The 115,343-nt window shown below is 46.0% G+C and carries 97 protein-coding genes (2 of these 97 cut by a window edge); 41 read left to right on the forward strand and 56 right to left on the reverse strand.

Translation table 11 applies throughout. The annotated features are described in order from the left end of the window. The 4 genes from IUA53_RS18690 to IUA53_RS18705 all read right to left on the reverse strand — a co-directional run. Positions 1-650, reverse strand: partial view of a TonB-dependent receptor plug domain-containing protein gene (locus tag IUA53_RS18690; protein WP_231401193.1) — the start only. Its footprint begins 1,336 nt before the window's first position; the window shows 650 of its 1,986 coding nt (coding positions 1-650); its start codon is at positions 648-650; its stop codon lies off the left edge, out of view. A gap of 272 nt (positions 651-922) precedes the next feature. Further along, positions 923-3,466, reverse strand: coding sequence for a glycoside hydrolase family 3 protein (locus tag IUA53_RS18695; protein WP_196899601.1), 2,544 nt, complete (start codon positions 3,464-3,466; stop codon positions 923-925). Next, a complete protein-coding gene (locus IUA53_RS18700; protein WP_231401194.1) occupies positions 3,466-4,731 on the reverse strand; it encodes a sugar MFS transporter in 1,266 nt (421 codons plus the stop codon). Before IUA53_RS18700 ends, IUA53_RS18695 begins: the two co-directional genes overlap by 1 nt. Positions 4,732-5,121: 390 nt before the next feature. Next, on the reverse strand, positions 5,122-6,060 hold the full coding sequence (locus IUA53_RS18705; RefSeq protein ID WP_196897562.1) for a cation diffusion facilitator family transporter: 939 nt from the start codon (positions 6,058-6,060) through the stop codon (positions 5,122-5,124). A gap of 195 nt (positions 6,061-6,255) precedes the next feature. On the opposite strand from IUA53_RS18705, the gene IUA53_RS18710 reads away from it, so the two are divergent. Beyond that, positions 6,256-7,167, forward strand: a complete 912-nt coding sequence (locus IUA53_RS18710; RefSeq protein ID WP_196897563.1) for a GGDEF domain-containing protein — start codon at positions 6,256-6,258, stop codon at positions 7,165-7,167. Here the strand turns inward: IUA53_RS18710 and IUA53_RS18715 are convergent. From IUA53_RS18715 to IUA53_RS18740, 6 genes are all read right to left on the reverse strand, one after another. Continuing rightward, a complete protein-coding gene (locus IUA53_RS18715) occupies positions 7,164-8,777 on the reverse strand; it encodes an ATP-binding cassette domain-containing protein (protein WP_196897564.1) in 1,614 nt (537 codons plus the stop codon). The two genes, IUA53_RS18710 and IUA53_RS18715, sit on opposite strands and share 4 nt — an antisense overlap. Beyond that, positions 8,774-10,396 (reverse strand): ATP-binding cassette domain-containing protein, encoded by a 1,623-nt coding sequence (locus IUA53_RS18720; protein ID WP_231401195.1) that lies wholly within the window; start codon positions 10,394-10,396, stop codon positions 8,774-8,776. The genes IUA53_RS18715 and IUA53_RS18720 overlap by 4 nt, the downstream gene beginning before the upstream one ends. Positions 10,397-10,478: 82 nt before the next feature. Next, a complete protein-coding gene (gene cydX / locus IUA53_RS18725; RefSeq protein WP_044058379.1) occupies positions 10,479-10,592 on the reverse strand; it encodes a cytochrome bd-I oxidase subunit CydX in 114 nt (37 codons plus the stop codon). Positions 10,593-10,602: 10 nt separating this feature from the next. After that, a complete protein-coding gene (gene cydB, locus IUA53_RS18730; RefSeq protein WP_044448948.1) occupies positions 10,603-11,739 on the reverse strand; it encodes a cytochrome d ubiquinol oxidase subunit II in 1,137 nt (378 codons plus the stop codon). Next, the gene (locus IUA53_RS18735; RefSeq protein ID WP_196897565.1) at positions 11,736-13,316 is read right to left on the reverse strand and encodes a cytochrome ubiquinol oxidase subunit I; all 1,581 of its coding nucleotides are present in this window, start codon (positions 13,314-13,316) and stop codon (positions 11,736-11,738) included. Before IUA53_RS18735 ends, cydB begins: the two co-directional genes overlap by 4 nt. A 290-nt stretch (positions 13,317-13,606) precedes the next feature. Further along, positions 13,607-14,191, reverse strand: coding sequence for a Tll0287-like domain-containing protein (locus IUA53_RS18740; RefSeq protein WP_044058382.1), 585 nt, complete (start codon positions 14,189-14,191; stop codon positions 13,607-13,609). Positions 14,192-14,351: 160 nt separating this feature from the next. On the opposite strand from IUA53_RS18740, the gene IUA53_RS18745 reads away from it, so the two are divergent. The 8 genes from IUA53_RS18745 to IUA53_RS18780 all read left to right on the forward strand — a co-directional run bounded on the left by IUA53_RS18745 (position 14,352) and on the right by IUA53_RS18780 (position 24,121). Beyond that, entirely contained in the window at positions 14,352-15,659 is a 1,308-nt protein-coding gene (locus IUA53_RS18745; protein ID WP_231401196.1) for a sigma-54 interaction domain-containing protein, read from the forward strand. A 123-nt stretch (positions 15,660-15,782) separates the two neighbouring features. Next, a complete protein-coding gene (locus tag IUA53_RS18750; protein ID WP_231401197.1) occupies positions 15,783-16,154 on the forward strand; it encodes a hypothetical protein in 372 nt (123 codons plus the stop codon). 62 nt (positions 16,155-16,216) lie between these two features. Continuing rightward, on the forward strand, positions 16,217-18,295 hold the full coding sequence (locus IUA53_RS18755; RefSeq protein WP_196897566.1) for a TonB-dependent receptor plug domain-containing protein: 2,079 nt from the start codon (positions 16,217-16,219) through the stop codon (positions 18,293-18,295). A gap of 170 nt (positions 18,296-18,465) precedes the next feature. Next, entirely contained in the window at positions 18,466-21,282 is a 2,817-nt protein-coding gene (locus tag IUA53_RS18760) for a glycine betaine ABC transporter substrate-binding protein (RefSeq protein ID WP_196897567.1), read from the forward strand. A 225-nt stretch (positions 21,283-21,507) separates the two neighbouring features. Beyond that, a complete protein-coding gene (locus IUA53_RS18765) occupies positions 21,508-21,900 on the forward strand; it encodes a YybH family protein (RefSeq protein ID WP_044058387.1) in 393 nt (130 codons plus the stop codon). Between the two features lie 209 nt (positions 21,901-22,109). Beyond that, a complete protein-coding gene (locus IUA53_RS18770; protein WP_196897568.1) occupies positions 22,110-22,700 on the forward strand; it encodes a ZrgA family zinc uptake protein in 591 nt (196 codons plus the stop codon). Between the two features lie 29 nt (positions 22,701-22,729). Beyond that, positions 22,730-23,167: a MerC domain-containing protein gene (locus IUA53_RS18775; protein ID WP_231401198.1), complete on the forward strand. Its 438-nt coding sequence runs from the start codon at positions 22,730-22,732 to the stop codon at positions 23,165-23,167. 138 nt (positions 23,168-23,305) lie between these two features. After that, complete coding sequence (locus tag IUA53_RS18780; RefSeq protein WP_231401199.1) at positions 23,306-24,121, forward strand: 5'-nucleotidase, lipoprotein e(P4) family; 816 nt, start codon at positions 23,306-23,308, stop codon at positions 24,119-24,121. Between the two features lie 71 nt (positions 24,122-24,192). Here the strand turns inward: IUA53_RS18780 and IUA53_RS18785 are convergent, their stop codons facing one another. Beyond that, positions 24,193-24,762, reverse strand: coding sequence for a DUF3299 domain-containing protein (locus IUA53_RS18785; protein WP_196897569.1), 570 nt, complete (start codon positions 24,760-24,762; stop codon positions 24,193-24,195). A 164-nt stretch (positions 24,763-24,926) separates the two neighbouring features. Here IUA53_RS18785 and IUA53_RS18790 point away from each other — a divergent pair, with 164 nt between their 5' ends. Continuing rightward, the gene (locus tag IUA53_RS18790) at positions 24,927-25,637 is read left to right on the forward strand and encodes an ABC transporter ATP-binding protein (RefSeq protein WP_231401200.1); all 711 of its coding nucleotides are present in this window, start codon (positions 24,927-24,929) and stop codon (positions 25,635-25,637) included. Beyond that, positions 25,627-26,859 carry an ABC transporter permease gene (locus IUA53_RS18795; protein ID WP_196897570.1) on the forward strand — a complete coding sequence of 411 codons (1,233 nt, stop codon included), beginning with the start codon at positions 25,627-25,629 and terminating at the stop codon, positions 26,857-26,859. Before IUA53_RS18790 ends, IUA53_RS18795 begins: the two co-directional genes overlap by 11 nt. Positions 26,860-26,873: 14 nt before the next feature. On the opposite strand, the gene IUA53_RS18800 is transcribed toward IUA53_RS18795, so the two are convergent. From IUA53_RS18800 to IUA53_RS18815, 4 genes are read right to left on the reverse strand one after another with little or no spacing between them, the layout of a single operon-like run. Continuing rightward, positions 26,874-27,080, reverse strand: coding sequence for a YgaP family membrane protein (locus tag IUA53_RS18800; RefSeq protein WP_044058391.1), 207 nt, complete (start codon positions 27,078-27,080; stop codon positions 26,874-26,876). Between the two features lie 25 nt (positions 27,081-27,105). Further along, entirely contained in the window at positions 27,106-28,503 is a 1,398-nt protein-coding gene (locus tag IUA53_RS18805; protein WP_196897571.1) for a hypothetical protein, read from the reverse strand. Between the two features lie 7 nt (positions 28,504-28,510). Beyond that, a complete protein-coding gene (locus IUA53_RS18810; RefSeq protein ID WP_196899616.1) occupies positions 28,511-29,320 on the reverse strand; it encodes an outer membrane lipoprotein-sorting protein in 810 nt (269 codons plus the stop codon). A 10-nt stretch (positions 29,321-29,330) separates the two neighbouring features. Next, positions 29,331-31,919 carry an efflux RND transporter permease subunit gene (locus IUA53_RS18815; protein ID WP_231401201.1) on the reverse strand — a complete coding sequence of 863 codons (2,589 nt, stop codon included), beginning with the start codon at positions 31,917-31,919 and terminating at the stop codon, positions 29,331-29,333. Between the two features lie 238 nt (positions 31,920-32,157). On the opposite strand from IUA53_RS18815, the gene IUA53_RS18820 reads away from it, so the two are divergent. From IUA53_RS18820 to IUA53_RS18840, 5 genes are all read left to right on the forward strand, one after another. Next, positions 32,158-32,616, forward strand: coding sequence for a hypothetical protein (locus IUA53_RS18820; protein ID WP_196897573.1), 459 nt, complete (start codon positions 32,158-32,160; stop codon positions 32,614-32,616). Positions 32,617-32,651: 35 nt separating this feature from the next. Continuing rightward, the gene (locus IUA53_RS18825; RefSeq protein ID WP_196897574.1) at positions 32,652-33,335 is read left to right on the forward strand and encodes a CPBP family intramembrane glutamic endopeptidase; all 684 of its coding nucleotides are present in this window, start codon (positions 32,652-32,654) and stop codon (positions 33,333-33,335) included. A 918-nt stretch (positions 33,336-34,253) separates the two neighbouring features. Then, entirely contained in the window at positions 34,254-35,462 is a 1,209-nt protein-coding gene (locus IUA53_RS18830; protein ID WP_196897575.1) for an MFS transporter, read from the forward strand. Positions 35,463-35,787: 325 nt separating this feature from the next. Continuing rightward, positions 35,788-36,564 carry a siderophore-interacting protein gene (locus tag IUA53_RS18835; protein ID WP_196897576.1) on the forward strand — a complete coding sequence of 259 codons (777 nt, stop codon included), beginning with the start codon at positions 35,788-35,790 and terminating at the stop codon, positions 36,562-36,564. A 197-nt stretch (positions 36,565-36,761) separates the two neighbouring features. After that, positions 36,762-36,953, forward strand: coding sequence for a CsbD family protein (locus IUA53_RS18840; RefSeq protein ID WP_044058395.1), 192 nt, complete (start codon positions 36,762-36,764; stop codon positions 36,951-36,953). 56 nt (positions 36,954-37,009) lie between these two features. On the opposite strand, the gene IUA53_RS18845 is transcribed toward IUA53_RS18840, so the two are convergent. After that, positions 37,010-37,840, reverse strand: coding sequence for a response regulator transcription factor (locus IUA53_RS18845; RefSeq protein WP_196897577.1), 831 nt, complete (start codon positions 37,838-37,840; stop codon positions 37,010-37,012). Further along, positions 37,830-38,735, reverse strand: coding sequence for a LysR substrate-binding domain-containing protein (locus IUA53_RS18850; RefSeq protein WP_052364469.1), 906 nt, complete (start codon positions 38,733-38,735; stop codon positions 37,830-37,832). Before IUA53_RS18850 ends, IUA53_RS18845 begins: the two co-directional genes overlap by 11 nt. Before the next feature lie 244 nt (positions 38,736-38,979). Between IUA53_RS18850 and IUA53_RS18855 the strand changes: the two genes are divergently transcribed. The 10 genes from IUA53_RS18855 (at position 38,980) to IUA53_RS18900 (ending at position 52,729) form a co-directional block, all read left to right on the forward strand. Further along, positions 38,980-41,418 carry a TonB-dependent receptor gene (locus IUA53_RS18855; protein WP_196897578.1) on the forward strand — a complete coding sequence of 813 codons (2,439 nt, stop codon included), beginning with the start codon at positions 38,980-38,982 and terminating at the stop codon, positions 41,416-41,418. 55 nt (positions 41,419-41,473) lie between these two features. Continuing rightward, complete coding sequence (locus tag IUA53_RS18860; protein WP_196897579.1) at positions 41,474-43,081, forward strand: tetratricopeptide repeat-containing sulfotransferase family protein; 1,608 nt, start codon at positions 41,474-41,476, stop codon at positions 43,079-43,081. Then, positions 43,074-43,934 (forward strand): hypothetical protein, encoded by an 861-nt coding sequence (locus IUA53_RS18865; protein ID WP_044448974.1) that lies wholly within the window; start codon positions 43,074-43,076, stop codon positions 43,932-43,934. Before IUA53_RS18860 ends, IUA53_RS18865 begins: the two co-directional genes overlap by 8 nt. A 97-nt stretch (positions 43,935-44,031) precedes the next feature. Then, on the forward strand, positions 44,032-45,651 hold the full coding sequence (locus tag IUA53_RS18870; RefSeq protein ID WP_196897580.1) for a 5-guanidino-2-oxopentanoate decarboxylase: 1,620 nt from the start codon (positions 44,032-44,034) through the stop codon (positions 45,649-45,651). A 122-nt stretch (positions 45,652-45,773) separates the two neighbouring features. Next, the gene (locus IUA53_RS18875) at positions 45,774-47,147 is read left to right on the forward strand and encodes a YjiH family protein (protein WP_196897581.1); all 1,374 of its coding nucleotides are present in this window, start codon (positions 45,774-45,776) and stop codon (positions 47,145-47,147) included. A 102-nt stretch (positions 47,148-47,249) separates the two neighbouring features. Continuing rightward, on the forward strand, positions 47,250-48,392 hold the full coding sequence (locus IUA53_RS18880) for an aromatic ring-hydroxylating oxygenase subunit alpha (protein WP_196897582.1): 1,143 nt from the start codon (positions 47,250-47,252) through the stop codon (positions 48,390-48,392). An 8-nt stretch (positions 48,393-48,400) separates the two neighbouring features. Next, entirely contained in the window at positions 48,401-49,855 is a 1,455-nt protein-coding gene (locus IUA53_RS18885) for an NAD-dependent succinate-semialdehyde dehydrogenase (RefSeq protein WP_196897583.1), read from the forward strand. Positions 49,856-49,869: 14 nt separating this feature from the next. Next, positions 49,870-51,192: a 4-aminobutyrate--2-oxoglutarate transaminase gene (gabT, locus tag IUA53_RS18890; protein ID WP_044059117.1), complete on the forward strand. Its 1,323-nt coding sequence runs from the start codon at positions 49,870-49,872 to the stop codon at positions 51,190-51,192. Then, complete coding sequence (locus tag IUA53_RS18895; protein ID WP_196897584.1) at positions 51,189-52,418, forward strand: NAD(P)/FAD-dependent oxidoreductase; 1,230 nt, start codon at positions 51,189-51,191, stop codon at positions 52,416-52,418. Before gabT ends, IUA53_RS18895 begins: the two co-directional genes overlap by 4 nt. Next, positions 52,406-52,729, forward strand: a complete 324-nt coding sequence (locus IUA53_RS18900) for a (2Fe-2S)-binding protein (RefSeq protein WP_044058403.1) — start codon at positions 52,406-52,408, stop codon at positions 52,727-52,729. The genes IUA53_RS18895 and IUA53_RS18900 overlap by 13 nt, the downstream gene beginning before the upstream one ends. Positions 52,730-52,803: 74 nt before the next feature. On the opposite strand, the gene IUA53_RS18905 is transcribed toward IUA53_RS18900, so the two are convergent. The 4 genes from IUA53_RS18905 to IUA53_RS18920 all read right to left on the reverse strand — a co-directional run bounded on the left by IUA53_RS18905 (position 52,804) and on the right by IUA53_RS18920 (position 57,638). Then, entirely contained in the window at positions 52,804-53,982 is a 1,179-nt protein-coding gene (locus tag IUA53_RS18905) for a pyridoxal phosphate-dependent aminotransferase (RefSeq protein ID WP_196897585.1), read from the reverse strand. A gap of 72 nt (positions 53,983-54,054) precedes the next feature. Next, complete coding sequence (locus IUA53_RS18910; protein ID WP_044058405.1) at positions 54,055-55,476, reverse strand: aldehyde dehydrogenase family protein; 1,422 nt, start codon at positions 55,474-55,476, stop codon at positions 54,055-54,057. A gap of 11 nt (positions 55,477-55,487) precedes the next feature. Further along, positions 55,488-56,720, reverse strand: coding sequence for a Zn-dependent hydrolase (locus IUA53_RS18915; RefSeq protein WP_196897586.1), 1,233 nt, complete (start codon positions 56,718-56,720; stop codon positions 55,488-55,490). Between the two features lie 9 nt (positions 56,721-56,729). Next, the gene (locus tag IUA53_RS18920; RefSeq protein ID WP_044058407.1) at positions 56,730-57,638 is read right to left on the reverse strand and encodes a dimethylarginine dimethylaminohydrolase family protein; all 909 of its coding nucleotides are present in this window, start codon (positions 57,636-57,638) and stop codon (positions 56,730-56,732) included. 104 nt (positions 57,639-57,742) lie between these two features. Here IUA53_RS18920 and IUA53_RS18925 point away from each other — a divergent pair, with 104 nt between their 5' ends. Further along, positions 57,743-58,666 (forward strand): LysR substrate-binding domain-containing protein, encoded by a 924-nt coding sequence (locus tag IUA53_RS18925; RefSeq protein WP_044058408.1) that lies wholly within the window; start codon positions 57,743-57,745, stop codon positions 58,664-58,666. Between the two features lie 22 nt (positions 58,667-58,688). Here the strand turns inward: IUA53_RS18925 and IUA53_RS18930 are convergent, their stop codons facing one another. The 3 genes from IUA53_RS18930 to IUA53_RS18940 are packed head-to-tail and all read right to left on the reverse strand — an operon-like array spanning position 58,689 to position 60,518. Beyond that, positions 58,689-59,207, reverse strand: a complete 519-nt coding sequence (locus IUA53_RS18930; RefSeq protein WP_196897587.1) for a CC0125/CC1285 family lipoprotein — start codon at positions 59,205-59,207, stop codon at positions 58,689-58,691. After that, positions 59,197-60,030 carry an anti-sigma factor family protein gene (locus IUA53_RS18935; protein ID WP_196897588.1) on the reverse strand — a complete coding sequence of 278 codons (834 nt, stop codon included), beginning with the start codon at positions 60,028-60,030 and terminating at the stop codon, positions 59,197-59,199. The genes IUA53_RS18930 and IUA53_RS18935 overlap by 11 nt, the downstream gene beginning before the upstream one ends. After that, positions 60,030-60,518 (reverse strand): RNA polymerase sigma factor, encoded by a 489-nt coding sequence (locus IUA53_RS18940; RefSeq protein WP_196897589.1) that lies wholly within the window; start codon positions 60,516-60,518, stop codon positions 60,030-60,032. Before IUA53_RS18940 ends, IUA53_RS18935 begins: the two co-directional genes overlap by 1 nt. 234 nt (positions 60,519-60,752) lie before the next feature. Between IUA53_RS18940 and IUA53_RS18945 the strand changes: the two genes are divergently transcribed. Beyond that, positions 60,753-62,108, forward strand: a complete 1,356-nt coding sequence (locus IUA53_RS18945; protein WP_196897590.1) for a S8 family serine peptidase — start codon at positions 60,753-60,755, stop codon at positions 62,106-62,108. Between the two features lie 43 nt (positions 62,109-62,151). Here IUA53_RS18945 and IUA53_RS18950 read toward each other — a convergent pair whose 3' ends face one another. The 4 genes from IUA53_RS18950 to arfB all read right to left on the reverse strand — a co-directional run bounded on the left by IUA53_RS18950 (position 62,152) and on the right by arfB (position 65,135). Beyond that, positions 62,152-63,072, reverse strand: coding sequence for a surface lipoprotein assembly modifier (locus tag IUA53_RS18950; RefSeq protein WP_196897591.1), 921 nt, complete (start codon positions 63,070-63,072; stop codon positions 62,152-62,154). A 99-nt stretch (positions 63,073-63,171) separates the two neighbouring features. Beyond that, positions 63,172-63,834, reverse strand: a complete 663-nt coding sequence (locus IUA53_RS18955) for a hypothetical protein (RefSeq protein ID WP_196897592.1) — start codon at positions 63,832-63,834, stop codon at positions 63,172-63,174. A gap of 85 nt (positions 63,835-63,919) precedes the next feature. Continuing rightward, positions 63,920-64,597, reverse strand: a complete 678-nt coding sequence (locus IUA53_RS18960; RefSeq protein WP_044058413.1) for a hypothetical protein — start codon at positions 64,595-64,597, stop codon at positions 63,920-63,922. A gap of 124 nt (positions 64,598-64,721) precedes the next feature. Next, entirely contained in the window at positions 64,722-65,135 is a 414-nt protein-coding gene (gene arfB / locus IUA53_RS18965; RefSeq protein WP_196897593.1) for an alternative ribosome rescue aminoacyl-tRNA hydrolase ArfB, read from the reverse strand. A gap of 120 nt (positions 65,136-65,255) precedes the next feature. On the opposite strand from arfB, the gene IUA53_RS18970 reads away from it, so the two are divergent. After that, a complete protein-coding gene (locus IUA53_RS18970; RefSeq protein WP_196897594.1) occupies positions 65,256-66,221 on the forward strand; it encodes an alpha/beta fold hydrolase in 966 nt (321 codons plus the stop codon). Between the two features lie 6 nt (positions 66,222-66,227). Here IUA53_RS18970 and IUA53_RS18975 read toward each other — a convergent pair whose 3' ends face one another. The 5 genes from IUA53_RS18975 to IUA53_RS18995 form a co-directional block, all read right to left on the reverse strand. Continuing rightward, entirely contained in the window at positions 66,228-66,653 is a 426-nt protein-coding gene (locus tag IUA53_RS18975; protein ID WP_052364474.1) for a transcriptional regulator, read from the reverse strand. Positions 66,654-66,896: 243 nt separating this feature from the next. Further along, positions 66,897-67,460 (reverse strand): CBS domain-containing protein, encoded by a 564-nt coding sequence (locus IUA53_RS18980; protein ID WP_044058415.1) that lies wholly within the window; start codon positions 67,458-67,460, stop codon positions 66,897-66,899. Positions 67,461-67,506: 46 nt separating this feature from the next. Next, the gene (locus IUA53_RS18985; protein WP_196897595.1) at positions 67,507-67,821 is read right to left on the reverse strand and encodes a hypothetical protein; all 315 of its coding nucleotides are present in this window, start codon (positions 67,819-67,821) and stop codon (positions 67,507-67,509) included. 166 nt (positions 67,822-67,987) lie between these two features. Then, positions 67,988-69,280 (reverse strand): NAD(P)/FAD-dependent oxidoreductase, encoded by a 1,293-nt coding sequence (locus IUA53_RS18990; RefSeq protein ID WP_044058417.1) that lies wholly within the window; start codon positions 69,278-69,280, stop codon positions 67,988-67,990. A 166-nt stretch (positions 69,281-69,446) separates the two neighbouring features. Then, the gene (locus IUA53_RS18995; RefSeq protein ID WP_196897596.1) at positions 69,447-71,537 is read right to left on the reverse strand and encodes a TonB-dependent receptor; all 2,091 of its coding nucleotides are present in this window, start codon (positions 71,535-71,537) and stop codon (positions 69,447-69,449) included. A gap of 147 nt (positions 71,538-71,684) precedes the next feature. Between IUA53_RS18995 and IUA53_RS19000 the strand changes: the two genes are divergently transcribed. Continuing rightward, complete coding sequence (locus IUA53_RS19000) at positions 71,685-72,128, forward strand: DUF2721 domain-containing protein (protein WP_044058419.1); 444 nt, start codon at positions 71,685-71,687, stop codon at positions 72,126-72,128. Between the two features lie 91 nt (positions 72,129-72,219). Here IUA53_RS19000 and IUA53_RS19005 read toward each other — a convergent pair whose 3' ends face one another. Continuing rightward, entirely contained in the window at positions 72,220-73,215 is a 996-nt protein-coding gene (locus IUA53_RS19005; protein ID WP_196897597.1) for a 5'-methylthioadenosine/S-adenosylhomocysteine nucleosidase family protein, read from the reverse strand. A 354-nt stretch (positions 73,216-73,569) separates the two neighbouring features. Here IUA53_RS19005 and IUA53_RS19010 point away from each other — a divergent pair, with 354 nt between their 5' ends. Then, positions 73,570-74,454 carry a LysR family transcriptional regulator gene (locus IUA53_RS19010; protein WP_044058421.1) on the forward strand — a complete coding sequence of 295 codons (885 nt, stop codon included), beginning with the start codon at positions 73,570-73,572 and terminating at the stop codon, positions 74,452-74,454. A 97-nt stretch (positions 74,455-74,551) separates the two neighbouring features. Here IUA53_RS19010 and IUA53_RS19015 read toward each other — a convergent pair whose 3' ends face one another. Next, positions 74,552-75,847, reverse strand: a complete 1,296-nt coding sequence (locus tag IUA53_RS19015; protein WP_196897598.1) for an OmpP1/FadL family transporter — start codon at positions 75,845-75,847, stop codon at positions 74,552-74,554. 333 nt (positions 75,848-76,180) lie between these two features. On the opposite strand from IUA53_RS19015, the gene IUA53_RS19020 reads away from it, so the two are divergent. Beyond that, positions 76,181-77,179: an NADP-dependent oxidoreductase gene (locus tag IUA53_RS19020; protein WP_196897599.1), complete on the forward strand. Its 999-nt coding sequence runs from the start codon at positions 76,181-76,183 to the stop codon at positions 77,177-77,179. A gap of 40 nt (positions 77,180-77,219) precedes the next feature. Here IUA53_RS19020 and IUA53_RS19025 read toward each other — a convergent pair whose 3' ends face one another. The 10 genes from IUA53_RS19025 to IUA53_RS19070 all read right to left on the reverse strand — a co-directional run bounded on the left by IUA53_RS19025 (position 77,220) and on the right by IUA53_RS19070 (position 93,408). After that, complete coding sequence (locus IUA53_RS19025) at positions 77,220-78,296, reverse strand: GGDEF domain-containing protein (protein ID WP_196897600.1); 1,077 nt, start codon at positions 78,294-78,296, stop codon at positions 77,220-77,222. Positions 78,297-78,368: 72 nt separating this feature from the next. Beyond that, entirely contained in the window at positions 78,369-80,294 is a 1,926-nt protein-coding gene (locus IUA53_RS19030; protein WP_196897601.1) for an ATP-binding protein, read from the reverse strand. Between the two features lie 19 nt (positions 80,295-80,313). Then, positions 80,314-81,336: an ABC transporter substrate-binding protein gene (locus IUA53_RS19035; RefSeq protein WP_196897602.1), complete on the reverse strand. Its 1,023-nt coding sequence runs from the start codon at positions 81,334-81,336 to the stop codon at positions 80,314-80,316. Between the two features lie 161 nt (positions 81,337-81,497). Beyond that, on the reverse strand, positions 81,498-82,496 hold the full coding sequence (locus IUA53_RS19040; protein ID WP_044058426.1) for an LLM class flavin-dependent oxidoreductase: 999 nt from the start codon (positions 82,494-82,496) through the stop codon (positions 81,498-81,500). A gap of 18 nt (positions 82,497-82,514) precedes the next feature. After that, the gene (locus tag IUA53_RS19045; protein ID WP_196897603.1) at positions 82,515-84,599 is read right to left on the reverse strand and encodes an ABC transporter substrate-binding protein; all 2,085 of its coding nucleotides are present in this window, start codon (positions 84,597-84,599) and stop codon (positions 82,515-82,517) included. Between the two features lie 192 nt (positions 84,600-84,791). After that, on the reverse strand, positions 84,792-85,823 hold the full coding sequence (locus IUA53_RS19050; protein ID WP_269746469.1) for a branched-chain amino acid aminotransferase: 1,032 nt from the start codon (positions 85,821-85,823) through the stop codon (positions 84,792-84,794). A 193-nt stretch (positions 85,824-86,016) separates the two neighbouring features. Next, the gene (locus IUA53_RS19055; protein ID WP_196897604.1) at positions 86,017-88,437 is read right to left on the reverse strand and encodes a TonB-dependent receptor; all 2,421 of its coding nucleotides are present in this window, start codon (positions 88,435-88,437) and stop codon (positions 86,017-86,019) included. A 296-nt stretch (positions 88,438-88,733) separates the two neighbouring features. Then, entirely contained in the window at positions 88,734-90,461 is a 1,728-nt protein-coding gene (locus tag IUA53_RS19060) for a solute:sodium symporter family transporter (RefSeq protein WP_196897605.1), read from the reverse strand. A gap of 16 nt (positions 90,462-90,477) precedes the next feature. Then, on the reverse strand, positions 90,478-92,544 hold the full coding sequence (locus tag IUA53_RS19065; RefSeq protein ID WP_196897606.1) for a glycoside hydrolase family 31 protein: 2,067 nt from the start codon (positions 92,542-92,544) through the stop codon (positions 90,478-90,480). Positions 92,545-92,655: 111 nt separating this feature from the next. Next, positions 92,656-93,408 carry a TSUP family transporter gene (locus IUA53_RS19070; protein ID WP_196897607.1) on the reverse strand — a complete coding sequence of 251 codons (753 nt, stop codon included), beginning with the start codon at positions 93,406-93,408 and terminating at the stop codon, positions 92,656-92,658. 99 nt (positions 93,409-93,507) lie between these two features. Here IUA53_RS19070 and IUA53_RS19075 point away from each other — a divergent pair, with 99 nt between their 5' ends. The 6 genes from IUA53_RS19075 (at position 93,508) to IUA53_RS19100 (ending at position 99,300) form a co-directional block, all read left to right on the forward strand. Continuing rightward, complete coding sequence (locus tag IUA53_RS19075; RefSeq protein WP_196897608.1) at positions 93,508-94,257, forward strand: GntR family transcriptional regulator; 750 nt, start codon at positions 93,508-93,510, stop codon at positions 94,255-94,257. 328 nt (positions 94,258-94,585) lie between these two features. Further along, positions 94,586-95,539 (forward strand): aldo/keto reductase, encoded by a 954-nt coding sequence (locus tag IUA53_RS19080; protein WP_044058433.1) that lies wholly within the window; start codon positions 94,586-94,588, stop codon positions 95,537-95,539. 9 nt (positions 95,540-95,548) lie between these two features. Then, complete coding sequence (locus tag IUA53_RS19085) at positions 95,549-96,556, forward strand: TauD/TfdA family dioxygenase (protein WP_196897609.1); 1,008 nt, start codon at positions 95,549-95,551, stop codon at positions 96,554-96,556. 5 nt (positions 96,557-96,561) lie between these two features. Continuing rightward, complete coding sequence (locus IUA53_RS19090) at positions 96,562-97,566, forward strand: YeiH family protein (RefSeq protein WP_196897610.1); 1,005 nt, start codon at positions 96,562-96,564, stop codon at positions 97,564-97,566. 57 nt (positions 97,567-97,623) lie between these two features. Further along, a complete protein-coding gene (locus tag IUA53_RS19095) occupies positions 97,624-98,901 on the forward strand; it encodes a sulfite oxidase (RefSeq protein WP_231401337.1) in 1,278 nt (425 codons plus the stop codon). 78 nt (positions 98,902-98,979) lie between these two features. Then, positions 98,980-99,300 (forward strand): hypothetical protein, encoded by a 321-nt coding sequence (locus tag IUA53_RS19100; RefSeq protein WP_442859016.1) that lies wholly within the window; start codon positions 98,980-98,982, stop codon positions 99,298-99,300. 74 nt (positions 99,301-99,374) lie between these two features. Here the strand turns inward: IUA53_RS19100 and IUA53_RS19105 are convergent, their stop codons facing one another. Beyond that, positions 99,375-99,836: a nuclear transport factor 2 family protein gene (locus IUA53_RS19105; protein ID WP_196897612.1), complete on the reverse strand. Its 462-nt coding sequence runs from the start codon at positions 99,834-99,836 to the stop codon at positions 99,375-99,377. A 138-nt stretch (positions 99,837-99,974) separates the two neighbouring features. Between IUA53_RS19105 and IUA53_RS19110 the strand changes: the two genes are divergently transcribed. Further along, positions 99,975-100,877 (forward strand): LysR family transcriptional regulator, encoded by a 903-nt coding sequence (locus IUA53_RS19110; protein WP_231401202.1) that lies wholly within the window; start codon positions 99,975-99,977, stop codon positions 100,875-100,877. A 130-nt stretch (positions 100,878-101,007) separates the two neighbouring features. Here the strand turns inward: IUA53_RS19110 and IUA53_RS19115 are convergent, their stop codons facing one another. The 5 genes from IUA53_RS19115 to glmU all read right to left on the reverse strand — a co-directional run bounded on the left by IUA53_RS19115 (position 101,008) and on the right by glmU (position 107,496). Continuing rightward, on the reverse strand, positions 101,008-101,823 hold the full coding sequence (locus IUA53_RS19115) for a hypothetical protein (RefSeq protein WP_196897613.1): 816 nt from the start codon (positions 101,821-101,823) through the stop codon (positions 101,008-101,010). Between the two features lie 341 nt (positions 101,824-102,164). Then, positions 102,165-103,997: a glutamine--fructose-6-phosphate transaminase (isomerizing) gene (gene glmS, locus IUA53_RS19120; RefSeq protein WP_196897614.1), complete on the reverse strand. Its 1,833-nt coding sequence runs from the start codon at positions 103,995-103,997 to the stop codon at positions 102,165-102,167. Between the two features lie 2 nt (positions 103,998-103,999). Next, complete coding sequence (locus IUA53_RS19125; RefSeq protein WP_196897615.1) at positions 104,000-104,809, reverse strand: DeoR/GlpR family DNA-binding transcription regulator; 810 nt, start codon at positions 104,807-104,809, stop codon at positions 104,000-104,002. Between the two features lie 98 nt (positions 104,810-104,907). Next, the gene (locus IUA53_RS19130; protein WP_044058449.1) at positions 104,908-105,948 is read right to left on the reverse strand and encodes a Gfo/Idh/MocA family oxidoreductase; all 1,041 of its coding nucleotides are present in this window, start codon (positions 105,946-105,948) and stop codon (positions 104,908-104,910) included. Positions 105,949-106,137: 189 nt separating this feature from the next. Beyond that, complete coding sequence (gene glmU, locus IUA53_RS19135; RefSeq protein WP_044058450.1) at positions 106,138-107,496, reverse strand: bifunctional UDP-N-acetylglucosamine diphosphorylase/glucosamine-1-phosphate N-acetyltransferase GlmU; 1,359 nt, start codon at positions 107,494-107,496, stop codon at positions 106,138-106,140. Positions 107,497-107,692: 196 nt separating this feature from the next. Between glmU and IUA53_RS19140 the strand changes: the two genes are divergently transcribed. Next, complete coding sequence (locus IUA53_RS19140) at positions 107,693-109,114, forward strand: sensor domain-containing diguanylate cyclase (RefSeq protein WP_196897616.1); 1,422 nt, start codon at positions 107,693-107,695, stop codon at positions 109,112-109,114. A 5-nt stretch (positions 109,115-109,119) separates the two neighbouring features. Here IUA53_RS19140 and IUA53_RS19145 read toward each other — a convergent pair whose 3' ends face one another. The 3 genes from IUA53_RS19145 to IUA53_RS19155 are packed head-to-tail and all read right to left on the reverse strand — an operon-like array spanning position 109,120 to position 111,913. Then, on the reverse strand, positions 109,120-110,019 hold the full coding sequence (locus IUA53_RS19145; RefSeq protein ID WP_196897617.1) for a DMT family transporter: 900 nt from the start codon (positions 110,017-110,019) through the stop codon (positions 109,120-109,122). Further along, positions 110,010-110,513, reverse strand: a complete 504-nt coding sequence (locus IUA53_RS19150; RefSeq protein WP_196897618.1) for a methylated-DNA--[protein]-cysteine S-methyltransferase — start codon at positions 110,511-110,513, stop codon at positions 110,010-110,012. The genes IUA53_RS19145 and IUA53_RS19150 overlap by 10 nt, the downstream gene beginning before the upstream one ends. Beyond that, positions 110,510-111,913, reverse strand: coding sequence for a DNA-3-methyladenine glycosylase 2 family protein (locus IUA53_RS19155; protein WP_196897619.1), 1,404 nt, complete (start codon positions 111,911-111,913; stop codon positions 110,510-110,512). Before IUA53_RS19155 ends, IUA53_RS19150 begins: the two co-directional genes overlap by 4 nt. Positions 111,914-112,147: 234 nt before the next feature. Between IUA53_RS19155 and IUA53_RS19160 the strand changes: the two genes are divergently transcribed. Further along, positions 112,148-113,257, forward strand: coding sequence for a serine hydrolase domain-containing protein (locus IUA53_RS19160; protein ID WP_156026859.1), 1,110 nt, complete (start codon positions 112,148-112,150; stop codon positions 113,255-113,257). Positions 113,258-113,280: 23 nt separating this feature from the next. Here the strand turns inward: IUA53_RS19160 and speA are convergent, their stop codons facing one another. Together speA and IUA53_RS19170 are read right to left on the reverse strand one after the other, a co-directional pair. Next, the gene (gene speA, locus IUA53_RS19165) at positions 113,281-115,191 is read right to left on the reverse strand and encodes a biosynthetic arginine decarboxylase (protein ID WP_044058455.1); all 1,911 of its coding nucleotides are present in this window, start codon (positions 115,189-115,191) and stop codon (positions 113,281-113,283) included. A gap of 111 nt (positions 115,192-115,302) precedes the next feature. After that, positions 115,303-115,343: the final stretch of an arginine decarboxylase gene (locus IUA53_RS19170; RefSeq protein WP_196897620.1), read on the reverse strand. The gene runs 322 nt beyond the window's last position; only the last 41 of its 363 coding nucleotides appear in the window; its start codon lies beyond the right edge, outside the window; its stop codon occupies positions 115,303-115,305.

The raw sequence follows: 115,343 nt of genomic DNA on the forward strand, positions 1-115,343 counted from the left end.
AACCCAGGATTAGCAATATGCTGCGCGCTTATTGACCCCTGCCAGCCCTTTAATTGCTTTGTGGCCGATAAACGAGCCGTATGCGTTAAGGTGTCTCCATCAATGGCATCATCGGTATAATGCCCAAGCTCATAATCTAGCGAAGCACGGTTTCCTCGTGGCTGCGCAGTGATAATATTGATTACGCCGCCCATGGCAGAGCTTCCATACAACACCGATGCAGCGCCGCGAACAATTTCTATTTGACGGATATTCGCTACGCTTATTTGGTCTAGGTCTACCGACGAGCCTGTGGGAGAGACAATTGGCTGGCCGTTAACTAACACTAAAACGTGGTCACCGTTAAAGCCATGCAGTTGTACATTGTAGCCATCTTTCTGGCTTCGCCTAACGACTACGCCAGGCATAACTTCCAATACTTGTCTTAACGTCCCCTTGCTTAGGCGTGTAATGGCCTCTTCGTCGATGACATCTACTTTAACCGGTGAATGAGACAACAGGGTAGGTAAACGGGTACCTGTGACGACCATGTGTTCAGTTTCGTCTATTGCCTCAACCACTTCCTCAGTAGGCACCCCTTCTACCACCGTTGAAACCATACCCATCATTAGCGTACAAGCAAAGGGAAAAGGAAAGGTAGAAGCGCGCATAATTAACTCTAATACAAATGATAATAATTTGCATTTGATCTTATTTATTTTCTGTTAAATTGCAAGGAGGAATTTCGAGATGGGAAAGATATAATTAATTTTATAATAAATACAAAGGGTTATATTAGTAGCTTTTTGCTTCCCCTCGCCTATGCCAGCGTTTGTATAGGTATGCCTGTGTATATGATCACGAGGGTTTAACAAAAAAGGCCGCTGAGCACGACAATGGTGCTTAGCGGCCTTTACACATTAATATGGATGATTTCTTTAGATTACTGACATGAAATCACAGCTTGTTCTGCGCTGTCCGGCGTAAACTGAATATCCGCAACACTCACGCTCGCTTTGCCTTTAGTCCCTATTTCAAAGGGTACGACTAAGCCCGTGAAGTCGATACCTTCTTTCACAAAACACTGTAGATCAATGCTCATCGACGACCAAGTGTCTTGCGGTAGCGCATTAAGTTGCTCACTAATATCAATTTGTGTAGAGCAACTACCAGGTGCGTCACCTTCGCCCTCACAATTCATGCCGATAGTGAGAGGTTCTGAAATATCAGTGTGGCGGCTAACATTTAAGGTTAATGCTGAGTTCATTACCAATTGCGCACTTAGGTCTTCTCTAAAAAAGCTTTTGCTTGCAAAACGCATCGCTGCATACTGACTGCCATCAAACGTGAGCTTACGGGCGTCTTCTTGAACCACTTTGTCGATGGTTCGGTAAGTGAGCGCGCCTACGTTATGGATGCTAGCATTTACCGACAAGGATTCCTCTCCAGAGTAAAGCCATAATACCCAGGGTGCTTGTACTGCGCCATTAAGAATTTCCATTGGCTGACTAGCACTTGCATCGATTATGACTTCAGTATTTAGGTTATTGTCTAATTCGCTTTCATCACTGAGCGTTAAGCCATAGCCATAAGGAAGTAGCGGCGCGTAATCCTCATCGCCTACATTGACAATTTGATCGGGAGTGGCCGGCCATGAGAAGGGCAACTTCCCTTTAAAGTCGTGCTCACCAAATAGTACATCGGCAACCGCTATACCTTCCGACCCAGGTAACCAGGCAGCAACAAACGCGTCAGAGGCATTTAATTCGGCATTCACCCACATTGGACGACCACTAATAAATACAGCGACAACCGGAATACCTTGCGCTTTCAGCTTGGTGAGTAAGGCCAAATCACGTTTATTCCCGTTTTGGTAAATTAACGTTTCTCTGTCGCCGTGCCCTTCTGCGTAAGGTTCTTCACCAAATACCACCACAGCAACGTCAGGTTTGGTGTCAAATGTACCGTCTACTGACAGCTGCACTTCGCCACCGGCTTTTTCTACTTGGGCTTGAATACCATCAAAAATAGAGGTGCCACCAGGAAAATCTTCATTGGTGTTGTTCGTTCCCTGCCAAGTGATACTCCAGCCACCAGATTGCTTGCCAATATTGTCGGCAGCGTCACCAGCAACTAAAATACGTTGTGTGCCTTTTAGAGGCAGAACCTGGTCATTGTTTTTAAGCAATACCAAAGACTCGCGTACGGCTTGGCGTGCCACTTCACGATGTGCTTCAGCACCAATGAGTGACTTGTCTCCCGACAATGGGCGGTTCGCTGGGCTTGGTTTTTCGAACAACCCTGCGCGAACTTTTACACGTAAAATACGACGTACAGCATCATCAATACGCGACATGGCAATGGTACCGTCTTTAACTTGCGCCAGCGTATTATCAAATAAGGCTTTCCAATCATTGGGCACCATGAAAATATCTAGGCCCGCATTAATCGCTTGTGCGCAGTCTTCGTTGTTACAGCCTTTCACTTGCCCGTGACCATTCCAGTCACCCACAATAAAGCCGTCAAACCCCATTTGCTTTTTCAACACATCTGTCAGTAGATATTTGTGCCCGTGCAACTTATCGCCGTTCCAACTATTAAACGACGCCATTACCGATTGCGCACCTGCGGTTAACCCACCCACATAACCTTGGGCATGGATGTCGAACAATTCCTGTTCACTTGCCACATTGTTACCTTGGTCATCGCCACCGACAGTACCGCCGTCGCCCACAAAGTGTTTCACAGTACTGATAACCCGCTGGTCACTTAAAAAGTCTTTATCTGCTGCGCCCTGTAAGCCTTTGACAATGGAGGCTGCATATTGACGAACTATCTCTGGATTTTCAGAGTAACTTTCGTAAGTACGCCCCCAACGATCATCTCTCACCACGGCGACAGTAGGTGCAAAGACCCAATCAATGCCAGTAGCCATCACTTCTTTCGCCGTAATGTGGGCTATTTTTTCCAGTAACTCAGGGTTGTTAGCCGCCCCTAAACCAATATTGTGAGGAAACAAAGTCGCACCAATGACATTGTTATGGCCATGTACCGCGTCTGTGCCCCACATGGTAGGAATAGTAGAACCGTCGAGGCTATCGTCAATAGACGCTTGATAGAGTTTTTCAGCCAGTGCTACCCAGTCATCTGGGGTAGCATGCTTGTCGTTATTTGGGAATGCGCCACCGCCATTGAGGTACGAGCCAAACCCATATTTGCGCATATCTTCTTCGGTGATATTCCTAATTTCAGGCTGAATCATCTGCGCAATTTTCTGTTCTAACGTCATGTCTGCCATGATGTCAGTCACTTTTTGCTCTACGGCTGGATCTGCTTTCACTTCTATATCAAGTTTAGGCCAAATATCCGCCGCCTTGCTTATTGGCATTTTTGCCTCTGAAGACGGCTCATTGATGTCTTGAGGTGCCTGAGTGCAAGCGCCTAAAAACGCCACTGATATGATTGAAGCAAGAATTTGTGTTCTCATCATACTTCCTTAGTTGTTTTTAATTCAGTAACGCGACAGCCAATTAGCCCATAATAGGCAATGTATACATAACATAAGGCTGGCAATATAAAGGATAAGGTTACGCCTACGCTGTCTGCTAATACACCTTGCAGCAGGGGCACAATGGCGCCCCCTACAATGGCCAAGCAAAGAATGCCTGAACCTTGAGGTGTATGCTTGCCTAGCTTTTGTAGTGCCAAACTAAAAATGGTGGGGAACATAATGGAATTAAATAGACCCACACCCAGCATGGCCCATAACGCCACACTGCCTGTGCTACTAATAGACACGAAAATTAAGGCAATCGCCATGGTTCCGTTAAATGCCAATACTTTTCCGCCAGATATTTTCTGCATAACCAAGGCACCAATGAACCGGCCCACCATAGCGCCCCCCCAAAAATAAGCCAGTAGCTTAGATGCCTTGCCCTCTGACAGGCCAGCCACATCTGGGTTGGCTAAATAGTTCACCAACATACTGCCTATGGATACCTCAGCGCCCACATACATAAAGATACCCAGAGCACCCAGAACCAGATGGCGATGTTGCCACGCTCCGCCAGAAAATACTTTGGTATTGGCATTGGTATGATTAAGCTTTGGAAGTTTTAAGTAGAGGAAAATAAGCGCTAACAATAACAAAGCGGTAGCGAGTATCAGGTAAGGAATTTGTACATCTGACGCCGACGCCGTGGCGCTATTGTGCTCTCCGCTGGCGCCAAAAATAAGGTAAGAACCAAAAAATGGCGCAACAGTGGTTCCCAACGAGTTGAATGCTTGGGTCATCGTGAGTCTTGAAGAGGCCGTTTTAGGATCGCCAAGCGCGGTAACATAAGGGTTTGCAGATACCTGTAATATGGTAATCCCTGCCGCCAATACAAATAAGGCGATGAGGAAAATGGCATACACCCCCATAGAGGCGGCAGGATAGAATAACAGGCACCCTGCGCAGGCAATGCCCAAACCAAGTACAATGCCCTTTTGATAACCTATACGCGACACCACCATTCCCGCCGGTAACGACACGATAAAATAAGCGCTAAAAAAGCAAAACTGAATAAGCATTGCCTGAGTATAATTTAGACTAAATGCCCCTTTTAAATAGGGTATAAGAATATCATTAAGGCATGTAATGAAGCCCCACATAAAAAATAATGTCGTTAACGATATCAGTGCGAAGCGATAACCACCTGTAGGTAAGGATGGGTGCTCGTCTATTTTGTGGGGTTGAATGCTTGTCTCCACTTTATCACCTCTAATGATAATTTCATGCTAAGGGTTTGTGATGTTAGCGCTTACATTCACAAATTTATCATTCTGTAAGCGCTTACATTGATTCATTAATAATTACACGAAGCATTAACAAATTCAATGTAAAAAACATGTTATTTGACGTAAGCAAGCATTTTTAAATGGAAGAAGATGCTGCTAAATACAAGAAAAGTACGTAAGTTCAAGTAGAAAACCAATACAACCTCCGCTAACACTCTCGCTAAGGTTGTGACTTTCTATTCACAATTTCGCCACCAAACATGTTAACAAATGTAAAAACACCTAAGGGAGAAGCCTCTCAGCTAACGCCCTTTTAACCCGGCGCATGTGCTGTACTTACCCACGGTTTTGGGTGTACGCCAATTACATATGAACATGAGGATGATGGTGAGGATGAAGGTGCAAGTTATCACTTTCGTCACGGCAGGGTTCGCCGGGCAATTCAAATTCAATGGTGGTATGCGCCAATGAATAAGGCGATAAGGCAGCGGCAACCTCGGATTTTAGGCCTCGTAATCTTTCATTATCAATGCTGCAGTTAATCACTAAATGGGCGGTAAGAACGTGTTGCTCACCGTCTAACGACCAAAAATGAAGATGGTGTAACTCCTCCACGTGAGGTAACGCCAATAGCGCCTGCGAAATAGCCTGTTTTTCCTCATCGTCAGGGACGCCCTGTAAAAATAGCGTCATTGTTTGGATCACATATCTCAGTACGTTAGATAAAATAAACAAGGTAAAAAGAATAGATAAAATAGGGTCAAGTATGGGCCAATGGACGAAATGGAGCACGATAGCCACAACAAGCACTGCTACCCACCCCAACGCATCTTCAAGCAAATGCCAATTAAGTACTTTTTCATTCATGGAGTGCCCCCCATGCAGCTTATAGGCGGCAAAGCCGTTAACAATAATACCTAACACCGCCATGCCCATCATACCTTCGGTGACTGGCATCTCAGGCTGCATCAACCGTGGAATCGCTTCTGAAAGTATCCAAACCGAGCCCACTACCAGAATGAGTCCGTTGATCATTGCTCCCAATAAGCTTAATCGCTTAAAACCATAAGAATACTTATCGGTCGCGGATTTATGCCCCAGTTTACTTAGGTACCACGCTAGGCCTATAGATAAAGAGTCGCCTAAATCGTGCACCGCATCCGCCATAATAGCTACGCTATTGGTCAGCCACCCACCAATAAACTCAATAATAGTAAACACAAAATTTAACCAGAACGCCCAAGCAATACGCTGACTGTCAGCCCCTGCCTGGGGGGGACTATGGGCATGGTGATGATGCATAAAACACCTCAGGATCTATACTAGATAAGTAGCATACCCTGTCAAAGCAGCTATTTCCTAGACTTAGTGACTCACGATAGGCGATTAAGAACAGATAATATTCGCTTTGCGCGTCTTATCACACTAAACGCTTTCTAATGAATATTAAAAACAGTAGATTAAAGACAGCGTTCATCTTTACAAAAGAAATAGCTTATGGATTTAAAAAATATGCAAGCTGTGCTGGATGCGTTACCTGATCCGGCATTTATACTTTCAAAAAGTGGCAAATATGTCGCCCTTTTTGGCGGTAAAGATAGTCGCTATTATCATGATGGCTCAGCCCTAGTCGGCCGGCTACTTTCAGAAGTGCTCAATGCATCGAAAACACAATATTTCATTAGTAAAATAGAAGAAGCCTTACATTCAAAAGATATGATCGTGGAAGAGTATGCGCTAAAGGATGAAGACTTTATTGCGCTGCCCTACGAAAATGAGCAAGAGACAATATGGTATGAAGGGCGTGTGAAGTCGTTAGATTTTCTCGTTGAAGGCGAACCCGTGGTACTTTGGGTAGCCACCAATATATCTAAGCGCTATCAATTAGAAACTCAGCTGCGCTTTTTAAGTACTACCGATGAACTCACTGGCTTGTATAATCGTCGGCGCTTAGAAAAAGACCTTGCCGTACATTTTGCGAATTTTAAACGCTATAAAAGCCCCACCTCGGTGCTAATGCTTGATCTTGATAATCTTAAAATGGTGAATGATTTGCACGGTCATCCACAAGGTGACGAGGTGATTAAGACGTTAAGCGCCGTCATGCATCACGAGCTTAGAGAAATGGACGCCGCGTATCGCTATGGCGGAGACGAGTTTGTTATTATCTTACCCAACACCAATGTGAAACAGGCGGAGATATTTGCCAACCGCCTCAAATCGTCTTTCATAGCACAAATGAAGCTATGCCAAGGGGCGGATAGCACGACGATACAATGCGTGAGTGCCAGCATAGGCGTGTCCGCTTTCGAGAAAAGCGACACGAATGAGGCAGACGCACTTGTGCGAGCCGACACCTTACTTTACCAAGCCAAAAATGCAGGCAAGGATGCGGTTCGCCTAGGTTAGCGCTTTTCGACCTGCCCTCTCGATAACGCTTGTACCTTCGTGCATTGTTGACGAACTGCCTGAGGAACAGGGTCAAGCGAGATACAATCGACACGACACAAAGCAGCGGGCACAACATGTGACGCAACCACTATTGGTGTGGTAGCAGACACCCGTTTAAGTAGCGTACACACCCGTTGTTGAGATTCAGCATCCAGTCCTTCGAATGGTTCATCTACACACAGTAGCGAGGGCGATGACAAGATAGCGCGAGCCAACACCAAGCGCTTACTTTCTCCACCTGATAAGTGCCGCCCTGCCTTGCCAACCCAGGTTTCCAGCGGTAACAGCGAGTCCAGTCCGAGTGCACGCAAGCATTCGTCCATTTTTTGCTCTGTAACACCCAAGCCCGCAGGGTCTAGATTTTGCTTAATCGTTGCCGACAAAACGGTAGGAGACTGCTCTACATACCGCCAGCCTTCTATTAACCCTTGAGGTAAGGGCACACCATCAACAATACGCCTTCCCGTACTTGGGATTAAACCTACTATGGCTTGTAACAAACTTGATTTACCGCTGCCAGACGCGCCCTGCAATAAGGTTATTCCTTGCCGTTGAACAACAGCAGAAACACTTGCACTGCGCCTCTCTAGGGGCTTTAAATGTTCACATTGCAGTTGCTGATTAAACCCGACGTTATTTAAATTATCATAAGGCACTGTAGAGAGGGCATTAAGGGCATTTCGACTGTGCTGCCATTGGGAAACCCGCGTGACAGCGTGAAAGGCGCTCGACGCCCAATCTGGTGATGCAAGCAACACCATGGGCACCACTATGGCCAGCGGCGTATAAAACACACTCGACGTTGCCAGTAGCCCCCCTATAAGTAAACAGTAGGCCACGCCTTGAAACACCCATGCCGCGCTATGGGCGCTTGCTTGCTGTGTTAAGTTATCTCGCCATACCTGCTTAGCACTAGGCACATTTTTTAACTGATATCGCGGTGACTGACCTGAGGTGATGCTATCGTTTTTTTTAAGATGCCAAATAGCACTGGTATCAAAAAACGCTGTGGTTTGCTCTCTAAAATGAGTCGTGGACGCAGCATAATGGCCCGCACCTTTCAAACTTCTCACCCCTTGCCAACTCATGATGAATAGCCAACCAACAAAACCAACCCATAATATGGGCGCGCCGGGTAAGCCGAACGTAGATGCCCCAACACACACACTAACAAACAGAATAAGCACACTTGAAAGTGGTGCAATCCACGCAATCCACATAGATGCGACCTCTTCAGTATGATGCGCTAGTGCTTCAGTAGAGTATGCATGGCTTCCACTATGCGCATTCGTTAACTGAGAAAACACCAATAAGCGCACACCACTTATCCGGTAAAGTAAGTCGTTGTGACCCACCCACATTGAGGCATAGCCTGATGCGATGCGAAGTAAGGCTAGCGCGCGAATAACCACGGCAGGAATAACATAGTTAAATCCTAAAGGTGCAATAGCGCTAATCGCAATAAACCACGAGGAAATAACCAAAATACTTAACCCCGCAGCTCCATGTAAAATAGCAAGAAGCAAGGTTAATATAGCTGGCTTTTCAGTACGATTACGGTGTGTCATTGCACATTCACTTGTTGATGTTTAACGTTCCAAAAATGCGTAAACCAATTTGCTGGTAATGCCTTGTGAGATGCCCACAGTACCGTTTTATCTTGCGTCACCGAATGGATAAGCCGCGACAGTCTGTGATGTTGGCTATCAGATAAATGCGCAGTGGGTTCATCTAGCAACCAGATGTCGGCTTCTCGCAACAGGGCTCGGGCTAATGAAAGACGTTGTGCCTCGCCACCCGACAGTTCTGGACAATAAGAAAGTTGCGTATCTAAGCCGTCAGGAAGTGCTTCAAACCAAGATGTAAGCTCAACTTGGAATAGCACCTGCAAAAGTTTTTCATCATCGTATACGTCATCTAAACACAGGTTTTGGCGCACACTTGAGGGTAAAACAACCGGTTGCTGTGTTAACCAAACCACCTTGCCTTTTAAACAATGGGAGCTTTCCCTTTTTGCTGAGAGCGCTTCAAGCAACAAGGTTTTACCGCTTCCAGAAGCCCCGCTGATAAGTATGTGATCGTGAGGAGAAATTACGAGTTTGTCGGCATGCAATACATCACCCGCACGAAAGGCACTTGCCTCAAAGCCTGAAAACGGTTGAGTGCTATCTGGGTTAAATGGCATGTCCGTTGATGAAAGCAGTGGCGCCAAATTATCCTGGGCTGCCTCAGCTTTTGCTTTTTGATGGTAGATGGCCCCTAGCTTTTTCATTTCGCTCAGCAGCAAAGGGACGGTTAACAATATCCAAAGGCCATCTTTCAATTCGATAGAAGGCCCAATATTAAGCTCCCCTAGAAGCGAAAAACCAATAAATACCGCCACCAAGGCCACGGATAAGGTCGCAAAGAAATCTAACACGCTGTTAGACAAAAACGCCACCCCCACCACATTCATGGTGCGCTTGTTAAGCTCGTCACTGGCTGCCACCAATAAATCAGTTTGCTTTTTATTCGCGTTGTAGTTCGCCAGCATAGGGAGCGCATTTAGCCGGTCGGTAAACATGCCACCTAATCGTGCTAATGCCAAAAAGTGTTTCCGATGCAGTGCACCGGCGCCCTTGCCTACAATCACCATAAACAAAGGCACAACAGGTAAGGTGATAAGTAACCCTGTGCCAATCACAGGGTTGATAGAAAATATCACTGCTAATGCTAAAAGCGGGGCGATAATCGCTACCGTTTGTACTGTTCGATATTCAAATGCCCAATTGACCAAATCGACCAATTGATTTTGCCAGACATCTTGCCAGTAAAAACTGGAATATTGGCGGGCCAACGCGTGTTGCTGCGTCGCAAACCTGTGATGAAGTAGACCTTCAAAGCGCTCAAGCGTGTTAATTTTACTGCGCATTAACTGTACGTTATAAACGCCATTTAATACCCAATTAATCAATAAACTCACCATAATGCCAATGATAAGTTCGTGGCTTGCTGGTTGCTTCAGCACAACCCATGACTGAGCAATGTGCGCGAAGAAGTAAAACGCGAACACCAGAGAAAAAAGTGACAGACACTTTATCACCACAAGTGTCATAAGCGACGAACCCATGCCAAGCCTATGAGCATCGTCTAACCTCTTACACCAAGATGACAATGTCTGTCTGTCAGAAACGGTTTCTTTTTTCACAGGTACTCTTACTTAGTTATCAAGTGCGCAGACAGTGATATCGTCCGCGCACGTTTTACCGAATATGATGCCGCATACTTTTTTATTCAGCGTCTTCGGGGCGATCTAGGTTTTCAGTCGATTCCAACCACATGGCGTTGATAATGCCAAAAGAACACGCGAGTAATACGCCTAAAATCCATGTGAAATACCACATTTTCGACTCCTTAATAGATGGTATGAGATTGGTCGAGATCAGCACTTTTAATGCGACCACGCATAACGTAAAAACTGTACGCTGTGTAACTAAGTACAATAGGAACAAAGAGACAGGCGACGAAAAACATGACATTCAATGTTAAATGGCTTGATGTGGCATCCCACACCGTTAAGCTTGCTTCTGGCATGGTGGCGCTAGGCATTAAAAATGGGAACATTGAAATCCCAGCGGTTAAAATGACACCTGCAATAAATAATGCACTGCTCACAAATGCCATACCGGCATTTCCCTTATTAGAGAAAAATGCACAGGCCAATCCAGCAACAATACCCAAGACTGGCGCTATCATGGTCAGAGGGTAGTCTCGGTAATTATTCATCCAGGCACCGCTTTGAATAGCCACCTCTTTTTTGAGGGGGTTAGACGTAGCCAGCGTATCAAGGGAAGACGTAATAACGAAACCATCGATACCAACGGCCACCCATACTCCGGCTAAGACAAAGCATGCCACACCCACTAAACTTAATACCTTAGATACATTTCTAGCCCGGGATTGAATAAACCCATCGGTTTTCATTTGCAACCAAGTAGCACCATGGTTTAGCAAAATGGCAACCGACAATACGCCAGATAAAAGCGCAAACGGCGTGAGTAGTCCGAAGAACGAACCGGTATAGGTAGACTTAAGGGTGTTATCCAATTCGAAGGGAACGCCGAGTAGCAAGTTTCCAAAAGCGACACCAAAAATCAACGAAGGGATAATACCGCCAGCAAATAGCGCCCAGTCCCAAGCATTACGCCATTGTGGGTTTGGCAACTTACTTCGATAATCAAACCCGATTGGGCGCATCCAAAGCGCAATTAAAGTGAGCGCAAGGGCAAGATAAAAGCCTGAAAAAGCCGTGGCATAAATCATTGGCCAAGCGGCGAATATAGCGCCCCCCGCCGTAATAAACCATACTTGGTTGCCATCCCAGTGGGGGCCAATAGTATTGATCATGACCCGGCGTTCTTTGTCGTTCCTGCCGATGAGTGTTAGCAATGCACCTACGCCAAGGTCAAAACCATCTGTCACCGCAAAGCCAATAAGTAGCACGCCAATTAGGCACCACCAAATAATGCGAAGAAGTTCATAATCAATCATGCTTTTGCTCCTTTGCTGTCTATATCGACAAAGTCTAAATCTGAGTCAGTTTGGCTGTTGCTAGGGGGTACTGGGCCTTTCTTGGCAAATTTTTTCATTAAATAGAAGCCAATAATGAACATCATTGTGTAGAAAAGGGTGTAAGCAATTATGGTGGTCACCACATCGCTTATGGCTAGGTTAGAAACAGAGGTATGAACAGGCAGTACTTCGGCAATCGACCAAGGCTGACGACCATATTCCGCCACAAACCACCCTGCTTCACAGGCTATCCAAGGTAGCGGCAAGCCATACAACGCCGACTTTAATAGCCAGCGTGGCTGAGTAATCTTATGTTTAGTGCTGAAATAGAAAGCGCAAACAAACAAAGCAAGCATGATAAAGCCAGCCGCAACCATGATACGAAAACTCCAAAAGAGGGGCGCTACAGGGGGAATGCTGTAGTCAACAGCTTGCTGAATTGCCGCTTCAGAAGGGGTAGCTACATTATCGGTAAAAGGCTCTAGCAGCATGGCATACCCTAAGCTGTCTTTATGCGCCTCGAAGGTGGCGACTTGTTGCTCAGATGCGGTTCCGCTGCGCACACTATCGAGCAATTCATAGGCTTTAATTCCCGCTAAAATTCGCGCTCTATTTTCTGCTTTTATTTCTTTTATTCCTTTCACTTCTTCGGTTAACGAGCGGGTGGCGATAATCCCCATCGCCCATGGAATTTGAACGGCATATTCCGTTTCCTGGGTTTCATCATTAGGCAAACCAAAGAGTGTAAAAGGCGCGGGCGCGGGATGTGTATCATATTCCGCTTCCACAGCAGCCAACTTCACTTGTTGGACATGGCCGAGTTCATATCCGCTTTCATCCCCTAACACAATGACGGAAAGCGTCGCGGCCAAGCCAAAACTTGCCGCAATGGCAAATGAGCGTCGTGCGAAGGCGATATGTTTATGATTGAGCAAGTAGTAACTGGAGATGGCGAGCACAAACATAGCACCGGTGACATAACCTGCTGATACCGTATGAACAAACTTAACTTGGGCTACTGGGTTAAATACCACTTCCGCAAAGCTTGTCATTTCCATTCGCATTGCTTCGAAGTTAAATTCCGCCCCAATGGGATACTGCATCCAGCCGTTAGCGATTAATATCCATAAGGCAGAGAAATTTGAACCAATGGCAACTAACCACGTTGCCATAAGGTGCTTTACCTTCGACATCTTGTCCCAGCCGAAGAAAAACAACCCCACAAAGGTAGACTCTAAGAAGAAGGCCATCAGCCCTTCAATGGCAAGCGGCGCACCAAAGATATCCCCCACATAGTGTGAGTAATACGACCAGTTCATACCGAACTGAAATTCCATGGTTAAGCCTGTTGCCACACCAATTGCGAAATTAATCCCAAACAACTTTCCCCAAAACTGCGTCATTTGTTTGTAAATCTCTTTGCCCGTCATCACATAGACAGACTCCATAATGGCAAGGAGAAAGCTTAGTCCTAGGGTTAGGGGTACGAATATAAAGTGGAACATTGCGGTTAACGCAAACTGCCACCGCGATAGTTCTACTAACGTATCGCTCATGGGTGATCTCCCTCATCTTTTAAGTGTGCTGGAAGCGCCCAATGTGGATGGGCGCAGTTTCTCTACAGAAGGGCGCAGAGCATTCTCTGTTCCAGTCTTGCAGTAAAAGTACATAAAATAGGTTTTTGCCCTAACTACAGGGATTTCCTACTGTGCGGGAGAATTATGGCATGCGCGGAAAAAGCGAATTTTGATCCAACGCAAGATAACCTTTACTAACTACGCCAAAATTGACAAACAAAGTGCCATATTTGACACAAGTCCCATTTTTATCCTTATACCCCTGTGTTCTAAGGCGTATATGTCAGGGTAAATGCTCCTCGTAACGTGCCAATATCGAACCCCATAGCTTCGTCCTCTGGATAGGCGTCATCAATTGCAGCCTGCACTCTTGGGGCTACAGACTGGCCATGGCATGCCGTGCATATTTCGTCAGTTTTTATGGCTTTCAAGTATCTAAATTCACCTGTCGCGCTATCATAATGGGAGGCTTCAAGTGGTCCATCAAATTGAGCCGATAATTGATTAGAAAACGCGATAAGTTGTTCTCGTTCCCAAGCATCAGGGGTATTGGCTGGGTTGCGTACCCGCAGGGCCGTGCGCCCAACAGTCCAACCATTACCACTAATGGCTTTAGCTATCGGCCCAGCCTCTAATTTACAAGCCTCAATCCCCTTGACCAAACCACCTTGACCAATAGCTTCTTGCAAACGCGCTTTTAATGCACCGCCTAAGGCTTTCGCATGCTGCCGCGCGACAAGGGTTCTCGCCTTTAAATCGCCCACGGATTCGCTTTCTATCGTTACATTGGACGCAAAAGCAAAAGTAGTACTTAGCGCAAATATACTTAAGGGTAAAATTAACGTTACTTTCATCACTTGATTTCCTCTCTTATTCACAGATATCGGCTATCGAGATTAGTTGCTAATGCAAGGCCCACTAAACCTCGCTATGGCAATCCACAACAATGTTTATGCCAATATGATAGTCTTTAATTAATAAAACGAGGCTAAACCAATGTAGGGCAGCAAAGGTATGAATATCTCCATCATTCAGGGAATGATCGATGCTATTGATAAACCCGCAATTTTCATCAACCAAGACTATGTAATAGAAGCCGTTAACAAGCCCTATAGAGATACCTATCCTGTTACCATTAAGCTGGGCTTCAGTACCTGCTACCAAGTCTCTCACCGCAATAGCAAACCATGCGATCTGTGTGGTGAAAACTGCCCAATGGAGCAAGCCAAAGAAACAGGGAAAACCGCCAGCGTGGTGCATGTTCACGCCACCAATGAAGGGCAAAATTACTGCGATATTCGTATGAAGCCTATCATTGATGGCGAAGGAGAACTCCTTGGTTACCTAGAGATACTCGACAAACTAGCTTACGCCTCAAACACCTCATCCGAAGGAAAGATGGTAGGCGAATCTGATGCGTTTAAGGCTATGTTGAGCAAAATCAACCGTGCTGCCAACTCAAATATTTCTGTGCTTTTACACGGCGAAACCGGTACGGGAAAGGAACTCGTCTCTCACGCACTTCATAGCAGTAGTCATCGCGCTGAAAAACCCTTTGTCGTCATTGAATGTACAGGCCTAACTGATGCGCTATTCGAATCTGAGTTATTCGGTCATGAAAAAGGCGCCTTTACCGGCGCAGTAAATAAAAAGAAAGGGTTGATAGAAACGGTTGAGGGCGGCACGCTATTTCTCGATGAGGTAGGTGATATCCCTCTTGCTATGCAAGTTAAACTCTTACGCTTACTAGAAACGCAAACATATCGGCCAGTAGGAAGTATAGCCATTAAAAAAGCAAATTTTCGCTTAATTTGCGCCAGCCACAAAGATTTATTGGAGCTTGTTAATGCTGGAAAATTTCGCCACGACCTATATTATCGAATAGCTGGGCTCTCGATTCATTTACCTCCATTACGTGAACGCAATAATGATATTGTTTTGCTAGCAAAACATATATTAAATACATTAGGCAGCGATAAAACCTTGTCCCAACCTACTTTAGCTGCACTTAAGAAGTATACATTCCCCGGCAACATAAGGGAGCTTAGAAACATAGTTGAGCAAGCAATTCTAATGGCTGATGATAGAATCATTGAGCCTAGCGATTTACCTGAATATGTCTGCGCATCGACACAGCAAACGGCTCACTTATCACCACAGGGAGAAAAAGACATAATGACGCTAGCGGAAGTCGAAGCACATTATTTGAAAGATAAAGTCGATGTCTACACCGGCAATACTGAAGACTTAGCCGATGCGTTAGGAATAAGTGTGCGAACGTTGTACAGAAAATTACAAGCATTAAAAATAAACGCTCCTTAGTGCAAAAAATTTACTAGCAAACACCTAATCTCTAACGCTATTATACGATGCTCATATTTTTGATAGTTTTAAAGGCTCGTTATTAAAACGCTTATCACCTTTTCTGTGTGTATGGTTCTACTAATGCAAAATGCATTGGCGATCGGGCTGTCTGCCTATTCGATGAACAAAGCACATGAACAAGTGGACGGTGGCCTGAGCGATATTGAGCTTATATGTACCGGCAAAACTATGCGTTATGTGTCCGTTAGCGCCTCTGAATTGGCCGGTGAATTCGTTTTTGTCAGCCCTGAATTAGTTAAAACGCCCCCTCAAAACATCGACTGTACCAATGGTACGCTAGCCGATTTACCCAGTTATACTTCCGTGAAATACGATTTACAGGTGAGTGTTCTCTTTCAGCGCTTCTATGCGCTTACTGAGTCACTCGTTCAGCGCCCCTATACTGCCTACCCTTACGCGGCTCCTATTGGCAGAGCACCGCCCCTTTCATAACTGCCACCTAGTATTTCGAGCAAGGCAACTTGCCACCTAATACCACTATAAATGGAAACGTTATGAAAAAAACACTGACAGCCTTGGCGGTTATCGCCCAAGGTGTTACCCAATGCGCCTTGGCACAAGAATCACAAGGCGAAATAATTACGGTTATCGGAAGCCCGCTTACCCAAGTAGACGCTGAGCGTATCAACACTTCATCAAATACCGATGCCGACTTTGGCGATCAACTTGAGAAGTTAACAGGGGTGAGCATTACCCGTAATGGCCCTGTTACTGGCCTTGTTCAATATCGCGGCTTGTACGGCGATCGAGTGGGCATAACCATAGACGGCGTAGATATCGCAGGGGCTGGGCCAAACGCGATGGATTCACCTCTCTCTCACGTCCTTCCTGAACCCGGCCTTCAGGCGGTACTCTATCGCGGTATTGTGCCGGTAAGCGCTGGTGTACAAACCCTTGGCGGTAAGCTCGATATACGCGCCGATGACAGTGCCCTGTTTAATTTGGCAGATGGTTTGAAGGCTAATTTTAATGGCGCACTTTTCTCTCCTGGCACAGGACAGCAATATCAAGCTAATGGCGTATACCGTTTCGAAAGTGGTTTTTTAACTGGCGCGTTCACCCATCAACAACGGGATGAGCGGGAGGCCGCTGACGATATCGCGATTCCTAATAGCGCGTATTTACGTAACGGCGCAAAATTACGGGCTGGCTATGAGCAGGGCAATCACCAATTTACCGCGTCGTATCAAGCGCTAAATACAAATCAAAGTGGCACTCCGGCTTTAGCCATGGACATCAACTTTATTGACGCAGCTTGGTATCGCTTAGGCTATCGATACCAAGCTTCTGATAACAGGTACTTTGTCTTAAATGCATTTGGAAATAGTAACCAGCACGCTATGGATAACTTCAGACAACGTCCCGTGATGATGGACAGTATGGCAAGGCAAAATGACGCGGACGCCATTGCTCAGGGATTCAACACGTCTTATGTCACCCCTCTCTATAACGGGACGATTACTCTAGGTGCCAATGTTGCTCACAAACGCAATAATTCCACCATCAGCAACCCAAATGACGCCAGCTTTTACATCAATAATTTTGCCTCCACCGAGCAAGATACTTACAGCCTATTCTCTGAATGGGAAGGTGTAAGAAACACGGTGCAGTATCAATTTGGCGCCCGTTTTACACAGGTGAATGCAGATGCAAACGATGTGGGCTCAAATATGGAGATGATGAACGATGCGGTTGCGAGCCTCGCCATAAGCTTTAATGGTGCCGACCGAGATAAGCGTTTTACTATGTTAGATTTAGCGGCAACCCTTGAAACAGCCATTGGCGACAATGCTATGTTCTTTGCGGGGGTATCTCAAAAGAACCGGGCGCCCAATTACTATGAGTTATACACCTGGCTACCATTGGCATTAACCGGCGGTATGGCAGATGGGTTTAATTACATAGGCAATACGGCTTTAAAAGAAGAAACCGCACGCCAAATTGAATTCGGTACCACCTTTAGCGCAAAAAATTGGACGATTTCTCCGCGGCTCTTTTACCAAGATATAGAGAATTACATCACTGGAATGCCCAGCGAAAATGCGTCAGCTATCATGTTTTCTAATATGATGAGTGGTACCGTACCTTTTCAATGGGCCAATACCGACGCGGTAATGAAAGGCGTTGATATCACCCTTCACGGTGAACTTTTAGATAACCTCTCCTTAGACATGCTGGCAAGCCACACCCATGGCAATAGAGACGACATTGACGATGCGCTTTTTCGGATAGCCCCCGAACGCCTAGTGACCCGTTTACAATGGCAAACCACATTGCTCGCCTCCCCGCTCTCCCTTGAAGCCACGTCTGAAATGGTAGGCAGTCAATCCCATGTTTCCGCCTTGCAAAGCGAAACCGCTACCGCGGGCTATGGCCTTTTACACTTAAGCGCAAAATGGCAACTTACCCCCGTATTTGCCGTTTGCACACGGATTTCAAATGTAACCGATAAGTACTACGCGGCGCATACTGCCGGTATAAATAGAGTATCGGATGATGCCAATATTGCCACAGGAGAGAAACTACCAGGTGCAGGCAGAGAGTGGCAACTATCGCTTCAACTGGCGTTCTAACAACGTTTACGTTGGCATAGTCCCATTAAACGTTATGCTATGGGTCGACAACTTCTTGAATATAAGGCACTGCAGTGCCTTATATTCTAGTCGCTAAAAATGAATCGGTCGTGATAGGATTTACGTTATAAAACAATTTGCCTAACGACCTGCTTTATAAAGGATTAATCTTGCGCTCTTTCTTAACCATGGTAGTTCGCTCTCCCGTCATGCTCATGTGCGTATCCATTGTTCTGTGGATGCTATACCCCCCTCTTGTGAACTATTTAATTGATCGCTCAAGCACCTTATTTGTCGCTGGCATTTCTCATACGCTCGCTGCGATTGCAACCTTGGCGGTGGTCGTTTTTGTATTCATTGGTGATAAGAAAAATGGATTAGTGTCCCTTTTTATTAAGTACAAGCGCCGCGAATTACTTGTTCCTACACTCGGTTCGGGCGTACTCATCTGTGCTAACCACCTGCTACTTTATGCTGCGCTAGAGTCATCTCGAGAGTTTGATGTTATTGCCATTTTGATATTTGAAGCCTGGCCCATCTTATTCTTTTATATTGATAGTACTTTTAGAAAAGCTCAGCGTACTACCTCAGCTACAGACTATATCTTTTCTGGCGCGGCATTCGCTGGCTTCATTGTGTTGATGGCGCCTAACATCAGCCTCGCCGACTGGCTGCTACTTGAGAGCCCCATGCTCAACACCATTCTGCTTGCTGCTTTAGGTGGGTTAGCAATGTCCATAAACTGTTATATGCGTATGAAGTGTATGGACGCCTGGAGTCAGCTTTCTGAGCAATACGATTTGTCGCTAACACCCTTACGCCGTGCAATTCTTACTGAAGGTGGCGTGCGCTGTGTGGCAGCTCCACTAATTCTCACCACATTATTTTTGTTTGGTCATCTAGAAAATCAATTTACGCACATTGACTACCTCATTGTTGCCTTTGTCGGCATAGCAATCTTAGCTCTGGGCAGTTTACTTTACGATCTTTCTGTTTACTCTGCGCCTAACGCCTCAATCAGTGTGTTTTGGTATTTTATGCCCGTGGGCGCAGTGATTATCCTCGCGACCATGCAAGGGCGCATCCTTAATCAATACGAAGCTGTGGCTTCTGTGCTTATCGTCTCGGCAAACATTTTCTTAGGGTTAAAGTTTCCTTTGCGTTCGTCTCTTTTAATCTTATTTACCTCTGTTTGTTTAATCGGTATTTGGCTGATTTTTGCCCCCACTTTTCCTATTGACTCGTATTACGATTTACTCGCCGTCTCAACGGTTTTCTTTGTGTTGTTGGCCACGTTTGCATTGGAAAGAACCACCTCTTTAAATCGTGAGAGAGAGCGTTTGCTAGGGGAGTTCAACGAAGCGGTCATGCGTTTGCCCAAGCAACCGAATACTGACGAAATAATGAGAGAGAAATATCAACCGCTGATTTACAACTATGTGACGAAGCACCTCTTTACCTTTGTGCGTGCGTTTGGAAATCTCAGCGAAATGCGCCACGTTCAAAATGAAATTCAAGAAATAAAACATCAGTTACTTTCTCAGGCAGGCGAAAAAGGGCGACTTAGAGAACAGCTTTTAAGCACATTTAACGTGGGTGAGAAAATCATGACCATGGAGAGTGATAGGATCCCCCCTGAAGAATTTGTTATTTTGATTTTACTCGGTGCCACCAATGTCTTCTTCTCTTTGATTTTCAGGCCCGATAATTTTTCCGCAGCGCTATTCTCGCTGATAGTGGCAACCTCAGTGATTTTCCTCATTTTATTAATCAATGAGAGAGACAAATATACACAGGTTAGACATGACCATGCGTTAGTTTGTGGGGATATGCTTAGTTATGCGGCTACTTTTAACCAAAGCGCAAATTCTGAAAGTAACAGCACGGTGGCGGCGGTAAAACACACGTTGGAGACCAAATCCACGGGTGTAAACAATGCCGTGCGCAGCTACTGGGTTTTTGGCGTATTTACCTTTCTTTTCTTTGGTTTTGGCTATGCGCTTTTGTATGAAACACTCAATAAAATGCAGGCCGATGAATCATCACCCATCGTCTCTAGTCGAAACATGAATAACGCCCACGTTAACATTGCTCTTTTAGATTGGCCTGCGGCGCAAATTAAAGCGCACATACTCAGCGATATCATTAATACGCATACCGAAACGAAGGCCCATTTAGTTTCCGTTGCTCACAAGCGCGCATTTGAAGAAATAGGGAAAAAGAAAGGCGCTATTGATGTACACCCAGATATCTGGGTGGCTAACAATGCCCCGCTAATTAGAAAGTTTGTTCGCGCATTTAAATCAATGACATTAAGCCAAGCTTCGTCCTACGGTCAGCAAGGGCTCTGTTACACAAATTACCAAGACGCTACGCCGCTTTCTATTGCAGAATTAGCCTCTTCTGATACCGCAGCACAGTTTGATTTATCCAATGATAGTAAAGGTGACATCTGGGTAGGCGCAAAAGGATGGACCGCAGTCGATATTGAAAAACGTCGACTAAACGCTTATGGGCTATCAGCTTATTACGATTATCATGTATTTGATCAAGATTTATTGCATCAATTGCTTAAGCGCAATAATGAAAACCAACAACCAAGCCTGTTTTTCTGCTATTACCCAGATGCGCTGTTTAGTAATGCTAACGTTCAGTTTGTCGATGAAGCGCCCCATAACGAAGCGCACTGGCTATCCATCACAAGAAGCGCTGAAGATAATGATGACCTAATAGGTACCTCATGGCCTCGCACCGAAATAAAAATAGGTTATCGCGCTTCTCTTGCAGACTCTTTACCTTCCATCGCTAAGTTACTAGACCACTATTTAATAGCAAATGAGGAATTAGTGAGCATGCTACATGAAATCGAGGGCGGCGCTCACGTTGAAGACGTTTCACAGGAATGGGTGAATGAGCATAACCATGACATTATTGAGTGGCTAACTGGCTTTGCCATTGCATCTGACAATGACGATAAAGCCCCTTAACGTTTTACCGTTGACTTTTCACACACCACGTTGAATACTGTGAACATGAATTTATACCTGACGAAAACAATGCCCATTACACAACCGGTACTAAGCATTATTATTCTCGCTATTCTTAGGAATTGGCGGGTACGTTAGTGTGTAAATAAAACCTTCACTAAAACCCGCCGTTACGGCGGGTTTTTTATAGGCTCGCTGTTTCGGTACTAAAACGAGACGACAGCCATGAACAACGCGATAACCCATGTATTACACCATTTGCATAGCGCGGTGAATGCAGGTGATAAAGACGCCCTTTCAGCCTGTTATGGTCATAACGCAAAAGTGGTAGCTAGCCCCATAAATAGCACAACACAGCGCGATTGCATTTCAGCGCTCAACCAATTTCAGCAGAAATTTATGCCTGAGCATATTGTCACGACCGGAGACGAAATCGTGATTGAGGCCGGGGATGTGGCGCTAGTGATAGCGAAACTCTATCTCGTTCCAAAGCATACCCCCCATGCGCTTCCTTGCGAGGGTAAGCGTGCTGTGTATGTGATGCAGCGCCAAAGCGACGATAGCTGGAAATGTATCATCGATAATTTCTTCGGCACTGATTTGCTCGATTTCGCCTAAGGTGAAAGTCGTACATACCGCGCCCCTATACCGTCCCCCCAATGAGCAGGATCCCCTGCTCTTTTATTATTCGCTTGCAAGCAAAAATAATACGCCCAATGCCGCTGGGTATAACTTCATGTTAATGTCTTCCCAATGCAAATGTGATAATATAACAATTTCAACTTTAGATATGTTATACTGTAACAATTAAGCAAAGGGTAATTGTCATGAGTGTCAGTTTCTTGATTAGAACATTTACTTTAGGTGTGGCGGGCTTGGTCACGATAGCTGGCGCTATGCTTATGATTGGATCTGCCCAAGCCGCTGAGAATGAACACCGTCATGGTCAAGGAAGCCTGCAAATTTTGCAGGCTGAGAATCAATGGCAATTAACGCTTTCATTACCCCTCGATGACGCGTTTGGCTTTGAGCATGCCCCTGAAACAGATGAACAGAAATCACACATACTGCACTTCGTTGCTCAGGCGGAATCTTTCGATACATTTATAAAAGTGCAGGGAAATTGCTCACTTCAAGGTGCCACCGTAAATTTACCTTGGCCCTTTCATGCAGATGGCGAACCTCCTCGTCACAGCGAGAATGCGCACAATGAAAGGATGCATGAAGAAGTGCATGCGCATAAAAACGTAGAAACGGTTTATCAGATTGGCTGTGAAGAGGCGATTGAGTCAATAACAGTAAACGTACCCGCCATTTCACCCTCCTTGGTGTCTATTGACGCGCAATGGGCTACAGAAAAAGGGCAAGGCATGCAAATAATCACGCCGAATGACAATACGCTTTTTCTGCGCCGCTAAGATTAACAATAACTGATGTGGAGTGATAAATGAGAAACACGTTTACGGATTCATCAATGCCAAAATTTGCACCTAAATTACAAACACGCACGGATAAGCTAGCCATATTGTTATCGTCTATGTGTGTGTTGCATTGCCTACTTACCCCTATTTTGCTTATTGCCATTCCTTCTCTTGCAGGCGTTGCTCTGTTAAATGATGAAACCTTTCATCGTGTGATGTTATTTTTTGTGGTACCCAGCGGTGTTTTAGCCTTGGCTATTGGCTACTCTCATCATCAAAAAGGGGGGTTAGCAATATCGGGGATATTGGGTCTTGTGGTGCTCAGCAGACCTTTGTGGCTGGGTCATGAGTATTTGGGCGAAACAGGTGAAGTGGTTGTAAGTGTCATCGGGTCTGCAATTATTGTGGCGGTGCATACCGTAAACTACCGATTAGGCAAACGTAAGCCCGCTTTACCGCAATAATGCGGTAATTAATCTAAGCCCTCGAAATTTATACTTTCTTTTATCCTCTGGCAGCATAAACTGGTGGTTTCATTATAACCTGCTGGCATTATTGTTTGACACCAAGCCATCGCATTCAAAATTCTAAGGAAATTTATTTTGTTTTCATTCCCAACGGCTTTGCTTAGCAAACGCACACTTCCTCTAATCATCTGTTCGCTAACGTTGGGCGCCTGCGCTAGCACTACTGGCGCTATGCAAGCGGAAACTAATGCGGAATCTAATGCGGAAAATTACCCCCTGTCTACCGCCGTGGTATACCAAACCGAAAGCAAAGAATACCCGCTACTAAGCAGCTACGTTTATGCGCAAGCGACAAAAGCCCTGCCGACGTCTTTCCAGCCAAGCGATGTCATTGTTATGGATGTTGATGAAACGGTTCTCGACAATAGCCAATATCAAAGAGAGCGCGAACAGCAAGGCTTGGGCTATTCCTCAGAAAGTTGGAACGCTTGGATTGCCCGTAAAGAAGCCACAGCAGTACCTGGCGTAACCGCCTTTTTAAACGAGGTTGTCGCGCGAGGAGGTAAAGTGGCTCTAGTGACCAACCGCGACAAGTCTATGGATGATGCAACCTGGCAAAACTTATTAGCATTAGGCTTACCCTTAACTGCTGAAAATACCTGTGTGCTGGGCCGCACGGCACAAGATAAAGCGGCGATAGACGGTAACACTGTTATTAACGATAAAGACTTAAGACGCAGCCAACTTAAGCAAGGTACCGTCAACTGTTCTAATTCGACAACGGCAAGCAAGCCCACTTGGCAAGCCCAGCACAGGTTACTTATGCAAATTGGTGACAACATTGAAGATTTTGAAGGTGTGACGCAGGAGCATGCCAATGTAGATGCCTTATTGCCTAAGGTAGGTAAAAGCCTGTTCATCTTACCTAACCCTATGTATGGCTCTTGGTGATTTAACAGTAAGCAGGTGCTGATAATGTAGCACCTGCTATTGTTGGCCGAGTATTTGAAACCAGAGCATCTTTACTCCTCGTACAGCGCATAATTATCCAGTGACAATGAATAGGCCGATGTACCCATAGCATCTACTTTTTGTTCTATGGAAACGATACCTTCAAACCAGTAAGGATCGTAAAGATTTTCCAATGTAATGCCTTGCTCTGACTCGACATACAAAATTTGATTTGGCGGTGGCGGCGGCATGTGTAAGCAGGCACCGAAATAGGGCACAATAAAAAAGCGCGTTACTTCTTTATCTTCATTTTGGGCCAAAGGTACGATGAATCCGGGAATACGAATGGCTTTTCCGTCAAACCCTTGAATAACACGAGTGGATGACAGCGCGGCTTGGTATTGTTGCGCCTGTTCATCTTCTAACTGACGTTGCTGGAAGTTGTCGAGAGAATCTTGCGCCGAACCATCGGCGATGTCATCCAAAAATGCTGGCCTATTTAACAGTGCACTTAAGTCTTCGGCGGGCATTAATTCTGTCCAATCTATGTCTTCATAGCTTTGCGCATCTGCACTAACAGCGGGCGCACTTGACACTATCAATATACCGCTAGCAATAAATACATAAGCTGCCACTTTCATGGAGGCGATTACGCGCAAACATTTTGCGGTTGTTTTTCCAATTACGTACATATAAGGTTTTACTCAAATCCGTCAGTTAAGCGTTAGACGCGATAACATGCATTCGCCTTACCGCCACAGCATGTTATAACATAACATAAACTACAACGAGTCGTTGAGAAATTTTGACCGCTAAAATACCCCCTTCATCGCCAACGCAAGTCATCTGTGTTGAGCACTTAGAATACGCCTACAATAAGCAGGCGCCGTCTTTTGTTTTGCCCAAATGGCAATTAGAAAAAGGGCAGCGAATCTTTCTTCATGGCCCCTCTGGCGCGGGGAAAACAACCTTGCTTAATTTGTTAGCAGGAATTTTAGTCCCCCAGCAAGGCACCATTCATTTACTCGATAAGCCCTTTTCAACCTGTCGCGACAGCCAACGAGATAAACTTCGGGCCCAACACATAGGCGTTGTTTTTCAGCAGTTTAATTTAATTGCTCATTTGAGCGTTTTAGACAATATTAGGCTTGCCGCCTATTTCGCCAAGCAAGGTAAACAGGTAGATGAGCACGCCTTCGACTTACTGCATAAATTGCAGCTACCCGATAACATTGCCAGCCAATCTGCCAGCAGCTTAAGTATTGGCCAGCAACAGCGCGTTGCCATAGCACGCGCGTTAATTAACGCCCCTGAATTATTATTGGTGGACGAGCCAACCTCGGCACTCGATGCCAACGCGCGAGATGCCTTTATGTCGTTGTTATTGAATTTATGTGAGGCACATAACACTACCGTCATTTTTGTCAGCCACGACCCGCAATTAGCAAGCTACTTTTCTCAAAAGGTGGCGTTGCAAGATTTAGTGACGATAAAGGAGCCAAACCATGTTGTTTAGGTTTGCATTAAGTAGCTTAAAAAGTAGAAGAAAGTCGGTACTGCTTACCTTTTTGTCGCTGCTGATCAGTATTAGCGTACTACTTAGTGTTGAGCATATTCGCAGTCAAGCGGAACAAAGCTTTTCCCGCACAGTATCAGGCGTAGATTTAATTGTAGGCGCGCCAAGCGGGCAGTTGAATTTACTGCTATACAGTGTGTTCAGAATGGGAAGCCCTACCAACAGCATTTCGTATAGCAGTTATGACATGCTTCAAAATCACGCTCAAGTTGCGTGGGCCGTGCCCATTGCGCTAGGTGATGCCCATCGTGGCTACCGCGTTTTAGGGACAAGTCGCGACTATTTCACGCATTTTCATTATGGCAATAAACAGCCATTAGTGTTTTCATCGGGGGGCGCTTTTGCCCAGCCTTTAGAGGCGGTGATGGGTGCCGATGTAGCCAAAAAGCTAGGCTACCAAGTAGGTGACGATATTGTTATTTCTCATGGTGTCGGCGCGGTTAGCTTTAAAAATCATGACGATGCCCCCTTTACTATCACAGGCATTCTTGCGCCAACAGGGACACCTGTGGATAAAACAGTTCACGTAAGCTTGCAAGGTATTGAAGCTATGCATATGCCTGCTAAAGCATTGCGGCAATATTTAAGCGCCTCTAGCGAAACGCAACTAAACCCAAAGCCAAAACAGATAAGCGCGGTATTGGTGGGGCTTAACAATAAATTTGCCACCTTCACCTTGCAGCGACAACTTAATAACTACAAAGGCGACAGACTCATGGCCATATTGCCTGGGGTAGCATTAGCCCAGCTGTGGCAGATGATGGCAAGTGTAGAAAACATTCTTATGGCCATCAGTGGCTTGGTGATGCTCTCTTCATTATTTGGGTTATCCACCATGTTGTTAGCCTCTATGCAACAACGAGAGCAAGAAATAGCCGTACTTCGAATACTAGGGGCAAGCAGCTTAACATTGCTTATGCTGATTGTGGTGGAAGCCTTAATCATCACTCTCAGTGCTTGCTTGGCTTCCCTATTACTGACATTTGGCTTGTTTACTTTATTTAGTGACACACTTGCTAACCATTATGGGCTATTTATTTCAGCCAACGTGCTCTCCCCCACCAACGCTGTATTGCTAGCAGGTGTGGTAGTCGCCAGCTTACTGACGTCCCTCATTCCAGCTATAGATGCCTATCGAAATGGCCTTCATGCCCGGCTATAACCGGGCATGCAAGATTAGGCGAGTTCGCGTTCACTTTTAAGCCCCAACACCTTTTTAAAAAATAACGTGGCTGGGCAAAAACCGGTAAAACTTTGCTGAAATAAATTGGCACCAACAAACACCGTTAACCAAACAAAGTTTGGATGAACCCAATAAGTTAGCGCCACTGACAACAGCACCATAAAGCCAGCAAATGCCGTAAGCGCTTTTTCTTGAGACATACTATTTCCTCTTTAAGTTTACGCGTTAATAGAAATAACGTAACGCCATATAACCGTTACTGCCATTTTCAAATTGCCCCCAGAAGGTGTCATCTTCGCGGCCGCGAAAACCATTAATGCCGACGCGAAACTGCCAATTGTCTGTGGGCGTATAACGTAATTCGGCTTTCAGATAACCATCGTTATCTGTGGGTGAATAGAACAAAAAACCGTTAATCGTGAGGGTTTGACGCAACGCCAACCATGTAAGGCGTGCGGTCAACCAATGTCGCTCCTGAGCTTGTTCATGCTCTGGGTAATAAGCGACGTCCATCAACTGTGAGTAGTGCTGGGTAACTTCACTATACCATTGAGCTCCACCGTTAAGATTTGGTGCTAGCTCTTGGTTATAGCCAAGCAGAAAACGCTGTTGCGAATTAGGAATTCGAGGGTTGCGTCCACGGCTGTCGTCTACACTGTGATAATAAGCATACTCAGCATTGAATATGCCCTTATATAAGGGCATAACCACACTTGCTCCCACCACATTTAATCGGCTGTAAAGGAGCTCACCCTGCTCTGTCGTCGACAGCGGTTGCTTGTAGTAACCTCGGTATCCGTAAAGCGCCCACTGCGTGCTATTGAAGTTGCGATGTAACCTCACGGCTAATTCTGGCGAATTTGGCGTATGCTCTTTTGAAACGGAAAATGCGGGGGCGATATTTTGACCTGCTTGCGCACTAAAAAATGAGAAGACGTCACCGTTAATGGCAATATCCTGCTCAAACTCCGGCGTAACCACTACGTCAATATTCAATGCTGAAAAATACCCCGAAAGCTTAATAGAAGCACTCGGCGCTTTTAAATATTCGTCACTTCGACCAGCAAAAAAAGAGGGGTAGTCTTTGGGAAAAAGGTCATTTAAAAATACATAGTCTCCCGTGCCCCATGTCAGGACTTGTTGGCCGATTTTTACGTCGAAGGCATTACCCCATTCCCCTAACCCTGATAAATTACCCTGCCATGCTAATTCACGTACTTGTGCTTGCCATTTATCTTGTACGCCATCAAACCAAAGGTCACTTTTAAACGATAGCGCGGAGGTAGAAAGTAGATAATCTAGGTTAATGCGTGCTCTAACGTCACTTAAAGTTTGGCGTGTGGATACTGCGTCATCAGACTGCCATCGGTAACCTTGAGTCGCTTCTAGAAAGCCGGAAATAGTGAGCGCAGAGGAAGTGTCAGTTGCAACATCCCACTCATCGTCAAAAACCTCATCCCACTCACTACTGTCGCTAGATGTATTGGCTTCTTGCTGCACGGCTCGATTTTGCATGGCCGTTTCTGATGAAGACGTTTGCGCTTGCACCGCTAATGGCAGTAACCCCACTACCGCCATATACAATGGCATAAGCCCCAATGCCCAACATGATCTTTTCATCATGTTAACCTTAGTTTAAGTACGCGTGGGGAGGTGTACGTAAGCTTCGCTCACTAAAAATAGAATCAGGTAAACCTATATTGTAAGCGACTCCCCGAAACTCCATTAGGGTATAACCACCAGAAGTAAGGTCAGACACTTTGCTTCTTACTACTGTTGGCTTGCCTTCTATTGAGTCAATTTTTACCGCTTCCACTCTACGATAATTTTGCTCTCCCTTATAAAAGTTAATTAACGTGGGCAGGTAGGTTGCTTTGTCTATCTCTACAATATAGTGAGAAAATTCGACGCTGTCTGGGTTGATGGGAGTCGCCCTCAAAACGAAATGGGAGTCGGTTTCAGGAAGCAACGTGAAGTTATCCTCTTTCGTTGCTCTGCCCGACACATCTTCATAAAAAAAGTGAGAGCCAACAAAGGACGTTCGCTTATCACCAGCGGCAATACGTTTGACTAAATCAAGCGCGGGAAGATAAAGCCACCTATCGTCGTCTTCAGACAAGGCTGCATGCTTCTCCACACGAAACACCGTGCCTTTAACTTCGGTAGGACGTTGGAAAAAAACCAACATACGTTGATCGCCGGTTTCAACACCCGATTCATCAAGTACGTCTTTACGTAACAAGGTAAATTGGCGCATTTGTTTTCGGCCTTGGCTATCGACAATGATCATTCGCGCCATTGATCGGCCATCATCACCAGCATAGTAAGCCGCCTTTTCAGACATTGCGACAAGGCTTTTTACATCGGGGGCCGCGTCGGCTTTAGCCACACCAACCAATGTAACCGCCAATGCCAAAGACACACAAAGTAGTTTAATCATTTTCATCTTATTACTCCTTTGGGAACACCCAAGGTTTAAGTAAAAACATAGCAGCAGGCAAAACAAGCAAAGTGACTAGGGCAGAAATCGCCATGATGCTCGCGAGAAACACTCCCACAGTGATATAAGGCACAAGCGGCGCTAGTAGCAGGGGCGTAAAACCCAGAGCGATAACAAGGGCGTTACGGCTAATGGCGCTCGCGGGCTCGTCAAACATAGCGTTTAGCGTGAAATTCACATCACCAGTTTGTCGATAGATTTCACGGGCCCGAGCCAGGAAATGAATGGCGAAGTCTACAGACAACCCCAACGTAAGCGCCGACAGAACGGCGATTGGCATGTCATAATCTTTACCCACCAAACCAATAGCGCCGTATATAAACGTGATAGTGATGGTCAGTGGCAACATGGCGAGAATACCAAAAACGAAAGAACGGAATAGCAGCACCATCATCACAAATACAATCAAAAAAGCACTCAACAAACTATCGAGCATGCCTGCAACCATATTGTCTTGCCAGACTACATTCAGGTATGCCTTACCTGCCCACTGGTGGGTAAGGCCCTCTGGCAGTGGATTGTCCTCAAAGTAACCATTGACGGCGTTGATTACCTGCGTCATATCTTGGTTGTCACCACTGGTAAGCTGCAGCCAAATAAGTGTTTGCTGATAATCTGGGGTTACAAAATGCCATAAATCTTGCGGGCGATGAGACGATTGGTACTGCAGAATGTGCTGTGCTACCGCTTGCTGAGAATGCGGCAAGCGATAATCTAGTGGGTCGCCAGATAATAGCTCTCGGTTAACCACTTTTACGATATCAGCAAGTGACTGGCTTTTCCCTACCAGAGGGTGTTCAGTCAGAAACGCCTGCAATTGAGACACCACCGCCAAGTATTCAGGCTGCTGAAATACGTTGCCCTGGACCCTTGCGGCATCCACTTTTTCGGCTAAATCTTCAAGCACCGCTATGGCTGCATCGGAATACCCCTCAAACAAGGCGTCATCAATCGCCATAGCCAACACAGTCAACTTATTATCACTGTGGGCAACGGCCAGTTCAGACAACGCGCCTTTTGACCACGCCGCCAACTCATCAGGAAGAGGGGATTGATTGAGCAGGGCTTTTGCATCTATCGCATTTGCGCTATTTTTCAGCACAATATACGCATTGTACGTGCCCGCGAATTCCTTATTCAAGGCAGTATCAGCAACCCGTATTTCATGATCAGCCTTAAACCATCTCACGGGATTATCATTAATTTGTATCTGGGAAATGCCCCACACCGACACGCCACACACCAACGCAAACGCTACCAACAACACACCTTTGTAGCGTAAGGCGATAACCCGTAAAGCCTCTGTCATTTTTTGAAGTAATGTACGGTTTTGACTATGTGGCGTATGCATTGCTTGTTGCAATTTTGCCAGGGCTTTCGGCGACATACGGGATATATAAGCAGGAATAAAGGTTAGGGTAACAATAAACGCTAACAATATTCCCATACCAATATAGGCACCAAAAATCTGCACCGGGGGAATGGGTGTCAGCATTAATGAGAAAAAGCCTGCCGAGGAGGTTAGCGACGTAAATAACATTGGCTTATACAAATGCCCGACAACAGTTTGAATCACTGATGCTGCACTTTCACCCGGTTTATATCTATCAGAAAATTCAGACAAAATGTGAACGGCATCTACCACCGCAATCGGCATGAGGAAAATGGCGATCATGGAAGACATAATATGCACGGTAAACCCCATGCCAATTAAACTTCCCATGGTGATCATAACCGTTGCCATTGCCACGACCATAGGCGCCACAATCAATGGAATATTGCGGAAAAATACAAACAGCAATAGAAATATCATTAAGCCTGCGGCGGGGGCGGCAATACCCATTTGCACAAACATTTCTTTACCAAACTGATCTTCAGCTATAGGTAAACCTGTGATGTGCCAATCCCCGTTGACCGACTGAGTTTCGGGCAGCTTGGCAATAAACTGGCGTATTGCTTGGCCGATAGCGTAGCTTTGATTTTTGTCCACTATTGGCACATAAATCGCCGCCGCTTTTCCCGTTTCGGAAACCAGCGTGTTGTATAACATGGGCAAACGCTCTACAGCGTGTTTCACTTCAAGCGCTTGCACAGTGTCCTTTGGCGCAGTAGGCATAAGCCACGAAAAATTAAGGGCCCCATCGCTGCCTTGACGAATATTATCCACCGTAGACAGTGCCATCACGTCTTGCGTCACAACCCCGTCTAATTGAAGAATATATTCGGTTAACGCGTGAATGTTCTTTAGGAGTTCGGGGGAATAGATAACACCATTCTCTCTTCCGGCATTTTCTCGTCCTGCATTATCGTGGGACTGGGTAGCCACCACCCCCACAACAATAGCGTCGTACATCGAAAAGGTTTGCTTAACCTCGTTGTGTATTACACGTTGTGGATGTTCTTCAGGCAGCATATTTTCTGGGTCGGTGTCTATTTGAATCAGCCTGATTTGCCATGCCGCAATAAGCGTTAAGACAGCCAAAATACCGTATACCCACTTACCATGAGTCGAGCTTACTTTGATAAAAAAAGAGGCCATTAGCACCATCCCAAACAAATATTAGGAAATCATTATATAATAATCTTCTAATATTTCAACTCCACAGAGTTGCACTAATAAAATAGGGGCCATCTATGAATGGGTGAGTTGACCAAAGAAGGGGGCGTTTAATGCTTTATTTAAACACCAATGACTGTTAGCTTAAGGGCCACTAGGCGATAAAAATGAAACAAATTGCGCCGTGCTGACTAGCACATTAGTTATCAAGGAGAGATACGTGCCTGTTTGGGCTTATATATACTGCGTCTTCGTTATAGGCGGTACTTGCTATGCCATTTTCGACAAAGATAAGCTTCCTCGAGCCTATACCGTCGCCGGAGACATTCTAGACGGCTTGTGTTGTATCAATGTGTTTCTAATCGCCTTCAATCAAGTTGCCTTTGCGCACCCCAACATTGTCTCCACACTCTGTTTCATCTATACCTTAGCCTGGTCCTATCATGCCCACCGGCATTATTTTAGTTACCAAAAGTTTCGTGCTGACATTCATCATTCAGCGAAAGAGCTAGATAAGATAAGTGCGAAAAAGCATCGCGATGAAGGGCTAAACTTCACGCCTCAGTACCAATATGAACAAACAGAACGAGAAGCAAAAGCATGGTATAAGGGGGTTATTATCTTCTCAATACTCGCCTTACTGCCCTATGTATACGTTTATCTCATTTCCCTAAATTAAATTGGCGTATAGCCAAATCATGAGCCAAATTTATTATGCACACATTAGAACTCGCCCTCCTTTTTCTAATCGTTTTGTTTCCCATTGCTGACCTCTTTTTAGAGAAACACAAGTTCAATAGCAAAAGTGCGGAGTATGTGAAAAGTGCAGCCATGCTGTGGGCGGTAACAGGTTTTTTACTGTATTGTTTTTTCGAAGGAAGCTTAAGCGTGGCATCTCCTCAAGTACTTCCTACTGTAAGCTGGAAGGGATGGAGCGCAATTGCGCTATTTGTTGTTTTTATTGCCTACTTAGTGTTTGTCATCATCTCAATGAGAAAAAACCCCGATGTAAGGAAGCAGGTCTTAGACGCCTTTAATAAAGGGGGAGATTCACTCAATGACATTTTGCCTTCCTCATGGAAAGAATACATGCTTTTTACTGCCCTGGTGTCTGTGTCGGCGGGCCTATGCGAAGAGCTCATTTTCAGGTGGTATGTGTTTAACTTTATAGACGTTCACGCACATTGGGCGGTTGCATTAGTGGTCAGTAGCCTACTTTTCGGCATATGGCATTTGTATTTAGGCTGGCAGCATGTGATTAAATCAGCGGTGGTGGGCGCACTATTGTGTGGGCTCTATATATACACTGAAAGTATTCTCATTGTGATCGTTGCACACATTCTTATGGATATCTATTCGGGAACCGTCGCCATTTTCGCTCGCCAAAAACACACCTAAAAGGGATATTTCTGGCCAGGCATCGATGAATTTTTGTGCCTGTCTGTAAGAAGGTACAGACGGTGAGTAAATAATTCTCGCCTACACTGGCCTGAAATACCTCGATGTATTTTCACCTCAAAACTCACCATGGAAAATCATTTAAAAACATGAGGTTAAATAATTTTAACCTAAAAATAATTACTTGGCATGGTTAAAGCATATATTAGACTAACGGATAACAGTGAAGCGTTATCGTGAAGCTAGGATGGCTTTTGATTACAAGAGTAATCACAGGTAACGGGTTAGGCATTGAGATCGGCTGATAACATTGGATGTTATGGATTACGTCAGCCAAGGAAGCAGGGATGACTGGCTCATGGCAACCACTTTATTGTTAGTTAATCAGCTTTTGCGCGAACACCAATATGGATGTTCAAAAGGAAAGTTAGGAAAACATACTTGGCTAACATCGGATGTTAGAACGTACTCGCCAGGAAAGGCCAGTGCTTAGATGGAAAGGTTTTCGCAATGGTGATTAGCCGTTTTACCGCTAGATGAAGACAGGTTATTTCACGAGTGAGATAACAAATGTCTGCGAGGAAGCGTTGATGAATACGGTGATGGAGCCACTGTTTAGTCTGACTACCTGTATCACTAGCGTTGACATGATGTCCATGTGCAGCAAAGGACTGTGACCTATTTTGGTAGCGTTGAGTAGACCTATTGAGCTACTTAGCGAAACCAACCTGAGGACACACAAACTATCTTCGATACTTTGTGTGCGTTGTCACCCGACAACAAGCCTCTCCCCTCAAAGGCCCATCCCGGCCTTTACATACCTCTGATTTTGGCCCGCCTCTGGCGGGCATTTTTTTATATTCCAATATGTTACTATGCCTAGCATTATTAAGGTTCAGCCACTACGTCTTTTCTTTCATGACAGCCCAGACCTCTACAAGCGCCTCGCTTAATATTCTATTTTGCGCCCTACTGGCCACCGCGATAGGTCAAAGCGTTATGCTCACCACCTTACCCTCCCTCGGTAGGGAAGCGGGGTTAAGTGAATTTCATATTGCCACTATTATGTCTAGCTCTGCGCTTATTTTTGCCTTCGGTACAAGCTTTTGGAGCCGAGTTGCAAAAAAGCGAGGTTACAGACGCATACTGATGGTGGGCTTGGCAGGCTACAGCGCCGGTACCTTAGCGTTCGCAGGCATGTGGTCTTTGGGGTTTTCTGGTGTACTATCAGGGTCGGTTTTGTTTATAGCCTTATTGGTGAGCCGCAGCTTACAATCTACTATTATGTCTGCTTCGCCACCTTCTGCTGTGGGCTATGCCATTGCAATCAGTGCCAACGCAAAACGGGTAGGTGCTATTAGCCGCGTAACCTCAGCCAATAACGTAGGTCAATTGGTAGGGCCTGTTTTTGCGGGTGTGCTGGTATCTTTTAGCTTGGTATTCCCGCTTTATTGCGTGGTCATTTTCACCTTAATCGCACTGTTTTTAGTGTGGTGGAAGCTGCCGAATATTGACCATCCTAGCGTAACAACGGCCAACAAGGGTAATGCATCCGCTGCCGCTAAAACCAATAAAGGGATAACACTGGTATTAGTGCTTACTTGCGCCAGCTTATTTTGTGCTATGGCGATGATGCAACAGACCCTTGGGTTCTTTTTTATCGATCACTATCACCTTACCCCAGTGCAATCCGCGCAGCAGGTAGGCATTGCTATGATGTTAAGTGCCTCCACCGCCTTAGCGATTCAACTCCTTATCGTGCAAAAACACCGAATATCCGCCGATGGAATGATACCGCTCGCCCTTCTATGTTTGACCCTTGCCTATTTTGTTATGTATGTTCATCAGCATATGGTGTTACTTTACGCAGCCATGCTCTTGATGGGTGCTGGCATGGGACTAGGCTATCCGTCTCTTGCAGCGGCGGCCACCCAATACTGCAAACCGGGTAATCAAGCCCAAGTGACAGGATATATTACGGCGACACCCGCTATGGGTTACATTATGGGCCCGCCCGTCGCGGCCATGCTTTACCAAAAAAACATTCACTACCCCTTCTTAGCGGCCAGTCTACTGCTCGCTGGCTTTTTAATACTGGTCAGTTACTTTTTGCTAAGAAACAAATAATCCATAGATTAACGTACAGAAATTCAAACACTTATTGCCAAATAAGAACACTCATTCGAAAAAAACTAAATTATTTTCGCTATTGTTGAACTTTCTTATTTAAACACCGTCTTACATTACATATAAGGTCATTTATGTGTGTGGCTTTGTAGTGTGTAAATGTGTTTTCCAAGTTATGTTGTAGTTTTTTTAAGGGGCTTATTTAGCCCCTTTTTTTATTTTCTAAAAAGCAGAATTGTTTCGCGACTTTAATCCTAAACTTACAAATGGAAATGAGAACCATTATCAATATAAAATAATCTCCTGTCATCAAGAGGAGTCAAGTATGTCTAAACCTATCCCCCGTCAAGCCACTGTCATTAAATCTGAGCGTCTTACACCCAGCATTCAGCGCATTGTATTGGGTGGCCAAGCATTGCAAACTTTCCCTGCAACAAAAGCGGGCGCCTATGTAAAACTTCTTTTTGATACTCAGGGTAACCCTGTCACTGCTATTCAACAAGATTCCCCAATGGCCATGCGAACCTACACAGTTCGACATTTTGACAACGAGAAAGCGCGCATCACTCTAGACTTCGTTTTACACAGCGAATCTGGAGTAACCGGCCCCGCTTCGGCATGGGCAATGAACGCAAAAGAAGGTGACAGTATTATGCTAGCCGGGCCTGGCAGCAGTAAAGGTCTCGCTGAACGATATGACTGGGTTTTATTCGCCGGGGATCTCACTGCATTGCCGAGTATTACCAATCATTTAGCCGCGCTGCCTGAACACGTCACGGGTACCGCCGTTATTGCCATCCGCCACCCTGATGACAAAATGGCTTTAGACAAACCTAAAGGGGTTAATATTATTTGGATTGACGAGAACCACACGTCACTACATGAAAGTTTACAAAAGGTGCAATGGCAAGCGGGACTCCCTGCGGCCTGGGTAGCCTGTGAATTTTCTGATATGCGCGCTATCAGAGGGTGGTTAACGAAAGAGAAGCAACTACCTCATGAACAAGTGTACATCAGCAGCTATTGGAAAAAGGGCCGCAGCGAAGATCAACATAAAATCGAAAAGCGCCAAGACAGTGAAGCGTTTGCTGCTTTAGCGTAATAATTGGGGTTGCGAGCTAGGTTTCTGTTATGTAGGCCTTTCAAACCCCTGTAAATAATGCGCATCAAATGGTTCACCCACCTGATAAAATTCAACTTTTACCGCCTTATTTCAATAAGATACATACTGGAACAGCCATTGCAGGTTTAAGGATAACTGGCAATGTGTGTCAGCAATACTGGAAAAGGAGCCAAGTTATGAATAACGATCGTATTGAAGGCAATTGGAAAGAAATGAAAGGCAAAATCCAACAGAAATGGGGGAAGTTAACCGATGATGATATGGATGTAATCGACGGCCGCCGTGAAGAGCTAGTGGGTAAAATTCAACAAGCCTACGGCAAAAGCCGTGATGAGGCCGAAAAAGAAGTCGACGGATACCTCAATTAATCCGTAAAATCTTCCCCAGAAGCCCCTTTGCAGGGGCTTTTTTAGTGCGCACTTCTTCAATTTTCATCACCGGCTTGTGTGAGTTTCTCTAAAAAATATGAGAACAACTCAGAGTTGGAGCGCAGGTTCATTTTTGCATACAATTTCGCGCGGTGAACACGTTCAGTGCCAGGAGATATGCATAAAATATCCGCCGCAGATTGTGATGAATGCCCCATGATCACCAGCTTGGCAATTTGCTGTTCTCGTTTTGTCAGCAGTTCTGGTTCGAAATTATCCAGCAAGGCATTCACTCTATCTAGCACCAACGACGATAAGGGCTGCGCTTGCTGTGTATGCTTAAGCTGGCTCATTTCCATATGCTTGTTGAATAGTCCAATAATGGTATCGCTAACCGCATTAACTTCTTCAATATCCGCCTCTTGAAATACCGGGTTTGGCGCATAGCGTCCCATACTCATTTGCACGTAACCTAACTCGCCACAATCCACAAACAAATAAAGTAAATCTTCAATACGGCTTGGGCGATAGTAGGTTTCGTACATTTGAGAATCTTTAAAGCCTTCAGGCATTAACGTATGCCAAGGGTAAATGCCGCTTTCTGCATGCTGCATGTATGCTTGATAGGCTGGGCTTGCCACATACGCGCCATGGAGAAAACGGGCATGAAAGATTGTCTGTTCTGAGGGGGTTAAATCTGCATACAGCAATTCTGGTACGTGGTCTTTTCTATAGTGGATGGCGGAAGCACTATCAAACTCAATAAAGTGTTGAAAGTAAGCAAGCAAACAGTGGCAAAATTCAGGCTCGCCAATGGCATTTACAATGTCGACAAATTTGTTGGTGTCGTTGTTTTTCATTAAGGTAAGCCCAGATTTACATGTCATTTTTGTGGCTCAATAGCCATTTTCGAAACTGGCGAATAGCGTAGTCTTCTTGGCGCTCCTCGTCATACAAAATGTAAAACTTTTGCTGTGGCGTAAAGCTTTGTTCGCAGGCCTCCAGAAGGTCGCCTTTTAATATATCTTCTTTTACTAAGTATTCGGGCAAAATAGAGACACCAATGTTATTTTTAACCGCTTGCAGTAGATAGATAAAATAGTCGAAGTGCTGCCCGCCTATCATAGAAATTTCTTTTTCAGTCATGCCAGCCTCAAGAAACCATTGTTCGGTGGTGGAGATGGCACTGCTTTGGTGGATGAAATCGAAATTAGCCACATCCCGCATGGTTTTGGCGGGTTTACGCCCACGCAAATATCTGGGTGTACACACCGCAAGGTAGGTTTCGGGCCTCAGTGGCTCCGCAAAGTAGTGAGGCCAGCCGCCATCTCCCCATAAAATGGCAAAATCACAACGACGCGTATTCCGTGTAACCGACTCAAAGTCTGTGCCTAAATCAATTTCAATATCAGGGTAATTGATATAAAACTCGTTCAATTTTGGCATTAGCCAGGCAATGGCAAAGGTAGGCTCTGTGACAACTTTGAGTTTTACTGCTTTTTTATATTCCGTGTTTGAAGATATTTTCTGCGTTATTGCATTCAGGCTAGTCAAAATTTTATGCACTTCCTCTGCGTATTGCTCGCCTACTGGTGTAAGAATCAGCTGATTGTCTTGCCGGTAAAACAGTTTTCGGCCAATCATGTTTTCGAGGTTTTTCACCTGGCGGCTGACGGCACTTTGCGTAAGGTGTAATGCCTCTCCCGCATAGGTCATGTTCAAATGATGGGCAACGGCGTCAAAACACTGCAATGAAATAATGCTGGGCAGTTTGCCTCTCATCACCTTTCCTTATTTATAAAGTAAAAATAAAACAACAATTTAGCGCCCTATCAAGCCTGAATTTACGGGGCGACCTCGTCATGATTTGGCTTATGCCAGAGTGTCGCACAAGCTATTACATTTTGGAATGGCACTAGGATTTTTCATTGTTTGCTGGTTAAAAAAACCGTCTCTAAGATGGAGCCACATCGACAAAAGTATAAGAACAATTCTTACAACAGGTAGATCTTGAGGGAGTATTTTCATGTTTAAACCCAGTAAATTACGAACAGCGATATGTTGTGCGTGCATCGGATTACCACTGAGTGCTATCGCTCAATCAGATTCTCCCGACGCGCAAGAAGAAAAAAACGCCAACAGTGTTGAAACCATTTCTGTTACCGCCACCCGTCGCGAAACGTCGATTCAGGAAGTCCCTTACAGTATTTCTGCGTATGGCGGTCAAGCGTTAGCAGAGTCTGGCGTTACCGACTTTTCAGCCTTGGCACGCTCTATTCCAGGGTTAGTGCTTAGCGATGTAGGGCGAGGTAAAAATGGTATTTCCTCAGGTATCATTATGCGTGGGCTTAACCTAACCGGCGGCGCACAAGAAGATTTCGCTATGACCACTGACCCTGTGGTCTCTGTGTACTTGGGTGAAACGCCACTTTTCGCCAATCTTGAGCTACGTGATATGAATCGCGTAGAGGTACTTAAGGGCCCTCAATCAACGTTATACGGCTCAGGGTCACTCGGTGGTACCATGCGATACATTCCCAATAAACCTGAGTTTGAGGAATTTTCGGGTAACGTGAAGGCGGAGGTGTCTAGCACCGACCACGCGGGTGATTTAAACCACGATATGGAGCTGACATTAAACCTTCCTATCAGTGACACGTTTGCACTGCGTGGTGTGGTTACTCAACTAGAAAATGCAGGGTATATCGACAGCGACTACATTGCTGTTTTAGACGCCGACAACCAACCCACTGGCGAATACACAAGCGCAAAAGATATTAATGACGAAAAAGTTTCCATGGCACGCCTTTCAGCGCGTTGGTTACCCACACAGAGCACCGATGTCTTACTGACTTATAATTATCAAAAAGATGATGTACAAGGATCTGCCGCCACCTCTGAAGGATTAGAAGGCTACCAAACCGCGGCAAAACTTATTGAACAGTTTGAGCGTGAAACTAGCATTACCTCGTTAGTCATTGAGCACGATTTAGGCTTTGCTGATTTAACCTCTGCGACATCAATTACCAATAACGATGCCGAAAGCTTATACGACCAAAGCTATAACTATGGCTTTTCATCATGGTGGGGGCCCTATTACGTGGCGTATTACGGCTATACCGGCGGTACAGCACCGGCCGCAGAAGTCATTGCCGGTGAAAAAACCTACACCACGGATACCTTCACGCAAGAATTCCGTTTAGCAGGTACTACCGACAGTAATATCGATTGGTTAGTTGGCTTGTATTATAACTCTGTAGATTTTGACGCTGAAGCTTACGACATTGTATATGGTTTAGACGAAGCTTTTAACATCACTAACCCTCTGGATACTGATATAGGCTACGCCAATATTCAGCAAACCGAGTTTGAAGATTATGCCCTCTTTGGTGAAGTGACTTACTACCCTACAGATAACTTAAGTATCACTGCAGGTTTACGCTACTTTGAGCAAACCTTCTACGCTAAGCAAGAAGTCCTTCTGCCTGCGTGTGAAGAATTTTGGTATACCACCTTAGGTTTCTTCACCTGTGGCGATACTGAAAATGCTGGGATTGACCCTCGGGGCTATGCCGCAGGTGAAGACGAAAAAGACTTCGACGATTTACTTTACCGCTTTAACCTTGCCTACGATTTTGACCTAGACACTAAGTTCTACGTGAATATTTCACAAGGCTTCCGCCATGGTGGTGCCAATGGCCTCCCCACCACAGGCATATTCGCAGAAAGTGAAGAATATTTATTTTTCGAGCCAGATAAAACCACAAACTATGAAATGGGCATAAAAGGCAACCTGCTCGATAGTGCCGTTTACTACAGCGCAACGGCATTCTATATCGACTGGGAAGACCCTATTTTGCTGGTGCAATCCCCAGCGGGCGGCTTTCCTGCCATGATTAACGCCCAAGAAGCGGAATCAAAAGGGATAGAAGTTGAAGTTAACGCTACCTTAACCGACACCCTTAAACTGAATGTAGGTTATACCTACACCAGCGCCGAGTTAACCGAAGATTTCATTGCCCCTGACGGTTCATTCGCCGGTGCGGAAGGTGAGTCATTGCCTGGTATTCCAGAGCAAACGTTAGTGAGTTCATTAATTTACTCTCAAGAGTTTGGCGCAGGCATGCTGTCGGCCCAGTTAGGCGTGTCTTATAAAGGTGGGTTTAACACAGGCTTTGATGACCCATCATTATTTTATGAAACAGGCTTTGATGAAATTTCTTCATCTACCCTTTGGAATGCAAATATTCGTTATAAGCAAGACGCCTGGTCGGTTTCCCTTTATGCTGAAAACCTCTTTAACGCTGACGATGCAACCGCTTCTGATGGTGACGGAAAGTACATTATCAATGAAGCTGCTGGCGAGTCTAAAGCGGGTGAACAGTATGACATTGCCCAATTAGGCGACCAACGCTACCGTGTTAGACCCCGTACAGTAGGTGTTTCGTTTAGCTATGCATTTTAGCCAACCGTCCCCTTCGGCTTCGGCCGAAGGGAAAACACATGAGACGCCAATACGTATGCAAACCGCCTCCCAGTATCTAAAAGACGTAAAACAGGCAATGGTGGAAAATAAACTTGCTAAAGCCTCCCATTATTGCACGCTTGCGCTTAAGGCTTATCCTGAAAATGGCGATTTATGGGTGGCTTTGTCAGACATTAGTCTGCGGTTGGGGCAAAACAAAAGCGCCATTAATATGGCGTTAAAAGCCATTAATTGCGCCCCTCAACAATGCTGGCATTACTTCCATTTAGCGGGATGCTACATCCACCTTCACGTCTTTTCCGCTGCCAAAAAGGTGTTGGAGCAAGTTGAAAAAAACATGGCGACCACCGCATGTGAAAGCGCATGGAATAAACTGGGCGAGCTGTATTACATGACCAACGACGTTGACGGTGCTATGCGAGCGCATCAACGTGCTCTTAGCCTTGCGCCTGATAGTGTGAGTACTCGCAACCACTTAGCGGCACTGTTACGATTTAAAGGCCAGTTAGACGACGCGCAACAATTGTACCTAGAAGTACTGGAACGTGACCCAGCCAATTACCAAGCCTGCTATAACTTGTCGCAATTGCGGGTGGTGCCCAGTGATAGTCAGTTAGTCGCCCTCATAGACAACTGCGAGAAGCAATTGGCCCACCATCATCATGGTCACATCATGTTGAATTATGCCAAGGGCAAAGCGTATGAAGATGCGGGGCAATTTGATGATGCCTTCGCCAGTTATCAAAATGGGGCAAGTCGAAAACGCACGCAACGGGGCTATTCCCTTGAGCGTGATATCGCCCTTATGCAATCCGTAGTTAAAGCTTGCGATAGCCTACCTGCGCCTGCTAACGCGGCCAATACTCTTGCACAGTCTCCCATCTTCGTTGTGGGTTTACCCCGCACAGGTACCACACTGGTAGAACGTATTTTAAGTTCTCATCCCGACATGGTCAGCGGCGGCGAACTCAATGCGTTTCCCATGGCATTGCTGGAAGCAGGTGGAAAGTCGCTGGCGGCTGGACTAGACGGGCTAGACAGCACATTGATCAACGCGTTAAACGACGCTGGCATGGCAAAGCTATCTAGTCGCTATTTACAGCTTGCGAACAACTACGTAGAAGGCGCGCCTCGATTTATCGACAAGCTGCCGTTTAACTTTTTGTATTGTGGCTTCATTCTTCACGCTATGCCACACGCGAAAATTGTTCATGTAAAACGTGACCCTTTTGATGCCGCAATCAGTAATTTCAAAATGCTGTTTGACCGTGGCTACGAATATTCATACGACCTTGCGGATACCGCCCACTTCATTGCCGCATATGAAGCGCTTATGCAGCATTGGAAAGCCCGTTTCCCCACGCAAATCCACACCGTGGAATATGAAAAATTGGTGGCAAACCAGCGTGTTGAAACCGAACAACTTTTACAGTTTTGTCAGCTTAATTGGCATGACGACTGCCTTCACTTTCATCGTAATAGCAGCGCTAGCCACACGGCCAGTGCCAGTCAGGTACGAGAACCTATTTATCAGAGATCGGTAGATTTATGGCGTCAATACGATGCCCATTTAGCGCCGTTAAAAGCTGCGTTTGCCAGCCATGGCATTTTGCCAACTACAGCAAGGAATAATCATGAGTAGACTCGATGTTTTTCAATCAATGTGGGCAATGGAATACCGCCGACCTGATAGATTTGAATTAAGTCTAGAAGAAAAAATCACAAAAATTGCCCAAGCGGGTTTTGTGGGTGTGAGCTTCGATATTGGTTATCACAGCTTTGAAACCATTGAAGCCGCTATGCCGCTATTGCAAGCTCACCATCTCGATCTTGTATACAACGCCTTTATAAAAAGCACAGAGCACTACGAAGAAGTCATTGCATTCGTGGCCAGTCAGCCGATTAAACCGCGATTTATTGCACTTATTGGCCAAATAGAACCGTGGGATGTCAACGACGTTGCAGCGCAAACCAAACAATGGATGGCCATCAGTGAACGAGAAGGCATTCCTACCTATGCAGAAATACATCGCAACTGCATGACAAATGACTTACTGTTTACGTTGCAGTTAATGGAAAAGGTACCTGATCTTCTCATGGTGGCCGATTTATCTCACACCCTAGTGAATCAGGAATATTACTTACCACTGCACGAGCTTGCTAACCAGCGTATTTCAGAGTTTCTTACCCGTGCTGAAGCTTTCCATGGCCGTGTTGCAACCCGCGAACAAGTGCAAGTACCCATCTTGTTTGAACAACACAAACCCTGGTTTGAATTATTTAAACAATGGTGGCTAGAAGGGTTTCAGAATTGGCTGGCACGTCATGGAAAAGACAGCGACGATGCCTGCGTATTTTTATGCGAATTAGGCCCGCCTGTTTACGCAATGACTGACAGCAAGGGTGAAGAATTAAGCGATCGATGGGAAGAAGCTCTCCTGTTAAGAGAAACGGCCCAAACGCTATGGCAACAAGCCATGGCTGGAGGCGAATAATACAACAATAAATAATGCCTCACCGCGCGCTTTCATCGCAGTGTAAGCACTGCGCCGTGGTGAGACACAACCAGCAAGTTAGACAAGGTTATAAAACATGAAGCAACAAAGAACCTGTGGTGAAGCACTAACCGCACTTTTAGAAGCCTACGGCGTTGATACCGTATTTGGCATCCCTGGCGTACATACTATTGAGCTTTATCGCGGTTTCAAAGACGCAAATATTCAACATATTACTCCCCGTCATGAGCAAGGTGCTGGCTTTATGGCGGATGGCTATGCCCGTGTTAAAGGCAAGCCTGGTGTTTGCTATATTATTACTGGCCCAGGCATGACCAATATTGTTACCGCTATGGGACAAGCCATGCAAGACTCTATTCCCATGTTAGTAATCTCATCGGTTAATCGCACAGCGCAGCTCGCCATGGGCGAAGGACGTTTACACGAACTCCCCAATCAATTAGCCATAACAAAAGGTGTATCTCGCTATAATCATACCTTGTTGAATGTGGATAATTTACCCAAGGTTCTGGCACAAGCATTTGCCGTATTTAGCAGCCAGCGTCCTGGCCCCGTTCACATCGAAATTCCTATTGACGTATTGGCACAAGATGCGAGTCATATCGACATGACGCCTTGGCCTATGCCTGCACCACCTGCTGCTAACCCGCAGAGTATTGATGCTGCGGCCGCGTTATTAGCTAGCGCTGAGCGCCCATTAATGATTTTGGGTGGCGGTGCCCGCCATGCCTCCAAACCGGCACAGGCGTTAGCAGAAAAGCTTGCCATGCCTATTGTCAATACCTGCAACGGGAAAGGCGTGGTCCCCAGCAGCCACCCGCTGTGTATTGGCTCAACACCTTCTCACCCGGCGATACGAGAAGAAATTGAGCAGCATGCAGATGTGGTCATTGCGGTAGGAACCGAACTGGCTGAAACCGATTATGACTTCTTCTTCTTGGGCGATCTTGCAATGCAGGGCAAGCTTATTCGGATAGATATCGACAACGGGCAATTGCTTCGTAATCACCGTCCGGATGTTCCTGTGTTGGCCGATGCGAGCCTATCCCTAGCGGCGATTAACTCGCAAATTTTAGAAGAAAAATCATCAAAAATGGATGCCGCCGTCGCGCGCTGCAAAGCCATTCAAGATAAAACCCTTGATATGAAAAAGGCAACGTATGCTGACTTTTTCGCTACCCTCACCGACACCCTAGGAGATTGTGTTATCGTCGGTGACTCTACGCAGCCGGCTTATTACGCGCAGGCTTACTATGAAACTCACCATACCGCCCGCTATTTTCACTCCACAACAGGTTATGGCACCTTAGGTTACGCCTTCCCAGCAGCCATTGGGGCGGCATTAGCTAGCCCTGAAACGCCAGTGATAGGCTTAACCGGCGACGGTGGCGGTCAGTTTAGTTTAAGTGAAATCATCAGTGCAGTAGACGCCCAAGTGCCAGTGATTTATATCGTATGGAACAACAGCGGCCATGGCGAAATTCGCCGCTTTATGGACGATGCCAACGTCACTCGCACTGGAGTAGATATCACCTCTCCCGATTATGCGGCCCTCGCCGCAGCCATGGGGTGCGCCTCTGCAACAGTAAACAGTTTAGAAGATTTGAAGGCTTCCTTGCTTGCTGCAAAACAACATGCAGGCCCATTTCTTATTCAGCTCAACGAAGATGCGTTAGGTTGTGGCTATGCGTTTTAAGGAGTCTGTTATGCAAGCTTTTCTATTGCGGCACGTATGTGACGCCCTTCATTTATCAATACGCCCGGAGAAAACAGGCACTGAATTACCCGCATCGGTTCATTCAGCGATAGGAGCGTTTTATGATTAAAACTCAAACCTCTTCGGAAAATCTGGATGCTACCCCTTTTTTGGTATGGGTTAAGTTATTATGCTGCTCTTTTTTTGGTATAGGTTTCTTTCTTGTACCCTTTACCTATGATGGCTCTTGGACCATTGTACTAGGGGTTGCCTCTGGCGCAGTTTCAGGCTGGCTTGGCGACAACATGAAGTACTTCACCTGCAGTATTTTCATTGTTGGGGCGTTAATCTCTGTTATATACAATCTCACACCCCATTCATTTGCCATTCGTCTACCGCTAAGTCGCCGACTAATGGCATCTCACTGGTCTTGGACACTGCTCACCCTTATCGGTGGTATTACTGCTGCTATGACCCTATTTCAAGTGGGCCCAAATTGGATAATAGGCAAAGATACTGGGATTACCGCATATATTGATGTGGCTGGGGCCATATTTTTGCTTATCGGGTTGGGCTGTTTATTTTTGCCCTTTTTAACCGATTATGGCTTGCTAGACTTTATTGGCACCTTGTTACAACGTACCTTCCAAAGAGTATTTAACCTGCCGGGACGCGCGACCATCGATACACTCGCCTCTTGGGTGGGGTCATCAAGTATTGCGGTTGTCATGACCAACTATCAATACCAACAAGGGTATTATAGTGCGAGAGAATCAGCCGTCATTGCGACTAACTTTTCGGTGGTTTCTATTCCGTTCGTGCTGCTTACTTCTCAGGTGGCGGGTATTGAGCAATTCTTTTTGCCGCTGTATGGCACCATGTTTGGTATTTGTATTCTGTGCGCCATCATTACACCTCGTCTGCCGCCCTTAGCTTCGTTTAAAGACGAATACTACCAAGGGCAAGAAAAGCAACTGAACGAAGATGTAGAGCAGGGCGAAAGCCGACTATCCTGCGCCTTACAGCGCGCGGTAAGTACAGCCAAAAAAGCGCCATCTCCAGCGCAATCTATGAAGAAAGGCTTTTGGTCTATGTTCGACATCTATTTAATGATGATGCCTGCCGCCATGGCCATAGAATTTTTAACCCTCGCGGTTTATTACAATACCTCGATTATGCAAACCTTAGCTTACCCTTTATTCTTGCTACTCGATGCATTGCAAGTACCGCAAGCAAGCATGGCCGCGCCTGGCATGTTTATTGGCCTGCTAGATCAGTTTGTTCCAACCATTATTGCTGGCAGTATTGATAGCCCCTTCACCAAGTTTATTCTTGCTGGGCTTTCCATCACACAGCTTATCTTTTTTGCGGAAACCGCCATCTTGATTATGCGCTCGGCTATTCCGTTAACCATCATGCAGTTGATTGCTATTTTTGCCATTCGCACGCTAATCGCCTTTCCGATTTTGTACGGCATGGCACATTTACTCTTTTAACGTGCAAAAACCACAGACAACATAACATTCTTCGTATATTCCCCACATGTTGTCTGTGGTTATATAACAACATAGAACAGGCATTAATATTTGGAGTTATATATGACCCCGGTAAACGCTATTACTAGCGACCAAGTAGCGAAGCATGGCCTTCCTGCTGACGTGTTTAAAGACCCTAATACATACACCGCAGAATGCGACACCATTTTTGCAAAAGGCTGGGCGAGCATTGGATGCGGTCAACAAATCGCAAAGCCTGGCGACATTCTTCCTGTTCGCATTGCAGGACAATCACTGATTGCCATGCGCAATAAAGATGGCGAAATAGGGGTATTTCACAACATTTGCCGTCACAAGGCCGCCCCTTTAGTGGACGAGCCTTGTAATAAGCGTTCCTTGGTTTGCCCCTACCACAAGTGGAGCTTTAAAATAGATGGTTCGTTACTGAATGCCCCCCGCTATTTTGGCAAAGAAAACAAAGTGATGACGCCGGAAGACAAAGCGGATAAAGGCCTGATTGCGGTTCGCTTTGCCGTGTGGTGGGACATAATTTTTGTAAACATAAGTGGCGACGCCGAGCCTTTTGAAGCATTCATCAAGCCCCTTGATGAGCAGCTTGCTGACTACCCGAAGGAACACATTCAAAAAATTAGTACTACGGATTACTCCGGTGACGTTAACTGGAAGTTGGCCGTGGATAATTTCCTCGATGGCTACCATGTTCCCTTTGTTCATTCACAAGCCTGTACGGTGGAGTCGGTACTAGAGCAAGATGACTTATTTTTGTCTGACAACATTGTGGGTTTACGCCTCATGAATGGCGCCAGTGCAAAACCCGCTAAAACCAGTAAACAGCTACCTCACTGGGAAGGGCTTAAGCCCGAGCTTAAAGGCACTCAGCAATGGTTTGGCATTTTTCCTAACACGTTATTTTTCGTGGACCCATGTTGGGTACAAACCATCGTCATTAAACCCATGGGCGAAACGACTACAGATGAATCTTTAAGTATTTATGTGGTGAATGAAAACGCAGCCAGCGAAGCGTTTGTGGAAGAGCGAGCTCGGCTTCACGACGTGCTAAACGAAGTCAATCAACAAGACATTGAACTGCTCGATAAACTTCAAGTTACACGGAGCAACGCCATTGCTAACCAAGGTCACCTTAACGACGCCTGGGACCAAGTGAATATGACATTCCATCAAATGTGGTTATCCAAAATGTCAGCAGCAAGCACAGAAAAATAGGAAGGCAAATGGCTTCACTTTCAGATTTATCGTTACTCACGACCCAGGCTTACCTGAACGGTGAGTGGGTAACAAAACCTCATTCCTTTGCGGTAAGTAACCCGTTCTCTAGTGAAGTAATAGCCGAGGTTAGCGATTGTGATGAACACGACGCTGCCTCGGCCGTTGCTTGTGCCAAAGCAGCCTTCCCTGCTTGGGCAGCCACCCCTGCAATAGAACGCAGCAAGTTACTGAAACAATGGTATGCACTGATTATTGAGAATCAGGCTGAACTTGGCAAAATATTAACCTTGGAACAGGGTAAACCGCTAAAAGAAGCGGTGGGCGAAATTGCCTACGGCGCGTCGTTTATTGAGTGGTTCGCAGAAGAAGCTCGACGCTTATATGGAGATACCATTCCCGCGCCGAGCCAAACTAAGCGTATTCTAGTGATAAAGCAGCCTGTGGGTGTGGTCACCGCAATTACGCCATGGAATTTCCCTAATGCCATGATTGCTCGAAAAGCCGCTGCGGCATTGGCGGCAGGTTGCACATTTGTGGTTCGCCCAGCAGCGGAAACACCCCTTTCAGCCCTTGCGTTAGCCATACTGGCAGAACAAGCAGGCATACCTAAAGGGGTTTTTAACGTATTACCTAGCTCAAACGCCGCGGCCATTGGTGAAGTACTGACTCAGCACCCTGATGTGGCTAAATTCTCATTCACCGGGTCCACCCGGGTTGGCAAACTGCTCACCAAACAGTGCGCTGACTCGGTAAAACGCGTGTCGATGGAACTGGGTGGCAATGCGCCTTTTATTGTCTTTGAAGATGCCGATCTAGACGCCGCAGCCACTGGACTGATTCAATCTAAATACCGTAACGCTGGGCAAACCTGTGTGTGCACAAATCGTATTTTAGTACACGAAGCCGTGCACGATGAATTTGTGTCTATTTACCAAGACAAAGTGGCGCGTCTGACGCTGGGTAATGGCCTCGATGAAAACACAGATATTGGTCCTATGATCCATCCGCAAGCCAGCCAAAATGTGCATAACATGGTGAAAGACGCGCTAGATAAAGGGGCTACGCTGCTACTCGGCGGCACCCCGGCCACTGAAAACAATATTTACCCTCCCACCCTATTGACTCATGTCACGCCAGAGATGCGGGTTTTTCGTGAGGAAATCTTTGGCCCCGTATCACCTGTGGTGAAGTTTTCTCACGAAGCCGACGCGATTGCCATGGCAAACGATACCGAGTACGGCTTAGCCGCTTACTTTTATGCCCGAGATATTGGCCGCGTATGGCGAGTCTCAGAAGCGCTTGAATACGGCATGGTGGGCATCAACGAGGGGCTAATTTCTGATACTGCCGCCCCTTTTGGTGGGGTAAAACAGTCTGGTACCGGGCGTGAAGGTTCTCACTATGGTTTAAACGACTACATCAATATCAAATATTTATGCATGGGGGGAATTGGGCAATGAAGGTAGGTGAAACAATGACAAAGAACAGTGCACTACAAGAAAGAAAAAACGCCGTTTTTGCACGGGGACAAGGTAATGCCTATCCCGTATACGTAAAAGAAGCCCGCAATGCTGAAGTATTCGACGTAGACGGCAACCGCTATATAGACTTTGCCACCGGCATTGCAGTATGTAACACCGGCCACAGCCACCCTGAAGTGGTGAAAGCCGTGACCGAACAAGTGAGTCAATTCAGCCATACCTGTTTAATGGTAAACCCTTATGAAAGCGCGGTTGCATTGGCGGAGAAGCTCACCGCATTAGCGCCTGGGGATAGTAACAAAAAGGCCGTGTTTGTGACGACTGGCGCAGAAGCAGTAGAAAATTGCGTTAAAATTGCCCGTTGCCATACCGGTCGTCGTGGTGTCATTGCCTTTAATGCTGGCTTTCACGGCCGTACAAATTTAACCATGGCCCTTACCGGTAAAATTGCGCCGTATAAGAAAGATTTTGGCCCCTTCCCTGCTGATATTTACCATGTCCCTTTTCCAAATGCTGTACATGATGTCAGTGAGAAAGAGGCGCTACTTAGCTTAAAAAACCTCTTTAAGGCCACTATAGCCGCAGAAGATGTCGCCGCTATAATTATCGAGCCGGTGCAAGGTGAAGGTGGCTTTTATGCTGCCCCTGCCAGCTTTTTGCAGTCGTTACGTAAACTATGCGATGAGCATGGCATTGTCATGATTGTCGATGAAATTCAAACTGGGTTTGGTCGTACAGGAAAAATGTTCTGCTCAGAATACGCCGGTATTGAACCCGACTTAATGACAATGGCCAAAGGTATCGCGGGAGGTTTCCCTATTGCCGCCGTTGTTGGCAAAGCGGAGATTATGGATGCCCCATTGCCTGGGGGGCTAGGCGGCACTTATGGCGGCTCTCCTGTCGCCTGCGCGGCTGCCCTCGCCGTACTTGACGTCATTGAAAAAGAACAACTTATCGACAAGGCCAATGCACTAGGCGAGCGCTTTCACACCCGTTTAACCAAGCTTAAAGAGCGCTACCCGAGCTTCATCGCTGATGTCCGCCATAAAGGCGCAATGATTGCCATTGAATTTATGTACAACGGCGACCCTCATCAGCCTAATTCGGCGCTAACACAAGCCATTATTGCTAAAGCCCAGGAATATAAACTTATTCTATTGGCCTGCGGATTTTACGGTAACGTCATACGCTTTTTGCCTCCATTAACCATGCCTGAAGCGCTGGCAGAAGAGGGCCTCGACCAGTTTGAAGCGCTTTTGGCCAGCTTACTAGACGATGTAGACGGCGTTGACTTTGAAGGTACACCTCAATCATGAGCTGCATCATTATTGGAGCCAGCCATGCTGGCGTACAGGCGGCAGTGAACCTGCGAGGTCAAGGCTATGAAGGTGGGATAACCCTGATAAGCGCTGAAAAGGTACTGCCTTATCAACGCCCCCCGCTATCTAAAGCCTTTTTGCAGGACACGCTGCCTGAACAACGATTATGGTTAAGGCCTGAAGCTTTTTATCAGCAAAAACATATCGATTTAAAGCTCAATACCCGCGTGACTGCCATAAACCGGGAACAACAAACTGTGGTCTTGGAGAATGGCGATACCTTGCCGTATAGCCAGCTCATATTAGCCACGGGTGCCTCGGTGCGAAGGTTGAACCTTCCAGGTAGCGAGCGAAAAGGTATTCACTATTTGCGTGACCATAGCGATACAAGCGGTATAAAAGCCCAATTACCTGACGTGACTAACGTGGTGGTCATTGGCGGAGGCTATATTGGTCTTGAAGCCGCAGCATCGCTGAACAAAATGGGGAAAAATGTGACGGTATTGGTCAATACCGCCAGACCGCTTCAACATCTCACAAGCCCAGTTATCAGCGATTACCTCTGCCGTTTACATGAGGGTAATGGCGTGACTATTGAGACAAACATACTGGCAACGGAAATCACCGGCGGTGCGCACCTTGATGGCGTCACCTGCGACAATGGAAAACACTACCCTGCCGACATGGTAGTGGCTGGGATAGGCGTAGAACCCTGCACTGAATTGGCCGCAATGTGTGGCTTGGCGATTTCAAATGGGGTTGAGGTTAATGGGTATATGCAAACCAGTGATGAGCACATCTACGCCATAGGCGATTGTGCTAATTTTCATCACGCTATATACAATAAGCCTTTGCGTATTGAGTCTGTGCAAAATGCAACCGATCAAGCTAAAACCGTGGCGCAAGCCATCTGCAATAAAGCCTCGGCTTATACCGCGCTTCCTTGGTTTTGGTCAGATCAGTATGACGCAAAATTACAAATTGCGGGGTTATCTACTGGCTACGATGAAGTTGTGGTTAGGCAGGAGTCAGACACCAGCCTTGCGGCTTTTTATTTTGCCAAAGAACGCATGATTGCGGTGGATACCATTAATCAGCCTAAATCTTTTATGGTAGCCAGAAAATACCTTCCCACACTACCTAACATTGATAAAACACTTTTGGCCGACCCCGACGTTGCCGTGAGTGATATTTTCACAGGAGCAGAAGCATGCCTAACGTAACCTTTATTTTACCCGACGAAAGCGAAGTCACTGTAGAGGCATTAGCCGGCGACAGCTTAATGCAAACCGCAGTAGACAACGGCATTGAAGAGATTACTGCAGACTGTGGCGGGTGTTGCTCGTGCGCCACCTGCCATTGCTTCATTACCCCAGCGTGGCAAGGCAAAGTCAGCCCAGCCGATGACATGGAACAAGCGCTATTAGAAACCGCTATCGAAGATGTGCAACCTAATAGTCGATTATCCTGTCAAATTACCCTTGATGACTCATTAGATGGGCTTGTGGTGAAAGTGCCACAAAGCGACTGGTGATGATTACGATACCGCAGCCACAAAAAAGGGCAAGCAGATGAACCTGCTTGCCCTTTTTATTGCCATCATGACACTCACACAAATTGCAGCATAAAGTTATCTATTCGCTCGCACGCTTGTGCCAACTGTTCGTCATCGACCACATAGGAAATACGAATATAGTCTGATGCACACTGCCCAAATGCGGTTGCCGGCAGCACACCAATTCGCTCTTGCTCAAACAACGCTTCTGCAAACTGCTGAGCGTTTAACCCTGTTTGACTCACATCCACAAGTAAAAACATGGAAGCTTCTGGTGGTATACAGGCGAGGTTTTCGTGTTTTTCGAAACAGGCTACCAAAGTGTCCCGCCTACGGCGATAACTCTCACGCATGGCTTCTGAGTCCATCAGCGCTTGGCTATCAGTGAGCGCAACATAAGCGGCTTGTTGCACAAAGCCGGGAAGGCCATACAACATACACAACGACAAATTAGACAAATGCTTTATGAGAGTTTCAGGCCCAATAGCCCATCCTGCTCGCCATCCCGTCATAGCGTGAGACTTAGACAAACTATTGAGGGTAATTGTACGCTCAGCCATTTTATCGAAGCCCGCAATACTGACATGCTCCCCCTCAAAGACAGTTCGGCTATATACTTCATCAGACACGACCCACAAATCGTGGGAAATGGCCAAATCTGCAATATATGAAAGCTCGTCTTTATTCAACATAACGCCGCTGGGGTTATTTGGGGTAGCAAAGAAAATAGCCCGAGTTTTCGGGGTAATCGCGGCGGCCAGCGCGTCTTTATCGAGTCTAAAGTTATTGTGCTTGTCCATAGCCACTGGCACAAGCTTGGCACCGGTTAATTGAATACACGCCTCATAGGTGACATACATAGGCTGTAAAACAATGGCTTCATCACCGGGTTGCAAAATGCAAAGTGCACTGGAAAACAGCGCGTTTTGTGCACCTGCCAACAATATCACATTGTCTTTTGTGACTGGCTGACCACACTTAAGTTGGTGCTGGTTGGCAATTTCAGCCCTTAGGTTATCTCGCCCTTCTATTTCAACGTAGTGAGTGTCGCCGCCTTTAAGCCCTGCAACGGCAGCATCTATCACTGGCGTGGGCGTATCAAAGTCTGGATCGCCAATACTTAACACAATCACGCTTGGGTCTTTTTCTTTTAGCGCGGTGGCTTTAAAGTGAATATCCCAAGCATCGACAGTTTCACCCTGAATGGCCTGAGTGAGTGGCGCATAACGCATAAACTTACTTCCTACTATAGGGTTATCGCGAAGGCCACGGCAGCGAACAGTGTCACCACCATGGTGCGCGTTTTATTGAACAATAATGGCTTTCGTTTCAGTGTATTCGTGTAGCCCTTCTGCGCCCCACTCACGTCCATTTCCAGACTGTTTATAGCCTCCAAATGGCGCATCGGTATTAAAGTACGCGCCTTGAATTAAGCACTGTCCCGCCTTTAATTTCATGGCAATAGATAACGCCTCTTCTTTGGACTTAGCATACACCGCAGACGACAGACCATATACGGTGTCATTCGCCATCGCTATCGCATCATCAAGGGTTTCATAAGGCATAATGCAAAGTACCGGGCCAAAAATTTCTTCTCGCGCCACCGCCATATCTGGGGTGACGTTTGAAAAAATGGTGGGCATAACATACGCCCCTTTAGCCAATGCTTCGGGAAGTGAAGTGCCACCACAAAGCAATGTTGCCCCTTCACTTATGCCGGTTTCAATGTAGCTTAGTACTCGGCCTTGCTGGGTTTTCGAGCTTAGCGGCCCCATCATGGTATCGGGATGTTGAGGGTCGCCAGGTAACCATTCGTTCGCGCGCGCAATCGCCAATTGTTCTATTTCTGGCAAGTCTGCTTTTGGCACTAACATGCGGGTTAATGCGCTACAGGTTTGCCCAGAATTTATCATGATGTCTTCAACGCCGTATTTAACGGCTGCCTCAAGATCCGCGCCCGGAGCAATGATATAGGGCGATTTCCCCCCTAACTCCTGACACACTCGCTTCACCGTAGGAGCGGCTGCTTGTGCGACTTTTATCCCCGCTTGGGTGGACCCCGTAAACGACACCATATCCACACTTGGGTGGCTGCATAGCGCATGCCCAATGTCACTGCCAATACCTGTCACTACGTTGACAACCCCCGCTGGTACATCACATTCGTGAACGATGTCGGCCAGTATGAGATCTTGTAGCGGCGTTTGTTCCGCTGGCTTTAATACCACCGTACAGCCTGCCGCTAACGCTGGGCCAAGTTTGCCCACTAATTGAGACAACGGATAATTCCACGGGTTAATTAGCACGCACACGCCTATCGCTTCGTGTACGGTAATAAAGGTGTCATGTTGTGTTTGCTGCTCTACCTGTGGCGCTAATGCGGCAAAGCTACGTAATGAATCAATGGCGCCCTGCACCTGAATGTCGTCAACGAAGGCCACGGGGCAGCCCATAGTGCTCACGATAGCGTCATTGAGTTCGCTTTTACGCGCTTCCATTACGTCACAAATTTTGTGTATAACGCTAGCGCGTTCTGACGCTGATGTGGCACTCCATGCGGGAAAGGCCTGCTTGGCAGCCGATACGGCGGCATCCACCTCTTTTTCACCGGCCGCAGGTACGCTAGCCACAAGATCGCCATTGGCCGGGTTTACAACGTCAATGGTTTGTTGTGATTCAGCGCTTACCCAGCGTCCACCGATATAGAGCTTGTTATAAATCGTCATGAGGTTTTCCTTTATTCGGCATTAGCTAATTGCACCATAGCGCCTAAGAGCACCTGGCAGCCAGCAGTAATGTCTTCTGGTGTGGCATTTTCTGCTTCATTGTGGCTAATTCCATTTTCACATGGAATGAATATCATAGAGGTTGGCGCCACTTTAGAGACATATACCGAGTCGTGCCCTGCGCCGGAAAACATTTCCTCATAAGGTAAACCCGCCTGTTCTGCCGCGAATCGAACAGCGTCAATACACGATGCATTAAAGGCAACTGCAGGTGAATTCCATTCATCAACAATGCTGTGCTCTACCTTGCATTGGTTGCAGATATCTTGCGCTATGCGTCTGAAAGCGGCATCCATGTTATCAAGCACCTGCTGATCGGGATGACGTAAATCGACGGTGAGGGTGACTTGCTCAGGCACCGTATTACGAGAGCCTGGGCTTGCATTAATATCGCCAAAAGTCGCTCTAGCGAGTGGGCCTGTTTCTTCCGCCAAGTGATACAATTCGCTGACGATTTTGGCGATAGCCTTCATGGGATCGCGACGTTGTTCCATCGGCGTTGGCCCAGCATGTACGGGCTGCCCAGTAATAACCAAATCATACCAGCGCATACCTTGAACACCTTGAACCACGCCAATAGGCTTTTCAATCGCTTCAAGGATAGGGCCTTGTTCAATGTGTAACTCTAACGCCGCTTTGATGTTAAAAGGCGCACAAGGTGTGCCGCCCAAGTATCCGTGTCGCTCAAGCTCTTCTTTAATGCTGACACCCGACTTATCTTTGCGACTCCACCCGTAGTCTAGGCTGAATTCTCCACTCCATACCCCTGAACCAACCATGGCGGGAGAAAAGCGCGCCCCTTCTTCGTTTGTCCACACCGCCACTTCTATCGGATGTAAGGTTTCTATGTTGGCATCATGCAATGTGCGAAGCACTTCTAACCCCGCCAGTACACCATAAACACCATCGAATTTTCCGCCGGTGGGCTGCGTGTCTAAATGGCTTCCGGTCAGCACAGGAGGTAGGCTGTTATCTCTACCTGCCTTGCGTAGAAACAAGTTACCCATTTCATCCACGCGCAAGGTACAACCAATCTCTTCACACCAACGAATGAATAACGCGCGTCCCTGCTTGTCTTTGTCGGTGAGTGCTTGACGATTGCACCCCCCTTTTTCAGTGCCGCCTATGCGGGCCATTTCCATTAGGCTGCTCCATAAGCGCTCACCGTTTACTTGTAATGTCATGACTTTCTCCTAAGCATCGGCGCGGCTAAGGGGCTGGCACATGCAATGCACGCCACCACCACCTGAGGTAAACATAGACATGTCAGGGGCGAACACTTCCAGTCCATGCGCCTTGGCTTTACCAACAAGCTCTTCACTGGCCTTTGGAATCAGTACTCTGTCTTTTCCAAGCGCCACAACGTTCACACCCAACTCCAGCACAGAGCGGTAAGAAATATCGATAATCTCAATTTGTCTCGCCTTCAGCCAATCAAGTAATTCGTCTTCAACCGCCTGTGTGCATACTGCCGCCAGCTTCTCAGACAACATGGCAAATTTCACATCTAGGTGCAAAAAGTAGGGGTCAAACTGGTAGGCTTTAAATTCCCACCCTTCTTTTTCAACCCAAGACTTCATTTGATTTAACCCTGCTTCACTGGTTCGCTCGCCGGTGTAACCACATAGCACCACGCCAGGTTCTAGCACCATAAAGTCGCCCCCTTCAAATGCCCCAGCGGTTATCACATCGTATAGCGGAATGTCTTGCTGCTGATAGAAGTTAGCTACACTCACCCACTCGCCTCTTCGCCATGGGCTATACATTTGCGTAATGACAGGACCCCACGGGGTGAGTACCGAGGAATCTCTCGCATATATTTGATAAGGTAAGTGTTCATCTGCCTCAAGAATGTGAGTTTTAACACCACAATGCTGATAAACATCAAGCATCTCTTGATACTGTTGTTGGGCAACCGATTTATCAAACTGTCGGCCTAATCGCATTGAGCGACGAGACATAGCATTGCCGCTCTTCCAACTGTAGTGATCCATTGGCCCTATTAAGACTTCTTTAAGCTCTGCATATTCAGAGTCCATACTCCAGTGGGCTAAACGCCCCGTGCCACCTTGAGGATTACGACGGTAAAAAGATTTGTTCATGGTTTTCACTCTTAAAACATTGTGAAAACCAGTTTATGGTGACATATTAAATACACAAGCATCTATTTATTACCATAATGGTCTAATAACAAGACCAACAAGCCATGAAGACAGAACAAAGCCCCTATTTAGATTTACGCCAAATTCCATTAAATGCGCTGGTGGCCTTTGAGGCTGCAGGCCGGCATTGCCATATGCGAAAAGCCGCGCAAGAAATGTTTGTGTCTCACTCGGCGTTAAGCCGCCATATTAAGCAGCTAGAGTCACGGCTAAATACCCAACTTTTCGAACGAAAAAGCAATAAACTGCAATTAACCGCCCCCGGCATGCGATTACTTGCGTCTGTTCAAGCCGCCTTTGGTGAATTAAATAATGGGCTTCATATGCTGAATCCCACTCAAGTAGAAGGCGAGGTAGTGATTGGCACCACAGGTACAATTATGCTGAATTGGCTTTTGCCTGTGCTGGCCGACGTGCAAAAGCAATACCCGGAGATATCTTTCAAGCTACGCACGTTAGATCCTCAGCAAAAAGCGCTGCCGTCAGAATTGGATATTGCCCTTTGCCTAGGCTGCCCTGATGAGCCTGACAAGGAAGTGAAAAAACTTTACGACGAATATTATGTTCCTGTGTGCAACCCCGCATTACTTAAGGGCCAAACCCTACAGACAGTAGACAGTTTATTGGCTTATCCCTTACTGCACGATGGCTTGGGGCAATGGCTTCCATGGTTTCAACATCATCAACTCGATGGACGAAAGTCGCCTCATCATACTTATTTCGATTACGCCTATCAGGCCATTGAGGCCGCCAGAGTAGGCATGGGGCTGGCGCTTGCAGATATTGTTGAAGTGGCTGAAGATATTCGCCAAGGCAAGCTTATGCAGGCCATAGACTCAGCGCATACTGAAGGGGAATCAGTTTATTTGGTGACGCATCCCACCGCGTTAATGAACTACCGTACCCAGTTAGTGCTACAAAGCGTGATTAACAATTTAAGAGAACGAGGCGCACGACTCTGTGTGTAGTGCGCCTGCAATACTGAGGATATTAAGCGTCTTTGGGCTGTAGATTGTTGCTCACCTCTCGCGCATCGAAACTGGTTGCACGAGTAGGGCGAGTACCTTTCCCCATTTCAATACTCAAAATTGTTTCAATTTCGCTTTTTTGCGCGCCGCCGACAAACACTCCCGTTTCAAACTGAGTGGTAGGATGATAGGCGGTTCGGCAGGTAATCACCCCACACTCGGTTACCCTGGCGTAGCGCTGGCTAAAGCCCACTTGCGGCGACGTTTCTACACGCTCTTTGTCTACCATGGTTTCTCTATCTGTAACCACGAACCAATCATAACCTTTCAGTAACGTGAGTTCAGCAGCCCTTAACATAGCGTAATCCATCGCCTTGGCTTTATCCGACCCTTTAGCTTTGAAGTGCACCCGGTATTGGGTCTCACTCATCTGCGATTCAGTGTAACCAAAACCACCCTGAGTGGCTTCTCTGTAATCAGGTTGACTTGCGCAACCCGCCATTAACAACACAACCAATATCATACTCAATTTAATTTTCATGAGACTCTCCTTCGGCGGTAGACACCACCTGCCATTGTTGTTTAATCGCTTGCTGCTCTTGTTGATGGTTGAGCGGCAGCGACAGCATCATTTTGTCTAACTCATTTTCAAAGACGTTCGATGCACTGGCCGTTTGATATTCGCCACGCATTGGCGAGACCAAAAAGGTCTCAGTGGCTTTCAGCTGCCAGTTACCTTGCTTGTTTTTACAAGCAATCATTACATTTAGTTCATCATTGCTCTGCACTTGGGCTTGACGACAATAATTGTGCTGAGTATCTTCAAAAGACAATTGCGGGGTAATGCGCTTGCCCGAGGCCAACGTGATGGTGGTACCACTGTGCACCGTATTCAACGCTTCAGACACATTCGCCCAGTAGCTGGATTGCTGTGATTCCTTGCTGTCGAGTTGGAAAAAACTCAACCCTGCTACAACAGCAAGACTGGCGGCTATTGCCAACGGAAATGTCCACGACTTACGCTTGGTAGGCCGCATACCAATGTGTTTCAACGTTGCAGAACCATCAAATTGCCGTTCAGTATCGGCGAACGGCAGTTCCTTGCGCGTCACTTGGGTGTGCTTTGTGTTATTGCCGTGAGTCGCATCCATGCTGTGCTGCCCCAACAAATGAACAACAGCAGCTGGCAAAGGTCTTCGGGTAGCCACATCAGCCGCTTTTTTTACTACCATATCCACTTGTGCCAGCTCAGCGAGACGGTCGGCTAAGGCCAAATCTTGTGCCATGGCATCCCTCACTCGCTCCATATCACCAGCAGATAGCGCGTTATCTAAAAACGCTGAAAGCATGTCATCGGTAATCATTAGGACAATACCTCGTTATTCGCGCGTAACACGTTACTTAGCTTGGCTCTCGCCCTTGCTAGTCGGCTCATAATAGTACCTGTAGGCACCTCCAGTACGGCTGAGGCGTCACGATAACTCATGCCTTGTACGGCAATAAGAGACAAGGTTTCTCTTTGTTCATTGGGTAAATCATCCATGGCTTTAGTCACTTGCCTTAGCGTCATTTCGCTGGTTAATGCAGTATCTAAGGCCCCTTGTTCTTGGGCACGTAATTCGGGAGAGGCGGCCGCTTGCGTTCGTACTTTTTGTGCGCGGTATTCGTCTATCCAAATATTACGACACACCCTAAATGCCCATGCCATCAATGTGGCCTCTTGGGGTAAAGGCTTGCTAAGTAGCTTTTCAACCGTTGCCTGCAGTAAATCGTCTGCATCATGCATATTTCCAGTGAGCGAAAATGCAAACTTTCGCAAAGATGGAACTAAATCGGTAAGTTCTTCATTCATTTTGTTTACCCGTGTTCTTAACACTCTTTCACTGATAACGAGTGAGTTCGCAATTTATTCCCTAGATCATGGAATTTTTTTGATGGCGAACCGTTATTAAGGAAACCCTCGTTGCCTATTACTGAATGTTTTTTCTTTATCAACGTGGAGTATGGGCACGATTTGTGCCACCAATGAATGAGAGGTAACAACCTCAACACAATATAGTTGTGTAAATTGACGAGAAGGGGACCTATGACTAACGTGACATTCTTAGCCATATTTTTGATGCTAATCACAGCGTTTAATTGCTATGGGCAAATCGCAATACCCAGCCAAGTCGCCCGCCCTATTACCCCTATTATTGAAAAATTACCCGGCGAATTATCACGCATTCGAGAAACAGTAAAAACCCCTGTAGACACTACGCTAGCAAACGCTTCCTCCCTTTTAGATAAGGCCTCTGATCCCCTTTATGCCCTGCCCGATGCCATCACCATTAAACAAAGTAACGGCACTGCTGCGCTCAAGGAAATAAAAACCCCAGACGGCTTTTTAGCGATTGAAAAAGAGTGGGTATTAGTCGCGAAAGAGGCAGACATAAAGGCATTGTCTGACCCAGACATTCAGGTAGTCGAAAAACACTATTTGCAGGCCATTGGGCAATGGATGTATACCCTTAGAATCACAGCGAACCTTGAAAAGCTGTCTGCAATAAGAGACAGCCTGCCAGCAGAGCTTCAACAACAATTAACTCGCAATTATGTTTATCTTTCGCAAACATCGAATCCTGTAGACACTTCCCGCAGACAGATGGACAGCGCACCATTACTAACATCATCTTCTCACTCACCTTCCGCTGAACTAGCAAAACCTGACGTTAAGACGTGTAGCCTAGCTTCAAGGGTGGGCATGATTGATACGCCTATTTTTGAATCTCATGAAGCATTTGCACATATCGATGTCACCCAGAAAAATTTTTTATCTAAGCCCCTCACGAATAACACCGTGCACGGCACCGCAGTGGCGGGCATTTTAGCGCAACGCCTTGCTAGCAATAGCCTTATCTTTAACGCCAGCGTGTTTTACGAACGTAGCCAAGTCAGCCAAGGCGCCACCCTTGCTAACTTGCTCGAAGGCTTAAATTATCTCGCCGAGCAAAACGTTGATGCAATAAATATGAGCTTGTCGGGCCCTGAAAATGAAGTGCTACGTTTAGCCCTAGCCTCCATAGATAAACAAGACATTCAAGTGATTGCCGCGGCGGGTAACAATGGCCCTGCGGCACCCGCAGCCTATCCAGCCGCGTATTTAAGCACAATAGCGGTCACTGCCGTAGACAGCGAGCATCAAATTTATCGCTGGGCCAATCAAGGCAGCTATATTGATTTTTCGGCACCTGGGGTATCGGTAGAAACGGCACATCCCACGCTAAGAACATCAAGGGAGTCGGGTACGTCCATGGCCGCGCCCATCATTACCGCGTGTTACGCCTGCGCCCTACGCCATCGCGCACATAGAGGAGAGGCCTTAACTTCGCTCATTGAGGCGTCGATAGATATGGGGGAAGAAGGTAGAGACGCTGTGTTTGGGTATGGGCTGTTGCCATAACATCCATGGCAACATATCCTCGTTGAAACAGGGCTGCGGTGGTTTAAAAATACAGTTTCATACCAAGCTCAGCCAGCGTTTCTTTGTAATCTGCGCTGTCCGTGGTAGAGGAATAATTCCCGTATTGCGTACTCAGCATGACATCGACATGTCGGCTAACCGGGTAATCGATGACCGCTTTAATGCGCTGCCGATGGTCATTGCGCCCGATGCCTCCTTCCCTCGCGCCTGCATAATCTCTCGTTTCATAGTGATAATATAGCGTAAACTCGGTGTCTTTATGTAACCATGTTAGCGGGGTGGTGTAAGCGACATCCGCTAAATAGCTGGTGTAATCAAAGGTGTTATCCTGCGCGTCTTCTTGCTGAAAAGTGAATCCAAACTGCCAAAATGCCTGGGCTTCATTAAACCAAAATACATCACTACGTAGTGCGTTTGCGTCACTGTCTCTTTCTGGTGTTGCCACAAAGATTTTTGAGATATTGTCTACGCTAAGCCGCCAGTAGCCCTTTTGTTGCCATGCACGCCCCACAGACAGCCCAGTTTGCCGATAAGTGAGATAGTCGCTGTCATCTAATTTGGCATCAGCTGAATAATGGTGCAGCGCCACTTTTGCCCAATCGGCCTTATAGACCGCTTCTGCCGACAACGTGGTAATAGCGAGGTTAAACACAGAATAGTCGTTGTATTCGGTTAACGCATATTGCGCAGACGTGTTTAATTGCCATTTCTCATGAGGCGTTATACTGGCTTTCACCTTTCCTTTCGCATAAAGCGCTGAATCACCTTCACCAGTGTTAGTGTCTATTTCACTCACACTCACATTGCTGTCATAGCCATAGCCTGCGTAGGCTTGTGCATCAAATTCAATCCATTGGGGCTCTGTAGAGGCGTCCTGTGCCAATGCCAAAGGAAACGGGCTTACCAATAAAATCGAAATCGCGGTTTGCATTGCTGTATTCATAAGTCACCTATCAATACCTGTACTTATGGTGCGTTGAGGGGAAAAACGAGGTAACAGCCGCTATCCGGCTGTTACCGATACATCGTGGTCAGGTGAAAATTACTGACCTAATACAGCCGTAATACTGCTAGTTACTGTGTCTTCGACAGATCCAGAAACCGTGTCATTTACATTGGAAGTAATGGTGCTATCAATGGTTGAGGTAAGCGTGCTTTCAACAGAGGTGGCAACGCCAGATGTCACAACAGCATCAATACTGTTGCTAAGCGAATTGTTTACGGTGGAATCAACCGTATTGGTAATGCTATTTTCTACATTTCCATCCAGGCTCGACACTAGTGAATTTACGCTGTCTGTAGACACTGTGTTGTCGAAAGCAGTAGAAAGACCAGATTGCACATCGGTGACGGGATTAGCAATAAGTGAAAGAGACGATTGTGCGTCTTGTGTAGCAGATTCACTGGCCTCCGTGGCTTCGTCATCTTCTACAGTGGCGTCCGTCGCGTCTACTTCTGTATTCGCTACGTCCGTATTATCAGCTAATTCGGTATTTGGTTGAGTATCTAATTGCGAGTTAACCTGGGCGCTGGATTGTTGTGACAAATTGGCATCGAAAGATGAGGCACCATCAGAAGTGGCTGACACCTGAGTTTGCGATGAGGTGTCTGATGACGCCGATAGATCAGCAGAGATTTCCTGCCCGTGAGCAGCGTAAGTGGTAAGGCCTAAAGCAAGTACGATGGAAGTGGTTAAAGTATTCATCCGTTAATCTCCTGTTTTTCATAATGGACATAGAGATAACGGGCGACTTGTGAGTTTATTCCTTTTTTATTTCTATTTTTTATTTTTAGTCTTCCGACGCGAGTTGCGACTTTTCCCACCATGGCGTCGAAAAATCGATGTTATTTTGCTGCAAAACGTTCTCGTATTTCACTCTTACCGATTCCCAAAACGCCGCTTTAAAAACAGGATCGTAAATCACAAACTCCCCTTGTTCACGATACTGCTCAAACAGTTCTTGGTAGGCACCTACAGGTGTAAGAGGGTTAGTCTGCTGCATAACCACGTCACCACCGTATGTGTTGTAGAGTGCTTTTGACACCTTCCAATTTTTTGCCATACCTTTGGCCATAAGCAAACGATAACGCTCAATGTCTTCGTCTGAATACTCGAGGCTACTTTCTAAATCGGCTGTCCAAGACTTAATGACACTATACGCAGACTCCACTTCACCCACTGTAGGTTTAATTTCATTTTTTGATGCGTAGTCTGCTAATACTGATTCAGTGATTTTTGTGCCTAAAGCACGTTGCGCTAAAATTTTGCGGATTTCAGGTTCAGATTTATCCGTGAGAATAGCCTGAAAGCGATTCACGTCGCTTTGAGAGGGTTGCAACTCGCTATTTGATATCGATTTATCAAATAAACGTGCAATAATTTCGTTTGCCGCTTGGGGGGTATTTATACCCAGCGACACCAATATAGCGCCAAATAGCACCATAGGTATTATGTCTGAACGTGTCATTGTGTGTGCTTCCCTGAGTTGTTGCTAACAGCGCGTGCGCAAAACGTATTCTTTAGAATTATTAGAATTTTCCATTCGTTTTACGAAATGACGTTGCTGAGCTACTACTTTAGGCTATATAGACCTAGATTTCCACTTTTTTACGCAATGACTTTCGTGCACTTCGCTGCTTTTTCGCTTCACCTCGACGCGCTTTCACTGCACGGCTTAACTTTGTTGGCCTTCTTGGCTTTTGCTTTTTCGTCGCATTGATTATCCAGGTTTTTAACCGAGCAACCGCATCGTCTCTGTTCTGCTCCTGGGTTCGATAGTTTTGCGCTTTTAGCACAAACACGCCGTCTGTTGTAATGCGGCTGTCATTGGTTGCCAAGAGCGCGTCTTTCACGGTTTGCGGTAAATCGGCGTTTGCAATATCGAATCGCAAATGAATAGCGCTACTGACTTTATTAACGTTTTGCCCACCCGCACCTTGCGCACGAATAGCCTGCATGTCTATATCGCTTTCCCGAAGTTGAATGGATGACGTGACAATGATCATAGTGTATTGAATTCCTATCTTTCATATTTTATTCGTCGTGTGACTTTTCAGTATTAAGGTAAACGCAATTGACGACACCGCGTTTTGTGATTAATTTAACTTTACCTACAGCGGTTGCGCATGGAGCGAACCTTGATTTACGTTGCTATTTTTCTTGCTTGCTTAGCCTGCATGCTGTTTTTCGCTTGGCGTTTTACCCGCCACATAGACAGCAAAATAGAACGCCAATTCCAGCCTTCAGGATCATTTACCGAGGTAGAAGGCGGCAGCATTCACTGGTACAAGCAAGGTTCGGGGCCTAATCTTATTCTCATTCATGGCCTTGCCGGTAGCGGCCTTAACTTTTCCACTCTCACCGCTTTACTCGCGAATGACTATACGGTTTACGTCATTGATAGGCCCGGCAGCGGATTTTCCACGCGCCAACCTTCTATTTCTGCCAATTTCGATGTGCAAGCGACAATGATTTTACAATGGATGGACAAATTAAACATTGAAAACGCCAACCTCGTTGGCCATTCAATGGGTGGCGCCATTGCATTAAGACTAGCCCTTGATGCCGCCTCACGAATTAACGCAGTAAGCTTATTGTGCCCTCTCACTACACCAGCAATGGACCCCCCTGGGCCGTTAATTTCGTTGTATATTCCCCATGATGGCCTGCGTAGCTTACTTGCCAATACTTTCGCGACACCACTTAGGGTAACCGTTGGCAAGCGTCATGTGAACCAAGTGTTTTACCCCGAATTGGTGCCAAACAAGTTTGCCATACAAGGGGGTGGTGCTTATGCACTGCATTCAACACAGTTTTTCAATGCCAGCTGTGACATAGTGGCATCGACGAGAAGTTTGTATAAACAGTACAAACGCTACAATGAAATAACCTGCCCTGTGGGCGTTTTATTTGGCGAGAAAGATAAGATTTTAAAGCCGTCTACGCACACACCTGCGGTCACTGAGTTAATTGAGAACAGTATCAGCGAGGTCGTCGCCAATGCAGGACATATGATTCCTGTTACCCAGCCGGATGCCTGCAAAGCGTTTATCGATAAAGTGAATCAAATGGCACAACCTAAGCCCATTTGATTTGGTTTAGTGCGCCATTTGTGGCCTAACTGCAGACGTCGCTAGCGTTTGCGTAGGTGGATAAGGCGAGGTCGTCATAGCGTCTTGACGCAGCTCCCTTAGGAAGTGAGAAAGTTGCTCTATACCGTCTTCCATTAGACACAGATCCACAGGGGCCGCATTAATGGGCATTTGAAATTCATGAAACCACGCTCGCATGGTATCACTGTCCCCTTCTGACAACCCTATGAGTAAATGATACATACGGATGAAAGCAAGCTGGGTACGGTATTCAGGGGTGCCACTTTCAAACCCAAGCAACAATGTCTGCGCCAATGCATTTTCAGAAACGCCCAATAAATCAGAGGCTTGCTCTTGGGATAAACCTAGCTCTTGATAGGCCCAAGTGAAGGCTTTAGTCACCACGCTGGGTGGATATACTGATTTCATCATAATTTCGCCTCGCGTTAACACACAATAATTGGTTACATACTAAGCGGGGTTGCGAAATTCGTTCCAACTATTAAAAAACCGCGATCTGCGCGTAATTTAGCATTTTAAAGTGGTGTAAAAGACAGTGTAAAAGGTCGGTAGAGCCAACACATTCTCTAAGGCTGGCACGTCAGTGTGCTAAAGGCAGATGACACCCCACTCAAACTAGCAGTTTAAGTGGGGTAGGTTACCGCCATAAGAAGATCAGGCAGCCAGTACCTGCATTAAACCTGAAAACGTAGGCTTATTCTGTATGTTTAACGGCGCTTTAAGCTCGCGAGCAATATCGCTAACGCTAATGACGCCTCGTACTTCGTGATGATCTCTGTCTAACACCAAACAATGATGTTGTCCGTAATCTTTCAGGGTTTCAATAACGTCACCCACGGAAGATTTCGCCAGTTCATAAAAATCGAAAGACATCAGTGCCGTTTTCGGCTGCATAAAGTCTCTGACTTGTAGCTCTGCACGGGCAGTTTCAAGTTCGGCAATACGCTGAACAATATGCTGTTCGTCAACATCCTCAGCCGTCACAATACCAATAAAGGCATTGTCGCTGTTAACGACTAACATCATTCGCACATGAGATTGGCGCATAATTGTTTCCAACTTAACCGCTGGAGCGTTTGCGTCAATAACATGTGGCATATGCTGTTTAAAGTCAGTAAACACTGACATTGCTGATGATGTTAAAGAGATTTTGTTTTCGATAATGGGCCAAGCCAGCTTATCGGCGGCATCAGTTTTGTAAAGTGGTAAGGTGTGCATAACCTTCCTCCTATTAAAGCGTTGAAATGAGTTTAAATACAATTCATCAACGAAATAGTGGAGGGGCACGAATTAAGATAGCGCCGAAAAAGGCGCGAGACGCAGGCAGCGTGGGGAAATGCCACTCACTGAAAGTGACAACCGCAACACCGGCGTCGAAGTGCGAAGCGCACGTGTCGTCTATATCGGAATTATCGAGACTATCTTGGCTTAAACTACTGAAATTTGAGCTGCCGGCGATACGGCCAGTGTCCACCAACGCCTGTTCTTGCTTGGTATTTTTTGCACCCGCTTCCCCCCCACCTTGTTCAGGGGTAGCAAACACAAAAGAAAACAATAAGAGGAGTAGGTTGATACTCAAAATCTTTCCTAAGCAGCCGTTAGCACGAATAACGATATACACATCTACTATTACTATATGCCCTTATACTGCGTTCAAAAGACCATCAATCTTATCTTTTAACCACTTTGTCTCACCGTAGAAAAAATAGAGCCTGAAAAACTTCAGGCTCATTGTTACTTTGGCATTAGTGAAGTTTCAGTTTAGGGCTAATTGCATTACTTAGTTTTTTGATTGCCAGTTTCAAAGCGCCCTTTAGTTTTCCATGTACAGCAAATTGGTGCATATTATACAAAGAGACATAGACAAGCTTAGCTAACCGCCCCTCAATAAACATACTACTATTAGAGAGCGATCCCATTAAACTTCCCACGGTACTGTATTTGCTTAAGTGAACCAGAGACCCATAATCTTTGTAGCTGTAAGCTCGCATTGGCTTGCCGGTAACTTGCGCTTGAATATTGTAAGCCACAGTATCCGCCATTTGATGAGCCGATTGCGCTCTTGGCGGCACCCATTTCCCGTTTTCCTGTTGAAAACCACAGCAATCGCCCAATACCCAAATATCTTGGTTCGATTGGCTACGCAAATACTGATCTGCAAGAACCTGGTTGGCTCTGTTGGTTTCAAATAACCCCATATTAGCAATGAAGTCTGGGGCTTTCACACCGGCAGCCCAAACCATTAAATCGGCATCTATACGGCTGCCGTCCTTAGTGATTAAGCCTCGTTCATCGGCCTCAGCCACCATCGTTTGCTCTTTAATGTCAACGCCAAGCTTGTACAGGGCTTTTCTTGCCGAATTAGCAATGCGTTCAGGTAAGGCGGGTAAAATGCGTTCACCAGCTTCTACGATGGTGATCCTCAGCCTCGCTGCCGACATGTCTGGCATGCCGTAGGCCTTTGATAAGTTGGCAACGTGGTGCAGTTGTGCAGCCAACTCTGTTCCCGTCGCTCCCGCACCAACAATAGCCACGTCAATTCGACCATCACTGTCATCTTGCTGATTAATTCGAATAAGCTGATTTAACAAGGCGCGATGAAAACGCTCGGCTTGTTGGAGTGAATCAAGAAAGTAGCAATGTTCACTTACCCCTGGGGTCCCAAAGTCATTACTCACGCTGCCAATGGCTAACACCAGTTGGTCGTAATGAATTTGACGGGAAGGCAGTACTTGCGTGCCTTCTTCATCAATCAGCGGTAACAAGGTTATGGTTTTTTGTTGCGCATCTATGGCGCACATTTCTCCCAATTGAAACCGGTAGTGATGGGCAGCAGCGTGTATAGCGTAGTCAACGCCATCAGAATGCTTGTCAATAATGCCCGCTGCCACTTCGTGAAGTAAGGGCTTCCAGATGTGGGTTCGACTTCTGTCGACCAGGGTAATTTCAGCGTGTTTTTTTCTCCCTAAGGAGCGGCTTAATCGGCTAGCTAATTCAAGACCACCAGCTCCGCCACCAACAATTACTATTTTTTGCATGGGTAAACCACCTATTTACAATCATTCCACCTATTGCCGCTTGATTATCAAAACGGCAATACATGGCATGACTGGCCCTACCTAGGTGATGGGCAGGGTACGTTCAACCGAAAATACTGACAACAGTATAGCGCCGGCGCCAACTAAAAATGCGACAAAAAAAATATTAGAAAGTATAATTTGCGCTAACCATGTAATGACGGGGTCGCCCAGGGAAATAACGGTCGCCAGTAAAGGTCGTATAATCTGCCCGTTCCGCATAAGCGGTATCGAGAATATTGTTTATGGTTACCGCGAGGGTTACGCCATTATTTAACTGATGCTCCCCACGCACATGCAGTAAATCATGTCCCTCATAACTGTGTGCATTCTCTGGATCGGTAAAATAACGCCCTACATGCTGCCACTCCAATTGAAGCGCGGTATCGGGGTTTATTTGGTAATGGGTTCTTGCATTGAATTGAAGTTCCGGCGCGGTATCCATATCGTTACCTTGAATGTCCACCTCTCCAACTTGCTGTGAATGTTCGTAAGTGTGTCTTGCATAAGTCCCTGCCACGTCTATGGCCCACTGCGGTAGCAGTTGGTAGCTCAGCGTAACCTCAACGCCCTTATGTAGCGTTTTGCCGTTATTGACATTAAAAAAGTCACTGTCTCGATAGATGACGTTTTCTTTTCGCAATCGATACACCGCGATATCAAGGCTGCCATTGTTAAACCCCGTGCGTAAACCTACTTGCGCACTTACCGCTGAAACCGAATCTAAATCAGCCACTTCTTGATCTCGTTGCAAGCGGTATAACTCAGTGGCTTGTGGCGCTCGATACCCCTTGGCTACATCTAAATACCATTGAAGATTGTCTTGAGGCGAGTAACTCAGGGTAAATTTAGGGCTAAACTCTGTGAAGTTATTTTCACCACTCTCTGGGCGAGAATACCGGCAGCCGCCAAAACCACATTCAGTGCCATCGTCTCTGGTTCGTCCATCTATCATATTGTTGGTGTAGTCGTAGGCAAGCCGCTCGTATCGCCCACCTAGGGACACATTCCATGTTGCTGTTTGCCACTCTAGCGCAGCGAAAGGGGCCAACATAAACGCTGTCACGTCGTAATCGTAGTGTTTTCCTACCGGCACCGTTTCGACTAGAAAGTCTGAGCCTTCTGTTTGGGTGTCTTGCGATTGTACTAAGCCACCTCGGGTATATTCGGTATCCACACCTGAATTCAGGTATAAGTTAGGAGTAAGCTGATAGCGCAGCTGAGATAACAATCCTGCGCCTTTTTGGTCATTTTCTTCTAGCGGCGTTCCTGGTAAAAAATGCATGCGAAAATCCATATCCTGATGACGCACATAAGGAGTAATAGACAACGCCAGTTGCTGGTTGACTTGCACATCTAACTTAACCCACCCCCGAAAACTTTGGGCTTTTCTGAAGGCTTCTGGATTCGGGTTGGTTTTGATTAAAAGCGGATCTTCATAGCTTTCAAAACCGGTAATATAGCCCGCGGTGTCCTGGTCTAAATGGGTGTATGTAAGCCCCGACGTCAACGTTCCCTTCTCAAGGGCGGTTCTGTATCGTACATTCACCTTTTCCTGTTTCACGCCTTCGCCATTTCTATACCCGCTGTCATCTGTAATACTGGCATTCACTCCTATGCCACTATCACCGAAATCCTTGCCATTGCGCACTTTTATTCTAGCGTATCCATATGAACCATAGTCGGCGCCTAGCCAGCCACCTCCTTGCGTGGTATCCGGCGTGATTACATTTATGACACCATGAATAGCATTTGAGCCGTACAATAGAGAGCTTGGCCCCTTAACCACGTCTATGCGCTGCGCCATTTCGCTATGCGCTTCAAACAGCTCGTTAATATTACAAAACCCCGCTGCGCGTAATGGAATACCATCCTCTGCTGCAAGTATCCCCCCACAGGCACCCGCCCCCGTTAAAACTGGCGATCGCAAAGCGGGTAAATATTCTTGACCATTCCCTCGCTGCACGCCCGCACCCGCCACATAATTTAGCGCTTGTTGTATATGTTGTGGCGAGAGTTGTTCTATTTGCTGCTGGGAAATCGAAGTGATCGGATAGGGGGCATTTTGATTATCACTTACTATGCGTGACCCCGTGGTAACAATACGTTCAATGTTTTCTACCTCTTGTGCAGAAACACTCACCGCCATACCTGTAAAGGCAAGTACGCCTACTGCTAATAACGTGTGGCGTAGGTGACCGCAAACTCTTGTGACCATGGTAAATATGTACCTGTTATCAAATAAGTTACAATACGCGATTTTAAGCACTTATGCTGTAAGAAGAAAGGCTTGTAATTAATCAAACCTAAGGTACTTTTAGCATAATTTGCGTTACAACCCCCTATTACCTTGTTGGAGGAATGATTGGACACTCTGATTCCCAGCCTTTCACAGCTCATAGAGTTTGCCGTAGCCCCTGTATTTTTACTTACCGGTATTGCGGGCTTTCTTAATGTCATGTCATCCCGTTTGGGTAGAATCTCAGACCGCGTTAGAGTAGCAGAACGGCAAATCCATACGCTGTCAGACCCTCATATTGTGGAACGCTCAAAGCAAGAAATAAAAGTACTCTGGCGTAGAGTGAAGGTGATTAATTGGGCCATAGGTTTGTGTGTGGCATCGGGCCTTATGGTATGTACGGTTATTATGGCGCTGTTTGCTGGCTCGCTTTGGCTGGTAGATTTGAAAACCCCCATTATCGTACTGTTTATTTTAGCTATGATGTTTCTGATAAGCGCATTGCTGGTCTTTTTACTGGAAGTCAAACTGGCTACCAACACCATAAACTTAGTAAGAACCATACGCTAACAAGTGCGTTCGCAGACGAAAAACAAAAACAGGCGCTTTTGCGCCTGTTTTTTTGTGCCTTACATACATAGCACCCATCAATGTCGTCAGGCTATTGAGCCAAATTATCTAACACAGAGAAAAGGACATTTGCCCCAATTCTAGACACTTCTTTGTCATACGTATTTTCACTATTCACACCTTCCTGGCCCCCTGCTAAATCACTGATAGCACGGATGATAACCCAATCAACATCATTAACAGTACATACTTGTCCTATGGCCGCCGACTCCATTTCGGTAACTTCAGCGTTAAACACTTCTCGGGTCCATTTTCTGTATTCACGGTTGTCCATAAATACCGAGCCCGTTATGCCATTTCCGCCCACGTGTAGTTTAGCGTCGCGCTCATCAAGTACACGCTGCACAGGCATAGTTGCCATCGCAGACTTCGCCGCCGAAAGAAGCCGTGGAGTAGCAGAAAAATACGCCGTATCCTTTGGCTTACTCATTCCATCTTTAATAATGAGCACTTCATCTGGGTGAATAAAATGAAACGGCTTATAATGGGGTAGATGAGGGTCTTCGGCGCGTCTTTCCGATTGTTCTTCTAAAAACTTTGCATAGTACTCAGGCAATATGTAAGCCCCCGGATTTTCAGGGTCTTCATTGGTGTAAACACTTTCGTCGTGATAGTACCAACGCGCTGGAACAGTCACATCACCGGGCTGCCAAGCGGGGTTAACGGCACCCGCTATTCCCATATACACCACTTGCTCCACAGGAAAGTAATCAAGCGCCATCTGCATCGTCATTGCAGCATTTGCTATGCTCATGCCCGTTGCAAACACTAAAATAGGTTCATCATGGTAAGTCCCCATCCGATATGTCACACCCTTGATGGTTTTAGTGGTATCAATTTGAGCATGGGGATCTTGCTCTATGCGCTGCAAAATGCCTTCCATTTCGGGGGCGTAAGCCACCACTACCGCAGTAAACGCGTCGCTATTATGAACCTTAGGGCCAAATTGCCCAGACGAAGATGCACAACCGGAAATCCACACTAGTACGGGGATGAAAACAAAGACTAACTTTATATTTTTTATCATAATAATACGCTCTCGAATACAACCTTGCAGTAAAAGTAAACATTATGTAAAGGCACGAACATTCTCATTCTTTTCTATTCTAATGCCTGACGTACTCACCAACCGAGCTGGTTGTGTCTGTACAAATAAGTGACACCACTACTTTACATTGCCATACGTAATCACAGAAGCAAAAAAGCCCTGTGCGTTCCTTGTTATTCCGCACCTATTCGCTTGGTTTAATAAAAACGCGTTTAAGCGCAACTTAATGGGGTGAGCACCACTACCCTTGCTGAATTTTTTGTTTAGAATTGGTTGCCATTGTTCTTATACTTTAGTCAAAGGCCAGTGCCTTTTTTGCGATAGGATTTGCAAATGAATATGAAACTACTTCGCTCCTTACAAGTCTTTATAGCCGTTGCTGAGAGCGGCAGTATGAGCGTAGCAGCAAGGTCGTTACACATGACAGTGTCTGCAATTAGCCAACAGCTAAGAAAGTTAGAGCAGGACATAGGGCTAAGCCTATTTAATCGGAATACCCGCAGCCTAAGCTTAACAGAAGCAGGCCGGATTTATTACGATACCAGTAAGCAAATGCTAAAAACGGCAGAAATTGCACAAGAGCAAATTGAAACCCTGCAAGATGCACCTTCAGGGAAAATTAATATTATTGCGCCAGAAGGCTTCGGGGGCGGGTTGTTAAGTCAGCCTATCCATAAGCTTTGCGAAGAATTTCCAAAAATCACCGTATCACTTACTGTCACCGACGAGCCAAAAGATATTATTGCTTCGGGTGCCGATTTGGTACTTTGTTTTGCGCCATTGTCAGACACCAATTTCAGTAGTTTAGAGTTAGCAACGTGGAACCGCATTCTTTGTGTATCATCAGAACACCCTTTAGCTTCGGCTAACATTGGCTCTACAGACGCATTGCAAGAATTCACCTACATTGCACACCGTCATATTGAAGATTACACAATGACACACCCAACCCATGGGAATATGGCTTTAACTTCACCGCGTATTGAAGTTAATTCAATGCAAACACTGATTCAGTTAACTAAAGATGGTATGGGCTATGCGGTTTTACCCGAGCCTGAAGTGAGACATTTACTGAATGATGGGTCGATGAAACAGCTTTTCAACGACTGGCAATTACCTAACTATACGGTATATGCAGTCACACCTAAACGAGAATTGGTACCTGCCAAGATTAGTGCGGCCATAAACTGTTTACAGGAATGGTTTGAAGCAATTTAGCCTCTTTGAGGGTGCTTATTTCATTGATTAAACACCGCGCTATAGCCAAAAGACACAAATAAGCAGCCGTTACGCTGCTTATTTGTGGCTAAATGTATTAGAAGCTCATGTTAACCTGAGCACTTAGTACGTGCGCCGTGGCAGATTGGCTGCCCTCAATAGTAGAGGTAATACTACCAATATCACGAGACTTATCGATGTTTGCTTCACGACCATTGATGTAGGCATAGGCAAAATCGAAAGTGGTAGAATCATTTAGGGTATAAGTTACCCCCCCTGTAATCCAATGGCGGTCTGTATCAGGAATACTTAAAGAACGGTTTTCAACTGTTACCACACCATCGTCATAGGCGTAACCGGCACGTAAAGTATATTGGTCGTTTAGCTTATAAGTTACCCCTAAAGATCCTCTCCATGAATCATCGAAGTTTTCTTCTTTAATGAGGAAATCATCACCGCTAGCTAAGTTTGCTTCAAGCTTTTGGAACGTACTCCAATCAGTAAACACTAAGCTTGCTTGAACAGACCATTGGTCATCAATAATTTGACTAACAGCAACTTCTGTAATAGCTGCAAGGTTGAGATCTAGGCTGCCATCTTGGTTTAACTCAGCCGATAAATCAGAGCTTACTTCACCATCAAGTTCGAGTTCGGTTTCTGCGCGGTAAGATAGCGCGAGGGTTGTGGTTTCAGTAGGCTGATAATAAACACCCGCATTCCAACCGTAACCAATATCGTCACCTTCCAGCTTAAACACAGAGGCATTGTCTACTGCCAAGCCTAATACTGGGGTAAGTGAATTAGGGATAGCTGAGCTAATTTCAGCGTCGGCATAAGTAAAGTTAAGCCCAAAACCTACACGTAGTGTGTCGTTGACTTTGTATGAAACCGCAGGGTTAAGGGTAAATGATTTTACCTCAGCGGTATCAGCAAAGTGTAGCGCTTCAAAATCGTCGCTGTAATCAGAGCGTAGGCCATAGGTTGTGAATGCGCCGATACCTGCTGACCATTTATCATTAATAGGAGTGGTATAGAAGAATGAAGGCACAAATGCAGTATCTGCAATATCATCTTCAGAGGCGTCTTCTGATGCCACGGTTAGGTTACCCGCTTCTGTAGCAACATAAGAGGTGGTTTGTGCACTTACATCAACATTAGGATCAATAAAGCTGATTGAACCACTGAATTGTGACGTAGTAAACACACCAATAGCCGCAGGGTTTGTCGCTAAAATAGAGGCATTCTCAGCCATTGCAGCTTGACCCGCCATTGCACGGCCTAAACCATTCGCACTATGTTCATTGACCTGAAAGCCCGCCGCTAGCGTAGAAGAAGACGCGAGAGTAGCTAACGCTAAGCAAACAGAGGCACGTAAAGATAATTGTTGCTTCATAAAAAACTCATTCATTAAGGGAAAAAATGCAGTCGAGCATTCTACGTATATGGTGACTTTTGTTCAATGCAAGTAAACGTTATTTACGCGCTTTTATCGCATTTTTTACAACTTTACCGTCTATTTCACGACCATTTGCGACATTTTTGCAACATTTACTAAACACCATGTTTACTTATTTTTAAAGAATGGCCCATTATCAGCATAATGAATTGGATTGAGTGGATTTATCGTCCGATTATACCCACTCATAGTAAACAGGGTTGGAATACGCCAGTGTTACCCTCAGTCACAATAACAGACGAGATTTCACACGTTAAAGGAGAGCTATCTATGTCCACTTACAAAGAAATACACTTAGTAAATCGCCCACACGACGGAAAAATAGGCCCCCATTTATTTGAGCAGAAAACGCTGCCTATCCCCACTCCCGGCGAAGGGGAAATATTGATAAAGCAAACCTATATGTCGTTAGACCCTGCCATGCTGGGTTGGATGAGCGAAGACAGAGAAAGTTATATTCCCCCAGTAGAGCTTGGTGAAGTCATGCGATCAAGCGGCGTAGGGGAAGTGGTTGCCTCCAATCACGCCGATTTTAGTGTGGGTGATAAAGTGATGGGCATGACTGGCTGGCGTGAGTACGTGGTGAGTGATGGTTCAGGCTTTAACAAGCTGCAAGACGGCGTAACTGAAGAAATGGCACTGTGCGTATTCGCCCTTCCCGGCCTCACCGCCACCACGGGACTCTATAACTTTGGCGAACCCAAAGAGGGTGAAACCTTAATTGTCACAGGTGCCGCAGGGTCGGTAGGATCCATTGTTGGCCAACTTGCCAAAGCTGACGGCCTACGGGTAATTGGTGTGGTTGGTAGCGACGAAAAAGCAGACTGGATTGTGAACGAACTAGGGTTCGATGGTGCAATCAACTACAAGACCGACGATCTAGAAGAAAAGTTGAAAACACTAACCCCTGACAAAATTGATGTCTTTTTTGAAAATACAGGTGGCCCTATTCAACAGCACATTTTTAATCGTATGAATACCCATGGACGAATTGTCGTATGTGGCATGATTGCTGATTATCAGTCTGACAATCCCGCGCCGGGGCCTAATTGGATCCCCTTAATTAAAAAGCGTATTAACATTCGCGGTTTTGCTATGCCCGATCATTGGGGTGAGGTACCCAAGCTACTTCAGAAACTCACACCTTATGTACAGCAAGGCAAAATAAAATATCGTGCTCATACCATTGAAGGCCTAGACAATGCTGAAGAAGGGTTGAACATGCTGTTTAATGGGGAAAATAAAGGCAAGATGATGGTGAAACTCTAATTGCTTATTGGTGCTTAAATATTGACTGGAGGCGAGTCAACTACGGGTTGGCGTAGCTCTCCAGCTTAATGGTGTTTTTGCCCGCGCTTTTCGCCTCATAAAGCGCCTTGTCTGCAGTTTGAATCAAGGCTTCTAGTGACGTACTTTTGCCTTTTTCCATACACGCGATACCAATAGAACAAGTTACCCAGCGGTGGGTCGCAGTGTCAGCATGAGCGATACTTCTGCTTTGCCATAGCATGCTCATTTGCTCACACTTACTATATACTTGCTGACGGGTTAGGCCACTGACGACCACCATAAACTCTTCGCCGCCATAACGCCCTAACACATCAGTTTGACGCTTAAATATCTCCCGCATGAGGTCAGCCTGCATCACAATAACATCGTCTCCTTTTTGGTGACCGAAGGCGTCGTTGTATTTCTTAAAATCGTCTAAATCTAACATAATGACGGCGAAATCGAGAGATTGTCGAATACTCAACGACAGCAGCGCTTCACTGCGCTGCATAAGCGCACGCCTATTAAGAAGGTTAGTTAAGGAGTCGATACGGCTTAATTTAGCTAACTTTTTATTAGATGACACCAACAGCTCCATCACCCTATCAAGCCGATACTTAGCATACACACATATGAATAATGAGCCTGCCACAAAGGCACTTGAAATCATGACCCGTTCGCCATAAACCGGTGAAACCACCATAAGTAAAACGAACCCTATAACGTTAATTAGGGCGGCCAATAGGGCTAGTTTAAACGGTATCCCTAAGGCAAAAACACAATAGAAGGCATAAAGTATGGTGCCCTCATAAGGGAAAGCGAAGTTGGCCTCTATCCAGCTTTGATGAATTAACCCGAAGTTGGATAGGGTTAGCACAACCATCAATAGTGTAAAAATCCAATGGCGTTTAGCATAAAAGAAGGGGGCGTACGATAAGCCTACCACCAATACGATGGTGGGTACTTGAAAATATAAGCGGTTAAAAAAATAGGTGTCATGGAGATTATCGGGAAGCAGAACGATATCAGCCCACATGAAACCACATATCAATAGTGCGCCCACTATAAGTGCGAGACGAAGTCGTACTGTTTCTTTGTGGGGCGAGACTACATCCATTACGGTATCCTAATCAGGGCTTAGCATATGCGATTCAATGCGTGTATCACCAGTATAGTACAGCGGGTAACGCTACATTGAAGAGGTGAGTGTATTTTCTCGCTCTAGTTTTACCAAACTCTCTTTCAGCGCTTCAATAGTAACAGGCTTAGTGACCACATTATTCATACCGGCTTCGATAAAGGTATCGTGACGCTCTTTGAAAGCCTCTGCCGTTAAACCAATTATAGGCGTGCTGGCAGCGCCACTGTCTAACTTACGAATACGTTTTGTGGCTTCAACCCCATCCATAACAGGCATATGAATGTCCATAAAGACAACATCAATATCCCCCTCTAATACGCGAGTGCTGGCCTTAAGACCGTTATCAACATGAATCACGTTGCAGCCCAGTTGCTCGAGTAACGCTTGCGCCACTACCGCATTAATCGCGTTGTCTTCCGCCAACAACACATTTAAATTGTGATTAACTGCCGGCGTTGCAGCGCAGGCCTCTTTATCTACGTTTGTGCCTACCAAATCTACAGATCTAGCGCGTACATTAGCGGTAACGGTAAAACACGAGCCCTCACCCACCTTACTGCTTACTTTAATGTCGCCGCCTAAGAGTTGGGCGAGTTCTCTTGCAATCGCAAGGCCAAGACCGGTTCCACCATAACGCCTTGAAATAGAGGAGTCTGACTGGGTAAATTTCTCAAAAATACTTTCTAGACGATCGGGCTCAATGCCAATGCCTGTATCCTTCACTGAAATCACAAGTTTATTATCTTGCGCTTCTTCCTGCGCCACCTGTTTCAGCTTGGCCGAAATGCTTACCGTGCCCTGCTGGGTAAACTTAATCGCATTGCTGATTAAGTTAATAATAATTTGGCGCAGCTTGGTAAGGTCACTGGTCACCATAACTGAGTCTAAATTACGGCTCTTATACTCAAGGCGAGTATTATTGGCACTTGCGTTAGTGCCTAATAAAGTCACCAAGTCGCTTAACATTGAGTCTAAATTGAACTCAATGAGATCAATTTCAGACATACCGGATTCTATCTTCGATAAATCGAGAACATCGTTTATTACGTTCGCTAAAATTGAGGCCGACGCTTTTAGATCTGTTGCGTATTTCTTTTGTTTTTCGTTAAGCTCCGTATCTAACAATAGTGTTGCAAGCCCTTGAATGCCATTTAGCGGCGTACGTATTTCATGGCTCATTACCGCTAAGAAATCGGTTTTTGCTTTATTGGCCGCTTGAGCTCGAGATACATAATCTTGAATATCAGCCGACATGGTTTCCACATCACGGGCCAGCTCACTCAGTTCATCAGTGCCTTTAACATCGATACTTATCCCTTGATGATTTTTTGCAATTCGACTGGTAGCACTCTTGATTTTATTAATAGGGGTAATAACAAGGTGCTGGGTAACCGAACCCATAAGTACACTTACCAGCGCCACGGCAAATAGGGTGATAATAATCGTAAGAAGTGCGATGTTCGATAAGGACGTTTGCAACGCATCGGTAGTTTGGCTTACCGTCAGTTTCCAATTCCAAGGCGAAAACTCGCTGCACGCGAAAAGTATTTCTTCGCTTCCCATGGTCGTTTCGCCAAAAGCCACTTTTTTGTTATTAATCGTTTGCCTATTGGCTTCACTAATATCGAGGGGCGACCAATTTTGTTGAGACGTATAAATCAGTTGCCCTGTGCTTTTTTCGCTCACCGTGAAGTGTTTATCTGTTGAAAGATGCAATGCGTCTAACTCGTCAAACACTTCTTTTTGATAGGCTTCGCGAAACATAGGGACATTTTCTAACCCTGAGTCCACCAATAGCTTATGTCGCTCTTCCACCAACTCCACAAAGGTGAGTGATAAGGTTTGGGTAAGTAATTTATACTCCCGCTCTCTCACGGATTCGTAGGCAGTAAGGTAAGCCCAATAGCCGATAAGCGTCATTCCAATCAGCAAGATAGGAATGTATATGGCTAATAATTTCGATTTAATTCGCATAATAACGTTTGGTCAACCCTTACTGATACACGTTGTTTTTAGCTAACTTCAAATAAGAAGAGGGAATTGGCAATCCCAGTTTAATCGCAGTAGATACGTTGACCGCGACGGTATATTTACTCATTCTTGAGACCGGGAACTGATTCGCCGGTGTGCCGCGAAGAATTTTCGCTGCTCGTTGAGCTGCGGACTTACCTATGCTGTTCACGTCCGACACCACACCTAGCAGTGCGCCGTCTTGAACCGACTCTATACTTTCCGCAAAAAGTGGAAATAATTGGGTTTGCTTTCTGATTTCACCAATCAGATTCTCCGCCTGCAATAGCGGCCCCGTGGACAACCACAAGCCATCAATGCTTCGGCTTTGTTTATGTTTAACAAGGGCGTTAATAATGCCTTCTCGCATAACAGGCAAGCCTTTGTCTCCATCAACATAAGGCGTACTAATCGCCACAAACTTCACACTGTCGTAATCGCTTTCTAAGGCAAGTAGGCTATCGACAGAACTCGCCGATGAAGGGTAGTCGGTATGAATTAGCCCTATAGTTAGCGGTAAGTCAGTGTCAGATGCCGCAATCAACCCTTGCAACATATCTAGCTTTACCTTGGCGTCCAGCACATGAGACTCGCCGGTGATATTATCTGAGCTTGTTTCATCAAACTGAGTCACAATACCTTCCTTGACCGGGTCGGCTACCGTCATAAATAATTTGGGTGTTTGACGACTAATCTCAGCTTGATAGAGCGCTCGGGTCGCCAGTGTTGCGATAGACACAATAAGATCCGGCTCGCCCACTTGGTATGCTGCTTCTATTGCCGCGCGCGCGCCCTCGAAGGAGCCGCCAGCATCATAAACATCAAATTCAACAGACGCCTCAGGCATTATAAAACGAAGCTCTTTTTCAAAGGCGGCTTGAGATTCCATCACGATGGGCAAGGCATTTGTTTGAATGATGACGACTCTAAGCACAGTGTCATCGGCCTTTGTTAATGAAGAAACACTAGCAAAGGTAATAAATACAACGAAAAGGATCCACTTCATCGGATGACGCCCAAGGCAGAGTTGCTCAAAAATATTAGTCGAAAGTGTAATATGCTTGTCTGTGCGTATCATAATGTTATTCAAACATTTTGCATAGGCGATATTTGCCATGTGGCCTCGAACACCGCCCACATTCTCAAGCTATTGGCAGAAAAAGCACCCTATGGGTTTAAGCTTCCCATCAACTCACTAAACAATTTCACACTTTTTAGGCGCTGTTCAATAGGATGAATTGGCATAGAAACAATAATTTCATCAGCTTGGGTGGCTTGCAAAAACCCATCTAGCTTGTCAGCTACCGACGCTTTTGTTCCCACCATGGCATAGCGTAAAACACTTGCTAGCATAGCTTCATCGGCTGGGCTGCAGTTTTCTTTAAAGTTTTCAGACGGTTTCGAAAACGGCTTATTCGCGCCTTGGCGCAAGTGAATGAATTGCTGTTGAACCGAAGTAAACAGATATTGCGCCTCTTCTTCAGTGTCTGCCATGACCACCATGACACCCACCATCGCGTAAGGTGCGCTAACCTGATCAGAGGGCTGAAACATAGACCGGTAAACATGTAAGGCATCAAATAACTGATCGGGCGCAAAGTGAGAGGCAAACGAATAAGGGAGGCCCAGTTGCGCCGCAAGCTGTGCACTATACAAGCTTGAGCCCAACAGCCATAAAGGAACATGAGTATTTACTCCAGGTATGGCTACTACCTTTTGCGATGGATTAGGCTGCCCTAAATATGCCTGCAGCGCTTGAATATCACTGGGGTAACTGTCTACCGAATCTATCCCATTTCGGCGCAGGGCTTTTGCCGTAGCCATATCGGTGCCCGGCGCTCGCCCTAATCCTAAATCTACACGATTAGGATACAAGGTGGCTAAGGTTCCAAATTGTTCAGCCACCACCAAAGGCGCATGATTAGGAAGCATCACGCCTCCCGCCCCAATTCGGATGGTGGAGGTTGCTTGCGCAATGTGACTTAACACCACAGCGGTGGCTGAACTGGCCACACCGTGCATACCGTGATGCTCAGCCAACCATACTCTTCGATAACCACAGTGTTCAGCCTGCTTAGCTAATTGCCGCGAATGTTCGAACGCCGCTTGAATAGTGGAGCCTTCTGCAATAGGGGCAAGATCTAACAGTGAGAAAGGGCGAGACATGTTACTCCTTAACCTGGTTTACTGGATATACCCCGCACGACGCATCACCGAGGTAGTTTGATACTGCGCTGTTTTCAACGCCTCTGATACTGATACCTGTTTCGTTAGCGCCATGTTCACTTGAACGCCCACTAAATGTCCTATTGCGGTAAATTCAGCAATAGGCACAAACTGCTTACCAATTGCTGACGCACTAGTATCAGTATGGGAAAGTGCGCGTAACGCTGAATACTCATAGGATGCCGATGGGATAGCCCGTTGATAGCTCTCGTCATAAGTGGAGTGACGCGTACCAGGAAGTACTGCATATAAACCGTAGTTTTCTCTTAGCGCGTCATTCAACGCTTTTGACGTTAACCATAATGCCAGTTGTTGCGCAGCTTGTTTACGCTCACTGCTTGCTGGCACCGCAAAGTTCCAAGACCAAAACCATTGAGAACCCCTTTTAACTGTGCCAATAGGCGCTTGTGTTACCCCGACATTTTTCGCCACACTGGATGTTTTGGGGTTTAAAATGCTACCACCTAATGAGGAAGCATCCACGAAAAACGCAAGCTTTCCCTCGGCAAACAGCGCCTGATTCTCTTGCCAGCCTAAATCTTGGTGATTAGGTGGCCCAAAGTTGCCTAGCAAATCAATATACGTACTCACCGCCTTGTGCCACTCTCGCGTGTTAATTTGTGGCTGCATTTGTTGATTAACCCATTGCCCACCATAGGTATTGACCATCACAGAAAGCAGGGCCATATTTTGCCCCCAGCCCACGCGGCTTCTAAGGCCAATGCCATATACCTCTTTTTCAGGCTGATGCAACTGCTTCACCATTGCGTACAATTGCTCGTAAGTCAGTGGCGACTGTATATTAAGGCCCGCGTTTAATAGCAAGTCTTTGCGGTAATAGGTTAGGGTGGTTTCAGCTACAAAAGGTAAGGCATAAAGTGTCTCTTCATACGTATTGGCAGTAAGCGCGGCGCCAATAACATCATCGATATCATAGCTTTCGGGCACATCGGCAAACGCTGCTAACTGGCCTTTCTTGGCCCAAATAGGCACATCATAATTCCCAAGCATAACCAGGTCATAGTTCGTCTGGTTCACTGCGACATCCCCTTGCAGGCGCTTCCTAAGTACAGTTTCATCCATGACTCTCCAATCGATTGCAAGCTGTGAAAACGGCGTGTCATGGCTGCTTAAATACTGTATTACCTGTTTGATGCCATTAATATCCGGCACACCTACGGTTAACGATGATGACGAAGGCGCCGCCTCATACATACCGTATTGCTTTAAAACTTCCTCTATTTCACCCCTAGCTTCTAGCGCATGATATGCCTCATCAAAGCTTTCTATAATGTTTGCGGCATTGGGAGTGTCTTTTGATACCGCAAGGAAAAAGGGATGATCACGATTAAGCGCTTCTATAAAACGGTACTGCCCTTGCAAATGAGGGCGTTCGTTAACCAAGGTTTCTTTCACTAAATACTCATCTGCGAAAATCATGTCTACTCGGTCAAGCGCCAACATATCAAGTAACGAAGAAACGCTGCTTACCGCGATGGTGTCTATGTTACTTGCGTCAACCAGTGCCTGTGGTATCGGCGCGCCAGTGATATAGCCTATTCGTGTTAAACCAAGACGCAAAAAGTGGGCGTTAATATCGCCATTTTTGACTGGGAGAATCGTGTCTACCTGGGTTGCAACCGGTACCAAATAGCCTATTTTTGTGCCCGGTATGGGGTTTGAGTAATATAAACTGTCTTTGTGTGCCTGATTAGAGCGCAGAGGAAAAACGCCTGCGGTTTTTCCCTGGGTAGCCATAAAAACAGCGCGGGTGTGAGGATAATGTTCAAATCGAGTGGAAATCGATTTCGAAGCAAACGCACGGCGAATAATTTCATTGACGTAACCTGCTTGAGGGTTATGCTCTGAACTGAAAGGACTGGCGTTTGAGGTGGAGAATATAAGAGGTTCTGCGACAACGAAAGCCGGCAAATTAAGACAAAGTAACCATAAAAGTGGGCATACACTGAGCCTCAATGCGCGTAGGCAAATATGACCGTTAATAAATTCATAATTAAAGCATCGCCCACGACTAAGTAGCATGATTCCACTCTATCTGCTCGAACCCTTCCCTATTATTAACGGGAATCTCGAAAAAACAACACATTAAATGAAATACTATAAGATTGACGAAGCCTATAATCGCGTAGTTTGGGTGATATAGAAGGTGTGACCATGCGCCTGGAAAATGGCTAAACAGGCACATCTTTGCGCTTGTTTAGCCATAGCGATGAATTAGGTGGGGTTTATTTTAACAAGCCAGTTGTGTTTATCTTCCGCTTTACCCCATTGAATATCATTAAGGGCTTGGCGCAGCTTCATGGTCACTGGGCCCGCTTCACCGTTACCTACTTGGTATTCTTTTCCATTGTGAATAAAGGTTCCCACTGGCGTAAGCACTGCTGCGGTGCCCGATAGTGCAGCCTCAGCGCTTGGCTTGGCAGCACGCTCGAGTAGTTCTTCAACAGTAATATCACGTTCGCTTACTGTCATACCGTGATCTTTGGCAAGCTGTAAAATAGTGGCCCGCGTTACACCGTGTAAAAAGCTTGTATCCAAGCCTTTAGTGATGATTTCGTTACCATCAACAAGTAAGAAGTTAGCTGCACCGGTTTCTTGTACATCACCGTTAGGGCAAAACAAGATTTGATCGGCTTGCACGTCTGCTTTTGCTTTCAATATAGGAGGGAGTGCGCTGGCATAGTTACCACCGCTTTTCACCATGCCCATGTGTGGCGCGCAGCGCATGCCTGTTTCATCAAGCAACAAGCGCAGCGGTTTTAGACCACCAGCGAAGTAATCACCTACCGGCGATAAAAGCACATACAACATAGAGGTAGCTGAGGGTGCTGCCGCTTTACCAATAGACGCCTCGGTACCTATGTGAGTGGGACGAATATACATAGAACCTGGAGGCTCAGGAACCTCAGCGCTGTACGTAGACACGATGTCGATAATCATTTTTTCAACTTGTGCTTTGTCAATCTCAGGCAAGTTGAGTAAACGGCTGCTTTGCGCAAAGCGTTCGATATTTCTATCCATACGGAAGATATTAATACTGCCGTCTTCGTGCCTAAATGCTTTCAAACCTTCAAAACAGGTACTTGAGTAATGCAAGACATGGGCACCCGGGTGCATTTGTATGCTGTCTGCACTGACAAACTCAGTCTCAGTCCATGTATCGTTTTCAAAGCGGGTAAGCGCCATCGTGGGCATGAATACAGTACCGAATACGGCCATTAGTTTTTCCTGTTTACGTCTACTCAAAAAATACACGAGAGAGTTTACCAAAAAATGGTCGTATTGCTAAAAGAATGTCCAATGATGAAGCATTATTTCGCGATAGGGTTTTGGCAAGGTATGCGTACGGGCGCATCGGCAACGCCATGACTGAATGGCAGCGAGGCTGCTATCTTGCGATAGCAGCCTCGTAACATGCGCGATTAGGTTTAAAATCGTGTTAGAACTGTGCTTTAAACGCTACACCAAAATAACGGTCTGCGTCCCTTGGAATTTGATAGCGAAAGTTATCACCGCTATACGTCGTCGCATAGCTTTCATCAAGTAAGTTTTTGGCGATTAAAGACACCCGGAAAGCATCATCTTTAAACGACATACCCACGCTAGCATTCACCATGGTGTAGTCAGGCAGTAACGAGGCCGCGTTGAATTCGCCGGTATTACCCGGCAGGTCTGAGTACTGCTCATCGGTATAGATATATGACGCATTGTAGTAAATGTCGAAGCCATACTCGGTTTCCATAATATACTCTGCTGATATTGAGTATTTAAGGTCAGGGGAGAAAGGCACATCTAAGCCAGAGCGATCAGTACAGGCATCAGCGTCTACTTCAGCAGGGCAATTAAACTCGTCGATTTCAGCTTTGGTGTAAGCCACGCCACCAATCAGAGTAAGATTGTCCGTCGCATTGTACATAAAGTCTAGTTCAACACCTTGGGTGGTGACGTTACCCGCGTTAGTTAAGCGAGTAATACAGGCACCGTCAGAACAGTCAAAGTTGTTCGCCTGAAAGCCTTCAATATCAGTGGAGAATACAGCCACATTTAGTAGTAAATCACGGCTAGCGTATTTATAACCAACCTCATAGGCATCCGACTCTTCTGCCCCAATAGGTCTGCCATCATTCTCGGGGTTAAAGTTGTAATAGACGTTAAAGCCTGGACCTTTATAGCCTTGCGAATAAGTACCGTAAATCATTTGGCCTTTCGCGATATCGTATTGAATTCCAACACGACCAGACAAATTGGTTTCATCGACACTCCCTGCAGCATCAGTATCTAATGTAGCAGGGCGCACGCCAACACCCGTGCGGCCATATTCATCGTTGTTCACACGCCGGTGGGTGTAAGACACTTCGTCATCGGTATAGCGCAATCCAAAAATTAAACGCATGTCATCGCTAAGATCGTAAGTCCCGTCACCGTACAAGGCCCAGTTGTTAAACTCTGTGCTCATGTAAGCTGTGGCCGACACAATATCATTGGCGTTACAGCTTACACCCAATGAATCGGCATAAGCGCCTAAATCAGATAACGCGGTTGTTAAGTCGTCACCGGAAAGGTTGTTTTCGGCATAATTGGTCAATGCAGCATCTAACTGCCCAGCATTGTTTTGACAACTCGCGTCACGGGTAAAGCTTCGCTCGGAGTCCATATTCCAGTAGAACAAGCCGGCTAAGAAATTGAAGGGGCCAGACAGGTTAGATGCAACGCGGAACTCCTGTGAAAACTGACTCCACTCTTGCGGGCCCACATCATGTAATTGGAAAGGTGCGCCAAATACCGGTTCGTTACTGTCCCCCGCAATGGAAGTGAAATCGCCCTCACGGTATTCGGTATTTTCCCACGAACGCTGTGCAGTAATTGAGGTGTAAGTATAGTCACCCACGGTTTTGTCTACTTGCACAGAAAACGCAGCATGATCGTCGATGGTTCGCGACTCAAAATCATGATCGATTTGACGCTGATCCAAATCGATATCAGCGACACCATCAACAATGCCATCACTATTTGGCGCAGCTTCTGAATCAGGGTTACGACCACTTGGCAAGCCTTCTAAATCGGCACAGCAGTCATCGTCTGCGCTATAGAATTCGCTAATAAATTTAACCGTTAAATCGTTTGCAGGCTCGTAAAGCACAACCGCACGTGCCCCTTCACGATCGTAGCCATTTACCATTTCATTGTTGTAGACATTTTTTATGTAGCCATCAAACTTGCCTTGGAAGACCGTTAAACTGGCAGATAATTCATCGGTTAAGCCACCGCTTACCGTCCCTTTCATACGGTATTCATTGTCTTGATAAAACTCAGTAGAAAGGCTGCCGGTTAGCTCTTGTGTAGGATCTTTCGTAGTAATATTCACCACACCTGCCGACGCATTTTTACCAAACAGCGTACCTTGCGGGCCTCGCAACACTTCAATACGGTCAACATCGTAAAGGTCGGCAAACGCTTGACCCGAGCGCCCTAATACGACGCCATCCACGACAGTAGCGACACTAGGTTCAGCGGCAATACTAAAAGAAATGGTGCCAATGCCTCGCACGGTAAGTGCGGAGTTTCGAGTAGTGGTGCCTTTTCGGAAACTAACAGAGGGGACTAACGCTTGAAGGTTTTCAACATTGTTTGCGAAAGCGGATTCAATCTGGTCGCCCCGTAGTACGGAAACCGCAACCGGTACATCACTGATGCTCTGCACACGTTTTTGTGAAGTTACGACAATTTGTTCAAACGACTTATCATCGTCTGGCGCTTGTGCAGGCTCTGCTTCTTGCGCGTAGGTGTGGGCGCTAACGAGCAGTCCAGACGTCATAGCAAGCGTGACCGCTTTACTTATGATTGATCGCTTTGTATTCATGTTGTTCTCCAGGTGTTTCGCTTATCACATGTAGGTTTACGACACGTGTTAATTCCCGCCTTATTAAGGGGGTGATTTATCGCAAGCCCATCACGCGTGGTTTTTATTGTGCGGCGTAGAATTAGAGTACAGCGCTACGCAGTGCGTTTATGAACCTTGTTTATTGATATAAGATATCTTGCGTCTAATGTCTTATATAAGAGTTATTAAGTTAAACAATTGTTAAAGAGTTTGCAAACGTTATGTTAATTTTTTTGTGTTTTTTCTGTACAGCCCCGTAGAAACGGGGCGAATACTTATAGACCAGGCGTAGCAAGACGCTTTAGGCCTCGCTCGTATTTAAAGCGCCACCACTTCAGGCTAAAGCCGATAGCGACAAAACAGGTGCTCCATAGCGCGAAAAGCGATGGAACAAAGAGATTGCTAATGCCGCCAACAAACCCAACAGGAGAGAACATGAGATAGAGGGTGACAATCAGGCCTACCAGCACTATGGCGCAGGGAATAGCGTAACGCCAAGGTGTCATATTCACTTCCGCTTTAGGCGTAAAGTGCCAGGGGGTTTGCAGGGGGTACAGACGGCCTATAACCAGCATAATGGCGAGCTCTATGGCAAATAAGATGGCATAGATGTGAATAAAGTTAATGTCTACTTCCCACACAAATTTTAGCAATCCGTAAGCAATCACATGGAAAATAATGGCAACTTTTGCCGCTAAAGCTGGTACCCGTTTGGTAAATAAGCCTACCAACACAATGGTAATAACAGGAATGTTATAAAACCCGGTGAAGATACGAATAATTTGCCACAGGCCCTCAGGGGCAAACATTAAAAGCGGAGCCGTAATAAATGATAAGACAGCAATAACCAAGCTGGTTATTTTGGCCACACGAATAAGCTTCTCATCTGTCACTTTGTCTTTTTTCAGAGGCTTATAAACATCTAAACAAAACAGCGTGGCAGCACTATTGAGTAACGAGTTGAACGAACTGAATACTGCGCCCAGCAAAACAGCCAAAAAGAAGCCAGACAAATATTGAGGTAGTACGTCTTTCACCAAATGAGGATAGGCTAAGTCGATGGTTTGTAAGTTCTCATCTTGATATAGATGATACGCAATCACACCAGGTAGCATCATCATAAAGGGCACTAGCACTTTAAAGTAACCAGAGAAAAGCACACCTTTTTGCCCTTCTACGAGGTTTTTAGCCCCCAGAGTGCGTTGAATCACATATTGGTTAGTCCCCCAATAAAACAAATTAGCGAGGATCATGCCGGTAAATATGGTGCCAAAAGGCACAGGATCGTCACGACTGCCTATGGCATTCAGCTTTTCTGTTTCTGTGGTGGCAATGGTCGATAAACCCTGACTGAAACTGCCATCACCCAGCGCGATTAACCCCAATACAGGCACCAAGAGCCCTACAATTAACAAACCAATACCATTAATCGTATCCGAAACCGCCACGGCTTTAAGACCACCAAAAATAGCATAGAGCGCACCCACGGTTCCCACAACAATAATGGTAAAGACCAATGACGCTTCATAGCTAATATTGAGTAACCCGGGTACATCAAATAGCCTTAGAACAGCAATAGAGCCTGAATACAGCACTGAAGGAATGGTGACCAAAGAGTAGCCCACCATGAAAAGCACCACCGTCATTCTTCGCACGCTGTCATCGAATCTGTTGCGCAAAAATTCAGGGAGCGTTGAAAACGCTCCTGCCAAATATCGGGGGAGAAAAATTAACGCCATAATGATGGTGGATATACCTGCGGTGACCTCCCATGCCATGGCGCTTAAGTTATAGCCAAATGCAGAGCCGTTTAGCCCGATGAGTTGCTCTGCAGACAAATTAGTGAGAATCATAGACCCAGCAATAAAGGTGCCGGTAAGCCCTCTCCCAGCGAGGAAATACCCATCTTGAGTATTCACTTCGCCTTTGGTTTTCATGTACGAAATTACGGCCACAATAGCCATAAACGCCATGCATGATAATAGGGTTAGGGTGATATCCATGTACGACTCCTAGGGCTTATGCCGGCCAAAAGTGGGTGTTGGTCATGTCCATATCGGTATGCTGAACATCAGGTCCCATCACAATCTGCTTACCTTTTCGGATAAACACCGCCACTTCATCAAGGGCTAGCGATTCCTCTTTGTACTGACCTCCACCTACGGTTTCGTCTGTGCCCAATCGCACCCAATCCCCTTCGGGTAAGTAGTACTTAATTTTCCCACCAGGGACCACACATGGCACTACGAGCAAATCATCGCCGCACATAAATTGCTGTTCAAAGCTATGGCATACGGGCTGTTCTGGGAAAGCGAGTGCCATGGCGCGCTGCACAGGCAAACCCGTCTTCGATGCTTTTTCAGCCGTTTGCTTTAAATAAGGAATAAGACGGTAGCGCAGTTTTAGCGCATTAAACACCGCTTGAGACGCTTCATCGCCGTACGACCAAGGTTCTCGCGGGCCAATACCATGAAGGCGCATATGGGCACTAAATACGGACGCTTGCGCCCAACGGACATAAAGCTCTGCATCACGGGTATCTTTATAAAAACCGCCAATATCGGTAGCAAAGAAAGGCCCACCAGACATACCCCATGATAAACTACCGCGAATACTGGCAGCTAAACCATGCCAATCAGCCTGTGGGTCGCCGCCCCATTGTGATGGATAGCGTTGGCTGCCCGTCCACGCTGAACGGCTAAACAAAAATGGCCCCGTTTTACAGTACTTTTCAGCCGCTTCGTAAACACAGCGGTTGTACAGCATGCTATAAACATTATGCAGGCGGTTGCCCGTGTCACCGCTGTACGACACCATATTGTCGTCTTCTAGCTGCTCGCCAAAGTCAGCCTTAATCATATCTACACCCAGTTCAAATAATGGCTTGTGCGAGGTTTTCCAAAATTCGTAGGCGTCAGGATGAGTAAAGTCTAAAATGCCAGAATCAGGCAAAGGCGTAAGCACTTCACCAAACGGACTTAAATCCCACTCGTAGCGATAAGCTTCGCCGGTACGCTTGTCTTTAATTAACCAGCCTTTTTCTGCGGCCTTTTTATACAGTGGGTTTTTCACTGAAATCATTGGGTATTCCCATACGCAAATTTTAAAACCTAGGGATTTCAGTTCATCAATAACCGGTTGGGGATCAGCGTAGCGTGTTGGATCCCACTCAAATGCAAAACGGGTATCGGTATCTTGCCAAGCGCGGCCATCTAATGTGATCACATCGCAGGGCATATTTTTTTCGCGGACTTCTCTTGCCACCGACAAGAGTTCTTCTGCGTCTTTGTAGTAGGCCTTTGACAAAATAACACCAAGACTCCAAGTAGGAGGCGTTGGGGCAAAGCCTGTTAGCTGGCTATAGGTGTGAATACTTTTTGCGGGGCTGTCTTGGTGATAAATGAACATATCAAGCACCGCATCTTCAACAAGGCACACATAGGCGCGCTGAGACCAAAGCGCATAGCCAACGCCATGGGTAACGGGTGCAGGGGTATGCACAAACAGGTTCCAACCTTCAGGGCTCCACGCATAAGGGGTATTTTTGTAGGATTTCTCGGCATTCACGCCCAGCGCATCATGATTGTACGAACGTACTAGCTGCCCCCGTTTATCTAACTTGCCCCATTTTTCACCTAACCCATAAACAGCTTCGTCGTAGTTAAGTTCTAAACTGATTAACCAACCACTGTCAGTTTTTGCCAAAGGCGGCAGACGATGTTGGCGCACAAAATGACCATCCGTCGCGCTCTGCTGTACTAAGGTGTCGTTCTTGTACAGTTTAAAATGCAGCGGAGAAGCATATAGCTCAAGACGGTAATCGCCCCCTGTTAACGTGCTGTGGGATTTATCGCCTTTAAGGGTAAGCCTTTCATTTTGTGGAACCGTGCACAGCATTTTGAATTGATCATCTTGGCTTTCACCTGCTTGAAGGCGCATTCCAAAGGCGCTAATGGAAAGCTTGAGTTCGCCATACTGGGTAGGAACCACAAGCGTGGTATCGTTTGCAAGAAACGGCTGCGCTGTGATGTCGGCAGCCACAATATCATTCCAATTTGGTTCAATTAGACTAAACGCATTACCCATTTATACATTACCTTTAATGTCTTATATAAGACACAAGTTAATGAAATGTAACTCGAGTGTCAATCACGAATGATAAATTTATGAAAATTCCGATCACATATACAGAAGTTTTTAAAAAGAGACATTCCGTACAATCAGGGTAAAACCACTTAAAGAAAGCATACTTAGCGCTAATAAGCGAACAAAAGACGCGGGTATGCGAGCAGCTATAAGACGGCCAATACGAGTAAATATTAAAATAACAGGCACGGCGCACAGGGTCGACACAAAAATTTCTTCGGAAGGCAGTGTTCCAAAAGGCACAATGGCTAGCCTCAGCAACGAGGTGACGCTAAACACCGCCAACAAGGTAAAGCGAATTTCATGAATGGGCCAATGTTGGCGATAGCATTGAAATACCACCGGCGGACCAAACGTGGAAAATAGCCCCCCAAGCAAACCGCCCAACGCTCCCGCTATTGTAAATCCGGTCGCACTACCTGAAGGTACGCTATGTTTACGTTTTGCCAGCAGAAGGCCGCAACAACTAAGAATCGCCACTCCAAGGATGATGTTAAGCCAGGTTGCCATGCCAGCCGAAAGGTATTCTAGTAATGCATAACCCACCCCCATCAAGGGAATACCGCTTACGAGTAAAAGCGTAAATGCTCGCCTGTTCACTTGCTCGGTATTTTTAAGTACTAAGCTTACCGAGTTGAACAGACTTAAAAAACTCACCACAAAGGTGGTGGCGGTAAGCGGCATAATATTAAACAGGGTAAAACTCGATACCACCATAAGACCAAACCCAAAAGCGCTTAAGGTTTGCAGAAGCGTAGCCAAACCAAGAAGCGCAAACATGGGGAGGAGTGTTTCCAGTAGCATCTCGTGTTATTCCTTCGATGTATGTGATTTATATTAAAAATGCGCTATAACTCTTGTGTATGATATAAAAACAAAAACTAAGCATTGGGTTACGGTTACATGTCTTCATCACAATTCGACCACAAACTTGGCGGTCCAAGCCTTGCCTTCCAACCTCTTTACCAGCAGGTTGCTGAGTACATTAAGCAACTTATTGTAGAACGCAGGTGGCAACCGGGCGAAATGCTTCCAAGTGAATTCAAGCTAGCCGACGAATTTAACGTAAGCCAAGGCACTGTAAGAAAAGCCCTAACCTTGTTAACCGACACCAAAATAGTTAATCGCCGGCAAGGTGTTGGCACATTTGTATCTGAGCACACCGCACAAGATGCTTTGTTTCGCTTTTTTCCATTGCAAGCCGATGGAAAGGGAGCCGACTTACCCAAAGCCGAGCTTTTGAATAAAGCGTTAGCAGAGCCATCTGAAGCTGTTCAACTGGCACTATCTTTATCACCTAAAGATAAAGTCGTTAAGCTAAACCGCAGACGTATTCTTGATAACGAGTTCTGCATGCTCGAAGCCGTATATTTACCCGCCAAGCTTTTTGCCGATATTGAAAAGCGGGAAGATATACCTCATACGCTGTATCACTTTTACCAAACCGACTATAACCAAACGGTATTTAAAACCCGTGACAGCATTAAAGCGGTACTCGCGTCAAAAAGTGATGCGAAAAGCCTGAATATCGAAAAAGGCACACCTTTACTTCTGGTTACCCGAGTCACCGAGTCGATTGACGGTACACTCATAGAATACCGTGAAAGCAAATGTCGTACTGATCACTACCATTACCAGGTTGAATTAGATTAACTTTTTACTTTGCAGAAAAAGCGCAATCACATACTATTTTAGCCTCACACTCATCCGCTTTCTAATCTTTATCTTCGCTTCTCTCGCGAGCTGCAACTCCTGCTAATGCCGCCTATCGCATGCTTTCGCTGATTAGGGTGAGGTTAGACCCCCTGCAACCATTAAAAGATCCAGCCCTATTTGTTAACACTTTGTTGACATCGCTGGTTACGTATAATAACTTATGTCTTATACAAGACTAAAGTATTCTTTGTGAGGTTATACCTAACACCGCAATTGAAGTAAAACCCTTTAGATTAAATTTTCGACTGACAAGGTGATATACGCGATGAAAAATATACCCGAGGTGGGATTTGGCTTTTGGAAAGTAGATAAAGCCACATGCGCCGATACAACCTATGAAGCCATTAAAGCTGGCTATCGCCATTTAGATTGCGCCTCCGATTACGGTAATGAGAAAGAAGTTGGTGAAGGGATTAAACGCGCTATCAATGAAGGTTTGTGTACCCGTGAAGAGCTATGGGTCACCTCGAAACTTTGGAATACTTTTCATGCGCCGGAACATGTTAGCTTAGCACTAGAAAAGTCACTGAGCGATCTTCAACTGTCGTATCTTGATCTTTACCTTATTCACTTCCCTATCGCACAAAAATTTGTTCCTATTGAAACGCGCTACCCACCTGAGTGGTTTTACGACCCTGACGCTGCAACGCCCACGATGGAGCTAGCCCCCGTTCCTCTCTATAAAACCTGGGAAGCCATGGAATCGTTGGTAGATAGCGATAAAGTGAAGCAAATAGGGGTGTGTAACTACAACACTGGCTTACTTAACGACCTAATGAGCTATGCACGCATTAAACCCGCCATGCTGCAAATTGAGTCTCATCCTTATCTTACCCAAGAGCGTCTCATCCGTTTAGCGAAAGACTATGGGTTGGCAGTAACGGCATTTTCTCCTTTAGGCGCGCTATCTTACCTTGAGCTGGAAATGGCAGATAAAACTGAATCAGTATTACAGCAAAGTGTCGTCAAAGCGGCGGCGGAAGCGCATGGTAAAACACCAGCGCAAGTCGTTTTACGCTGGGGTATACAACGTGGCAACGCCATTATTCCTAAAACTTCAAAAGTTGAGCGCATGAAAGAAAACCTTTCCTTGTTCGACTTCACGCTAAGCGACAGTGAAATGCAGGCAATTTCTGCATTGAATATAAACCGTCGATTTAACGATCCCGGGCACTTTTGTGAAGCTGCCTTCAACCGTTTCCACCCTATTTACGACTAGGAGTAAACTATGAATAACGTCAATGATACTGCTGCGGTAAAATACGCACGTGTGCCTACTCAGCACACTTACAACGACGATGTGTTTCCGCAAATAGTTGTAAATAATGATAATTGTAAAACCGTGGCGGACACGGTTGAGTTTATTAAAGCCAATCAGGCAGAGCTTGAAGCCCAACTAGCAAAAGCCGGAGCCCTGTTGTTTAGAGGTTTTCCCATCGACTCGGCCGAAACCTTTGACGTTTTTTCTGCCGGCTTTGGTTACCCGAATTTCACCTATCAAGAGTCGCTTTCTAATGCGGTGCGCATCAACTTTACCGAGCGGGTATTTACCGCCAACGAAGCACCAAAAGACGTAGAGATTTTCTTACATCACGAAATGGCGCAAACGCCTATTTCACCCAGCAAGCTGTTTTTCTTCTGTCAGTACGCCGCTGACGAAGGTGGGGCAACGCCGCTTTGCCGTTCAGATAAATTATTTGAAGCACTAAAAGCAGAAAACCCTGAATTGGCTCGTGACTTTAAAGAAAAGGGCCTTAAATATACCACCACCATGCCCGCCGCAAACGATGCAAACTCTGGCCAAGGTCGCAGCTGGAAAAGCACGCTGAGTGTTGAAAGTGTGGAAGAAGCCGAAGCTAAGTTACAAGAATTAGGCTATAGCTGGCAATGGATGGACGATGGCAGCTTAAAAGCCATTACACCTGTTTTACCCGCTGTCATAGAATTAGATGATGGGTCTGAAACCTTTTACAATCAACTTATCGCCGCCTACATGGGTTGGAAAGGGGTAAGAGAAAACCCTTCTTCGGCAATTACCTTTGGTGATGACAGCGCCATTCCCAAAGAAGGCTTAGAGAGAGTGGCGGAACTTTCAGAAGATTTCACCTTCGATCTAGAGTGGCAAGATGGCGATGTCGCTATTGTTGACAATTATCGCGCTATGCATGGTCGCCGCCCCTATTCCGGGGATAGAAAGCGAGTGGTATTGGTAGCACTTGTAGCCTCTGAGCGATAACCATCATGAATGACATAGCAGTAAAATGTAAGCACATTTGGCCGGGTCTTGGCATCGCCACCATCACTGGAATGGCCGCGTTGTTTTTAAGTGAACATTACAACGCCCCTGCTATGTTATTTGCCTTACTTCTTGGTATGGCAGTTTCATTTTTGTATCAAAATAACACCCCCTGTGCTTGTGGCATCGACTTTACCGCCAGCACGCTTTTGCGCGCGGGCGTGGTATTGCTAGGGCTGCGTATTGCCTTAGGCGATTTAGCCGTTTTAGGATGGCAAACTGCGCTGATGTTAGCGATGGCTATTTTTACCACCATCATACTTGGGGTAGTGTTAGCCAAATCTTTGGGGTTACAAAAAAGGTTCGGTGCCCTCACCGGCGGCTCTGTGGCTATATGTGGAGCGTCAGCCGCACTGGCTATTTCGACGATATTACCTAAAGGTGAAAACCACGAACGAGATACGCTGCTCACTGTTATTGGCGTGACGGCCATGTCTACCATTGCAATGGTGTTATATCCCATAGTGGCAGCCCAGCTTGGCATGTCTAATAACGAAGCCGGCATATTTTTAGGGGGCACCATTCACGATGTGGCGCAAGTTGTGGGGGCCGGTTACTCGGTTTCAGAAGACGCGGGCGATATGGCTACCCTAACTAAGTTAGTGAGAGTGGCAATGCTTATGCCTGTGGTGCTGATTATGATGCTGGTAGTCAAACGGTTTTACACCGCCAGTACGGCAAAAAACACCGCTGATGTACCCAAAATGCCCATGTTTCTTATTGGCTTTGTCGCCTTAATGCTACTAAACAGCTTTGTCACCCTACCTGAGTTTGTCATCAGTACAGGCACCGAAGTATCACGCTTTTTTCTGGTGCTATCCATTACTGCCATTGGCATGAAGTCAAACCTGGGTAAGTTGGCAGAAGTGGGTATGCTGCCTATTGTGATGATTATTACAGAAACCCTTTGGATAGCCCTTCTGATTCTCGGGTATCTATACCTAATGTAACAATATTCGCCCCAGATCAATGAGGTAAAGAAAGTGAAAAAACGTGGTTTACATTCACTGTATGCAAAAGACCCAGTACATGCCGATGAAGCCGTCTTTGGCAGAACCAGTCACCATGTAACGCGCCGAGGTTTTCTGTCTGGCTTAAAGTCGTTGTCTGTGTTGCTTGGTGCCGAAGTTGTATATGGGCAATTCATGCCCGCAGGGCTTATCCCTGCGGCATTTGCACAAACCGACAATCCTTTTACCATTGAAGGTAAAGACGGCCTGGTTGTGCTTAACGACAGGCCAGTTAATGCAGAAACCCCAGCCCACTTACTTGATGACGCGGTGACCCCCGCATCCCGTTTTTTTGTTCGTAATAACGGCATCGTGCCTGAAAGCCCTGACCCAAAAACATGGACACTCACCATAGAGGGTGAATCTGCAGCGCAATCTAAAACCTTTACCCTCGATGAATTAAAAGCCCAATTTAAACACTACACCTATCAATTAACATTGGAGTGTGGGGGCAACGGGCGCGCCGAGTTTTCCCCTGCTGCCACGGGGAATCAGTGGACCACAGGTGCAGTGGGTTGCCCTTCTTGGACAGGCGTACGCCTAAAAGACGTACTTAATGCTGTGGGCGTGAAAGACGACGCCGTTTACATAGGCTATTACGGAGACGACCAACATTTAAGTCGAACCCCGGGTAAAGCCGCCATTTCTCGCGGCGTGCCCATGAGTAAAGCGATGGAAGATGAATCGTTAATTGCCTGGGCCATGAACGATGCGCCCCTGCCATTAATGAACGGCTATCCATTGCGCTTAGTGTTTGGTGGTTGGCCGGCGTCGACCTCAGGCAAATGGCTTAAAAAAATAGTGATTCGCAACCAGATCCACGATGGCGCAAAGATGCTTGGCAAAGCCTACCGTACGCCGTGCAAACCTGTTGCGCCGGGTACTAAAGTTGCCGATGAAGACATGTGTATTATTGAAGCTATGCCGGTTAAGTCGCTTATCACTTATCCCCAATCTGGCACCGCACATACTTTATCTTCGTCTCTGGAAGTGCGCGGTCACGCATGGTGTGGTAGTGCAAGCGTAGAAAAAGTGTATACCTCCATTGATTTTGGCCAGACCTGGCAACAAGCAAGGTTAACTCGCCCCAAAAACCGCCATGCCTGGCAACACTTTAAAACCACCGTGACGTTTCCTCAGGCAGGCTACTACGAAGTGTGGGCTAAAGCAGAAGATGCAAACGGACGGGCGCAGCCTATGGTGCTGCCAGGGTGGAACCCTAAAGGTTACTTAAACAATGCCTGTCATCGTATAGCAGTAAGCGTAACGGCCTAACAATACAAAAAGTGGAGCTGTCTCATGCGTAATTGTTGTTTACTGTTTGCCCTACTGGCGGGTTTAGCTACACCTGACATGGTAATGGCTCAAAAAAGCCCTGCCCCCCACACCACTAACCAAGTTAACGTAGACCCAAAATCGGGCTTGGTCATTGCAGAAGGTTACAATATGGTTGCTGCCCATTGCAGCGCATGCCACTCGCCGTCGCTTATTACACAAAATGCCATGAGCCGAGAACGATGGCTAGAAACCATTCGCTGGATGCAAGACACACAAAAGCTTTGGCCGTTAGGTGAGGCAGAACCTGCCATTCTTGATTACCTTGCTACCTGGTACGGCCCTAAAACGCAATCCAGAAGGCCTGCTCTCGCCCCTCACCTAATGCCTAAACCTTAACCACAGTTTTGTGTCGGGCGACGTTGTCAACAAATTACCTTTCTAGAAGCGCGCAGGCCCTATACAACGGGATCTTAAAGTTTAAGTTCTGACAGACTTGGAAAATCATCAGGACGACGGCTTCCTTCCCAGATAAGTTTTCGTTCGTCATTGTTTATTGGGTGTTCATTAATGCTGGCAATACGCCGTTGCATTAATCCCTCAGAGTTAAACTCCCAATTTTCATTGCCGTAGGCACGAAACCATTGCCCGGTTTCATTTTGATACTCATAGGCAAAACGCACAGCAATTCGGTTGTCGGTGTGCGCCCAATATTCTTTCACTAATTTGTAATTAAGCTCACGAGCCCATTTTCGGGTTAAAAAATCCTCAATCTCTGCAGTACCTTTAATGAATTCAGCCCTATTTCGCCATTGGCAGTCTCCGGTATAGGCAGCAGACACACGCGCTGGAGAGCGGCTATTCCACCCATCCTCAGCTAAACGAATTTTTTCAATGGCGGTTTCTTTGGTAAAAGGGGGAAGTGGTGGTCTCATCAATTTATCCTGCAGAATTTAGGTTGCGGTAAGTATGATGGCTTGCGTGAATTAAATAATTACCATATTTTGAAATTTATAATTTCACTATATGAAATAATATGAATGTAAGACAAGGGGTAATAAAAAGGGGGCGTGGTGGATAGAATTCAAGCCATGACGGTGTTTGCCGAAGTTGCAAAACTGGGCAGCTTTGTAAGTGCGGCTGAACAACTCTCTATGTCAGCACCAGCGGTAACCCGCGCTATTGCCATGCTAGAAACGCAACTAAATACGCGGTTATTCCATCGCACTACCCGTCGCATTAGGTTAACAGAAGCAGGGCAACAGTACCTGAGTGACGTTAAACGTATACTCGCTGATATTGCCCAAAGTGAAGCCGCTATTGCCGGCGTACAATTACTACCCAAAGGCACACTACGTGTTACGGCGCCCGTATTGTTTGGCGAGCTTTATGTCACCCCAATTATCGTAGATTTTTTGCGAGATTTTCCCGAAGTCAACGTACATGGCTACATGAACGACAATGTGGTTGATTTAATTGATACGAATATCGATGTGGCTATTCGCATTAGTAAACCCAAAGATTCTGGGCTGTACGCTACTTCTGTTGGCCACGCGCAAAAAGTAACCGTCGCCTCGCCAGATTATTTAGCTCACGCACCTAAATTAACAACTCCAGAAGACTTGAAGCAACATACTTTGCTGTACCCTAGCGACTTTACCGAACCACCTGTGTGGAACTTCAAGCGAAATGGAAAAACAGTTGCTATTCGACTACAACCTAGGTTTGAGTGTAACCAAAATCGCTCAACCATTCGCGCAGCAAAAGCAGGGTTAGGAATCACACGCCTAATGTCTTATCAAGTGGCTGACGCCATAGAAAGCGGTGAGTTAGTCAACGTGCTAGAAGAGTACAACGATATTAAGTTGCCGATACAGGTAGTTAGCCTTGAGGGACGACAAAACTTAGAAAAAGTAAAAAAGTTTGTGCACTATGTGAAAAACGCGCTCGCAAAAGATACGTATTTAAACCCCTGAACTGTCAGTACTTTTTATTTTTAGTCCGCTCATAGGGTTCAACAGAAATAATGGGGTCAGAGTTAATTACCGTGAACGTATGCTCGCAAAAAGTACTCTGACCCCATTAATTTACTTGTTTTACCTAACATCAAAGAAGCTGAATGAGGGAGTTGGCGAGCGGCTTTATCACATCGCTATCGCTCCAGTACCCGCCATGGCTAGCAGGGTTCCAGGACGTGAGTAGCTTGCCAGCATTAATGGCGTGATCGTGAACAATATGATAACTGTCATCTAACTGCCGAAGCGGCCAGCCAAGTACATCATCTGCATCATAGTAATTATCCCATTTAAACTCATGTAGGTGGCTGGCATCAAAGCACTTTCGTTGAGCAAACCCGCCATTAAATAGAGGAATATTACAGCCTGTTGTAACCAAATTTCTCAGAGAATGGAGTTTAAGAAATGCCTTTTCATTCTCCGTATAGCTATTAAAACTGGGATTTTTTTCTAAAGAGAAAAAATACTTATTATGTCCTGCATCCCAAAGGTAATTTGAGATAACTTGGCAGCCAAGAGATTGCGCTACAATAACAACGGGTTTGGTGGGGTCGTTCCCTAGCTCATTTAAAGCGGTCATCAAACAATCGCGAATGGCGTACTGCGTGTCCAAATACAGGTTAATGTCTCTGTGCGCACTATGCTCAAGAGAGGCAGCATCACTAAAACTATATAAAAACCACTGTCTCAAGCCGTGCCAGTCAATATCATTGTTCGGTTCAGATTTGATTTTTTTCCACAACTGCTCTTGATTGTTATGTGTTAAGGAATAGTAGTCTACGACTTGAAATGAAACCTTATGCCATGCGTTACCCATTCGTTTAGCTAGCTTTTCTTGCAAATCTTCCTCATAGCCTTGCTTGAAAGCACCCATTCCATGCAAAGTAATTAATGCCACCTCTTTCATCTTTAGCTCCTTACTCTTTTTTCACTCGTTCCTTGTATGTGGTGACGCTGGCGTCCGACTTCTCTCACTCTTCACACCATAGATAAAGAGTTAGGACAATGCGTCGACTTACCCGCTTTACGCCGCAGTGAAATTTAATCTTGCCCAAGACTTTGGGCGCATGAGTAAGAAACAAGCTTTGAAAGTTGTAAGTAACGCACTTCCTAAAGACTTGTCGGAGACAGTTAAAAGGGGAACCTAACTTCGAAGCAAAGACGCGGTAGGAAAACCTAATTAAGTTGGCCACCCACGTGGCACATGTTTAAGTTTTACTACCACTATTTGTCGTTACCAGTTACAAATCACTCCACCGTAACACTTTTTGCGAGGTTTCTTGGCTGATCCACATCCGTCCCTTTAATTAACGCGACGTAGTAAGACAACAGCTGTAGCGGCAGTGTGTATACAATGGGCGCAATAGGCGCATCACAGTGTGGTACGTCGATAACGCGCATGGTCTCATCGCCCGCAAAACGGGCATCTTTGTCGGCAAATACGTACATGATGCCGCCCCGCGCCCGCACCTCTTCCACATTCGATTTTAGCTTTTCCAGTAGCTCGTTGTTCGGCGCTACCACAATAACCGGCATTTCTTCATCGATAAGGGCTAACGGGCCATGTTTAAGTTCACCAGAAGCGTAAGCTTCAGCATGAATGTAAGAAATTTCTTTAAGCTTAAGGGCGCCTTCCATAGCAATGGGGTACTGATCGCCGCGACCTAGAAACAGGCTGTGGTGTTTGTCGGCAAATTCTTCGGCTAAGTCTTCTATGCCTTGCGTGATGGTGAGCGTTTCTTCTAATTTTGCGGGCAAGCTGTGCAACGCACTAACAATGTCTTGCTTGTCTTGTGCGGCCATGCCGTTGTATTCACCTAGCGCCAGTGTCAACATTAAAAAAGCCGTTAACTGAGTGGTGAACGCTTTGGTTGACGCAACACCAATTTCAGCACCCGCCTGTGTCATAAAGGCTAAATCTGACTCGCGAACCAGGGAAGAACCTGGCACGTTACAAATCGCCAAACTGGCGTTGTAACCTAGCTCTTTGGCTAACCTTAACGCGGCTAACGTATCGGCGGTTTCGCCCGACTGCGAAATAGTAATCAGTAGGCTGTCAGCATGCACAACCGATTTGCGGTAGCGAAATTCTGAAGCAATTTCTACATTGCACGACACATTGGCATATTGCTCTAGCCAATACCGCGCGGTCATGCCAGCATGATAACTGGTACCACAGGCCACAATTTGCACATGCTTAACCTTAGACAATATGGCATCAGCTTCTTTACCAAAGGCATCACGGGTTAGCCCACTTTCCCCCAGTCTGTCTTTTAGTGTATTGCGTACAACTACCGGCTGTTCGTGAATTTCTTTAAGCATGTAATGGCGATACATGCCCTTATCACCAGCGTCGTGCTCTACATTCGACTCTATGACTTCTCGCTCTACAGGACACCCGTCTTTATCAAAAATCGCCACGCTTCTTCGGGTAATTTCAGCCACATCGCCTTCTTCTAAGAAGATAAAGCGGCGGGTTACAGGCAATAGTGCCATTTGGTCAGAGGCAATAAAGTTTTCACCTAACCCTAAGCCAATCACAAGGGGGCTGCCTGAACGCGCGACCACAACACGGCTGGGGTCTTCTTTGTCCATGATAACGGTACCGTATGCACCGTGGAATTCTTTCACCGCGCTTTGTACCGCACTCAATAGTGTTTCACCGGTTTTTAACGCCTCGTGCACTGTGTGGGCAATGGTTTCAGTGTCGGTATCGCTGCCAAACACGTAGCCTTTTTCTTTCAGGGCATTACGTAATTTCTCGTAATTTTCAATAATACCGTTGTGAACCACGGCTACGCGCTCATTAGAAAAATGGGGATGTGCGTTGGTTTCTGTTACGCCGCCATGGGTAGCCCACCGTGTGTGCGCAATACCCGTTGTACCTAATGCTTCGCCCTCGGCCACCGCATCGGCTAACTCTTGCACCTTACCTGTTCGGCGAATGCGAGTTAAGATGCCATCGTTTTGCAATAGGGCAACACCAGCAGAATCGTAGCCGCGATACTCAAGTCGTTTTAACCCTTCTAGCAGAATTTCAACTACATTACGTTCGGCAACAGCGCCAACAATTCCACACATAATTATTCTCCACTTGGCGCAGCAATTAATACCGTCACGCCCTGATTTTCAATTTTGAGTTTGTCTTGATTGCTAATACCGTCATCGGTGATCAACACAGAAATTTGTTCCCAACCTAATTCTAAATTCGGCATTTTATGGGTGAGTTTTTTCGAGCTGGCGAGTATAACAACCTTACTGGCAGCCGCCGCCATTGCGCGAGTGACGCCAATGAGCTCATTAAATGTTGTGGTGCCTCGATTGACATCAATGCCTGCTGCGCCAATAAATGCAATGTCAAAACTATAGGCGCTAACCAGCTGTTCAGCCATAGCGCCTTGAAAAGACTGCGATTGGCCATCCCACGTACCGCCCACCATCAACACTGTGGGCTCTTTTTCACTTTGGGTTAAAAAGTTCGCCGTAGAAAGCGTATTGGTCATAACGACTAAGTCATTTATCTGTGTCAAATAGGGCAACACAGTGGCGGTAGTAGAGCCACAATCGATAACAAGCTTGGTACCAGGCTTAACTAATTCGGCAGCCTGCTTACCTATTACGCTTGTTTTTGGGTTTTCTGTTGGCTGTGGTGGTGCGCTTCTATGAAAGCCTTTAGCCGCTGAAGTGTCGGTACTCGGGGAGGGCACGGGCACTGCTCCACCAAACTGGCGAATGAGAACACCTAGCTGCGCGAGGGCAGCTAGGTCTTTTCGAATGGTCACTTCAGAGGTATTAAATTGCGCAGCCAGCTCTTCAACCTGAGTTTGACCCTTTGCATTTACCCACGCCACTATTTTCTGGCGACGTTCCTCGACTGACTTGCTGCTCTTCAACGCACCCTCAATATTTATTTTTACTTTCAAAACGAAAGATATAAGTTTTAAACTGAAAGCATCGTAAGTTAAAATGAAACTTTGATCAAGGGCGCTGTTTAAATATACGTCAGTGTTTTACCTGTTTCACTGGCCTTTATCGCCAGTTCCATCACCCGTATAACTGGGATAACGGTGCTGGCATCAGCGGGTGAACGCTCTGCATGCTCAATAGCATGAGCAAGCCGAGTGAAAAAAGTAAGGTATTCACCTTTTTGGGTAGGAATAGTCTGTTCCACCACGTCACCGCTTTCATTGACTAGCGCTAATACGCCATCCTGTGTGGGTTCTGAGGTCGCCCAACTTGCATCGTCAAAAGGAAGGCCAGCACGTAATTGGTTTTCCTGAGGATCTAAATGGAATTTACGGAAGCTGCCTTTAGTGCCCTGTAAATCATATCGCAGGGTGGTGCCCGCCTGAAAAGCGCTACTGCCTAGCTTAATCATTTTGTCAGTGTAATGAAGTGTTATGTCGAAGGTATCATCTGATTGTCCACCTTCTCGTAAGGTAAGTATGTTTGCAGACACTGCCTCTGGCTGGCCAAACAATTGTAGTGCTTGATCGATCAAATGCGGGCCCAAATCCCAGAAGATACCACTTCCGGGACCTGCATTTTCTCGCCATCTATTCCTAGGTACAGGACGAAATCGGTCGAAACGACTGTCCAATCGTTTAATGTCGCCAAGGGTACCTTCCTTGATTAATGCTGCCAGTGTAAGAAAATCGCCATCAAAGCGTCGGTTTTGGTAAACACACAGTTGTTTACGCTGTGCGTTAGCCAGTGCAACGAGTTCGGTGGCGTCTTGGCTACTTAAGGTGAAAGGCTTTTCTACTAACACGTGACAACTATGTTCTAACGCTATTTTAGCTTGAGGCGCATGAAGATGATTAGGGGTAGTGATCACAACTAAATCCACGTCATGAATTTTAAGCGCCTCTTCTAGTGAAGCGTACACTTCTGCGTGAGGTAAAACCGCTTTAACCGCGTCTGGCTTAGAAGAGATAACCACATCAACAGAAAACTGTGGCAAATAATTCAAAAAGGGTAAATGAAAAGTGGTGGCGGAGAATCCAAAGCCAACCAATAAGGTAGAAATCATTTCAAGAGCCTATGTTAATTGGAGACCATTTTGTAAGTGAGTATACACTATCAATATACCGCAAGGATGTAAAAGCAAGAAGGCTAAGTAGGTTGAAGGAGAATAGATAAGAGGCCTAAAAGAAAGAAAAGCGAAACCAGCACAGCTTCGCTTTGGTGTATTTGCCACTCTATTAGAAATAGCCTGACTTTACTTCTTAGTTGGGCGAGGCCAATTTGCAATATTGCGCTGCTTGCCGCGGGCAACCGCAAGCGCATTTTCATCAACCTTCGAGGTTATTACTGACCCAGCTCCAACCGTGGCGTTATCGCCAATGGTGACAGGCGCCACCAGCGATGAGTTTGACCCAATAAATGCATTTTGCCCAATGGTCGTTTTAGATTTATTAACCCCATCGTAATTACAGGTAATCGTCCCCGCTCCAATATTGGCGTTAGCCCCTACGGTGGCATCACCTAAATAGGTCAGATGGTTGGCTTTGGCCCCTTCGCCAAGCACGGCTTTCTTCATCTCAACGAAGTTACCCACCTTCGCTTTGGCGTGCATTACCGCACCAGGACGTAGGCGAGCATATGGCCCTACTGTGCAGTACTCACCCACAAGCGCTTCTTCAATAATTGAATTGGCTTCTATTACCGTATTATCGGCAATTTCGCAGTTGCGTAAAATACAGTGAGCACCAATTTTTACGTTGTTGCCTAAAATTACCGTCCCTTCAACTATCACGTTGATGTCTATTTCTACGTCTTCACCCGTAGTGAGCTGGCCACGTAAATCGAATCTGTTTGGGTCGGCAAACGTTACGCCATTCATCATTAATTCGTTTGCATGGCGACGTTGTAATGCCCGTTCTAAATGTGCCAGTTGCAGGCGATTGTTAACCCCTTCCACTTCTACAATATCTTGCGGGTGCGCGGCATTGATGCGCTTGCCTTCTTTCGCTGCCATGGCAATAACGTCGGTGAGGTAATACTCACCTTGGGCATTATCGTTACTTAATGCGTTTAACCAGCGTTTCAAATCTTGACCCGACATCATCATCATGCCGGTATTAATTTCTTTTATCTCGCGCTGTGCATCGGAAGCGTCTTTATGTTCAACAATGGCGGTAATATTGTCATTTTCACGAATAATCCTGCCCATGCCCGTTGGGTCGTCAAGTTCAACGGTTAACAACGCCAAATCGCAACGGCTTTTTACCTCAATAAGCTTCGCCAGTGTTTCTTCACGAATAAGAGGGGCATCACCGACTAATACCATAACGTCTTCGTCGTCGCTGATGTGAGGCACCGCTTGTTTTACAGCATGCCCTGTGCCCAACTGTTCTTCCTGCAAGCACCAATTGAGGTTGTCGCCCTGTAATGCCGCTTTCAGCTGCGTTTTACCATGGCCATAAATTAAGTGAATATTGTTTGCATCCAAGGCGTCTACGGTATTGATAATACGCTGCACCATAGGTAAACCTCCTACTTTGTGCAGCACTTTTGGTAATGCAGACTTCATGCGAGTGCCTTTTCCGGCCGCTAATATCACCACTGAAAATGCCATTTCATTCCTTTCACATTGTTCGTATTGGAAACTGGATATAGTGTAACGAAGGATTCCAAAGAATTCAGCGATTCATTTTAATCCTTCGTCCATAAGTCTAACCTACGCTGAACAGCCTAGCAGTTCATTAAAGCAACAGGTATACTCACTCCTTTATTTGTATTCGTTCAGTCAGGCAAGGGAGTATGCGTAGTCTGTGAACACATTTCGAACTCTTCACCGAAGTCTTCTAGTGTTATTTGCTGTTGTGGTCATCGCAATCGTGACACTTGTTCACTTTAGTGTATCTAAAATCGTAGCAGAGCAAAGTCGGGCCCAGCAACAATCACTGTCGCCGGCTATTTCTCTTATTGTCGAACAACTTTTAAAACCCCTTCATACGTCTGAGGCATTAGGCCATTCCACCGAATTAGTGCATTTGATGGACGGTGAAACCTTGGATGAAGACGCCATTTTTGCCAGTTTAACTCGGCTTGAAGAGAAATTTGGCCTGTCTTTCTTTATTGCCAGCGAAACTAGTCGCAAGCTTTATAATTCAGACGGCAGCACGCTTGATTTAATTGAAGGCGAGGTTAGCTGGTATTTTAAGTATCGCGACTACCCGGAAGATGCTGTAGCCGATATTGGTAAATGGGAAGATACCCATTTTTATATCGACATTAAAATTTACGACTTTGACGGAAAATTTCTCGGCTTTTTTGGTATTGGCAAAAGCCTTCGTAGTTTCTTAAGCGTATTTGATAGCTACAAAAAGCAATACGGTTACGATTTCCTTTTTGTCGATGGCAATGGCGATATTATGTTGTCTTCCGACCCCAAATTAATTGCCACTTACTCTGATTTTACGAACCTCTCTGAATTACCTTGGTATGCCAGTTTGCCACTCAGCGTGCGAAACGATCAAGCGCTGAATAATAAGTTGGTGACTATCGATCAGAAAGATTATTTAATCGCCGAGGTAAAGCTAAACCAATTTGGTTGGACGGTATTTCTGTTAAGCCCGTTAGAAGATAGACAAACAGAGATCTCTCAGGCGTTTATTTTCAGCGTCGTCACCTTATTAGTGGTGATATTTTCGCTATTCCTGCTTATCTACAACTTGCTTTACTATTTCCGCCGCGACATGCAGCCTGACATGGTTGTGCGCCATGCGAATAGATTGCCTGACAGAGCGGCCGTTGAGTTGATTTATCAGTCGTTGTTGAAAGAAGAAAAGTCGATAAGCGTTGTACTTGTAAGCTTAGATGACTTCTCCCATATTTCCGACGCATTCGGCCGCAATACTGCCGATGATATACTCGACAAAGTGGCGGGCTATTTGGCGGATAACCTACGAGAGCAGGATGTACTAGGTCGTTGGAGTAGCGAAGAATTTATTGTTTTGCTGCCACAAACTGGCCCTCATGAAGCGTTCGATACGGCGCAAGGTTTGCGCCATGGAATTGCAACCTTGCCACCACCGGTAGGGCAAAACTCACTGCAACTTACCGCTTCATTCGGTATTTCGTTTACGGCATCTGCACGCATAATGAACGAAGTGACTGCCCACGCAGAAGACGCCCTTTATCAAGCTAAACGAGATGGCAGTAACTTAGTTCGCATGCAACTTATTGATTAATGTCATTACGCGTCTTTAACCCGCCGGCGTAATGGCTTTTTCTGTATAGCGTTAACCACACCTGTGGTTAGCGCTACGCCAAACAAAATCATTAAGCCACCAATAATGGTTTGTAACGACAAGTGTTCGCGTAAGAAAATAATTCCCCAGATAATGCCAAATAAAGGCACAAGATAGGCAACGGTTATTGCTTTGGCTGGGCCAATATCGGCAATGAGCTTAAAGTAAAGAATGTAAGCAATACCGGTTCCAGCCACCGCCAGTGCAATGGCATTAAACCACGCATTAAGGCTTGGCATAGTGTCAGGCAAGGTCGCTAACGCAAATGGCGCAAGCATGACAGTGGCCAATGCCTGACTTCCTGTCGCAACCACAAGCGGCTTCACCCCTTGCAGCCATTTTTTCATCATGCTGGCCGCCAAGCCATAGCCCATGGTAGCCAGCAAGGCGGTAACGATAGGTAAAAAGCTAATGTCTCCCTCGCCCAACTTCTGTTGGCTTATAATGGCAACACCAACAAAACCCACCGCCAAGCCAGCAATAGCACTTTTTGTAAGTTTGTCACCTAGCCAAAGCCATGCAAACAAGGCCCCAAACATAGGTGCCGTGGCGTTTAATATGGCATTAACACCCGCTTCTAAATGCAAGCTACTGTAGTTAAACAGCACAAAAGGTACTGCTGTGTTTGCCATACCCACCAAGGCAATCGGCACCCAGTAACGATAGATTTGGCGTACCCCGCCCATAATAATTAATATCGGTAAAAGGACACAGGTTGCCAGTAGCGTACGTATCGCCACCAGCACATAAATACCGAATTCGGGGGCAGCCACGCGCATAAAGATAAATGAACCGCCCCAAATTGCCGCTAGTATCAGCAACGCTACTACATGCTTTATTGCCATAACACGCCCTGTGCTCCCTCTAAATTGAGTAAAAATTGTTTACGACTAAGTCCACCAGCATAACCGGTAAGTGTGTTATTGCTGCCGATAACACGATGGCAGGGCACGACAATGGCTATGGGGTTTTTCCCATTTGCCATGCCCACTGCACGTACGGCTTTAGGGTTTCCTATGGCATTGGCTATGTCGGCATAACTGGCTGTGTCACCGTACTTTATTTCACCTAGCGCTTGCCATACCTGATGCTGAAATGGGGTGCCCTTGGCCGCTAAAGGTAAATCAAACTGCGTCAGTGTACCTGAAAAATACCCGTTTAATTGCTTACAGGCCTCTTGCACAATAGCATTGTGTTGCGCGTTCGCGGTTGGCGCTGCAACAAAGGCAATGGCGGTGACACCACTGTCATTGGCGGTAACTTCAACAATGCCTTGCTCACTTTGAATATGCCCTGCATAAAAATTGCTGGGTTCCTGACGTTGTAGAGCCGATGTCATCGCTTACTTAACTCCCATAATTGTAGGGTGAGATAACTGCGCCAAGGCGCTGCTTTTTCAGCTGAAACCGGATATTTCGCCGCCATTTTTTTAACAATAAGATCGCCCGCTAAATACACATCAGGGTCTTTCTCCCCACGCATCTTAATGTAATCTAGTGTCCATTGACCAACACCTTTTATTGCCATAATGGCATCATCCTCTGGGGTGGTACCACTTGGTTGTTGAGCAAAGAGCGACGCAAAAGATATCAGTGCTTGCTTTCGTGCATTAGGCATTCTCAAAAAAGACACATCACTGCTTGCCACCTGCTGCGGCGATGGGAATGCAAAGCCAGGGCATGTAACGGTACCTATGGGTGAATGCAGTTGCTTGGCTAACAAGGAAGCTTGCCCTATGGCCGCTTTTACACTGACTTGTTGCCCCACTATGGCCCTACAACCACTTTCAAATACGTCCCACGTGCCCGGTAAGCGAATCCCCTCATCAATAAGAGCTAAAGGTAGCCCAGCACCATGAAGGCTGGCTTTAATCAATTGTGGGTCTGCATGTAAATCCAGTACGCCTTTTATCTTTTCAATAATACTGTGTAGCCCGTCTAACGAAGGTAAGCGCAATTCGATATCAAAGCCATTAGCATGGGCATTATGGGTCGCTTTTATTCGCCCCACTTCCCCCTTCACGCGAATATACCTTTGATAGCTATTATCGCTAACCGCTTCCACGCCCTCAATGGCACGCATCTTTAAAAAGTCTCGGACTTGTGGCCAATTGTACGGGGGAAGATAGGCCAGTCTAAGTGTTACGGTGGGTGCATTGCCCTTTACCGATTTACGCAGTGCTGAGGGGGTTGTTCTACAATACTGCTGCACGGCGCGCTGCAACTGACGAGACGACCCATAGCCAGCACTTAAGGCCACATCATCTACCGTCATTTCGGTTTGCTGCAATAACTGCTTGGCAAACAAAACACGATGTAAACTTTGATATTGCTTTGCCGATAGCCCAAGCCCACTTTGCAGCAGCTTGTTGAGATAGCGTTCACTAATCCCTAATCGCTCCGCTACATGACTGACAGGTTGGGAAGGAATATGGCTTAGCAACGAGATACCCCTTTTTACGGTAGTGGTGACACCCTGCCACGCGAATGAGCTTGGCGCGCTGTCGGGCCGACAGCGCAAACAGGGCCGGTACCCATGATGCAAAGCTTGCGTGGCATGCTCAAAATACTCCACGTTTTTTTCTAGTGGTAACTTCGCTGGGCAGATTGGACGGCAAAATATGCCGGTAGACTTCACTGCCACAAAAAAGCGGCCATCGAAGCGACTGTCTCGGCTTAATCGCGCTTGTGCGTAAACACGCCATTGCTCTTCAGTATCGCTTGCGCTGTTGGCTAACATTTATTGTGCACCTAATTACAAAACGAACAGTATGAAAGAAGTGTATCGCGGTTTTCGTGATGGTGTGCGACAAAATCGGAACTGACTATTATTTGAGGCAAAGTTGATAAACTGATGATGCATACGCATAATGTAGAAAAAATAATAACGCCAGCACCCCCACGGGCGTGCCCCAACTGAGCGAAATCTATGCTGCACACTTTCCGCTACGGGTATCAACGCCTTTTCTCTTTCATGCCTGTGTTTTTCGCCTTATTGTTGATGTGGTTAGCTTTACCTGCGCATGCCGAGAAGTGGTTAGACGATTACGCTAAACACGTTAAGCAACAAGCTAACAAGTATAACGTACCAGGCTATGCCTTTGTTTATTACGAGCAAGGTAAAGTTCCACAAGTATTTGTGTATGGTTATACCCATAAGGGCGGTGAGCGTATTAATGAAAATACGGTATTTAGGCTCGCGTCTGTATCTAAAACATTTACCGCGTTACTCACCGCCAAGCTGGTTGAACAAAACAGGCTAAAGTGGGAAACCCCAATCTCCACACTATTGCCCAATATTTCATTTGAAAAAAATGGCATGCAGTCGTTGCAGCTACAGCATATTGTGGGGCAATCCAGCGGCTTTATTCCCAATGCGTACGATAACCTAATTGAAGCTGATTACTCTCTTGAACGGGTGTTAATGTCCCTCTCGGAACTCACCCCCTTGTGCCGTCCAGGCGAATGTTACACCTATCAAAATGCCTTATTTGGCGCCTTGGAATACTATTTCAGCAATAACAACACCTCGTATTCTAGAGAATTGCAAAACCAGATTTTAACGCCGTTAGGCATGAGTGCGTCTAGTGCAGGTAAAGGCGGCTTATTAGCGTCTGCGTCTTGGGCTCACCCTCACATTGCCATTGCCCGTAATCGCTGGCGAGAAGGCAGAGTAGAAAGCAATTACTACCGTTTCTCACCCGCCGCTGGCGTTAACGCCAGTATTCGCGACATGACCATTTATCTTCAAGCGCTGCTGGGCGAATTCCCTACAGTGATTTCAAAACAGATGATTGAAGAGGTGACAACGCCACGGGTAAGAACGCAGCGAGAAATAAGGCGTAGAGGGTGGCGTGGGCACTTAAATGACGCCCATTATGGTTTAGGTTGGCGGGTTTACGATTTTGATGGCAAGCGCATTAACTATCATGGTGGTTGGGTAAAAGGGTATCGCGCAGATGTTGCCTTTGCACCAGATTACAGCGTAGGGTATGTGATGCTAATGAATGCGGAATCTAACATGATTAACACCACTACCGCCGAGTTTTGGAAACGCTATTTTCAGCAAGCCGAACAACAGTAGTTCAGCTTGCTGTGTTACTTAGATTAAGGCTTAAGGTACGTGTAACCGCTTAAACAATTTTCATAAAAATCAGTCCAGCGTACGCCTTCTCTTGGATTTATGTTTCCACTAGACACGTGTCTGTCAATCAATCGTTTAACGTCTGACGCCATTGCCCGTGGATTGTATTGCATAATATTCAACACATCTTCCACAGACGAACCTTTCACCACTTCTTCAATGTAGAAGTCTTCTGGATCATCATCGTAACTAAAGATATGCACTTCGTTTAGGCGCCCAAACAAATTATGCATGTCTCCCATCACATCTTGGTATGCCCCGGTTAAGAATAGCCCCACATAATAAGGCTCATCTTTACGCAATGGGTGCATAGGCAACACATCGGTAATTTCACGGCCAATGGTGAATTGATCAATTTTACCGTCACTGTCACAGGTAATATCCACCAGTGAACAGTTCACCGACGGCTTCTCGTTCATTCGCGTAAGAGGAACAACCGGCAAAAGTTGGTCTATTGCCCACGTATCCGCCGCCGATTGAAACACCGAGAAGTTACACAGATATTGTGATGACAAGCCATAATCTAGCTCTTGCAGCTCTTCAGGTACGTATTCCTCTTTGCGGTACCATAGCTGTAAACGCCCCATAATGTCCCAATAAAGCGTTTCTATTTTTGCCAATTCTTCTAGGGTAATCACCCGGAGCTTAAAGGCATCCAGCGCCTGCTCTTTATACTGAGACGCATCGTTATACACTTCATGCATGTTAGTTTGACTGTCGAAGGTTTCCGACAACTCACGCATGTTTTTCAAAAAGAAGTGTTCACCTTCTTTTTCGCTTGTATCTATTTGCGCCGAATTCGACTTAATTTCACCGACAATTTCTGTAATAACACAGCTGTGGTGCGCGGTAATCGCCCGCCCACTTTCACTTACCAAATTGGGATGAGGCACGCCTTCTAAGTCGCACATTTCCTTCATGCCGTATACCACATCAGCGACATATTCTTGCATACTGTAGTTACGGGAAGATTCATTGGTGGAATTACTGCCGTCGTAATCGATGCCCAAGCCACCGCCAACATCAACATAATCAAGAGGGAAACCCATTTTATGAAGGTCAGCATATATGCGAGCCCCTTCCGTCATGGCTTCTTTAACTGCACGAATGTCTGTTAGCTGGCTACCAATATGGAAGTGCAACAGTTTTAAACAATGGGCCATACCCTGTTCTTCAAGGTAGCGAGCCGTTTTAATGATTTCAGTAATGGTTAAACCAAACTTCGCTCTTTCGCCGCCAGAACTTTCCCATTTACCTCGGCCTTTAACCGTCATTTTTGCGCGAACGCCAATGATAGGATCAATCTTTAGCTCTTTTGAAATTTTAACCAACAGCAGAAGTTCGCTGTATTTTTCAACCACCACAACCACTTTACGCCCTAGCTTTCTACCTAGTAACGCTAAACGCATAAACTCATCGTCTTTGTAGCCATTTAAGATGGTTAATGAGTCTTCATTGGTATTCATGGCAAGTACAGTAAGAAGTTCGGCTTTTGAACCGGCTTCCAAACCATAGTTAAACGGCTTCCCGGCTTCTACGATTTCTTCCACCACTTCGCGCATTTGGTTAACTTTTACCGGATAAACACCTTGATATACGCCGTTATAATCGGCCTCTTTAATGATGTTCCTAAACGCATTGTTCAAACTCGACACTTGCGAACGCAATATATCGTGAAACCTAACGACCACTGGAAATTGCACGCCTTCTTGACGAATTTCTTCAATCACGGCTTTAAAATCGATGCGGATACTCGGGTCATCGGGCACGGGGGTAACATGAACGTTGCCATTTTCACCAACTTGAAAATAGCCGCCACCCCACTGAGACACGCCATAAACGCGTTCTGCTTCTTCAATGCTCCAATCAGACAATGTTGTTCACCTTGTAAAATGCCCCGAGTTCATGCTCGGAATTAATGCGAAATAGGCGCGTATTATAGACAACACAACCTGCTGTGCTACGTAAAATATCTATGGTCGCGACTAATTTTGTTTATCGACTTGGTTTTGTTGTAACCACTGCG

This window comes from Alteromonas sp. B31-7, from assembly GCF_015767655.1.
Lineage (GTDB): Bacteria > Pseudomonadota > Gammaproteobacteria > Enterobacterales > Alteromonadaceae > Alteromonas > Alteromonas australica.

Coding starts and splice junctions, on each gene's coding strand:
- IUA53_RS19030 (WP_196897601.1), bottom strand. CDS start 80,294: ATGCGAATTAAATCGAAATTATTAGCCATATACATTCCTATCTTGCTG.
- IUA53_RS18910 (WP_044058405.1), bottom strand. CDS start 55,476: ATGACGATTTATAACAAGCTCTATATCGGTGGACGCTGGGTAAGCGCT.
- IUA53_RS18740 (WP_044058382.1), bottom strand. CDS start 14,191: ATGAAAGTAACGTTAATTTTACCCTTAAGTATATTTGCGCTAAGTACT.
- IUA53_RS19035 (WP_196897602.1), bottom strand. CDS start 81,336: ATGAAGTGGATCCTTTTCGTTGTATTTATTACCTTTGCTAGTGTTTCT.
- IUA53_RS18935 (WP_196897588.1), bottom strand. CDS start 60,030: ATGATTACCGATGACATGCTTTCAGCGTTTTTAGATAACGCGCTATCT.
- cydB (WP_044448948.1), bottom strand. CDS start 11,739: ATGATTGATTATGAACTTCTTCGCATTATTTGGTGGTGCCTAATTGGC.
- IUA53_RS18795 (WP_196897570.1), top strand. CDS start 25,627: ATGTTGTTTAGGTTTGCATTAAGTAGCTTAAAAAGTAGAAGAAAGTCG.
- IUA53_RS18735 (WP_196897565.1), bottom strand. CDS start 13,316: ATGAGCGATACGTTAGTAGAACTATCGCGGTGGCAGTTTGCGTTAACC.
- IUA53_RS18825 (WP_196897574.1), top strand. CDS start 32,652: ATGCACACATTAGAACTCGCCCTCCTTTTTCTAATCGTTTTGTTTCCC.
- IUA53_RS18920 (WP_044058407.1), bottom strand. CDS start 57,638: ATGAACAAATCTTTTTACCGTCGTAATCCTCAAGGTGGCACGGGGCGT.
- IUA53_RS18810 (WP_196899616.1), bottom strand. CDS start 29,320: ATGATTAAACTACTTTGTGTGTCTTTGGCATTGGCGGTTACATTGGTT.
- IUA53_RS19005 (WP_196897597.1), bottom strand. CDS start 73,215: ATGATAAAAAATATAAAGTTAGTCTTTGTTTTCATCCCCGTACTAGTG.
- IUA53_RS19075 (WP_196897608.1), top strand. CDS start 93,508: ATGTCTTCATCACAATTCGACCACAAACTTGGCGGTCCAAGCCTTGCC.
- IUA53_RS18765 (WP_044058387.1), top strand. CDS start 21,508: ATGAACAACGCGATAACCCATGTATTACACCATTTGCATAGCGCGGTG.
- IUA53_RS19045 (WP_196897603.1), bottom strand. CDS start 84,599: ATGCTACTTAGTCGTGGGCGATGCTTTAATTATGAATTTATTAACGGT.
- IUA53_RS19090 (WP_196897610.1), top strand. CDS start 96,562: ATGAATGACATAGCAGTAAAATGTAAGCACATTTGGCCGGGTCTTGGC.
- IUA53_RS18800 (WP_044058391.1), bottom strand. CDS start 27,080: ATGTCTCAAGAAAAAGCGCTTACGGCATTTGCTGGCTTTATGGTGCTG.
- IUA53_RS19155 (WP_196897619.1), bottom strand. CDS start 111,913: ATGTTAGCCAACAGCGCAAGCGATACTGAAGAGCAATGGCGTGTTTAC.
- IUA53_RS18865 (WP_044448974.1), top strand. CDS start 43,074: ATGAGTAGACTCGATGTTTTTCAATCAATGTGGGCAATGGAATACCGC.
- IUA53_RS18785 (WP_196897569.1), bottom strand. CDS start 24,762: ATGAAAGTGGCAGCTTATGTATTTATTGCTAGCGGTATATTGATAGTG.
- gabT (WP_044059117.1), top strand. CDS start 49,870: ATGACAAAGAACAGTGCACTACAAGAAAGAAAAAACGCCGTTTTTGCA.
- IUA53_RS18960 (WP_044058413.1), bottom strand. CDS start 64,597: ATGACACGTTCAGACATAATACCTATGGTGCTATTTGGCGCTATATTG.
- IUA53_RS19160 (WP_156026859.1), top strand. CDS start 112,148: ATGCCTGTGTTTTTCGCCTTATTGTTGATGTGGTTAGCTTTACCTGCG.
- IUA53_RS18885 (WP_196897583.1), top strand. CDS start 48,401: ATGGCTTCACTTTCAGATTTATCGTTACTCACGACCCAGGCTTACCTG.
- IUA53_RS19085 (WP_196897609.1), top strand. CDS start 95,549: ATGAATAACGTCAATGATACTGCTGCGGTAAAATACGCACGTGTGCCT.
- IUA53_RS19010 (WP_044058421.1), top strand. CDS start 73,570: ATGAATATGAAACTACTTCGCTCCTTACAAGTCTTTATAGCCGTTGCT.
- IUA53_RS18940 (WP_196897589.1), bottom strand. CDS start 60,518: ATGAATGAAGAACTTACCGATTTAGTTCCATCTTTGCGAAAGTTTGCA.
- IUA53_RS18870 (WP_196897580.1), top strand. CDS start 44,032: ATGAAGCAACAAAGAACCTGTGGTGAAGCACTAACCGCACTTTTAGAA.
- IUA53_RS18715 (WP_196897564.1), bottom strand. CDS start 8,777: ATGACACACCGTAATCGTACTGAAAAGCCAGCTATATTAACCTTGCTT.
- IUA53_RS18880 (WP_196897582.1), top strand. CDS start 47,250: ATGACCCCGGTAAACGCTATTACTAGCGACCAAGTAGCGAAGCATGGC.
- IUA53_RS18990 (WP_044058417.1), bottom strand. CDS start 69,280: ATGCAAAAAATAGTAATTGTTGGTGGCGGAGCTGGTGGTCTTGAATTA.
- glmS (WP_196897614.1), bottom strand. CDS start 103,997: ATGTGTGGAATTGTTGGCGCTGTTGCCGAACGTAATGTAGTTGAAATT.
- IUA53_RS18830 (WP_196897575.1), top strand. CDS start 34,254: ATGACAGCCCAGACCTCTACAAGCGCCTCGCTTAATATTCTATTTTGC.
- IUA53_RS19060 (WP_196897605.1), bottom strand. CDS start 90,461: ATGGATATCACCCTAACCCTATTATCATGCATGGCGTTTATGGCTATT.
- IUA53_RS18750 (WP_231401197.1), top strand. CDS start 15,783: ATGCAAAATGCATTGGCGATCGGGCTGTCTGCCTATTCGATGAACAAA.
- IUA53_RS19070 (WP_196897607.1), bottom strand. CDS start 93,408: ATGCTACTGGAAACACTCCTCCCCATGTTTGCGCTTCTTGGTTTGGCT.
- IUA53_RS18710 (WP_196897563.1), top strand. CDS start 6,256: ATGGATTTAAAAAATATGCAAGCTGTGCTGGATGCGTTACCTGATCCG.
- IUA53_RS18925 (WP_044058408.1), top strand. CDS start 57,743: ATGAAGACAGAACAAAGCCCCTATTTAGATTTACGCCAAATTCCATTA.
- IUA53_RS18895 (WP_196897584.1), top strand. CDS start 51,189: ATGAGCTGCATCATTATTGGAGCCAGCCATGCTGGCGTACAGGCGGCA.
- IUA53_RS18695 (WP_196899601.1), bottom strand. CDS start 3,466: ATGAGAACACAAATTCTTGCTTCAATCATATCAGTGGCGTTTTTAGGC.
- IUA53_RS19150 (WP_196897618.1), bottom strand. CDS start 110,513: ATGACATCGGCTCTACAACGTCAGGAACCCAGCAATTTTTATGCAGGG.
- IUA53_RS19145 (WP_196897617.1), bottom strand. CDS start 110,019: ATGGCAATAAAGCATGTAGTAGCGTTGCTGATACTAGCGGCAATTTGG.
- cydX (WP_044058379.1), bottom strand. CDS start 10,592: ATGTGGTATTTCACATGGATTTTAGGCGTATTACTCGCGTGTTCTTTT.
- IUA53_RS18805 (WP_196897571.1), bottom strand. CDS start 28,503: ATGATGAAAAGATCATGTTGGGCATTGGGGCTTATGCCATTGTATATG.
- IUA53_RS19130 (WP_044058449.1), bottom strand. CDS start 105,948: ATGATTTCTACCTTATTGGTTGGCTTTGGATTCTCCGCCACCACTTTT.
- IUA53_RS18755 (WP_196897566.1), top strand. CDS start 16,217: ATGAAAAAAACACTGACAGCCTTGGCGGTTATCGCCCAAGGTGTTACC.
- IUA53_RS18970 (WP_196897594.1), top strand. CDS start 65,256: ATGGAGCGAACCTTGATTTACGTTGCTATTTTTCTTGCTTGCTTAGCC.
- IUA53_RS18855 (WP_196897578.1), top strand. CDS start 38,980: ATGTTTAAACCCAGTAAATTACGAACAGCGATATGTTGTGCGTGCATC.
- IUA53_RS19105 (WP_196897612.1), bottom strand. CDS start 99,836: ATGAGACCACCACTTCCCCCTTTTACCAAAGAAACCGCCATTGAAAAA.
- IUA53_RS18980 (WP_044058415.1), bottom strand. CDS start 67,460: ATGCACACCTTACCACTTTACAAAACTGATGCCGCCGATAAGCTGGCT.
- IUA53_RS18950 (WP_196897591.1), bottom strand. CDS start 63,072: ATGAATACAGCAATGCAAACCGCGATTTCGATTTTATTGGTAAGCCCG.
- IUA53_RS19080 (WP_044058433.1), top strand. CDS start 94,586: ATGAAAAATATACCCGAGGTGGGATTTGGCTTTTGGAAAGTAGATAAA.
- IUA53_RS19015 (WP_196897598.1), bottom strand. CDS start 75,847: ATGAAGCAACAATTATCTTTACGTGCCTCTGTTTGCTTAGCGTTAGCT.
- IUA53_RS18905 (WP_196897585.1), bottom strand. CDS start 53,982: ATGCGTTATGCGCCACTCACTCAGGCCATTCAGGGTGAAACTGTCGAT.
- IUA53_RS19065 (WP_196897606.1), bottom strand. CDS start 92,544: ATGGGTAATGCGTTTAGTCTAATTGAACCAAATTGGAATGATATTGTG.
- IUA53_RS19040 (WP_044058426.1), bottom strand. CDS start 82,496: ATGTCTCGCCCTTTCTCACTGTTAGATCTTGCCCCTATTGCAGAAGGC.
- IUA53_RS18900 (WP_044058403.1), top strand. CDS start 52,406: ATGCCTAACGTAACCTTTATTTTACCCGACGAAAGCGAAGTCACTGTA.
- IUA53_RS19025 (WP_196897600.1), bottom strand. CDS start 78,296: ATGGATGTAGTCTCGCCCCACAAAGAAACAGTACGACTTCGTCTCGCA.
- IUA53_RS18775 (WP_231401198.1), top strand. CDS start 22,730: ATGAGAAACACGTTTACGGATTCATCAATGCCAAAATTTGCACCTAAA.
- IUA53_RS18955 (WP_196897592.1), bottom strand. CDS start 63,834: ATGAATACTTTAACCACTTCCATCGTACTTGCTTTAGGCCTTACCACT.
- IUA53_RS18995 (WP_196897596.1), bottom strand. CDS start 71,537: ATGGTCACAAGAGTTTGCGGTCACCTACGCCACACGTTATTAGCAGTA.
- IUA53_RS18930 (WP_196897587.1), bottom strand. CDS start 59,207: ATGAAAATTAAATTGAGTATGATATTGGTTGTGTTGTTAATGGCGGGT.
- IUA53_RS18835 (WP_196897576.1), top strand. CDS start 35,788: ATGTCTAAACCTATCCCCCGTCAAGCCACTGTCATTAAATCTGAGCGT.
- IUA53_RS19100 (WP_442859016.1), top strand. CDS start 98,980: ATGGTAATGGCTCAAAAAAGCCCTGCCCCCCACACCACTAACCAAGTT.
- IUA53_RS19115 (WP_196897613.1), bottom strand. CDS start 101,823: ATGAAAGAGGTGGCATTAATTACTTTGCATGGAATGGGTGCTTTCAAG.
- arfB (WP_196897593.1), bottom strand. CDS start 65,135: ATGATCATTGTCACGTCATCCATTCAACTTCGGGAAAGCGATATAGAC.
- IUA53_RS19020 (WP_196897599.1), top strand. CDS start 76,181: ATGTCCACTTACAAAGAAATACACTTAGTAAATCGCCCACACGACGGA.
- IUA53_RS18705 (WP_196897562.1), bottom strand. CDS start 6,060: ATGCATCATCACCATGCCCATAGTCCCCCCCAGGCAGGGGCTGACAGT.
- IUA53_RS18975 (WP_052364474.1), bottom strand. CDS start 66,653: ATGATGAAATCAGTATATCCACCCAGCGTGGTGACTAAAGCCTTCACT.
- IUA53_RS18845 (WP_196897577.1), bottom strand. CDS start 37,840: ATGACATGTAAATCTGGGCTTACCTTAATGAAAAACAACGACACCAAC.
- glmU (WP_044058450.1), bottom strand. CDS start 107,496: ATGGCATTTTCAGTGGTGATATTAGCGGCCGGAAAAGGCACTCGCATG.
- IUA53_RS19055 (WP_196897604.1), bottom strand. CDS start 88,437: ATGAATACAAAGCGATCAATCATAAGTAAAGCGGTCACGCTTGCTATG.
- IUA53_RS18875 (WP_196897581.1), top strand. CDS start 45,774: ATGATTAAAACTCAAACCTCTTCGGAAAATCTGGATGCTACCCCTTTT.
- IUA53_RS18770 (WP_196897568.1), top strand. CDS start 22,110: ATGAGTGTCAGTTTCTTGATTAGAACATTTACTTTAGGTGTGGCGGGC.
- IUA53_RS18815 (WP_231401201.1), bottom strand. CDS start 31,919: ATGGCCTCTTTTTTTATCAAAGTAAGCTCGACTCATGGTAAGTGGGTA.
- IUA53_RS18850 (WP_052364469.1), bottom strand. CDS start 38,735: ATGAGAGGCAAACTGCCCAGCATTATTTCATTGCAGTGTTTTGACGCC.
- IUA53_RS18840 (WP_044058395.1), top strand. CDS start 36,762: ATGAATAACGATCGTATTGAAGGCAATTGGAAAGAAATGAAAGGCAAA.
- IUA53_RS18915 (WP_196897586.1), bottom strand. CDS start 56,720: ATGACATTACAAGTAAACGGTGAGCGCTTATGGAGCAGCCTAATGGAA.
- IUA53_RS18860 (WP_196897579.1), top strand. CDS start 41,474: ATGCAAACCGCCTCCCAGTATCTAAAAGACGTAAAACAGGCAATGGTG.
- IUA53_RS18945 (WP_196897590.1), top strand. CDS start 60,753: ATGACTAACGTGACATTCTTAGCCATATTTTTGATGCTAATCACAGCG.
- IUA53_RS18745 (WP_231401196.1), top strand. CDS start 14,352: ATGAATATCTCCATCATTCAGGGAATGATCGATGCTATTGATAAACCC.